Below are 101656 nucleotides of genomic sequence, written 5' to 3' on the forward strand. Positions count from 1 at the left end.
GAGGATTTAGAAGCATTCAAAACATTATTAGAGATGATTAGCGAAGCGCAAAGAAAAGAAAATGCTACTGTTGTAGACAAATGTTAGAAAATCCTATTCCCTCACTTTTATCCACGTATCCCGTACTTTAAAAAAGATATATAAAATCAATAGACTGTGTACAGTAAAAAGAAACATGGTACGCCCAAGGGGAATCGAACCCCTGTTTCCGCCGTGAAAGGGCGATGTCCTAACCGCTAGACGATGGGCGCAAACCAATGATGAGGCTTATAGAGAGGATCTTTTTACTTCGCAAGCCCTCTGTGTCATTTTTTTTGAAAAAAGTGTGTTTTATTGAATAATTTTTGAGAAACTCTTGTTTGAATCATCTTATTTTCTAAGATTTTTTGTAGAAAAAATGTAAAGTTATCATCATTGATAGAAAGTTTTGATGTGGGTATCATCTCAGCAAATGATATTTGCATTTATTTTCAGTTTGAAAAGTAGGCAAAAATGATCAAAACAGCATTTTAAATGTATTTATTTTTTACATATTTTATCGTTTGTTATCTTTGTTGTCACATGAGAATATTATTTAACTTGCTTGAAAGAGCCTTTATACGGAAGATTTCTCATTTGAGCTTATCATAAAGCAAAAACTGTATAATTTATAAAGTAGAAATACAATATTTATTACCAAATTAACAAATAATACCAATCATACAAAAGTTTTTTATGAATAATCCATAGATTACTTACAATTTAACAAAATATAAATAGATACCCGTATAATAAAAATGAAAATATTAAATCAATTTTTATAGAATATATTAAAAATATTTTTTATATTTACTTTTACATGTCTGTAAGAAAGTTAAGATTAAAAACCCTTCATTTGCTCTTTTATATATTGAGAAGGTTCTTGATTTGAAAATGAATTAGCGTGGATAAAGGGTAGATTGAGTTTTTTCTCATTTCAATTCGCTAGTTTTTTAAAGAGGTGGCAATAAGTTGAGATAAAATATTCAAATTTTGAAACTTTATTCTCTATATTTATAATATTTCAGAATTATGGTGTGCGCATATTAAGTTTTGTTTTTTACTTTAATGTAAGGTTCTATTTTGATATATGAGTGCGTTAAGATTTTGCATTAAAGATTTATATTTAAAGCTATGGAATGGTAGGAAGAAATGTGTTATTATGTACTGATCTACTTTATTTTATCCATTCTCTTAATTTATCATATAAAAGAATGTTTTTTGTTCCATACTTGTTGATTTAGAAGAGATGTTTTATTCTTTCTTACTAAGTCTTCAATATTCTTTAACTTGTTATTGATTATTTTTTAGAACTTTTCTTTATGGAAACTTGCATTTATCAGTTTTACAGATTTTCATTCTGAATTAAATATTTTATAAAGATTCTGAAATCTTTGAAGACAATAAATATTATATTTTTAGGAATGTTGATTGAATAAGCGGGGATAATTCTATTGGAAAAAATGAAGTGAATAGAGCGGGGTATTTCTTTTGTTCTTATGGATGTAAATATTCTTTGTGTTGATTGGCACATCATTTAAACGATTTTTCAATGAAGATAGGGATCAGTGGTTAATAATGGCAGAAGCTTTAAAAGTTGGTGTTGCGGGACTTGGTACGGTTGGTACTTCAGTTGTTCGAGCTCTATGTGAAAAAGCGAATAGTTTAGCTTGTCAATGTGGGCGATTCATCAAAGTTGTTGCTGTTAGTGCGCGCGATAAAGGCCGCAATCGTGGACTTGATCTCAGTGATATAAAATGGTTTGACTCACCTGTGGAGTTGGCTGCTTCTGATGAGATTGATGTTTTTGTAGAGTTAATTGGTGGTGAATTGGATGTGGTGTATACCGCTGTTAAGAGAGCGCTTGAGGCGGGACATCATGTTGTAACAGCCAATAAAGCTCTTCTTGCTCGACATGGAGTAGAGCTAGCTATAATTGCAGAAAAAAAAGGTGTTTTTCTTCATTTTGAAGCAGCTGTTGCAGGGGGGATTCCTGTCATCAAAGCGATGAGAGAATCACTTGTTAGTAATCGCATATCGCGAATTTATGGTATTCTCAATGGAACCTGTAATTATATATTAACACGCATGTTTACGGAAGGTCTTTCATTTAAAGATTGTTTAGCAGATGCACAGAGACTTGGGTATGCTGAAGCAGATCCAACTTTTGATATTGAGGGAAATGATACTGCTCATAAATTAGCTTTGTTGACAAGCTTGGCATTTGGAACAGCTATTTCGTTAGATGATGTTTATGTTGAAGGAATTCATAATATTTCGCAAATTGATATTCGAGCAGCTGATGAATTGGGGTATCGGATTAAGCTTTTAGGGGTTGCATTAAAAACGGATTCTGGAATAGAGCAACGCGTTCATCCAACAATGGTACCAGCATCCTCAATGATTGCACAGATAAATGGTGTAACCAATGCTCTTTCTATTCAAAGTGATTTATTAGGTGAATTACTGTTTTCTGGTCCTGGCGCTGGAGGAAAGGCAACAGCATCAGCCGTTATTGGTGATTTGGCTGATATAGCAAAAGCGCGTTCTGGTTTTCAGTATGCACCTGTTTTAAGACGCCCAGCATTAGAACTTGCTCCTCATAAAAAAGCACGTATTTCGCATCATGCAGGTGGTTATTTTATTCGTTTAAATGTTCATGATCGTACTGGTGTTTTTGCCGCGGTCGCAAGGCATATGGCTGATAATCATATCTCATTGGAGTCGATTGTTCAAAGATCTTTTGTAGAAGATCAAATTGAAAAAACAATTATTTTAATTACGCATGAAACAACAGAGGTGAATGTACGACAGGCACTTGCAGAAATTGAAAAAGATGGACATCTTGTTGCAAAATCTCAATTTATTCGTATTGAACCTATGGCAAAGAATTGATAACTTTCTTGATAATAAAAACGCACGCTTGAGTTCTTTTATCTCTTGTGAAAAATTTTCATCTTTGCCAAAAAACTTTATTCTTAGTATTTAATAAGGACTCATATTTTTCTGGTATTCATTCGGTAGGATTTTTTCATATGCCCACAACTCAGAAGATTTTAAATGGACTTGATCGTATTTTGACGCTTGAATTGGTACGTGTTACTGAACGTGCTGCTGTTGCTGCTGCACGCTGGCGCGGACGTGGCGATGAAAAGGCAGCGGATCAGGCTGCTGTAGATGCAATGCGGCAAGAACTTAATCGATTGCCTATTGATGGTACAGTGGTGATTGGTGAAGGTGAGCGGGATGAAGCGCCTATGCTTTATATTGGAGAAAAAGTGGGTCTTCAAAGTGGATTGGCGATCGATATTGCACTTGATCCACTAGAGGGTACAACACTTTGTGCTAAAAATATTGCTAATTCTTTGGCAGTAGTTGCAATTGCTGAAAAGGGTAATCTCCTTTACGCTCCTGATGTTTATATGAACAAAATTGCTATTGGTCCTGGTTATCCAAAGGGAATAGTCGATATAGATGCTTGTCCTACCGATAATATACATGCTCTTGCGAAGGCTAAAGGAGTGGCTGTTAATCAGATTGTTGTTTGTATTATGGATAGACCTCGTCATGAAAAATTGGTTGATGAAGTACGAGCGACAGGGGCGTCGATTCGCTTGATTGGGGATGGAGATGTGGCTGCTGTTATTGATACAACTGATCCAGAAGAAACAGGTATTGATATCTATATGGGGATTGGTGGAGCACCTGAAGGTGTTTTAGCTTCTGCTGCTTTGCGCTGCATTGGAGGACAGATGCAAGGTCGTTTGCTGCTTGATACAGAAGAGAAAATTGCTCGTGCAGCTAAAATGGGGATTAGTGATCCCAATAAGGTTTATACAATGGAAGAAATGGCAAAGGGTGATGTTTTGTTTTCAGCAACAGGGGTGACAGATGGTAATATGCTTTCTGGTGTTAAATTTACACCTCACTACATTCAAACGGAAACTCTCGTAATGCGCGCCCATACGGGTACAGTTCGTAATATTAAAGCACAGCATAGAGATCATTCAAAATTTGATTAATGTTTTCTTTTTTTGTCACTAAAAATAAAAGGAGTTTTTTAGGAAATACGCTCCCATGAAGCTACTTTCATGGAAGCGTTTATAGATATGGGAATACCCTTAATATTATGAGAGCTGCACAGAATGCACCCAGCCATTTTTGTCTTCTATGTTCCCTTTTTGAATGCCAAGCAATTGTGTACGAAGCTGCTTTGTGACTTCTCCAACTGTTTCATTTCCAATAATAAATTCTCCTCCTTTATATCTAAAACGACCAATTGATGTGACAACGGCAGCTGTACCACAAGCAAAGGCTTCTTTAAGGTGTCCACTCTTTGCATCTTCTTGAAGCGCGGCAAAAGAATAAGGACGCTCTTCTATTTTTAATCCCATTTGTTTTGCCAACTCTAAGAGTGAATGACGTGTTATTCCTGGAAGGATAGTTCCATTAAGTGGGGGGGTTACAAGTGTATTATTGTCCATAATAAAGCAGACATTCATACCACCAAGTTCTTCAATCCATTTATGTTCAATCATATCAAGAAAGAGTACTTGGCTACAATTGTTTTCAGTTGCACTTTTTTGTGCAAGTAAGCTTGCTGCATAGTTTCCACCACATTTGGCAGCCCCTGTTCCTCTTGGACCGGCACGACTATAATCTGTTTCAATCCAGACGTTGACAGATTTTTCTTCTCCTTTAAAATAGGATTCAACTGGAGAGGCTATGATACAAAAAAGATATTCTTGAGAAGGGCGGACTCCCAAAAAGTTTTCATTGCCAAACATAAATGGACGGATATAGAGGCTAGCGTTGGGCTGATCAGAAACCCATTTTTGATCAATCTTTACTAATTGATGAACGGCATCCAGAAAAATATCTTTTGGCAATTCTGGCATAGCTAAACGCCTCGCTGATTCTATAAAGCGTTGTGCATTGGCATCAGGACGGAAGAGCAAGATGCGCCCATCTTTTGCACGATATGCTTTTAAACCCTCAAAAATTTCCTGTCCGTAATGTAAAACGGTACTTGCAGGGTTAATTTCTAAAGCTTTGTATTGAGAGATGATAGCATTGTGCCAGCCTTTGTCTTCAGTCCATTGAATAGTACACATGTGGTCTGTAAAAAATTGACCAAAACCGGGACTTTTTAAAATTTCTTCATATTTTTCTTCTGACAGAGGAGATGGGTGTTTTTCTATTTTAAAGGGAAGCGATGATATGGGAGATTTCATAAAAAACCTTTTGAGTATGTTTCATTTTTATTAATAAAAATAATGAAATATTTTGATTATAACTCTATTATTAACAAAACCTTTGTGTCAATGTTTTATTATAGAATACAAAGGGGTTTATTATAGAATTCAAAGGCTAGGGTAGGGTAGATATTTTAATTCTATCCTCGCCTCTTTTTCTCAACTTTATGAAGTAAGCTGGAACTTTTGTCTATAATTATCGTTTTCTCATAATAAGTATCTGAATAATTTCATATATGCATATTTTCTAGAAATTTAAAGGTAAGGGAATTGAGAAAAGGAATCCACTATGATTGATAAAAATTATCACACATATGAAGAACGTATGGCCGCAGAAAGAAAAGGTCGTGAACAACGTGTTTCAATCGCTAAGGGTATTTTTGCTATTCTTCTTGCGATGGTTATTATTTGGTTTATTTTTGGTTTTTTAGGATCTTTTTTTGCAAAATCTCCTGAACATAGTTCGCGTTATAATACTCCAGAAACAAGCCAAAGTGTAACAACGCCCAAAAAAGATTTAAATTCGCTTCCTCCTGTACCTTATACCTATAAGAGTACGGAGTGATTTTTTCATAAATATAATCTTTTAGATAGGGCGAAAATCGACGTAGATTAAGGAATAAAGTCAGCACAAAGACATAAAAAGATTGGAACGATTTTAATTTCTGAAGTTTTTGATAAGTAATTAAATGGTATGAAAATAAATCATGCAACGGTTTTAACAACCGTTGCATGTTTGGTTTAGCGTGTGATGAAGCAGCTTCCACCAGAACTTTTAATGGATTCACAAAGGATTATGGCTTCATTACGGTCTTGCGCTTGAATCCGAACACGGTAATAAGTACCTTTTCCTGGTATAAAAGCGGATTGAATATTTAAAGAACGGGCGCCAATAAGGAATCCAAATTTAGATTTCATATTTTTTAAAGAATTTCTAGCGAGCTCATGCGTTGGTTGAGATGCAAGTTGTACGTAATAACTTTCTGAATTTTGTGCTGCGACTCTGTTTGGTGATGTGGAGCGAGACGCGGCTGGTGTTTCAACTTGTGTATTTCTTTCTGCATGAGAAGGAATAGGGATAAATTTTTCTTCAATATTTGAGCTAGAATTATTTTCTGCGATTATTTTATCAATATTATTTTTAAGATCATGATCTCTTTCTTGGTCGTTTATATCAGAATCATGCGACGAAACAAGGGACGAATCTTGAAGTTCATTAGAAGCTTGATCAATGCTTTCTTCAGATTGAGCAGCAGTTTTGCTGTTTGTTTGATGCGCGGGGGCTAGTGTAACTGTACCATCTTGATTGACAATAACAGTTTGTACTTCTCGCATTGGAATAGTATGGTTTATAGCTTCTGTGACTGCATCTTCAACATCAGATTCATTTAAAGACGATGAGGAAACGTTTGAAGATTCTTCAGGGTTTAATTCTTTTAAATTTTCAGGTTGTTCAGAGTTATCAATAAGAAATTGTTGTGTATTTTCTTGTTTCTCATTTTGTTCAGTTGTTTGTTTATAGATATCTAAATTATGTGCAACATCATTTTTCGTTTCAGTTGTTTCTGGTTTGAATTTAAAAGGCGTATTATCAGCGTGGATAATGACCGTTTCTTCATTTTTTTGTGATGGCATAAAAAAGTGAGAATAACCTGCAAATCCAATTCCTATTAAAATAAGTATAAAAAAACCTTTAATGAAAGTTTTACCAAAAATAAAACTTTTTAAGGGAGGAGGAGCTGATGGATGCGTGGGAACCTCATCTGAGCTTGTGTATGATGAATTCTCGCTAAAAGAGGGGAAATTATATTCCATATTGGCAGAAGAAGAATAGTCGGAATTTTGTTCTTTAGAGTTTATATAAACACCTTCTTTTGAATTTTGCATAGACTGATGAAAAACTTCACTAAAAACTTCATTCTTCTGTTGTTTTTGAGAAAAATTATCTGTTGGAACATTTCCTACATTGAGTACATCAGCAAATTCTTCTTCTAAACCACCATTAGTTGGCACATCATATTCTGGCGCTTCATACGGGACTTCTGGAACCATAATAGGACCAGTTTTTTCTACGATTTCCTCTGAAAATTTATAAGTATCAACATTGGGAGGGGGAGTATCTCTGTGCGTATAGTTATGGGCAAAAAAGCCATCCGTTTGTTTTGTATTTAAAGAGGGTGATGAGGAAAGAAACTCATCTAAATTATTTTCATTATATGAAATTTCTCTATTTGGGTTAGAGGCACCTTCGGCATTATTGATATATTGGGCTCGAGCCTCATCATATATCGGAACTTTTTCGCTATAAGTTTCTTGTTGTGAGGGGGGGGCTTCAAAAAAATGGGGATAATTGGTTGTATGATCTTCTTGTGAAGCCCCCTTTAAATAAGATTGTCTATCAACTGGTGGAGAATCTAAAGGTGAGGAGAAGGTACTTGTTGTTTGATTTATTGCAGTGTTTTGTTTTTCTGACACAAGATTAGAAGATGAGAAAAACTCATTTTCCTCTGTAGAAGAGGAGGCATCAGGATAATCTTTTTTAATCCAATTTTCTTGATCAGCTGAAATTTTATAGGGATGGTTTATAGAAGTGTCATAGAGGTTTGGATTGTCATCATAAGTTTTTTGTATATTCGTAGTCTCAGGTTGTTGTGAATTTATTTGTGAAAAACGATTGGTTTGTTCAACATCTTCTGGCATCTCTCTCTTATTTTCACGCCTTTCAGATTTATCAAAAAAGAAATTTTCTGATTCTGATTGTGACATAAGATTACTTTTTTCAAGAAAAGGATCAGCACTGGTTGCTGTTGTTTTCCGTTGATGTGATTGATTCTTTGGGATTGGTAATGGAGAAAGCTCATCTAAAATTTGTTCTTCATCATGACTGCTAGGTGAAGAATATTTCTCTTCAGATAAATTATTTTGTTTTGAATGGTTGAAAGAAGCAGCTTGTGCAATATTTGAGGCTGTTGCGTTGCTGGTTGCATACAAGTCCCATTGTTTTTTTTGATCATCAAACGGTAAGTCATGTGCTAAATTATTTTCAAGTTCCTCTTCTAGAAAGGACAAATCAAAATCATCATCATGGGATGATATTTCGGGGTGAGATGTTGATCGATCTGTTTTTAAAGAAGATTGCTCATTTTGGTTTCCGCTTTGTTTGTGCGGATTAAAAATGCGCGTAAGCCTTTCTAAAGGATCATGGTGTTCATGATCGTGTTTTGTTTCGTGTAGATTTTTGCGATCGTTATCGCTCATAGCTTTTCTCACATGGTGGTTTGCACTTACGTGCAATCAATGGTTGATTTTGATTTGTTATATTAAAATTATAAATTTTCCCCCTCTCATGCAATGATACATGAAAAAGTTTATCAATAGAGTACCTATTGTATGTATTTATAGAACTTTTTCAACGCATTTCTATGGGTGCTTCGACTCCTATGATGGTAAGCCCTGATGATAAAATATTGATAACAGCTTGTATCAATCCTAATCTTGCAAAGGATAACTCTTTATCATCAGGTTGAATAAAGCGTAAATTGAGATTTTCACTCCCTTTATTCCAATGGGTGTGAAAGCTGGAGGCAAGGTCATAAAGATAAAACGCTAATCGATGCGGTTCCTTATGAACTACGGCCTGTTCAATGATACGTGGATATTCAGAAAGTTTGCGTATTAACAATATTTCATGGTCATCTGTTAATCGATGAAGATAGGCAATCAATGTATCATTTGAAAAGCTTTTAATATGAAGCGCTTCTTGTGCTTGACGAAAGACTGAGTGACAACGTGCACTTGCATATTGTACGTAAAAGATGGGGTTATCTTTTGATTGTTCTGTTACTTTTGCAAAATCAAAATCAAGAGGTGCTTCACACTTACGGTATAGCATCATAAAACGCACAGGATCACGCCCAACCTCTTCGACAACATCCCGTAGAGTGACAAAAGATCCTGCTCTTTTTGACATGCGTACAGGATGACCGTTGCGAAAAAGTTTTACCAATTGACACAAGAAGACACTTAATTTAGCCTTATCCCCAGAAATTGCTTTTGCCATTGCCTCCAGCCGCTTTACATAGCCAGCATGGTCTGCGCCTAGAATATAAATCATTTCATCAAAATGACGATTAAATTTATCCCGAAAATAAGCAACATCAGCAGCAAAATAAGTGTAAGAACCGTCAGATTTGACTAAAACACGGTCTTGGTCATCACCGACATTTGTTGAACGGAACAAAGTTTGTTCGCTTGGTTCCCAGTCTTCTGTATTTTGTCCCTTGGGAGGGGGGAGTTTTCCTTTGTAGATATAACCATTTAAAGTGAGGTCGTTGATGGTGTTACGAATGGCGCGTGCATTATCAGCATAAAGCATTCGCTCAGAGAAAAAGATATCATGATAAATATTAAGAGCAGCCAAATCTTCGCGAATCATGGACATCATTGCATGAATTGCACGTTCTTTCACAAGAGATAAGGCTTCATCTTTATCCATCGTGAGGAGTTGGTCACCAAACTCTTGAGCAAGCGATTGACCCAATGGTATCAAGTATTCTCCAGGATAGAGTCCTTCTGGAATTTCATTAATTTTTTGCCCAAGAGCCTCACGATAGCGCAATAGTACAGAATGGGCGAGGACTTCGATTTGTTGACCAGCATCATTGATATAATATTCTTTTGTAATGTTATAGCCCGTAAATTGCAGCAAATTGGAGAGAACATCCCCAACAACCGCTCCGCGGCAGTGTCCTACATGCATTGGTCCTGTCGGATTTGCTGAGACATATTCAACATTGATGCGTTTTCCTTGTCCCATTGGAATACGACCATAAGAAGTGCCTAATTCAAGCATGGATTTTATAGCATCTTGCCAAAATAATTTTGTAAGCTTTATGTTTATAAAACCAGGACCGGCAACATCTATATTTTCGATAGAGGGATCATTTTTAAGAAGTTCTATGATTTTATCTGCAAGTGCACGTGGATTGATTCCAATAGATTTTGCAAGCACCATAGCAGCATTGGTTGATAAATGACCATGGGAGGAATCACGTGGAGGATCAACAGTGATTTTTGATAAATCTAGATCTTCTCCATTTTTTCCTTTTAGATCAGATAATTCAATTGATCTCTTAATTTTTTTTTCGAAGTTTTTAAAGATATTCATATTTAGCTTCCATGATGATGCCAAAGCCATTAAACGAAATTATCTGTATGGTCAAATAAACGGTGATATTCACGTAGAGCGTAGTGATCTGTCATGCCTGAAAGAAAGTCAGCAATCAAACGTGCTAACTCTTGATTTTTTAAGTGCACTGTTTTGCTCTGCCAACTTTCAGGCATTGTATTTGGATTTTCATAATAACAATTGAATAATTTTTGTACAATGCATTTTGCTGCATTGCGACGACTAAGAACTTGTTCATGATAGTAAAGATTTTTAAATAAAAAGTTTTTTAGTTCTTTTTCATAAACGGTCATTGTTGGTGAAAAGGTGACAATAGTTTGTTTTGCTTGGTGAATATCGTTTATGCTTGTTGGTTTGATGCGTGCTAAATTTTTTTGTGACTGTTTGATAACATCTTCAACCATGGTTGTTATTTGTCTTCGTACAAGTGTGTAACCGCGACGCGTTTGGTCGAGATGGGGATGCTCATCTGTTATATCTTTTAATATTGCTGCTGTTAGTGAAACATGTTCAAATTGATCGAGTGTTAAAAATTGCGAACGTAGACCATCATCAATATCATGCGCATTGTATGCGATATCATCTGCAATAGCAGCACATTGCGCTTCTAGTCCTGCAAAACAATCGAGTGCAAGGTCTTGCTTTGCATTGTATTGTAAAATATCGATAGGAACCTCCTTATTCTTCGCGTGGGGACCTAAAAGGGGGCCATTGTGCTTTACAAGTCCTTCGAGGGTTTCCCATGTAAGGTTAAGTCCATCAAAATTTGCATAGCGCTGTTCTAGTTTTGTTACAATGCGTAATGCTTGTGCATTATGATCAAAGCCGCCATAATGTACCATGGCTTCATTAAGAGCATCTTCTCCAGCATGGCCAAAGGGTGTGTGTCCAAAGTCGTGAACAAGGGCAATGGCTTCGGCAAGGTCTTCATCAAGACACAGGGCACGGGCTAATGTTCTTGCAATTTGAGAAACCTCTATGGAATGGGTTAGGCGAGTACGGTAATGATCGCTTTCATCAGCAATAAACACTTGCGTTTTATGTTTAAGACGTCGAAATGCATTAGAATGGATAATACGATCTCTATCTCGTTGAAAAGGTGAGCGTGTGGTGCTCATCGTTTCATGGTATAACCGACCACGGCTTGTTTGTGGATGAGCACTGTACACTGCTCGAGATTGGTAATTGAAGTTGATATTGCCTATATCCATTGCAAGCTGCCCATTATCATCTTAAAATTGAGAGTGGTTTATGACAAATAAACTGATCTTTGAGTGTGGGATACTCTTTCTTGATGGTTTAATGCAAGGATATATAAAATGAATGTGAAAATTTCAGATGTTGCTGCTAAAAAAATTGCACAGATACTTTTGCGTGAACCCGATAAAATAGCATTACGTATTTCTGTTGAAGGTGGTGGGTGTTCTGGTTTTTCTTATAAATATGACTTGGTTTCTGAAATGTGTGAAGATGACCTCGTTCTCAAAAAAGACGGGGCAGTTGTGTTTATTGATTTACTATCACTTCCTTTCATGGAAGGAGCTGAGATTGATTTTGTTGATGATCTTATGGGGCAGTCTTTTCAAATCCACAATCCCAATGCTGTTTCATCATGTGGTTGTGGTGTAAGTTTCTCAATTTAAAATGATGGCTGTGTGATATTGTTTCTTGAAAAAAAGATCATGTTGGTCAACAATGCAAAAATGGGTATTCTTATAAAAATAGTGCACCGATGTATATGGTTGTGCGTGGTGCTTGCTTTATTGACTTGGAGCCACTGTGCTTTTTCTGAAGCAGGAGAAGGGCAAGATCAGCAGCAGGGACAATCAAGGAGTTTTATTGTAAAGACTCAAGAGCAGGAAAACGAAAATTTAGCATCTCAAACACAACTCATTTTGAATGCTCGATTAACAAATAGTCATCCGGATATTGAAAAAGGGCTTGTCTGGCGGGTTTATGCCCCTATTCTAGGGATTGATAATAAATTACCATTAGTGGCAACCTATAAGGGGGGAAGTGCACGTTTTGATCTCGAACCAGGAAGTTATCTTGTTCATGTCTCATTTGGTCATATGAGTGCTGTGCGCCATATTCGTTTAGAAAATGGGCAGAGTCTTGTAAAAAACTTTAATCTTGAGGCTGGTGGTGTCATTTTAAATGCAACACTGCTCAATGGCGTAATGAATGAAAAGGAACTCCGTTTTACCATTTATGAGGATGAAAAAGAAAATGATGATACGGGAGTGATTATATCAAATGTTAAACCCCAATCAGTTGTGCGTTTAAAAGCTGGCCGCTACCATGTTGCTTCCCATTATGGTTCCATTAATGCGACGGCTCGTTCGGATATTCAAGTGGATGCTGGTAAAATAACAGAAGTTACTCTTGAACATCAGGCCGCTCAGATTGTCTTAAAACTGGTACGGCAAGAAGGAGGGGAAGCGCTTGCAGATACAAGTTGGTCTCTTGCCAATGATTCTGGTGATATCGTTTATGAAACAGTTGGTGCGTATGTTTCACTCGTGTTAGCGGAGGGAGAGTATATTGCAATTGCTAAAAATAAAGATAAAATCTATCAGAAAGTTTTTTCAGTCGTTTCTGGTCATGATGAAGATATAAGTGTGGTGGCGAATGAACAAAATATGCAACAAATTGATGAAGATGTGGATTGATTGTTGTTCATGGGGGTAAGCTATGATGAAAGACGGGGTATGAATTTTGATTGAAATTTCAACAGTTGGTGTGTTTTTTGCTGGGGCACTCTCTTTTTTGTCACCATGCGTTTTGCCATTAGTTCCTCCTTATTTGTGCTATATGGCAGGGGTTGGTATTGATGATTTTCGTTCAGAAAAGCCTGATGAGAAAGTCTTTATACGGTGGGCTTTACTGTCTTCTGTTATTGCTTTTGTTCTTGGGTTTACGACTGTTTTTGTTGCTTTAGGTGCCAGTGCTAGCACAATTGGGAAATTCATCGGTTATTATCGTGATTGGTTTGCTCTTGCTGCTGGAATTGTCATTATTATTTTTGGTTTAAATTTTTTGGGGATTTTCAAAATCGCTTTTTTATTTCGTGAAGCGCGTTTTCAGACCAAAAAAACACCTGCTGGTCCTTTAGGCGCGTATATTATCGGTTTAGCTTTTGCTTTTGGTTGGACACCGTGTATTGGCCCTATTTTAGGTCCTATTATAACGCTTGCTGGAACAAAAGAAACTGTGGGAGAGGGAGCTGTTCTCTTAGCGGTTTATGCATTAGGTCTTGCTATTCCTTTTATGTTAGCAGCTTTATTTTCGAGCAGTTTTATGCGATTTTTAGGAGCTTTTCGTATTCATTTAGGAAAAGTTGAAAAAATTATTGGTGTTTTTCTTATTCTTACAGGGATTTTGTTTTTAACAGGTTCTATGCAGGATCTTTCATTTTGGCTTTTAGAACATTATCCTTCGTTGAGTTATATTGAAGATATTCGTTGGCACAATATTATGAATTTTTTTGGATTTTCTCGTTAGTCTTATGTGTTTTTATGGTTAGAAGTTGTCTTTCTATTGTTCTTGCCGCAGGTGAGGGGACGCGCATGAAATCGTCTCTGCCTAAGGTACTTCATAAAATTGCTGGATTGCCTCTTATATGCCATGTTCTAAAACAAATAGAATTGGCAGGCTCTTCACAATTAGCAGTTGTTGTGGGATTTGGTGCTAAGGAGGTTACGCACGTTGTTCAGTCATTTGTAAAAGATGTAATGATTTTTGAACAAAAAGAGCGTTTAGGAACAGCTCATGCTGTTTTGTCTGCTCGTTCAGCTTTGCAAAAGGAAGTGGATGATGTTCTCATTGTTTTTGGGGATACTCCTCTCATTCAGCAAGATTCATTGCACCAAATGCGTGCACAGCTTGCTGATGGAGCAGATGTTGTTTTTGCAGGTTTTCATACCAAAAATCCAACAGGTTATGGGCGTCTTCTCGAGAAAAATGGTCAATTGATTGCAATTGTAGAAGAAAAAGACGCTAGCGATGAAGAAAAAAAGATTTCTTTTTGTAACGGTGGAATACTCGCTATGCGTGGAAAACATGCACTTTCTCTTTTAGAGAAAGTTGGTAATAACAATGTGAAAAAAGAATATTACTTAACAGATATTGCTTCTCTTGCAACACGCAAAGGATTAGATGTGCGTGTTGTTGAAGTTCCTTTTGAAGATATTGTAGGAATTAACAATGGTCTTGAGCTTTCTGAGGCTGATTCTTTGTGGCAAAAACGTAAAGCGCGCGATTTAATGTTATCGGGTGTTACACTCTTAAAGCCAGAAACACTCTATTTTTCTTATGATACAGAAATTGAACCAGGAGTGGTGATAGAACCAAATGTTTATTTTGGGTTAAGCGTAAAAGTACAATCTGGTGCGGTTATTCATGCATTTAGTTATCTCGAAGGTGCTGTGGTTGGTAGAGATGCACAGATTGGTCCCTATGCACGTTTGCGTCCTGGAACAGAGTTGGCGAAGTCCGTAAAGATTGGAAATTTTTGTGAAGTCAAACAAGCTAAGGTAGGAGAATCTTCTAAAATCAATCATTTAAGTTATATTGGTGATGCTGAAATTGGTGCACATACCAATATTGGAGCCGGTACAATTACTTGCAATTATGATGGATTTAACAAATATAAAACCGTGATTGGTGATCATGCTTTTGTTGGGTCTAATACGGCACTTGTTTCCCCATTGATAATAGGGGATGGCTCTTATGTTGCTTCAGGAAGTGTTATTACTGAAAATATTCCTATGAACAGTATGGCTTTTGGGCGTGCACGACAGGTTATAAAAGAGGGCTATGCGACAAAATTTCGAGAGCGCTTGTTAGAAAACAAACAGAAAAAATGATTATTTTCAGCTTATTCTTTTGTTTCGTGTTAATCTAATGATGGATGGGAGGTTTATTCTTAAAGATTGCCGTACTCCATGTTTGAATTATTTTTATTATTTATAGTTTTAAATAAAGGCTGTTGGATTGTTTTATAAGATTTAAATCTTAAGATGTGGGTTGGAGCTTTTTAATGTGTGGAATTATTGGAATTCTTGGAAAGAGGTGTGTTTCGTCCTCTTTGGTTGAGGGGTTAAAACGTCTTGAATATAGAGGGTATGATTCATCTGGGGTGGCAACGGTCCATAATGGGCATCTTTATCGTGTACGTGCTGAGGGGAAGCTTGTTCATTTAGAAGAAAAATTAAAAAAAACACCTCTGGAGGGAAATTTAGGGATTGGTCATACCCGTTGGGCTACGCATGGAATTGCTGTTGAACGCAATGCGCATCCCCATGTGACTGAAAAGCTTGCGATTGTTCATAATGGTATTATTGAAAATTTTGTAGAACTGCAAAAGGAACTCATAGAGGATGGTTGTATCTTTGAAACAGAGACGGATACGGAAGTTATTGCACATTTAATAACGCGTGCATTAAAAGATGGTCTTTCTCCGCAAGAAGCCATACGTACCAGTTGGAAAAGGCTGCAGGGGGCTTTTGCTATTGCTCTTATTTTCGAAGGTGAAGATAACCTTATGATTGCGGCTTGTTCTGGTCCACCTCTGGCAATTGGTTATGGAAAAGATGAATTTTTTGTGGGGTCAGATGCGATTGCTTTGGCACCATTCGTTGATTATATTAGCTATATGGAAGATGGGGATTGGGCTGTTCTCACACGGGAGGGTGTTACAATTTATGATGCTAATAATCAACCGGTAAAACGTCCTGTGACGACATTACTTGAAGGGGCTTTATTGATTTCTAAGGGTAATCATCGTCATTTTATGCACAAGGAAATGTTTGAACAACCTGAAGTGATTTCTCATAATTTGGCGCATTATCTTGATCTTGGAAATTATGTCGTTCGACCCCTTGAGAATTTGATTGATTGGAAAAATATTCATCGTCTCCTTTTTGCGAGTTGTGGAACGGCTTATTATTCAACCTTAGTTGCGCGCTATTGGTTTGAGAAATTTGCCGCTTTAAGTGTTGATAATGATGTTGCTTCGGAGTTTCGTTATCGTGAACCTCCTATAACGTCTGATGTGTTATCGCTGTTTGTTTCTCAATCTGGTGAGACAGCTGATACATTGGCTTCTTTGCGTTATTGTCGTGAGCGGGGTGTAAAAACAGCAACAATTGTGAATGTAGAGCAATCAACAATGGCAAGGGAGGCTGATTTTATTTTCCCAACACTTGCCGGACCGGAAATAGGTGTTGCTTCAACAAAAGCTTTTACCTGTCAATTGGCAACGCTTGCTTCACTAGCACTTAGTGCTGCTAAACAACGTGGCTATCTTTCGGCTCAAATGGAAAAGAAACTGGTTCAACAGTTGGCAGAAGTTCCACGTATTTTAAATGAGGTCTTAAAACTAGAGAGAAAAATTGAATGTATTTGTCGTGATTTGGTAAATGCAAAAAGTGTTCTTTATCTAGGACGTGGAACTTCTTATCCGATTGCTTTGGAGGGAGCCCTTAAACTGAAAGAGCTTTCTTATATTCATGCTGAAGGTTATGCGGCAGGTGAATTAAAGCATGGACCAATTGCTCTGGTGGATGAGACAATACCCGTTATTGTTGTTGCACCTTATGATCGGTGGTTTGAAAAAACTTTTTCTAATATGCAAGAAGTGGTAGCGCGTAATGGTCGTATTATTTTAATAACCGATAAAAAAGGAGCAGAAGTAGCTTGTCTTAAGACTTTATCAACGATCACTTTGCCAGATGTTCCAGAATTTATTTCTCCTATTGTTTATGCTCTCCCTGTTCAGTTAATCGCTTATCATACGGCTGTTTTATTAGGAACGGATGTTGATCAACCCCGTAATTTAGCAAAATCAGTCACGGTTGAATAAAAGTATATTTCTGAATCTTTTGGAGAATAATCAAGTGTAAGAAATTGATTTATAATGAAATTTATTTTTTCATTTTTCTCTGTTGAACGAGAATACTGAAGAAAAGTTTTTTCTTTCTAAATCCTTTACGATAAAACGAAAAATATTTTCTTACCTGTCAAAAAATAGATCAGTTATGTGAATATAATGGTAAAAAAAGACGCAATATTGCTTCTACTGTTTTAATGCAAGAATAATTCAGATTGAGAGAGAAGATAGTGCTGTTGATTTGTTATTCGTTCATGAAGCATAAAGATGCTAAGAGACTGCGTAGATCATTTATGGGTAATTCTAAGAGAGAAAACCATATTTGAACAGAGAGGTATTTAAGTTTTTTATTAGAGGGGCTTTGTTATCCTGCTCGTAAGAGGCGTGCAGCATCGTTGTGTCCGAAAAGATAAAGGAGCAACCGTAAAGCTTGTCCTTGCTCAGAAGAAAGATGAGGATCGCGTTGTAAAAATAAACGAGCATCTTTTCTTGCCATTGACAAAAGATCGCTATGAACTGCAAGGTTTGCTATATGAAATTCAGGGACTCCGGATTGTTTTGTACCTAAAAGTTCTCCTTCGCCTCGTAGGCGCCAATCTTCTTCAGCAATTTCAAAACCATCTTCTGTATTGCGGATAATATTAAGGCGTGTTGCTGCTGTTTTAGTCAGTGGATCTTTATAAAGCAAAATGCAGGAAGATTTTTTATCGCCTCGTCCTACACGTCCACGTAATTGGTGCAATTGTGAAAGGCCAAAATGTTCCGCGTGTTCGATGATAATGATCGAAGCATCTGGAATATCTACTCCCACTTCAATGACGGTGGTTGCAACTAAAATACGTGTATTTCCACATTTAAAAGATGCCATAGCGGCTTCTTTTTCTGCTGTAGACATTTTTCCATGGATCATACCAACGTGTGCTCCAAAGCGCTCATGGAGAAATGCAAAGCGGTTTTCAATTGAAGTGAGATCAAGAGCTGTCGATTCTTCTACTAAAGGACAAATCCAATAGAGCTTTTCTCCTTTTTCTAATGCAATTGCGATTCTCTCTATAAGCTCATGAAGACGTTTCAAAGAAAGCGTTGCTGTTGTAATGGGTTGTCGTCCCATTGGTTTTTCGGTAATTTTAGAGACATCCATATCACCAAAAGCTGTTAAGACGAGTGTGCGCGGAATGGGCGTGGCGGTCATAACCAGCATATCAGCTTTATTGCCTTTTTCTGTAAGAGCGATACGTTGATGGACACCAAAACGGTGTTGTTCATCGATAATGGTTAAAGCGAGATTATTATAAGTAACGCTGTTTTGTATGAGAGCATGGGTTCCGATGACAATAGAAACTTGACCTGACAGAATATCATTCACGATATTTGTCCTCAACCTCCCTTTTTCTCGTCCTGTTAAAAGGGTTGTTTGTAATCCGACCTTTTCGGCAAGAGGAGCGATGGTGGCAAAATGTTGCCTGGCAAGCACTTCGGTTGGTGCCATTAAAGCTGATTGTCCTGAATTTTCAGCAATTTGTGCCATTGCCATCAATGCAACAACAGTTTTTCCTGCGCCTACATCACCTTGAAGTAGTCTTAGCATCGGTTCTGGTGAAGCAAGATCATTTGCGATATCTTCTACTGCTTTTTTTTGTCCGGTTGTGAGTTGAAAGGGGAGGATATTGAGCAATTTTTTAGTATAAATTCCTGTTGATGGTCGAGAAGTGCCAACAAGAGATTTAGTTTTCAAACGCACGAGTCCTAGTGCCAATTGACAAGCGAGCAATTCATCATAGGCAAGACGTTTGCGTGCAGTACTTTCTAAGGATAGATCGTCGGGGTTAATGGGCGCATGGATACGGCGTAAAGCAACAGAAAAAGAAGAAAAATTTTGCTGCTTTTTCACATTTTCATCTATCCATTCTGGGAGGAGAGGAACAAAATCAAGAGCGTTTTGTATGGCGCGTCTTAGTGTCTTTGCAGCTAGTCCTGCAGTAGAGGGATAGACAGGTTCGATGAGAGGTATCTGATTTGATTGTTCGCTCGGGGCAATATAGTCTGGATGCGCCATTGAAAGCTGTCCATTAAACCATTCAACTTTTCCTGATATAATGACTTTTTTTCCTTCGGGGAGTTGTTTTTTTAGCCAAAGAGGTTGAGCATGAAAAAAGACTAAATTTATTTTTCCTGTGTGATCATGGGCAATAACTCGATAGGGAATTCGGTTGTGACCACGGGGTGGTGATTGATGTTGATCGATGATAATTTCGAGCGTAACAGTATCTCCTTCTTTTGCACAAGCAATGCTGGGACGCATTCTGCGGTCTATAACGGAATGGGGCATTAATTGAAGAAGGTCAATAAGGGTTGCTTCGCGTTGTGTAGGATTAACATCTAAGAGTTTGGTCAATAAACCATAGACTTTAGGTGTAATACCAGAAAGAGTTCTAATAGAATTAAAAAGAGGGGTAAGAAGACTTGGAGGCATGAGCAAATTTAACCTGCCCTTTTTGTTTTTTCTAGACCTTTAGAAGAGCTTTTTGGGGATAACGTCATAAAGAGGAGGTTGTTTTATTTACACATTGAACTTTAGGAAGAAAAATACAATTAAAGGGTCAAAAATTAAAGTGCTTAGATGAGGTATATTGTTTTTCTTTTTATTTTAGGTGTTTATTTGCTGTGAATAGAAGCATTTTCTTGATAGAACTCTCTTATAAATATTAATAAAATTGGGATATTTCTCCTATGTATGATGATGAATTTATAGCTTTAAAGTTATGATAAACAGAAGTTTTTTCTTTTATAAGGGGTGCTGTTTAGCATTTATTTTGTAGTGGGAAATTGTGAGAGTGGTAAAAAATAAAATGCAAGAGAACAAAAATTCTCTTCCTCGCTTTATTCATTTGAGAGTGCATTCAGCTTATTCCTTGCTCGAGGGGGCTTTAAAAATCCCCCAAATTATTCAACAGGCGATTTCAGATCATGCACCAGCGGTTGCTATTACCGATACCAATAATTTATTTGGTGCTTTGGAATTTTCACAGCATTGTCTTTCTCATGGGGTCCAACCTATTATTGGTTGTCAGCTTACTGTTGACTTTCGTGATGAAAATGATCATTCACGTTTGGCTAAATGGCGTAATTCTTCTGATTTCTGCTCTATTGTTCTTTTGGCTGCTAGCAAAACTGGTTATGCTCATTTGGTTCGTCTTGTTAGCCGTGCTTATCTTGATAAATGTGATACTGATCCTCCTCATATTAAAGCTGATTGGTTGTCAGAACACAGTGAAGGAATAATCGCTTTAACGGGAGGAAAGGGAGGACCTATTAATCTTTCTTTGGCAGAAGAGAAAAAAGAACATGCTGTTGAGCGCTTAATTTATTTGAAAAAATCTTTTGCTGATCGTCTTTATGTGGAGTTACAACGGCATGGCTCTTATGATCAGAGAGTAGAAGCTGATCTTATTGAATTGGCTTATGCGCATGAAATTCCTCTTGTTGCAACAAATGAAGCTTTTTTTCTGAAAAGAGAAGGATATGAAGCCCATGATGCGCTGATGGCTGTTTCAGAAGGACAAATCGTCTCTAATCCAGATCGCAAACGTGTGACGCCAGATCATTATTTGAAGTCACAAGATGAAATGGTTACACTGTTTTCTGATCTTCCAGAAGCTTTGGAAAATAGTGTTGAAATTGCATTGCGTTGTCATATTGCCACGCCTCTTCGAAAACCGATATTGCCTCGTTTTATAGAACAATCTGCTAATTCAGAAACTACTTTAGAAATAGAAGATAGTGAGTTGTTAAATCAGGCTAAAGCTGGTTTGAAGATGCGGCTTGAAACAATAGGGTTGGCTGAAGGGTATACGATTGCAGATTATGAACAGCGGCTTGATTATGAAATTTCAGTTATTACGCGTATGCAATTTTCTGGATATTTTCTTATCGTTTCAGATTTCATAAAATGGGCAAAGGTTCATGATATTCCCGTTGGACCAGGACGGGGTTCTGGTGCTGGTTCACTTGTTGCTTATGCATTGACGATTACTGATGTTGATCCCTTACGGTTTTCTCTTCTCTTTGAACGTTTTCTCAACCCAGATCGTGTTTCAATGCCAGATTTTGATATCGACTTTTGTCAAGAGCGGCGCGAAGAAGTTATTCAATATGTTCAAAAAAAATATGGACGTGATCAAGTTGCTCAAATTATTACCTTTGGTAAGTTACAGGCGCGTGCAGTTTTGCGTGATGTGGGGCGTGTTTTAGAAGTTCCTTATCGTCAGGTGGATTATCTTACAAAATTAATTCCTGCCACGCCAGGAAGTCAGGTAGAATTGGCTGATGCTATTAAGGATGAACCTAAATTTGAAGAGGAAAAGAAAAAAGATCCCGTTGTTGGCCGCGCATTAGATATAGCACTTCAGTTGGAGGGACTTTATCGTCATGCTTCAACTCATGCTGCTGGGATTGTTATCGGAGATCGTCCACTTTGGGAGCTTGTCCCGATGTATCGTGATCCTCGTTCTGATATGCCTGTTACACAATTTAACATGAAATATGTGGAACAGGCGGGGCTGGTAAAATTTGATTTTCTTGGATTAAAAACGCTTACTGTTTTGAAAATGGCAGTCGATTTTGTTGCCAGAAAGGGGATTAAAATAGATTTATCAAATATTCCTCTGAATGATGAAGCAACCTACGCTATGATGGCACGTGGTGAAACGGTTGGTGTGTTTCAGGTGGAAAGTTCTGGTATGCGCAAGGCGTTGATTGGAATGAAGCCAGACCGTATTGAAGATATTATTGCGCTGGTCGCACTTTATCGTCCAGGTCCAATGGAGAATATTCCAACCTATAATGCACGCAAACATGGGGAAGAGGAAATTGCTTCTATTCATCCTAAAATAGATCATCTGATCAAAGAAACACAAGGTGTGATTGTTTATCAAGAACAGGTGATGCAGATTGCTCAGGTTCTTGCTGGTTATTCGCTTGGAGAAGCTGATTTATTACGTCGTGCTATGGGGAAAAAAATTCATGCTGAAATGCAAAAACAGCGTACGCGTTTTGTCAATGGAGCTGTTGCAGGTGGCGTGGATAAAGATCAAGCTGATATTATCTTTGATCTTTTAGCAAAATTTGCCGATTATGGTTTTAATAAATCGCACGCTGCTGCTTATGCAATTGTTTCTTACCAAACGGCTTATATGAAAGCAAACTATCCCGTTGAGTTTTTAGCTGCTTCAATGACATATGATATGACGAATACAGATAAGCTCAATGATTTTCGGCGTGAAGCATTAAGGTTGGGTATTGAAGTTATTGCACCTTCTATACAAACATCTCATCGTGTTTTTGAGGTTGGTGATAACTGTATTTATTATTCTCTTGCTGCCATTAAAGGTGTGGGAGAAACTGTTGTAGATCATATTGTTTCTTGTCGTGGGAATAAGATTTTTAAGGATTTGGAAGATTTTTGTGCGCGTGTTGATCCTCGTATTGTTAATAAGCGTGCGATGGAAAGTTTAGTTTGTGCTGGTGCTTTTGATTGTTTTAACATTGCACGTGAGGTTTTATTAGCCAATCTTGGAACCCTTCATGCGCGTGCACTTCGTATTCTCGATGACAATTCTAGCGGGCAGGTTGATATATTTGGAATGGCAGGCGGATTAAAAGAACCATTGATTTTATCGCAAACACCCCCTTGGTTGCCGGCTGAGAAACTTTATCGAGAATTTCAAGCTATAGGTTTTTACTTTTCTGCGCATCCTTTGGAGGAGTATCAAGCTATTCTGAATAAAAAACGCATTCAGACTTGGGGTAATTTTGCCAATGCCGTTAAAGGGGGAGCAACGGCTGCACGGCTTGCTGGAACTGTTGTGGCAAAAAACGTGCGCAAAACAAAATCTGGTAAAAAAATGGGAATTATTCATTTTTCTGATACAAGTGGACAATATGAAGCAGTTCTCTTTTCTGAGGCACTCTCGGATTATGAAGAGATGCTAGAACCCGGAAAATCTTTTATTATTACGGTGAGCGCAGAAAATCGTTCTGAAGGAGTTAGTTTGCGAATTGAAACAATTCAGTCTTTGGAAAATGAATCATTACAACAGCATAAAATGATGCGTCTCTTTATAAAAACAGTTGATATGCTTCCACAAATTGAACAAAACTTAAATCTTGGGGGGAATGGAGAGGTGGGGCTTATTTTAATTCAAGAGGATGGATTGCGAGAAGTCGAAATTGCGCTTCCTAAGCGATATAAGGTAAATTCACATGTCGCAAATGCTATGAAATTAATTCAGGGTGTTGTTGATGTAGAATTGAGTTAAAGAAAGATTAAAGATGGGAGCTGATTTTGAGTGGTGTTTTTGCTTTTAGGAGAGCTAAAAATTGAGCTTTTAAAATCGGATTGTAGGTTTCGAAAAATATTGCTTTTATTTGAGTAAATTATGATATTTTTTTAGTGTCATAAAATTAAAAAAAATCTCGTTCTTTCGTAATATTCAAAGTGTCGGAAGGATTTTATAAGTTTTTATCATTATTTTTTATAGAATTCATCGCATCATACATGTAAAGCCAATTGAGATCTGACATAATGCTCTCTGGTGTACGAATTTTCATCATGAGATTGCGTGCAATTGCTATGGGACCGGTTGCATGATAGGCTAATCTATTGAAATCTCCGCGTTTTTTTACTGCTGCAATACGGGGTGTGCGTGTTGTTTCGTAAAGCGAAAGTGCTTTCGTTAATGAAAAATCTTTCAATGAAAGTGCTTTTGCTAATGTGGCAGCATCTTCGATTGCCATAGCGGCACCCTGTGCTGCAAAAGGTAAGGTAGCATGTGCGCAATCGCCAACAAATACTTGTCTCTCTAAACCGATAAAACGATTTTGTTTCATTTGAAAGAGTGGCCAATAACTCCATTCATCAATATGATCGAAAATTTGTAAGATTTTTGAATTCCAATCTTTAAAAAGAGATTTGAGTTTTTCTTTATTTCCTTTATGGGCCCATCCTTCTTTTGAATTTTCTCCATGCGTAATGGCGACAAAATTAAAAATTTTTTCTGATGATTGAATGGGGTAGACAACAAGATGATTTTTTGGTCCCATCCAAGCCGTAATTGTCTTCATATTTTGCAATGAAGAACGAAAGTTTTGAGGAAGGTTATCAAATGTTGTTGTTGCACGCCAAGCAATAAAGCCACTAAAATTTGCTTTTTCATGAAAAGGAGATTGTTGCCGTAGTGTTGACCAAACGCCATCACATCCGATCAGGAGGGGCGTTGAATGAAGCTGTTCTGTTGCCGTATCTGTTTTTATTGTCGTGATTTTAATGTTGGTTGCAGATTGGGTAGAAGATACAATCGTTTCGCCTGCTTTGTATTTGATCAAAGGATTTTCAATCACTGCATTATATAAAATTTTTTGTAAAGCCGCGCGGTGAATCGTCATATAAGGGGCTTTCCAATATTTTTCTGTTAGATTAATAAGATGAGCCCGTAGATGTATTTTTAAAGATAATCCATCTTTTAACTCAAGAAAATATGGGATTGTCGCGACTTCAGTGAGTTTGTTAAGAAGTTTCCAGCGAGCAAGAATAGATGTTGCATTTGGTGTCAGTTGAATACCAGCGCCTATCGTTTCAAGTTGCTTACACTTTTCGATAATGGTGCTTGCAATTCCTTTATGAGCGAGTGCTAAAGCAGTGCTTAAACCAGCAATTCCTCCTCCAACGATGATGGGTGACTGTTCCACAAATGATTTCATATTAAACAAGCAGAATGAAAAGAGGGGTTATTAAGAAAGCCAAAAAACGCAATTATAATAGCTTTTCTGGATTATATAAGCATCCTGTTGGGTTTGTTTGATCGTATGATAGCGAGGGAACATAACGATAAAGGGTTGAGCAGTAAGGGCAAATTTTCTCATCTGCTGTTCCCATGTCGATAAAGATATGAGGATGATCGAATGGTTGTGTAGCGCCTACACACATAAATTCTTTCACACCAATTTCGATTGTTTTATATCCAAGGTCATTTTGGAAATGAGGAATATTGTGATCAGCCATGGCATACAAACTCCAGAATAAATTTTCTCATCAGCTATGATTGGGCTCTTCTATTTTATAGGCGTGAGTTTGTAATAAAGCGTATAATAATGCAAGATGCTTTTTAAGACAAATTTCTCTTCTTTTATGCTATATTAGAATAGTTGTCTTACTTTTAGTGCTTTGCGCATAGCAATAATTCCAAGTATTTTTAAATATTAAATGGAAAAATGATGAGGGAAGTTAAGCATTGATATATTATTATGATGATAACATATTATCAAATGTTATGTGAGATATTTCGTCAAGGATTTTAGAAAATATAAAAGAAAATTATTTAGGATATATGGAACAGAGGGTGGTAAATAAAATTTCTATATCGAATATAACAATGAAAAATCCGGTACGGTTTATTAATCGAGAGTTTTCATGGCTACAATTTAATAATCGTGTTTTGATGGAAGCGGCTAATTCGAAACATCCTTTATTAGAACGTCTACAATTTCTTTCTATTTCAGCTGCAAATCTTGATGAGTTTTTTATGGTTCGTGTTGCAGGACTAGCAGCTCAAATTCGTGCTCGCGTTACAGCGTGCAGTGCAGATGGGCACACTCCACAGGAACAACTTGATATTGTATTAGCTGAGATTTTAAAGCTGCAGGCTCAACAACTACGAGAATTGAATGTTTTACGTGATGAATTAAAAAAGAATGATATTGAAATTATTTGTTCTGATGATCTTTCAGAAATTGAAAAATTATGGCTTGAAAAATATTTTCTTGAGACAATTTTTCCTGTTTTAAAACCTTTGCCTGTTGATTCTACTCATCCTTTTCCATTTATTCCTAATTTAGGGCTTTCTATTGCGCTTCAATTGTCTGGAGAAACTGATCAGAACTCACACACAGTGTTGTTGTCTATTTCAATGCTTTTAAGGCGTTTTATTCTTCTTCCTCAAGAAGGCAATCATTTTCGTTTTATTGCATCTGAAGATGTTATTTGCCTTTTTATTAAACATGTATTTCCTAACTATGAGGTTAAAGGAATTGGTACATTTAGAGTAATCCGAGATAGCGATATTGAAGTAGAAGAAGAAGCTGAGGATCTTGTTCACTTTTTTGAAATTGCTCTTAAAAGGCGGCGCCGTGGGCAGGTTATTCGAGTTGAGTTTGACGCAAAAATGCCAGAGAGTTTACGTCAATTTATAGCGAATAGTCTCGCTGTTCCTGATAATTGTATTAATGTTCTTGATGGATTTTTAGCGCTTAATACGGTATCAGAAATTGTTTCTATTCCTCGTGATGATCTCAAATTTATTCCTTATATTTCTCGTGTTCCAGAATGTATTCGTAAACATAAAGGGGATTGTTTTGCGGCTATTCGTGAAAATGATATTGTGATTCATCACCCCTATGAGACATTTGATGTTGTTGTCCAATTTTTACGTCAAGCTGCTTGCGATCCTGATGTTGTGGAAATCAAACAAACACTTTATCGTACATCAAATGATAGTCCAATTGTTGGCGCTTTGATTGAAGCAGCTGAACAGGGAAAGTCTGTGACTGCTTTGGTAGAACTTAAAGCACGTTTTGATGAGGAAGCAAATATTCGTTGGGCCCGAGATCTTGAATGTGCTGGGGTTCAAGTTATTTTTGGTTTTATTGCATTAAAAACGCATGCTAAGATGTCATTGGTTGTGAGACGTGAGGGAAAACGTCTTTGCTCTTATGTTCATCTTGGGACAGGAAATTATCATCCCATTAACGCTAAAACTTATACCGATCTTTCTTTTTTTTCCACAGATGATGATATCGCTCATGATGTTGCGTTATTGTTCAATTATATTGCGCAATATGAGCGTCCAAATGAAACAATGAAGATTGCTTTTTCACCCTTAACATTGCGTGGTCGTATCTTAGAGCATATTGAGGAAGAAATTGTTTACGCACAACAGGGAAGGTTTGCTGCTATTTGGATGAAAGTTAATGCATTGGTAGATCCTGAAATTATTGATGCTTTATATCGTGCTAGTCAAGCAGGGGTGCAAATTGATTTGGTTGTGCGGGGGATATGTTGTTTACGTCCTGGTATTCTAGGAATTTCGGATAATATTCGTGTAAAATCAATTGTCGGGCGTTTTCTTGAACATAGTCGCATTTTTTGTTTTGGGAATGGTCAAGATTTGCCTAATGAAAATGCAATCGTTTACTTAGGCTCTGCTGATATGATGCCTCGTAATCTGGACTATCGTATTGAAATATTGGTTCCAGTTTTTAATAAAATAGTCCGTCAAAAAATTCTTTTACAGATTATGTTAGCTAATATCATTGATAATCAACAAAGCTTTGATATACTTAAGGATGGAACATCAAAACGTATTACACCGCAGATAGGTGAAAGTCTATTTAATGCGCAGGAGTATTTTATGGCCAATACAAGTTTTGCGGGGGAAAATGAGTCTTTTGAGTCTTCTGTTTCGCGCTTGGTTGCGTTGCATCGGCAACAAGCTGAAATACATAAAGACTGAAATCCAATGACATATAGAGATGCTCAAGGTCGGTTAAAAGGGTGTAAGCCTGTTGCTGTTATTGACATTGGCTCAAATTCTGTTCGGTTGGTTATTTATGAGGGGCTTGTTCGATCACCAACAGTTTTGTTTAATGAAAAGATTCTTTGTGGTCTCGGTCATGGTGTGGCAAAAACGGGATTTTTAGAAGAAAAATCGATGAAAATGGCGTTGCAAACACTGAAACGGTTTCGTACGCTTTGTCGACAGATTGGGGCAGATGAGGTCTATACTTTAGCAACAGCAGCAGCACGAGATGCACAGAATGGCGTAGCATTTATTCAGCATGCTGAAGATATTTTGCAAAATAAAATATATCTTCTTTCAGGAAGTGAAGAAGCTATGTATTCAGCATATGGAGTTGTGTCTACTTTTTATCAACCAAAAGGTATTTCTGGGGATCTTGGTGGTGGAAGTCTTGAGCTGATTGATATTGATCATTCTGATGTTGGTGAAGGGATAACTCTTCCATTGGGTGGTTTAAGGCTACAGTATATGTCAAATAATGATAGTGCTGTAGCTACAAAAATTGTACATGAGCAATTTTATAAATCGTCTGTTGTTCGTACTCGTAAAGGTATAGCACGTTATTTTTATGCAGTAGGGGGGACATGGCGTAATTTGGCAAAACTCCATATGGCAATGAAACACTATCGGCTCCCTGTTATGCATGGCTATGAAGTTGATGCCGTTGAAATGGAGAACTTTTTACGTCTTGTAGCACGTGGCAATATTGATAATATGAGAGGGATTGCAGCGGTTTCTCAGAATCGTCGAAAACTTTTATCTTATGGGGCAATAGTTCTTATTGAACTCATTCAGTGTATGGAGTTTGAAAAGATAATCTTTTCTGGTGCTGGCGTTCGTGAAGGTTTTCTTTATTCACGTTTGCCGCAGGCGATTCGGCTTTCAGATCCTCTCATTGCAGCATGCACAGAAATGGCTATTTTACGGGCACGTTCACCAAAACAAGCAGAAGAACTCATTGATTTTACGACGAATGCTTTTGAAGTTTTTGGAATTTCAGAAACCGAAAATGAATGCCGTTATCGTCAAGCCGCTTGTCTTCTTGCAGATATTGGTTGGCGTATACATCCAGATTATCGAGGCAATGAAGCAGCAAATCAAATAGCTTTAGGATCTTATCCAGGAATTTCTCATGAAGGGCGCCTTTATGCAGCGCTTGCTGTTTTTTTTCGCAATACGAGTTTATTGGTTGATAAAGAATCTCTTCCCATTTTTCAATTAGCAACTCAAAATATAATTGAAAAAGCACGTATTCTTGGCGAAACTATGCGTATTGCTCATCTTTTTAGTGCTTCTGTTGCAGGAATTTTACCTCATTTATTGTGGCATAAAAAAGCAGATCATATTATCCTGCAGATCCCAAAGAATTACGCTGGGTTATTAGGAGAACGTCCTCTTGGACGATTACAGAAGTTATCAAAAATAATAAAACAACCTCTCGCTTTTGAAATTTTTTGATTTTTTTCTAATTTATTCGTGTTTTATGTCTTATAATAGGGCCATTGACAAGGGATAAACTAGGCAATCTATATCACGAGCTGGACAATAGGACTTGTTCCATAACGCCCAAGCCAGACTCCATGCAAGGCATTTGTAATGCCCTGAGCGTTCATAAAAGAAAACATAATTTTTTATTCTGTTATTTGCGTCACAGGATGGATTTTTCACTTCATAAGCTTCATGTGAAAATGAAAAGCCTTGTCCATTTTTACGTGAAAAGATTTTCTTTTATGCTGCGTTGTTATAACGTTTCTGTTTAGCTTGCTCGATTATCTTGATAAGATTCGATTGTAACCAACGCGATAAAAAACCAAACTTTAAAGGTTTTGGAAGAGATCCATTGGTTACATGACGGCGGAATGTTGAAATACTCATATGAAACAGTTTTGCACTTTCACGGTCTGGCAAAAGAATATCATTTCAGTCATTATAAAATCCTTTCACTATAAAAAATAGAAATAAATCATAACTATTTATTAACCATGATTTTTTGAATCCTTTGAAAGGTGTTTAATCTATAAAAAAAACAGCGCTTTATCATATAGTTTCTTATGTAAAACTTTATGAGTCTTATTGAGATGGAATAAGAGAAACTTACGATATTCGGGGGGCTAATTTAATATAAATAACGCTAGATTATCTTTATAAATAAATATATTGCCTTTGTTAGGTATTTTAGTTGTTATGCTGGATCGTTTTTGATTGTTAGATTGCAATCTCGGTAGTTTTTTTTAATACGATATGGTGACGTGAGGCATTATATCTTTGTTTGTTCCGATTGCTAGGCTACTATTTTTGTAATGAATACGCTTTTATTATCAGAGCTTTTTCTTTTTAAAACTTTTAAATGAGGAGCTGTCTGTTTTTTTAGATTTTCTTAATAAGATTGCTATTTGATTGATCTAATAAAGATTTATCTGTCATTTTTAATAAGAGTTTACTATTTAAGTTTTTAACTTTGTCAGAAGTAGGTTTTATTTATCCTATTTGCGTTGGCCTATAGGGCATACCAATTGATGTAGATTATATGTATCATAATGGATTTTTAAAATAAAAATGTAAATTAAAGCTGTTTTGTGCTTATTTTTCCATCGTTAAAGTAAAATCCTATCTGGCCCTTTAGCAGTTGTTCGGCTTTTTGACCAAATATTTCATAGCGCCAGCCATTCATAGCAGGAATATTTTTCTTTATTCCTCCATTGGCAATTTTTTCTAAATCATTAGATGTTGCAATAATTTTAGGGGCAATGCTGTTTTCATTTGCAACAATTTTTAATAACACTTTAAGTAGATCGATAACAGCGGCCGTCGTATCATTGAGTGGATTATGTTTAGGAATGGGGGGTAAAGTAGAAAGATCCACCTCTAACCCTTCGTGGACAGCTTTGATTAATGATTGAGAAATTGAGAGTTTATCCCAGTTCTTATTAAGACTGCGCAACCGCTTTAATGCAGATTCATCTTTTGGTTGTTGGGTTGCTATTTCTATAAGACATTCATCTTTTATGATATGACGACGTGGCATATTGTATTTTCGTGCTTCACGTTCCCGCCAAGCTGCTATCTTTTGTAATACAGCAAGTTCACGTGGCTTTTTAATTTTTCCTTTCACTTTTTTCCATGCTTCATCTTCTGGCATATCATAGGTTTTAGGATTTAAAAGGATTGTTATTTCATCGTCCATCCAGTGAGCACGTTGATTTTTTTCTAACCTTTTTTTCAATAACAGGTAAACATCTCTTAAGTAAGTTACATCGGCAAGTGCATAGAGCAGTTGTTTTTCAGACAAAGGGCGGTAACTCCAGTCTGTAAAGCGGGAGGATTTATCAAGATGATGCCCCGTGCAGCGTTGTACAATTTGATCATAGGAGATAGAATCACCAAATCCACAAATTGATCCTGCTATTTGCGTATCAAAGAGAGGGGAAGGAATAACACCTCCAAGATGATAAATTGTTTCAATATCTTGGCGCGCAGCATGAAAAACTTTTACAACTTTTTTATCGATCATAAGGTCAAAAAAAGGTTGTAAATCAATATTTGGTGCTATGGGATCAATCAAAACTGTGACATCTGGTGATGCGAGCTGGATTAAACACAGTTGAGGCCAAAAAGTTGTTTCGCGGATAAACTCAGTATCGACTGTTACAAAATCAGAGGTACGTAGAGCGTTAAGTGCAATTTCAAGATCTGTTGTTTGTGTAATAAGATTCATCATTTTATTATAATTCGATAAATTAAATTTGTGCTTTATTGACTTTATTTTTGAGTTTTTATTCTCATATCTTGACAAATGGTTATTAAAAAGCGTTTGTAGCGCATGTGAATATTATAATCAAAGGTAAAAAACATGCACCGTTATCGCAGTCATCATTGTGCGGCTCTTCGTAGATGTGATGTAGGAACACAAGTTCGTCTTTCGGGGTGGGTTCATCGTGTTCGTGATCATGGAGGGATTCTTTTTGTGGATTTACGTGATCATTTTGGAATCACACAAATTGTTGCTGATCCTGCTTCACCAGCTTTTAAAGTTATTGAAAAAGTGCGTTCTGAATGGGTTATTCGTGTGGATGGGGAGGTGTGTGCTCGTTCTGATGAGGTTATTAATGCAACGCTTCCAACAGGTGAGATTGAAATTTTTGCACAAGAGGTAGAAATTCTTTCAAAATCTGATGAGCTTCCTTTACCGGTTTTTGGTGAGCCTGATTATCCAGAAGATATTCGATTAAAATATCGTTTTCTTGATTTGCGTCGGGAGACTATGCACAAAAATATCATGCGTCGGACTGAAATTATTGCGGCTATGAGACGGGCTATGCAAAATAATGGTTTTACGGAATTTACGACGCCACTTTTGACAGCTTCATCGCCGGAAGGAGCGCGTGATTTTTTGGTTCCAAGTCGTGTTCATCAGGGAAAATTTTATGCGTTACCGCAAGCGCCACAGCAATATAAACAATTGTTGATGATGTCAGGTTTTGATCGTTATTTTCAGATTGCTCCATGTTTTAGAGATGAAGATCCAAGGGCCGACCGTCTTCCTGGTGAATTTTATCAATTAGATGTTGAAATGAGTTTTGTTGAGCAAGAAGATGTTTTAGCAACTATGGAACCTATTATGCGTTCTATTTTTGAAGAATTTGCAGATGGAAAGACTGTGACACAAAGCTTTCCTCGCATTTCCTATGATGAAGCAATGCAAAAATATGGTTCTGATCAGCCTGATCTCCGGAATCCGATCATTATGGAAGATGTTTCTCAGCATTTTTATAACTCTGGTTTCAAAGTCTTTGCTCAAATTTTAGCGAATGATGAGAATGCTCAAGTGTGGGCTATTCCAGCTAAAACGGGTGGAAGTCGTGCTTTTTGTGATCGTATGAATGTATGGGCACAAGGTGAGGGGCAACCAGGGCTCGGTTATATTTTTTGGCGTGAAGAAGAAGGAAAATTTGAAGGAGCAGGGCCTATCGCCAAAAATATTGGTGAACAGAGGACTGAAGCAATCCGTATACAGCTTGGGCTTGAAAGTGGGGATGCCTGTTTTTTTGTAGCTGGCGATCCAAAAAAGTTTTCATCTTTTGCCGGAGCAGCACGCACAAGGGTAGGGGAAGAATTAGATCTTCTTGATAGAGATAGTTTCTCTTTGGCGTGGATTGTTGATTTTCCATTTTTTGAATGGAATGAAGATGAAAAAAAGATTGATTTTGCACATAATCCTTTTTCCATGCCTCAAGGGGGAGAAAATGCCCTTGCCTGTCAAGATCCTCTTACTATTAAAGCTTTTCAATATGATCTTGTTTGCAATGGTTATGAAATTGCATCAGGTGGAATTCGTAATCACTTACCAGAAATGATGCTTAAAGTTTTTGAACTTGTAGGACTTTCTAAGGAAGTTGTGAAAGATCGTTTCGGTGGTCTTTATCGTGCATTCCATTATGGGGCTCCACCACATGGTGGTATGGCTGCGGGAATTGACCGCATCATTATGCTGTTGCAAGGTGTTAAAAATTTGCGTGAAGTTGCTTTATTTCCTATGAATCAACAGGCGCTTGATCTTTTGATGAGTGCTCCGTCTGATGTTTCTCCTACACAATTACGTGATTTAGGAATCCGCATGGCTCCTACTCACAAAAATAGCTCATAAAGTTGATAATGGATTGTTTTCATCTTTTCTACGTAGAGTGAAGTTTTGATGCCTTTCAAGAGCCATCGGTGTGTGTGGCTGTTTGTGAAATTTAGATAGGTAAAAACGCTATTGTGTTGATTCTTTACGAGGCATTTTTATTCCTTGTTTCTATAGTGGCTCTTCCACTTGTGATAGGTGAGGAAATGATTATGATTGCTTGATCATGAATAAATTAGAAATGAAAGAACTCTATAATATTCGGGAGTCTCATTTTAGTTGAAAAAAATGAATTATCTTTATGTGTTAATATATTATTTATTTTTTATTGAAGTTTTTACAACGTTGTAGCAGAGAATTGTGTCTCTTCGTTTTTATGAAAATAATGTGATTTTCCATTCTATGGACTTACTCTAAAAAGTTTAAATTTCATAAGTTTTGAATATTTTTTAGTTTTTCATAGAAAAACTGAAGGGGATTGTTATACAATTTATCTTTATAATAAAAGATGATGTTTGAAAGGTGCTTTTGTCATTCCAGAAAGGATGAAATAACTCTTTGTAGGCAGTTAAATTATCGTCGGATTTGACAAAGCTTTCAATAAATTACTTAGGACAAGGGGGACGGACATGTATAAATTTTTCAAATTGATATAATTTTCTGTTCATGTTCTAATTGCAGCGTTTGTTTTTATGTAATTGACTTTTAATAAAAAAGTCGACTCATAGAAGATTTCACTAAATAAATCCTATAAGATAATTTCTTATTATTGTGGGAATTGTTGTTTTAATACTATGTCTGATAAAATGAATTTACCTTTTGATAAAGAACATATTGAACCAATAGAATTACGCTCTGCTTTACAGGAACGTTATTTGGCTTATGCACTTTCTACGATTACACACCGTGCATTGCCTGATGTACGTGATGGATTGAAGCCGGTCCACCGGCGGATTGTTCATGCGATGCGTCTTCTCAAACTAAATCCTGGACAGTCTTATGCGAAATGTGCGCGGATTGTTGGTGATGTCATGGGAAAATTTCATCCTCATGGGGATGCGTCTATTTATGATGCCTTGGTGCGCTTGGCTCAAAGTTTTGCTGTTCGTTATCCGTTGGTTGATGGGCAAGGCAATTTTGGTAATATTGATGGTGATAATGCTGCTGCCATGCGTTATACGGAAGCACGTATGACTGAAGTGGCTGCATTGTTACTTGAAGGAATTAATGAGAATGCTATTGATTTTCGTTTAACCTATAATGAGGAAGATGAAGAGCCGGTTGTTTTACCAGGAGCTTTCCCTAATCTTTTAGCAAATGGTTCTTCTGGTATTGCTGTTGGTATGGCAACATCTATTCCACCCCATAATGTTGCTGAGCTTTGTGATGCAGCACTCCATTTGATTGCGCATCCCGATGTAAATGATGAGGCATTAAATCAATTCGTTCTTGGTCCTGATTTTCCGACGGGGGGAATTTTAGTTGAACCTAAAAAAAGTATTGAGGAATCCTATCGTGTTGGGCGTGGATTCTTTCGCTTGCGTTCACGTTGGCATCAGGAACCTGGTAGCCGTGGTTCTTATGTGATTGTTGTGACTGAAATTCCCTATCAGATTCAAAAGTCACGTCTTATTGAAAAAACAGCAGAGTTATTGCTTGCACGCCGATTGCCAATGCTTGAGGATATCCAAGATGAATCAGCAGAAGATATTAGAATCGTGCTGGTTCCTAAAAATCGGTCGGTTGATCCGGAGCTCCTTATGGAGTCTCTTTTTAAATTGACTGACTTTGAAGTAAGATTTCCCCTCAATCTGAATGTTTTGTCTTTGGGAAAAATACCCAATGTTCTTTCTTTACGAGAAAGTTTGCAGCAATGGCTTGAACATCGTCAAGAAGTGCTTATTCGTCGCTCTCATTATCGGCTTGATCAAATTGATAGCCGATTGGAAATTCTTCATGGATATCTTATTGCCTATTTAAATCTCGATGAGGTCATTCAGATTATTCGTGAAGAGGATGAACCGAAAAAGAAGCTGATTAATCGGTTTGAATTAACAGAAAATCAAGCTGAAGCTATTCTTAATATGCGCTTGCGTTCTTTGCGTAAACTTGAGGAATTTGAAATTCGTAAAGAATTTGAAAGTTTGAAAGCTGAAAAAGAAAAACTACAGAATTTGTTAGCTTCTCCTATAAAACAGTGGAAAATAATTTCAGAAGAAATCAAAAAAGTTCGAAACACTTTTGGTCCTGAAACACTCTTGGGGAAAAGACGTACGACGTTTGAAGAGGCACCAAGACATGATCTTGATGATATTCAACAAGCAATGATCGAAAAAGAACCGATTACTATTGTTATTTCTGAAAAGGGGTGGATGCGCGCTTTGAAGGGACATTTGACCGATTATAAAGCGCTTTCTTTTAAAGAAGGAGACAGTTTAAAGTTAGCATTTCCGGCATTTACAACCGACAAGATTGTGCTGATCAGTACGGGTGGAAAGTTTTTTGCTATTGGTGCAAATAGTTTACCTGGAGGGCGGGGACATGGTGAACCTATTCGTCTTTTAGTTGATATGGATGATGAGCACGATGTTCTCACAGCTTTTGTGCATCGCGCCGAGGAAAAATTGCTCTTGGTTTCATCTCACGGTAATGGTTTTATTGTTTCTTCTGCAGAAGTGATCGCCAATACACGAAAAGGAAAGCAAGTGATGAATGTGAAAGCTCCTGATAAGGTAAAGCTTTGTGTTCCGGTAAATGGTGATCATGTGGCTGTAGTCGGTGAAAACCGTAAAATGCTTATTTTTTCTATTGAACAAATACCAGAAATGAATCGCGGTAAAGGTGTTCGTTTACAGCGTTATAAAGAAGGTGGTGTTGTTGATGCCAAGACTTTTAATTTATCAGAAGGCTTAAGTTGGCAAGATACAGCTGAACGAATCTTTAACCGTCAGGCGGACGATCTCTTTGAATGGATGGGAACGCGTGCGGGAGTTGGGCGTTTGGTTCCAAAAGGATTTCCAAAATCAGGAAAATTTATTAATTAAATGTATTTTATAAATGGGGAAAATTCCCTATAGTTTTATGATTGTTTAAGATATTAATTTATAAGGATAATTTATTATTTTTTATATTGAAAGAAAGACCTAAAGCGTAAGTTTTTCTCTTATTTCGATCTTGTTCAGGTTAAATCAATCAAAACTGTTTGTTTGCCTATCATGAGATGAGAGATCAGCCCGTCTTCATAAAAACTATTGAAGAAAAGAATAAAAATATTTTTTAATAAACCGTTTCACATACAAGAGTTGTTGCAACAATAGGTATGTTTGTTTTTTTACATTATACCATTTATGGGTGCTGTCGTGAAATGATTTGATATTTCGAGAGCTGTACCTTTAAACAAACAATGTGAATGTTAACACAAGAGTGTTCTATTTGGAGATGTTTTATTTTGTCTGATAGGTTTATCTTCTTATTGTTCAAGAGAGATGTTATTAATCTTTCATAGTAATATTTATTCGTTAGGATTACTATGATATTGTCTAAAAAGATGACCACGTTCAGCCCATAAGACGAGAAGTATGGCAGTGAGACTCAGAAAGAAAAATCCTGCTGAGTTTGGGATGGTTGTTTCATCAAATTGTTGGGCAATAAAAAAGCTAAGTCCTGCACCGATAGATGTTTGAAGAAAGCCGGATACAGAAGAAGCTGTTCCAGCTATTTCTCCTACAGGTTCAAGAGCGAGTGTATTGAAATTGGCCATAATACCACCGCAGGTAAACATTAATATACAATATAACGTCATATAAAAAGGAAAAGGGATAACACCACCTGCTAAGATGGACCCAATAAACCAAATGCATGAAGCGGCACAAAAGAGCAAAAGCATAGTATGAGCAATACGCCGCATTCCAAGGCGTCCAACGAGTTGAGAGTTAAAGAATGATGATAGAGCTTGAAATGCAGCACCAACTGCAAAAGCAATAGGGAACCAAAGTCCTAGATTATAGATCCCTTCATATGTTTGTTGTGATGTATTAACGGCGGTAAAGATACAGCCTAAAATAATGGAAGTTGCAAGTGTATAGCAAAGTGTTGTGCGATTGGTTATTACAATCCATAAGTTGTGTTTAACTGAAAAAAAGGAAAGAGAGCGTTGCGTATAAAGAGTTTCAGGCAAGCGCAGTTGAATCCAAATCATCAGTCCTAAACCAATCATTGCCATGAAAATAAAAATATATTGCCAATGTCCGAGCAGTAAAATGAGCTGTCCTGTTGCGGGACCAACCATTGGTGCAACAAGAAAAACCATCATAACAATAGACATAACTTCTGCCATTTTTCGACCACTGTAAAGATCACGTACGACGGAAACTGTAAGAACCCGCATAGCAGCCCCTCCAATACCTTGCAAGATACGTAAAATAAGCAAGAGAGAAAAATCAGTTACAAAGGCACAGCCAATCGCCGTAAATGAATAAAAAGCAAGCCCGAGAAGAATAAGTTTACGTCGTCCATACCTATCGCTTATTGGACCGAAAAATATTTGAGCAATGCCATAGCTAATAAGATAACTCGAAATGATATAATGTTGATCATTTTCATTGAGAACATTTAAGCCGTCTAAAATATTGGGCATAGCTGGCAGCATAATATCAACAGCTATAGCGTTAATAGCCATAAGCGAAGCAATAAGAATAACAAATTCTTTATAGCCAATTTTGTTTCTAATCGCATCTCTATGCGTTTGTTCATCGACTGAATATGACATATGGCATCCTTGAAATAAAAATTTCGTCTGAAAACAGCTCTTTTTAAGAGTCTGAATAAAATGAAAGATACCTATGATTGATTACAGGGAATATTTTTTTCGTTCAAAAGTTCCTGTAACTCATTGTTTTGAAACATCTCTTTAACAATATCACAGCCTCCGATAAATTCACCTTTGATATAAAGCTGTGGAATTGTTGGCCAATTTGAGTAATCTTTAATCCCTTGACGCAATTCGTTAGAAGTTAAGATATTAATCCCTTTATAATTCAATCCTAAATAATCAAGGATTTGAACAACTTGTCCTGAAAACCCGCATTGCGGAGCGTCAGGTGTTCCTTTCATGAATAAAATGACGTCGTTTGTTTTAATTTCGTTGTCAATAAAATCATGAACAGTGGTCATTTTTATCCCTCGATATTTCAGATTTTTATCAGTGTGTAATTTATATCCATACTGCTTTTAATCGTATTAAATGTGTGAATGCAAGAAGAAATTTTAGATTATTTTGGGACATTTGTTTGCAACATTAAGGCGTGAAGGTCATTTCCCATATTGCCTTTAAGGGCATCATAGACCATTTTATGTTGTTGAACACGGGTTTTACCACGAAAACTTTCAGAAATAACTTCTGCAGCATAATGTTCCCCATCTCCAGCAAGATCACGAATTGTTACAGTAGCATCAGGAATGCCTTCACGAATAAGCGTTTCAATTGCATGGGCACTCATTGCCATCATTATTCTCCTATGTTGTTCATTTTTTTATAAAGGCTGTTTAAGAGAAAAAACAATTTTTATTCTTCACCCATAAATTGTGGAAACCAGTTTTCATAGGCTTTTGTGAGTTTGTCTACTGAAAGTGTTAATATCCCATCTATATTAAGGGAAGTACCCTCGACTTGACCTAGCTCTGTTAAAGAAACTGTATTGATTTGTGCACGCTCTTTAAGACTATTAAGAGAGTGAGGTTTGACGGCTAAAAGATAACGTCCTTGGTCTTCTCCAAAAAGTTCTGCATGATGGGGTGATTTATTGCTTAATTTTACTTTGATTCCTTTACCTGCTTTAATCACCATTTCAGCAAGTGCTATCGCTAATCCTCCGTCAGAAAGGTCATGGGCAGCGTGAACAAAACCACGATGTATGACATCTCGAACAAATTGACCATGCTTTTTTTCAAGTTGTAAATCTACAGGGGGGGGGGCGCCTGCATCAATATTTAAAATGTTACGTGCATAGATTGATTGTCCTAAATGGGAGCCGCAATTTCCTACTAAAACAAGAATATCTCCATTTTGCATACCACTTATTGTGACCATTTTAGACCAATCATTAAGAAGGCCTACACCAGCAATTGTGGGGGTTGGAAGAATGGCTTTCCCATTTGTTTCGTTGTAAAGAGAAACATTGCCTGAAACGATAGGAAAATCGAGGATTCTACAAGCTTCTCCTATACCTTTAATAGCAAAAACCAGCTGTCCCATAACTTCAGGTTTTTCAGGGTTACCAAAATTGAGATTATCTGTAGCAGCCAGTGGTGTTGCACCTGTCGTACTAATGTTTCGCCAGCATTCTGCGACAGCTTGTTTCCCTCCTTCATAAGGGTCTGCTTCACAATAGCGAGGTGTTACATCAGAAGAAAAAGCAAGAGCACGTTTGCTGTTGTTTCCTACACGGATAACGCCTGCATCACCTCCTGGACAAACAAGGCTATTTCCTTGGATAAGGGTATCATATTGTTCATAAACCCATCGCCGTGAACTTTGATTAGCGGAATTCAATAAGGTCAGAAGCGCATCACCAAGATTTTCAACTTTTTTGACGTCTTCTGCTTTCAAGGGTGTTTTTTTTGCCGGCTCACTCCAAGGACGATCATAAACAGGCGCTTCATCACCAAGCTCTTTGATGGGAAGATTGACAACTTCTTCCCCTTGATGAAATACACGAAAACGTAAATCATCGGTTGTTTTCCCAATGATAGAAAAATGTAGCCCCCACTTATGAAAAATTGCTTCTGCTTGCTTTTCTAGTTCTGGTTTAAGGACCATGAGCATACGCTCTTGACTTTCAGAAAGCATCATTTCATAGGCTGTCATGTTTTCTTCTCGAACAGGAACTGTATCGAGATTAAGCTGTATCCCTAAATTTCCTTTTGCCCCCATTTCAACGGCAGAAGAGGTGAGTCCTGCGGCTCCCATATCTTGAATAGCAACCACGGCTCTAAGTTCCATGAGCTCTAAACATGCTTCAAGGAGACATTTTTCTGTAAAAGGATCACCTACTTGAACAGTTGGGCGTTTTTCACTGATTGAATCATCAAATTCAGCAGAGGCCATTGTTGCTCCACCGACACCATCACGTCCTGTTTTTGCACCAAGGTAAACAACAGGGAGTCCAATACCTTGCGCTTTAGAATAAAAAAGGGCGTTTGTCTTTGCAATACCGGCGACAAAAGCGTTAACAAGGATATTGCCATTATAACGCTCATCAAAATTTACTTCTCCACCAACCGTTGGAACGCCAAAAGAATTGCTGTAACCACCTATTCCAGAAACAACACCAGAAACAAGATGGCGTGTTCGTGGATGATCAGGAGCACCAAATCGCAATGCATTCATAGCAGCAACAGGACGGGCTCCCATTGTAAAGACATCACGTAAAATACCACCAACACCTGTCGCTGCACCTTGATAAGGTTCAATATAAGAAGGGTGGTTATGGCTTTCCATTTTGAAAACAACACATTGTCCTTCTCCAATATCGACAACACCAGCATTTTCACCAGGTCCTTGGATGACACATTTTCCTTCTGTCGGAAGAGTTTTTAGCCATTTTTTAGATGATTTATAGGAACAATGTTCGTTCCACATTGCAGAAAAAATTCCTAGTTCAGTAAATGTTGGTTCTCTACCGATTAACGTCAGGATATGTTGATATTCATCCTCTTTTAGCCCGTGTTGTGCAATGAGTTCTGGTGTAATAGTGATGTTATTGCAAGGCTTCATGAGTATTTATCCGTCCAATTAATCGAAATTTAGCATTTTTATTTTTTTAACCTAGCAGCTTATATTATAAACAATAATGTTGTTTAATAATAAAAATATTTATAGACAGTAAGCTGAAGATTTTGTCCGTTTGTTTGGTGGGATTTAAGACTAAAAATGGTCTTAAATAATTATGTGTTTAGAAAATAATATCCATTGTTGTTTGTGAAGAGCTTTGTTTATAGATTTACGATGCGAGAAATGGTATAAATTCTTGTTTTTTTAAATTATGGAGCGCGAGTATTTTTGCAGCATTATCCATTTACTAACTCTAAAGCACTTTGAAAAAGTAAACGACCGTCAGTACCTCCATGGGCGGGTTCAATAAAGTTTTCAGGATGGGGCATCATACCAAGAATATTACCAGCTTTATTAACAATACCAGCAATATCTTTCATTGAGCCGTTCGGGTTTGTATTTTCTGCATAGCGAAAAACAATTTGTTCATTGTCTTCCATTTGTTTCAATGTTTCACTATCAACAAAATAATTTCCGTCATGATGGGCAACAGGACAACGAATAATTTGTCCTTTAGAATAATATCGAGAAAATTTTGTCTTGGCGTTGACGACTTCAAGTTTGATTTCACGACAAACAAACTTTAAAGAAGCGTTACGCATTAAAGTACCGGGTAATAATCCTGCTTCCAACAAAATTTGAAATCCATTACAGATACCTATAATTGTCGTACCTTCTTGTGCTTTTTCACGAATGGCTTTTAAGACGGGAGTTCGCGCTCCAATCGCACCACATCTTAAGTAGTCGCCATAGGAAAAACCACCAGGAATAATAATAACATCTACATCTGGAATTGTTGTTTCTGTTTGCCAAATTTTTAGTGGCTCAACTCCCGTTATATGATGTAATGCTGCAACCATATCTCGATCACGATTTAATCCAGGAAGTTGAATGATGGCAGTTTTCATGAGCGTTTCACTTAAAAAAGTTCGATTGTATAATTTTCAATGACAGTATTTGCGAGTAACTCTTCACACATTTGTTCAAGTTTTTTCTTTGCGGTTTCAGAAGGTAGTTCATCAAGAACAATATCAAAAACCTTTCCTTGACGAATGGATTGAATGCCTTCGAAAGCTAAACTTTTTAAAGCACCGACAATTGCTTCTCCTTGTGGATCAAGAACGCTTTCTCTTAAAGTAACTGTAATGCGTGCTTTCATTTTTTGCTTCCTGCTTTTTTAAAGAACCTCTCCTTTGAAAGAGGGGTATTTATATAAGGTGATGTTTTTTTACCTTGTTTTTACTTTACGAGAACGGGACCACTTGGTCGTGTTGGTTCATTTTCATTCATAATACCAAGACGTTTGGCAACTTCTTGATAGGCATTAATAAGCCCACCCATATCACGACGAAAACGGTCTTTATCCATTTTTTCTTGTGTGTGCATATCCCATAGTCGTGCAGAATCAGGAGAGATTTCATCAGCAAGAACAATGCGCATCGTTTCATCTTCCCACAGGCGACCAAATTCCATTTTAAAATCAATTAATTGGATGTTAACACCGGCAAAAAGCCCAGAAAGAAAATCATTAATACGAATTGAAAGTTGCATGATATCTTCTATCTCTTGTGGGACAGCCCACCCAAAAGCTGTGATATGTTCTTCCGTTACCATAGGATCATCGAGAGAATCATTTTTATAGTAGAATTCAATGATGGATTGCGGAAGCGGGGTTCCTTCTTCCAGTCCTAAACGCTTAGCAAGAGAGCCGGCAGCAACATTGCGCACAACAACTTCCAACGGAATGATTTCCACCGCTTTAATAAGCTGTTCGCGCATGTTTATACGTTTGATAAAATGTGTTGGGATGCCCAAACGTCCAAGATGGCTAAAAATATGTTCCGAAATTCGGTTGTTTAAAACCCCCTTTCCGTCGATAATTTCATGTTTTTTTGCATTAAAGGCAGTTGCATCATCTTTAAAAAATTGAATATAAGTCCCTGGTTCAGGTCCTTCATATAAAATTTTAGCCTTGCCTTCATAAATACGGTGGCGACGATTCATCATGATTCTCTATTTATCTTGAGAGGTTTTTAATAACATTGATAAATGATACTATCCTAATTGATAGAATTTCTCAATGATATTGCTATGATACTTTTATAATTTTTATCATTACACGTTTACCCAAAGGTGAAGATACATAAGCGATGAGAAAGAAGATCACCTCTTTTGGATCAAATTTTTGCAAGAAAGTGAGAGAGGACCATAAGCCCTTCAGGCCAAGGTCCGTGTCCGGATTCTGCGTTAATATGGCCAGAATACCCAGCATCAACAAAGAGTGATCCCCAATCATTGGCAATTTTTTCTGCTACTGAAAATTGACAAAACTCATCGTTGCGACTGGCTATGACAATAGAAGGAAAAGGAAGCTTTTGGCGATGATAGGGGCCAAATGTCATTAAATGTTTGGGACGTATTTTTTCATTGGCGACATCTGGAGGTGCAACAAAGAATGCGCCACAAATTTTTTCTGTATTTTGTACAGTTGCATGAATAACACTGGGAACTCCTAATGAATGAGCAATAAGCATAACAGGCCTTTGAGCTTTTGCGATGGCGGTTTTAACTTTGTTAACCCACTCTTCACAAACAGGCTTTGACCAATGGAGTTGTTCAATGCGGCGGGCTGTCGACAATTTTTTTTCCCAGCGTGTTTGCCAATGATCTGGACCAGATCCCTTGTAGCCAGGAACAATAAGAATATCGAGTTGATTTGCTCTCATGAATTGTTTTCTTTGTTACAACAGATTTTTGATCATAGGTGGAATGGATTTTGGTTTTCTATGTCGCTTTATTGTTCTTCAAAAACACGTTTAAAAATCGTATTGATATGTTTGGTGTGGTAAGAAAGATCAAATTTTTCGCGAAGTTCTTCTTCACTTAAAGCTTTGGTAACATCTTTGTCATTGAGGAGTTCTTCTAAAAAATCTTTTCCTTGTTCCCAAACTTTCATCGCATTTCGTTGTACAATTCGATAAGAATCTTCACGACTAATCCCTGCTTGTGTGAGGGCTAAAAGAACCCGTTGTGAGTGAACAAGACCGCGGAATTTATTGAGATTTTTTTGCATATTTTCTGGATAGACAATAAGATTTTCAATGACAGATGTGAGGCGAGAAAGAGCAAAATCAAGTGTAATAGTCGCATCTGGAGCAATATAACGCTCAACAGATGAATGGGAAATATCACGTTCATGCCAAAGAGCTACATTTTCCATGGCTGGGAGTGCAAATGCACGTACCATACGGGCTAATCCAGTTAAATTTTCTGTTAAAACTGGATTACGTTTATGAGGCATTGCCGATGAACCTTTTTGCCCAGGTGAGAAATGTTCTTCTGCTTCAAGAACTTCTGTTCGTTGTAAATGGCGTATTTCTATCGCTAGCCTTTCAATAGAGGAAGCAATAACACCAAGTGTTGCAAAAAACATAGCATGACGATCTCTTGGTATTACTTGGGTGGAAACTGGTTCAGCACGCATCCTCAAGGCTTTTGCTACATGTTCTTCAACGCGTGGATCGATATTTGCAAAAGTTCCTACGGCTCCTGAAATCGCGCAAGTAGAAATTTCTTCTCGTGCTGCAAGAAGACGTTTGCGACAACGGGAAAATTCAGCGTATGCAAGAGCAAACTTGATTCCAAATGTTGTCGGTTCAGCATGAATGCCATGACTCCGCCCAATGGTGATTGTCTCTTTATGCTCAAAAGCACGTCTTTTTAATGCTTCAAGAAGTTGATCTATATCCTCTAGCAAAATATCACTCGCACGCATCAATTGAATGTTCAGCGTTGTATCGAGAACATCAGATGATGTCATGCCTTGGTGGATAAAACGTGCCTCTGGTCCAATGAATTCAGCTAGGTGGGTTAGAAATGCGATAACATCATGTTTGGTAATTGCTTCAATTTCATCAATGCGATTGACATCAAATTTAGCTGCTGCCCCTTTTTCCCAAATGACTTTGGCGGCTTCTTTCGGAATAATCCCTAAGTGAGCAAGGGCATCACAGGCATGGGCTTCAATTTCAAACCAAATACGATATTTTGTTTCGGGAGACCAAATTGTTACCATTGCAGGGCGGGAATAACGTGCGATCATCATTTTTTTCCTTGTTGTGAGAGGATTGCGGCTTGGCGCAATGCATTAATACGTGTTCTGTAAAGCTCTTTATTTCCATCTTTATAAATTGCAGAGCCTGCGACAAATACATTTGCACCAGCTTTTGCTGCTATCCCAATTGTATCAACGGTGATACCACCATCAACTTCAAGATCAATAGGGCGGTTTGCAATCATGCTTTTAACGCGCTTAATTTTATCTTTTATTTCTGGAATAAAACTTTGTCCACCAAAACCGGGATTGACTGTCATGATGAGAATGAGATCTAATTGATCAAGCAAATATTCAAGTACATGTTCAGGGGTGCTTGGATTGAGTGCGATTCCTGCTTTTTTTCCCATTTTTTTGATTGTTTGTAATGAACGATGAAGATGTGGACTTGCTTCAGCATGAATGGTTATAATATCTGAACCCGCTTTTGCAAAAGCTTCCAAATAAGGGTCTACTGGTGCGATCATCAGGTGGACATCAAATATTGCTTTTGTTAATGGGCGTAGAGCCTTGACTATTTCAGGACCAAAGGTGATGTTAGGAACAAAGTGCCCATCCATAATATCAAGATGAAGCCAATCTGCACCAGCATCAACAACATCTAACATTTCTTGTCCAAGTTTAGAAAAATCAGAAGCCAAGAGAGAAGGCGAAATGAGATGAGAATGGGGCATTAAAATCTCCTTGATTGGCAGTTTTTATCATATCGCTGTGTATACACAAATATCTTTTGTGTTATGACGGAAAAGAAAGAATATGTATTATAGATCTTTTTATGGAAAGATCGCTTGAAATTTTAAAGCTTTATAAGTGAAAGATATGTCGAATCATAAAACATATTTGATGCCTGAACTTCAACATAAACATACTATCGCGGTTTCTTCCCAAGAATATCGAGATGCCATGAGTCTTTTTGCAGGAGCTGTGCATATTGTGACAACAAATGGTATTAAGGGAAGACGCGGGGTGACTGTTTCGGCGTGTTGTTCTTTATCTGATGATCCTCCAACCCTTCTTGTTTGTCTCATGCGCCATAATTTAAAGAATCAGGTGTTTATGGAGAATGGAAATTTTTGTGTTAATAGCTTGGCAGGAAAGCATCGTTCATTAGCGGATGTTTTTTCGAGGCGTTGCAATTCTACACAAAATGAGCGTTTTGATGTTGCTCAATGGGGAGCTTTGCAAACGGGGGCGCCTAGTCTTTCAGACGCTCTAGCATCGTTTGATTGTCGTTTGATTTGTTGGCATGAGCACGCAACCCATTGTGTTTTGATTGGTGAGGTTGTTGCAATTAACTGTAATCAAGAAAAAGATGCTTTGATGTATTTGAAACGTGAATATCACACTTTGCCTTTATAAAGATTTTATTTTTTTGCATTGATGAAATGATTTATTGTTGCTTCATTTAGACTTTAAACAATGAATGAGAGAGTAGGGGAGGGATGGCTCTGATATCTGATATTAGATTTCCTTCTTTTTAAAGTTTTTCAATAAGCGAGAAAAATGATTCTGGATGAGATTTGATCAAGAATCCAATCTACATAAAAAGCGATTAAACCTAAACAGTGCATTTAGACATATTCGTCAATTGTTATGAAAAGACATTTTACTCTTGTGTTGATGGGTATTGCACAATATATAGACCGCACATAGCATATGTGGAGGTTTTTTATTGCATGAGCGAAGAGATTGATGGTCAATATCGCCCTAGTGAAGATGAGCCTTTTATGAATGAGCGGCAAAAGGCGTATTTTCGTGCTAAACTGGTTTCTTGGAAGAATGATATATTAAAAGAAGCTCGTGAGACTTTGGAAAATTTGCAGGAAGAGAATGTTGGTCAACCCGATTTGACTGATCGGGCTTCTTGTGAAACTGATCGTACAATCGAATTACGTGCTCGTGATCGTCAGAGGAAACTTATTTCAAAAATAGATGCTGCTTTAGAGCGCATTGATAATGGGACATACGGTTTTTGTGAAGAAACCGGCGAGCCCATTAGTATAAAGCGTCTTGAGGCTCGGCCGATAGCCGTTTTGTCATTGGAAGCGCAAGAACGTCACGAACGACGTGAAAGAGTTTATCGCGATGATTAAGGTCATTGAAATGATAAAAAACGAAATTCGTGGTGATAAAATTGTGTATTTTTATTTTTGAGGAGTAGGAATGAATAAAGATGGTTCTTGCCGCCCCTCAATTTCGGCGGTGATTGCTGAATCTTTTACCGCTTGATTCGTAAAAGGAGAGGGATTTTTATCCGATATGTTGTTTCTTTCTGTAGGGGCGGAATTTAGATGTGTGTGTGTTTCTCTCTTTTGTATTTTAGATGTACCTGTAATATCGGATTCTACAACCACATCTGTTAATCCGCCAATAAGGAGCAAATGTTCTTTATTATCGCAACGGACTAAAACAAGGCGGCGTGCTCGATCTATAGAAATTACTTCACATAATGCTAATCGTGATAGACTTTTTTTTCTATTAATGCTGAATCTTCTCGTACTTAAACGACGTAAAAACAAGATAATTATGGTAATAGCTGTGATTGTTATTATAAAAAACAAAGAGCTTATCGTTATTTTCGCAGCAGATACACCTATTTGCTCTGATAACCAGATATACATAGATTTTCTCCCATTTTTGTGTGAAAATATCGTTTTTTATCGAGATAAATTTATAAATACACCCTTAAAAGGCTCACTTAAATACAAGAAATAAAATTTTTAATATTAAGTGAGCTTTCTTAGAAAGATAATATCATAGTATATACTTTATAACAATGAATATAAAGGAAGTTTTGTGATATAAGAAACAGCTAAATCTAAGGCAATGAGAGATGGATAAAGGTTTTGATAATAATAAAAGATCAGCGTCTTCTGTTCATCGAAGAGTTGTGATTTTTGGTGTTGTTTTTATATTAGTTTTTCTTTTCATTGTGGGTATTTTAGGTTTTTTTTATCCACAAAGCTATTTGCAAAAGGCGATATCAATATCTTTTTTGATTCTAGCAATTATCGGTGTTGCAACACTCGTTTTGTGTGGAATGGGCATTTTAAGATATCATGTGTGGTCGCATGAAGATTTTGATTTTAGCATCTTTAATAGGAGCGATGATGCAATTGTAATCTCTGATCTTTCTGGTTTTGTTTATTATTCTAATCAAAACTATCAAAAAATTCTGACCTATAAGCCTGAAGTGTCTTGTTATATGGTTATTGCTGATCTTCCAGGAGCAGGTGCACTCTCGTATCGCTTAAAGGTTGCTGCCTGTAATAATCTTGCAGCGCAAGAGGAATTGAGAGTAGAACAACCAATTTTTACCGATTCTACACCAAAAAAATCTGTTTGGTATAATATTTCCGTGCAGCCTATCACAAAACAGAAAAAAAAGCTTTTATTTTGGCGTATTACTGATATTTCGCATTTACAACAAACGCGAGAAGTTTTTTTCTCGAACCTTCAAGAGGCTATCAATCACTTGGATCAAGCCCCTATTGGTTTTGTATCCGTTAATAGACAAGGAACTATTCTTTATGCCAATGCGATTTTTGCCGAATGGTTTTCAATTGATTTAGCGAATTTCTCAATTGGTCAATATAATTTTGATTCGTTATTTGATAGCGTTGGCGCTAAGAGCTCATGGAGTGATATCTGTTTGCAAACCAACAGATATCAAAGTTCAGGTTACTCTTTACCTTATAGGTTTTCGTTATGTTTAAATTCACACACGACTTGTGAGAAAATATTCCATTGTCTTATATCTGTTTCTTCTCTCTTAGAAGAGGAGGCCATTTATCGTATTGTGATCATTCCACAACAAATACAAAAAGAAGAGGACGATCAATTAAAATTACCCAGTATATTAGGAGAATATTTTGATGCGAGTCCTTTTGCAATAGCCGTGGTGGATCATGCAGGGCAATTGATTCATATGAATAAAGCTTTTTCATCACTCACGGGATGTATGGACAAAGCTGTCAATTTTTATGATGTTATTTCTCGTCGTGATTGTGTGCAGTTAGAGCGTTCTTTTCAGAGAATTGCGACAAATAAAAATTATTTTGTTTCTCTAGAAACTGTTTTAGAAAAAAATGAAGAATGCCATTTACGACTCCATATTATGTCTGTACCGCCTTATCATGGTGATGCATTGCAAGATTTGCTTATTATCTCTGTGATTGAAACAACCGAACAAAAAACACTTGAAGACAAAATGATGCAAAGTCAGAAGATGCAAGCTGTAGGACAATTGGCTGGCGGTATTGCTCATGATTTTAATAATGTTTTAACAGCAATTTTAATGTCGTGTGATCTTCTTTTAAATACGCATCGTAGTTCTGATCCTGCTCATGCTGATCTGATCAATATTAAAAATAATGCTAATCGAGCAGCTGCTCTTGTACAGCAATTATTAGCTTTTTCTAGAAAGCAAACACTTCGACCTGAAGAAGTTGATTTTACTGAATTTTTATCAGATATCCGCAATCTTATTTTACCACTTTTGGGGAATAATATTCAGTTAAAAATTATCCATGGAAGAGATTTGTGGAGCGTTGAAGTTGATCAAGCATCTTTCCAGCGTGTTATTATGAATTTGGTTATTAATGCGCGTGATGCCATGTTAGATGGAGGTATTGTTACGATTGCGACAAACAATATTACAAAGCAACAAAGTGCTGAATTTAATCATCTTGGTTTAGCAATTGGCGAGTATGTGCAATTGACTATTTCAGATACAGGGGCTGGTATATCTGCTGCTATACAAGAAAAAATGTTTGAGCCATTTTTTACAACAAAAGAAGTTGGAAAAGGAACAGGACTTGGTTTATCAATGGTTTATGGAATTATCAAGCAGAGCGGTGGGTACATTTATTGTGAAAGTAAAGAAGGTGAAGGAGCAACATTTCATATTTTTCTTCCCCGTTATATCCCCAATATAAAAGGAGAAATTTCTCAAAAGATTGAAAAAGATGAAGAGAAAGATAAAAATATAGACTTAACAGGATCTGCGACTGTTTTATTGGTTGAAGATGAAGATGCGGTCAGAATGGGGGGGGTAAGAGCTCTTCAAATGAGAGGATATACGGTTTTAGAGGCAGCAAGTGGGGTGGAAGCACTCTCTATTCTTGAGGAACAAAAAGGAGAAGTTGATATTATTGTTTCCGATGTGGTGATGCCAGAAATGGATGGGCCCACTTTATTGAAGGAAGTCCGTAAAAACTATCCTGATATCAAATTTCTTTTCGTTTCTGGATATGCAAAAGATGCCTTTGCTAAAAATCTTCCACAAGATGCTGTTTTTGGTTTTTTATCTAAACCTTTTACACTCAAACAGTTAGCTGTAACAGTTAAAGAAACACTTTCGTCATAAACAAAAATTTATGCAATAGAAAATTGCGTATTTTAAGATTTTTTAGGCGAAATACGAGAGTATTTTGATAAATAGAGCTTATGATAATGTCATAGAATTGAATAAAGAAGAAAAATTTTAAAAATGAACTAAAATTCAAAAAATTACATATTTTGTGCAAAAATTTATGAAGAGATGGACTCTATTATGTCAATATTTCATAGAGATTTTCAATTGTAGATACTGAGCAAAAACTATGTGTAAAGCATTGAAATATGCTGATTAATAGATTGTTGATACACTCAAAAAGATAAAAGCTGTTGTTGCGTATCGACCATTTTGCTCTTCCCTTCAATAAATGCTTTTAAGGCTTCGGGATAGAGTTTATGCTCTGCTTTAAGAACTCTTTGTGCTAAGCACTCAGCAGTGTCATGGGGATAGACTGGAACGGCTGCTTGGGCAAGGATTTTTCCTGCATCCATGTCTTCTGTAACAAGGTGAACAGTGCAACCCGTGATTTTTACACCTGCTTGTAAAGCTTTTTCATGTGTGTTTAAGCCTTTAAATGAAGGCAAAAGAGAAGGATGAATGTTTAAAATTCGTCCTTCATAAAGTTTTACAAAACGTGGTGAGATAAGGCGCATATACCCTGCAAAGCAGAGAAAATCTGGTTTATATTGATTTAAAATTGTAAAAATATTTTCTTCATGCTCTTCTTTTGTTTTGTAAATTTTACGATCAACAATATGAATAGGTAAGTTATGGTTTTGCGCTTTTTCAATACCGTTGGCACGCGGATTATCGCAAATAACCGCAACGATTTCAGCAGGATATGCCGTTTGTTGACTAGCTTGAGCAAGGGCGACCATATTGGATCCATTACCAGAAATGAAAACGACGATTTGTTTTTTCATAAATGCAGTACCCCTTTATAAAGTATTCCTTTATTTTGATCTTGGCATTTTGTTAAAATGCCAAGGGGAGTTACAGTCTCTCCTTTTCTTTCAAGAGCTTGTGTAATTGTTTCAGTTGCATGCTGTGCTACGATAATGATCATGCCAATACCACAATTAAATGTTCTTAACATTTCTGTTTCTTCTATTTTACCTTGTTTGGCAATCCATGAAAATACTGCTGGAACATTGATGCTAGAAAGATTAATTTCAGCGCAGAGAGAGGATGGAAGGACGCGTGGAATATTTTCAGGAAAACCTCCACCCGTAATATGAGCAAGAGCTTTAATCCCTTCATATTTTTGCATGATGGGAAGAAGCGATTTTACATAAATGCGTGTTGGTGTAAGAAGTGCTATACCAAGGCTGCTTTCAGGGGAAAAAGGGGCAGGGTCATTCCATTTGAGATAATTTTGCTGGATGATTCGTCGAACAAGCGAAAAGCCATTGGAATGAATTCCAGAGGCGCTTAGACCTAATATAATATCACCTTCTGTCAAATCTTTTGAAGGGAGTAGCTTGCTACGTTCGCATGCTCCAACAGCAAAACCAGCTAGATCATAATCTCCCTCTGCATACATTCCTGGCATTTCTGCAGTTTCTCCTCCAATAAGAGCAGCACCGGCTTGTTTACATCCTTCTGCAATACCGGAAACAATCGCAGCTCCTTGTTCAGGGTCAAGCTTTCCAGTTGCAAAATAATCCAGAAAAAAGAGAGGTTCAGCCCCTTGTACGAGTAAATCATTGACACACATAGCTACAAGATCAATACCTACAGTGTTATGGTGACCTACTTCAATGGCAATTTTTAATTTTGTTCCCACACCATCATTGGCTGCTACTAGGATAGGATCCGTAAAGCCTGCTGCTTTTAAATCAAAAAGTCCACCAAAACCGCCAATTTCTGCATCTGTTCCGGCTCGTTTTGTTGCGCGTATAAAGGGTTTAATTTTTTCTACCATGGCATTACCCATATCGATGTTTACACCGGCTTTTGCGTAGGTAAGACCAGCTTTGGATTTATCCCCAGCCTTGGATTTATTATTTGTAAGATCTTGATTGCTCATTGGAGCCTTCCTTTAATGGAAAATCAGGTTTTGATATTATGCAATGCCATGATAGAGTTCTCTCTGCAAGAGATATTGATAAGAAAATAAGCAACTTTTCTTGTACCTTATTTTGAAGTTGTTTATAATTTTTTGTGAAGAATTTTTTAGGATATTTTATGAGCAAGATATCAGATAATCACGGACAGTCCTCTTGGCAGCTTATGAGAAAGAAAGTGAGTGAGAATACATCTCGTGATCGTTATAAGACTTATGTGCCAGCGTATACTCAATTACCTTTGCCGAATAATATGAAAAGGCAAATCTTTTTTTGGCTTGGTACGCTGATTTTTTTCATTTTTTTTATGTTTGTTTTTGGATCAATTTTGCTTCCTTTTGTGGCAGGGATTGTGTTGGCTTATTTTCTCAATCCCATTGTTCAATTACTTGAAAAATTTGGTATTCGTCGTGTGTTTGGGACTGTCCTTATCACCCTATTTATTGTTATTACCTTTGTTGCTGCTTTAATTATTTTGATTCCTGTTATTAGTTGGCAAATACAGCAATTTATGAGTGATGGTTTACCTGTTTACATTAATCGTATTCAAACCTTTTTTGTTGAGCATGATTTTGATTGGTTAAGGCGCTATTTTGGAAGTGATCCAAATGAATTACGGAATAATATTAAAGGATTTTTGGGAGAAGGTTCGGATTTTATTACGTCTCTTTTGAATTCACTTTTAAAGTCAGGAAAATCAATCGTTAATATCGTTAGCCTATTTGTTGTGGCACCTGTGGTGGCATTTTATATGTTATTAGATTGGCCACGTATGGTAACAGCAATCGATTCGTTAATACCGCGTGATCATCTTGAAACTGTTCGTAGTATTTTTCATGAAATGGATAGAGCTATTGCAGGCTTTGTTCGTGGACAAGGAACAGTTTGTCTCATATTGGGAGGCTATTATGCTATTGGTTTAACGATTGCAGGACTCAATTTTAGTCTTTTGATTGGTATGTTTATTGGTCTTATTAGCTTTGTTCCTTATATCGGCACAATGAGTGGCTTGGTCCTTTCTGTTGGTATTGCATGGGTCCAGTTTTATCCCAATAATTGGGGGGGAATCATCGTTGTGATGGCACTTTTTTTAATTGGTCAGTTTATTGAAGGTTATATCCTTCAACCCAAGCTTGTAGGTTCATCAGTGGGATTACATCCCGTATGGTTGATGTTTTCACTTTTTGCTTTTTCTTCACTCTTTGGTTTTACTGGTATGCTTGTTGCTATTCCTGCGGCAGCGGCTGTTGGCGTTTTAGTTCGTTTTGCTCTTCATACTTATCTGAGTTCTCAGATGTATTCGAGAAGCGGAAATTCGGAGCCGCTAAAATGAATGGGCGTGAAACGCAATTATCTTTAAATTTTCCCTATGATCCGATTTTTCAATTTGAGGATTTAGTGGTAACGGAAAGCAATCGTATGGCTTTTCAGCTTATTGATCACTGGCCCAATTGGAGCTTACCTATTGCAGTTTTGGTTGGTAAAGAAGGCTCTGGAAAAACGCACTTTTCTAATATATGGCTCCAAAAAGCAGATGCTTTCAGGATTCAGCACAATGAAATTGATCAGGCTATTACTATGGCTTCTTTAGGCAGATCATTTTTAATAGAGGATATTGATGCAGGTGAAATCAATGAGACAGAACTTTTTCATTTAATTAACAGTATTAAGCAAGCAAATCTTGATGCACGACAAGCTACTTTATTGATGACGGCACGAACACTTCCTTCCGCTTGGAATTTAATGTTAAATGATCTAAAAAGTCGTCTTAATTCGGTAATGTTCGTTGAAATTAATCAGCCTGATGATGCATTGTTAACAGCTGTTGCATTTAAGCTTTTTTCAGATAGGCAACTTATTGTACATCCAGATACGGTTTATTATCTTGTAAGTCGTTGTGAACGTTCTTTATTTTCATTGAAGCGTGTTATTGATTCTGTTGATCAGTTGGCATTACAAAGAAAAAGAAAAATAACACGTTCTGTTATTGCTGAAGTTTTGAATAGAAGAAATCCGTAAATACTCCTTATCATGGCTTACTTATTCTGTCCTTCTACTATCGTTTCAATACGTGGAAAGACAAGTCATTTAAATTTTCTCCTTTTTGGATATCTATATAAAAGTAAAAAATAATATTTTTTACTTTTATCATGTGTTTATTTTAAATAGCTTTGAGATTTTATTGTATGATGTTGAATTCTTTCCATCTTCGCATTTGAAAATTTTTCTAAAAAGAGCGCTTTATTTTATTTATAATAAAATCTTTGTGCTTTGAAAAAATGTTTGTTGTTTATGGATTTGGATTGTAGAAGATTCTAGAATTTTTAATAAAAGAGTCCTTGGGAAGATAGAAAAAGAGAGGAAAAAGCTTAATACAGCTTAATTTTTTGGCTTATGTGCTCTTTGGGAAAGTTTTTCTATGATATTTAAGTCGTTTTTTTCTAAAATTGTATCTGTGGAATGCGTTTTGATACAGTGAGAGCTTGCTTAAAACAGGACAAAAATTATGAAGTCCTTATAGAGAAATTCATTCTTTTTTAATATAGATTGGATTTTCTACGGAGGTTATTTTCTACTACTTGTTAATAAATCTGTTATTGAATAGGGAAAAAGATTTAAAAATGTGCTTTTTTGTAAAGAAATGCAACAAAATTAAAAAAAAGTGTGTTTTTCTCTTGCACTTCTGTTGTGAAAATTTTAGGAAATGTGCATCAAGTAAATGTAAATGGCGGAGCGTAGCGCAGCCTGGTAGCGCACCTGATTTGGGATCAGGGGGTCGTAGGTTCGAATCCTATCGCTCCGACCATATTTGATTGAGTGTGTGAGAATGACCCAATTGGGTACGTGTGGTGAGAAACTATCATTCAAGCGTTGTGTAATCTGAAGGAAAAAGGCATGATCGCACGTATTTATAGTCCTGCTAAGACAGCTATGCAGTCAGGTAAGGGGAATACAGGTTTTTGGATTCTAGAGTATGAGCCGGTGAAAGCGAAAATGCTTGAACCTCTTATGGGGTATACGGCAACGTCTGATATGAATAATCAGGTAAGAATCCGATTTAATAGGAAGGAAGAAGCGATTGCTTTTGCGCGTAAGAATGCTATCTCTTACCGTGTAGAAAAGAAACATACGTCGATTCGACGTGCTGTTTCTTATTCTGATAATTTTCGCAGTGATCGGCAGCATTCTTGGACACATTGAATTAAAGATGCTATTTTGAATTGAGAAAATAATCAGTTGGGTCCCGTAGCTCAGCTGGATAGAGCAACGGCCTTCTAAGCCGTGGGTCACAGGTTCGAATCCTGTCGGGATCACCATGTTTAAATGATATTAATAGGCTATAAAAAGTTAGAGAGTTTTCCTTTTATTCTATTAGCTTATTTTTCTGTAAACTCCCGAACCTTTTTGATGTTTTTTGGTTGATTTTGTTGCTAAACGTTTTCTGTTGACTGTTTTAGTATAAAATGGTGCTGTTTTCTCTTTTTTCAGTAAAAATTGCTTTTGATTGCTGAAACTTTAGCATTGCATATTCTTGCCGCGTGTTGCTACTATATCACATGCTTTAGGAAACAGATTGCAAAAACTCTTTTTTACGAGCTTCTTTTCATCTTTCTGAAAATGAATATTTTATTTCTTAGATTAGATTTAAGCATTGCGGCTAATGCTGGTGAAATTGCCAAAAAACATCTATTGTGATTTTTTTTATTTTTTATGAATAATATTATTACGTTTTTCAGCATGATCTTTGGTAAGATCGATTTTGATTAGATACAAGGCATGATGGATTCGATTTAGAACTGTTTATGATGAGAATTTACAGACGGCACAAGAGGTAGGGAATATCTTCTTGTCTTGGAAGCTGTGATTCATAACGAATTACTTCTTTATAGTTTTTTCGTATAAAAAGTTGTTATATGTGCCGTCCAGATAAGATATTGTTTTTTTCAATGAGAGACACTTGCGGACAATTTGATTTAACATGATTGTCACTGTTTCTCAGGTAGGGTTATAGGTTGCATCAATGTTTAGGTTTTCTTAGTCTTATAGGTTTAAGAATGTATACTGTGTATTTATATGAATGAAGATAGATTGTATCTTAGAGTTAAATTTTTAGATTTCATATTTACATTTTCAAATGTTTTTTCTTATTTCTTTATAGTTTGTACATCATGTTAGAAGTATTTTAATATTGGATAACAATCACATTAAAATGTTATACAGATGAGATCTGAAGATCTAAACTCACACGGTTCAAGGTGATCATTATTTCAATAAGAATATAGTGTGAGGAGAATGCCATTTTACAGGCTTTGTTTTAAGAGATATCTCTTAAAGCTCACTTCATGCTGGCGCTCGTGAATGGTACAATGATAAATCCATTGAGCTCCATCATCTTTACACTTATGAAGAAATAAGCTGACACTATCATATACTTTGCCTATTTGTTAGCCTCCGATGTTGCAATAGATCTTAGCACTTGAGGCATTTATCGGCATTTTTGTGCTTTTTTATACAATTTTTACTTAATACTAATTCCTCTTATGACGTGTAAGAGAGACGGTTTTGTTTGATTCAATATAAATTAGGTTTGAAATGAGAAAACATTACGATATTCGGATTTCTCATTCAACATGGCAAACAATAAAACATGATTATAAATCAATGTATTTTTAGAATGAAAAAATTTGCTTTTATCGTGTTTTTTTACTATTTTTAATATTTTATTATAATCTGTAATTGGTAAACTCAAAATACAGCTCTAAGGTTAAGTGTTTTATATCTATCGAAGTGACTGTGGTTATATCTAACTGTTTGGACAACAAGTGTTACCAATAGACATGAAAGAATTAAGAAAAACAGGGGATAGATCAGGAAATAAACAATATTTTTTAGAACAGAAGCCTATGCTTGTCGAAAGAATTTTAAAATCCAACTTCTAATCTGTTGCAAAATGATGTTGTTATTACGTTTGTGATACTTTTAGATGGCTTCCCCCAAGAGGCGCTATCAGAACGTAAAAAATATTAGAACACTCCCTAAGGCATGCCCTTTGTAGAGGCATGTTGCAAAATCTTATTTCCGAACCTTTATTTACGCATCCCGCACCTTGGAAGAATACGATAATTCAATAATTTATTTATACTATAAAGTTGAATGGTGGGCGTGACAGGGATTGAACCTGTGACCCCTACGATGTCAACGTAGTGCTCTCCCGCTGAGCTACACGCCCATTCATTGATGTTGCATACACCATATAGAATGCCAAACGTCAATGCCTAATTTCATTTTCTCTTTCAACAGATGCAAATAACTTTAAAAATACTTTTTAAGCAGCGATAAGGATCTTTTCAACTTCATTGACGAGTTCACGTAAGTGAAATGGCTTAGAGAGAACCTTTGCATCAGGAGGGGCATCACTATTTGAATTGAGTGCTACTGCTGCAAAACCTGTAATGAACATTACTCGTAAATCAGGGTCAATCTCAGTAGCACGTCGTGCAAGTTCGATTCCGTCCATCTCTGGCATCACAATATCAGTCAGGAGAAGGGAAAATGGCTCTTCTTGTAAACGTTCATATGCGCTAATACCATTATCGAAATCGGCGACTTCGTAGCCTGCACGTTCTAAGGCTTTTACGAGAAAGCGACGCATATCGTTATCATCTTCTGCGAGCAGGATTCGTTTCATGATTATGTTCCAATGGCTCCATTTGTCAGAGTTTTGCCGCATCAATTATACAATATAGAGTATTTAGAAAAAAGATGGTAAAATGCTCATAATTGAAATGAATGGCAAAATGGTTAATTCTTACATTCTTATTCAGAATACAGCATATTCGTTGTGAGTTGGTTAAATTCGAAATATATGTGATTTTGAAAAAAGAAGGGGGGCTCTAAAACTTCTAAGATGATTCATTGTTATCTTTTCTTTTAAATTTGCTGATTATTATCAGAATTCCATTAAAAAACTTATGAAAACCATTATTGTAGGGACTTTCTATATCGATAAATTAAAAGAATATTATGTTAATTTATTGTTTTTAAAAAGTTCTCCTAAGAAATAGAAATTTTATAGTTATTTGTTTTTATAGAGATTTGTAATAAATATTATAAATGCGCTTTATTTCCAGTTTTTTTCCTTAAATAGATGAAAAATATTATTTTTCTAGATATAATATTAAATGAGTATTTTATAACAAATCAAAAATAGTATTTTGATGCTTTATTTATAAATATGTATCATGTTATATTAAGATAGATTTATTATTTTTATTTATATAAGTAGTTTTTTATTAAGTTATTTTTTATGATAAAAATAATATTGTTTAATGTAATGATATACTTTGTATATTAGTTTTTTTATTAGAATGCGTGGTGAATATTTAGGTCATGGCTTGTCTGTAGAGGCTAGAAAACGAATCATATGAGTGGTTGGAAAGTAAAATCCATTATATTAAAAAGTGTTTGTAGATCCAATGCTCGTAGAAAATTTCTTTTTTGATAGGGCGGAGCGGAAATTAAGGTTTAGTGTTATTTTACAGATACATTATCGGGAATAAATGCATCAAATGCAGCCCAAAATTGCTTTTTATAATCTTCGTTAACCATAATTGTATCCAGTTCAGCGCCTGTAATAGTAATACTTTCTGTCAGACGTGTGTGTTGGCATAATTGCTGCACTTCAATGTTGTTTGCAATATTATTTTGATTGGCAAGAATAAAGAGTGTTGGGATTCGTAAATCTCCATGAAGTACATTTCTCTTCACAGAATCAATCGCATTAAATACTGATGCTATCCATTGGGATGTTGGGGGCTTAATGGAAGAGAGCGGCACTTTATGTATGTGTCCCAATTGTATATTTTTTTGTTTTGTTTTGTTTAATTTTTTACCATCTTTCGCTGGTATAAAGCCAAGACCTATATCAGAAAGAAATTGTGTTAATTTATGTTGAAAACCATTTGTTTTATTGCCGAATGGAGCAAAAAGGGGAGAAACACAGAGCAATCTATTAAACTGATGATTAATGAGATCTAATCCGCTAAGTGCTATCAATCCACCTATGCCGTAGGCAAGCATAGAGTAAGGTGGCGGACAATTAGGATAAACAATATTTTTAAGAAATTTATATAAGTCATTAATATCGTTATTTATATCAAAATAATGATGTCTGTTTTGTTTTCTTATCTTGAGGGATGTTTTTTCTTGATCAAACCAGTCAAATATTGCTGTATGAAAACCGCGTTTAGAAATTTCATTTATTAATAAAAAATATTTTTCTAAAGCATTTGCGTAGCTTTTGAGAATAACAATTGTTCCCTTAGATTTTTCCACCTCAGGATATGTTATAGCAAAACGAATTTCATGATCTATTGCTATTTTAAGAGTACCATGATGGACATTAAGAGGAGTGGCCCCCCAGTCTATGGGATAAAGAGGTGTTTCCAATTGAAATCCTTTACAGTGTATTTGCTGCTTAGTGCTTTGACATTTATGTAATGAAGAAAAAGGATTTAAAAAGGGGTATATTGCTTTTTAGATAGTTTTTATCAATTTAGGTCCCAAAGAGTTGAAATAAAGAAAAACGATTACTAGATAATATAGTGCGGTTGCCATGATGGGGCCGCAGGTTCACAAGTAAGTTTGCCATGTGGGAACTTTGTGAATTAGTTATAAATTATAGTCGCTCTAGAGGAGGGCAATATTATGCGTCAAGTAGATTTTTCACCATTTTATCGTTCCACAGTAGGTTTTGATCATCTTTTTAACTGGTTTGATTCTAGAACACAACCAGACGAAGTTTCTTCTTATCCCCCTTATAATATCGAGCGTTTAACTGAAGATTCTTATAGAATTTCTATGGCTGTTGCTGGTTTTTCTCAAGATGAAATTGATATTGAAACGCATTGTAACCAGCTGATCGTTAAGGGAGACAGAAAGTCTAAAAATGATGATGAAGAGCGAGAATTCCTTTATCGAGGTATTGCTTCGCGTGCTTTTGAACGGCGTTTTCATTTAGCTGATCATGTTAAGGTTATTGGGGCAGAACTCGGAGATGGACTTCTTCATATTCAGCTTAAAAGGGAAATGCCAGCTGAATTAAAACCTAAAAAGATAACCGTACAGATGTCACCATCCATTACAAAAAATGATAACAGCGACATTATCGTGTAAAGAAAATTTAGAAAATATGAGATCGAATAATTATAAATTTTTCTGAAGAATAAAAAACGCGAGACCTTTTGTCTCGCGTTTTTTATGTGTTTTCCTAAGAAGAAGCGCATTTAAATAAAACAGCTTATCTCGAATTTATGATAAAATATCATTGCACATTATTCTATGTTGAAGAAAAATTTCATGTGTGTGCAATTGAAATGCATAATAATTCACTTTTTAAGTAAGCTTATTTTATAGCATTTTAAAAATGGTCGGAGCGGCGGGATTTGAACCCACGACCCCTTGACCCCCAGTCAAGTGCGCTACCAAGCTGCGCTACGCTCCGAGTTTGTGTAAAACGATTAAATGACTGTTTCTTTAAAGGCAAGAGAAAAAATAAACAGAATAATCTAAAATGCTCTTGCACTTAGAGCTTTTGAAAGTAAAAATTTTGGACATCAATATTTTGTTGTTAATTCAAGATAAATAACGAATTTGTAAAATTCTTTGTGATCATTAAATTTTTAGCACTATAGTTAATAGATGTATGCATTTAATTACTTTTGAGATTGTGAGGGGGTAAGATTGGTGACTTTAGGGGTATGAATTGGAGCAAATGAGTGCGGAAGGTATATTTTTTTTCTTACCTAATCGTTACGTTTCTAAAAAGATAAAGATTTTCAAAAAAAGAGGAGTGAATGTATGGTTTTGAAAAGTTTTCATTTTTTTAGAGTTTTTATAGATGAGGTATTTTGCATTTTATGTGGACAAAAAATTGTAAGTTCTGGATTATATAATCATAAATCTCATTTTACGGGTATGTATTTTTATCCAAATAAACAAGGTCAGAATGCTTTAATTTATGTTTTGTTTTTTTTCTGAAATATCAGATAAAATATTATAGAGGAAAAACTTTCAAAGTGTCTATTGAACTAAGAAAAGAGTAAAGGATGAGCCGTTTTTCGGTAATAAAGTTGACGCAAGCAGCAGTGGATCGTGTTAAAGCGATTATGGATGCAAAAGATGCACAGGGTATTCTTGTTGGTATCAAAAAAGGTGGTTGTGCAGGGATGGAGTATACAATTACTCTTGTCAAAGAAAAGGGGATAGATGCGGATGTTGTTGAAGTGAATGGTGCCCGTGTTTTTGTAGCACATGATGCGGTATTATTTTTATTAGGGACGCAGATGGATTATGAAGTGACAACGCTGCGGTCTGGTTTTATCTTTAAAAATCCTAATCAAGTTTCAGCATGCGGGTGTGGAGAATCGGTGGAACTTCGTCCTGCTACGCAGGATCAATATAAAACAAATTGAGCTGAGCTAAATTATAATTTAGTAATTTTAGAGGGTATTGTTCTTTTAGGTAGAAGAAATCTACTATTTTTTATTGTTCATTTTTAGCTTGCTTCCAAAGTGCTTCCATTTCATTCAAGGATGCGTCAGTGAGTGTTTTAGATTGAGTGGATAGCTTTTCTTCAATATAGGCGAAACGATTTCGAAATTTTATATTCGTTTTTTTTAATGCTTTTTGTGAATCAATCGCTAAGTGGCGCGCGAGGTTAAGGAGTATAAAGTAGAGATCTCCAAACTCTGCTTCTATCTCTGAGTTTTGTTTATTTTTGATGGCTTCTTTGAGCTCTTCGAGTTCTTCTTCTATTTTTTCAAAAACTTTATCACTTTTTTGCCAATCAAAACCTACTTTAGCTGCTGCTTCTTGTAAAGCAAGTGCCTCTTGGTTTGCTGGCTGGATTTGTTTTACTTTTGCGAGTATGCTTGTGGAGGAATTGTTGTTTTTTTCTTCGCACATTCTTTTTTGTTCAACCTGTTCTCTTTTTTTTATATATTCCCACTCCTCTTTTATAAATCCTCGTTTTTTTTGCTCGGCATTTCCAAAAACATGAGGATGGCGTCGAATCATTTTTTCCGTGATTGCATAAACAACATCTTCAAAAGTAAAGCTGCCTTCTTCTTGTGCTATGGTAGCATGATAGACAACTTGTAAAAGAAGATCCCCAAGTTCTTCACAGAGATCCTTTCGATTCTTTCGTTCAATGGCATCGATGACTTCGTAAACTTCTTCGAGCATATAGGGTATGAGGGATTCAAAAGTTTGTTTTTTATGCCAGATACAACCATTATCAGAGTTTCGTAATGCAGTGATAATTGCTGTGAGATCTTTGATATCTTTTGAGGCTAACATTTTGCACTTCCTTTGTAAGCAATAGAGCTTATGTTAGATGTCCCAACGCCTATGTAACCACATCCATTGTCCAGGATATTCACGGACCCAAGATTCAACAATATCATTTAATTTTTGCGTAGAAGCAGCTATATCGATATCATTTTTTTCATCACGTGGAAGTTCTACATGTTCATATAACTCTAAACGATGACGTCCACTAGGCAAACGAATACAACGTGCTGGATAAATATCACAGTCATATTGTCGAGCAAGTTTTATAATTAAGGGGTTTGTTTTAAGAGGTCTGTTAAAAAATGTTCCCATGATACCGCGGCGAAATTTTTGATCAACGAGCATACCAACATTTTCACCTTCTTCTAATTTGGCTGCTAATGCCCATGCTGCTCCGGCCTTGGAGGGAACAAGGTGTCCCATAGAAGTTTGTCGTGCTTTAAGGATTCGTTTGGCAACATAGGGATTATTGGGTGGTCTAAATAATACCGTAACATTAAGATCAAAACTTTGTGCACAAATAGGCAGAAGTTCAAAATTTCCAGTATGTGCGGTGAAAAAAATATGTGGTTTTTTTTCATTTTTTAATCGCTCAAATATTTCAATACCTTTAACCTCAATGAAACCTGGCTCGTCTGCATGAGGATCAAAATCAAAAATTTTATCAAGAAAAATATATTCGGCTAGGAAACGTCCTATATTTTCCCACATTTCTATTGCAATCGCACGGAGTTCTTGCTCTGTTTTTTCTGGATATGCACTCCTAAGGTTTGCAAGTGTGATTTGATGACGATGTACAAGGGGACCAATTTTTTTTGCTAACCAAGCAAAAAAAGAAATTCCCATTTTGGCTGGAAAACATTTTAGAATAAATAAAGAACCAAAGAGCAGATATGCCCATAACAAGTAGGATATTTTTTTAGCTATAATTTTAATACGATATATGAGATTTTTAAGAGAAAGCTTCATCATGATTTAATCGATTTTAAGGATAATTTTACCAAAAACATCACGGCTCTCCATTCGTTTTAAAGCTGTATCAATTTCATCCAGCCCAACAATTGTATCAATGACAGGGTGTACGGCTTTTTGTGCCATTTTTTGCATGGCATTTTTCATATTTTCCATACGGCAGCCAAATGAACCGAATATCTTAAGCTGTTGCTGGAATAATTGCATGAGATTTATTGGTGCTGAAACACCAGAGGTAGAACCGCAAGTCACTAAACGTGCTCCTTTTTTCATACATAACAGAGAACCGTTCCATGTATCTACACCAACATGCTCAAAAACAACGTCAACACCTTTTTTTTGGGTTAATTTACGCACTACACCTTCAAAACGATCTTTACGATAATTAATCACATGATCTGCCCCAAGAGAGTGTGCTTTTGCAATTTTTTCATCTGAACCTACAGTTGTGATAACTGTACAGCCCATGTGTTTTGCAAGTTGAATGGCTGCAGAACCAATACCTGAACCACCAGCCTGTATCAGGATTGTTTCTCCTGCTTGTAGTTTTGCGTTATCGAAAAGCATATGTTCTACGGTACCAAAAGTAATTGGAGCAACTGCTGCCTGCAATTCATCACATTGGGGTGGTGATGGAACTAATAAACGTGCTGGCAAATTGACAAGCTCACACGCAAATCCATCAAGGTGAAAACCGTAGACTCCCTTTACCTGACTGCAAAGATTATCCCGTCCTTCATGACAAGCTTGGCATACTCCGCAGGTTTGTGCACCATAAATTGAGACAATCTGTCCAAGTTGGAGATGTTCAACGCCATCTCCTATTTGTATAACCTCACCAGAGGCTTCTGCACCAATGATGAGTGGCATTTTTCTTTTCGCAAAAGCCATGCCACGCCATCCCCATACATCAATATGATTAAGAGCAACGGCTTTTATCCGCACAGTTACTTCACCTATACTAGGTGAAGATGGCGGGGAAATATTGGTGATTTCAAGCCGACGATCATCGAAGAGTTGCAGTGCACGCATTATCATCCCCCTTAAATATATTATTAGGTTAGCGTTATAAAATTTTATTATTAAAGGATTATCCTTTATATGCAGTGATAACAAGACTCATATTTTGACCACCAAATCCAAATGAGTTTGACAAAACCGCATTGACACAGGCCTTACGGCTATGATGAGGAACAACATCTAAAGGGATCGCAGGGTCAGGATTATCATAATTTATTGTCGGTGGAAGTATCCCCGATTGAATGGTTAAAAGCGAAAAAACCGCTTCTATTGCACCAGCAGCAGTTAATGTATGCCCAATCATTGATTTATTAGAAGAGACTGGAATATGCTTTAAAAGATCACCGAATACTGTTGATAATGCAAGATATTCCATTTTCTCATTTTCAGGTGTTGAAGTTCCGTGGGCATTAATATAGTCAATTTCATTGATGGTTATTTTTGCATCGTCTAAAGCTTTGCGAACGGATTCAATTGCTGGTGATGCATCGGGTTTTGAACGTGTACGGTGAAAGTCATCGGCGGTTTCTCCACAGCCAGCTAAAATTCCTAAAACTGTAGCATTACGGTTTAATGCGCTTTGAAGAGATTCAAGAACAAGAGCGCCTGAGCCTTCTGCCATAACAAAACCATCTCGATCACGGCTAAAGGGTTTTGCTGCTTTTTCTGGAGGCTCATTCTGAGTTGAAAGAGCAGATAGTAACGAAAAACGGATGAGAGATTCTGCTGAAACTGATCCATCTGTCGCAATTATGAGAGCTCGATTTGTTTCTCCCCGTCTAATAGACTCAACACCTAATTGAATTGCTGTTGCACCAGATGCACAGGCAGTGGAAAGTGTAACAGGAAGTCCTTTTGTGCCAAATGTTTTTTGAAGTTTTTCTGCAATTGCACCAAATTGTGTGGCTTCAAAAAGCGTCTCATGGAGTTTATCCTTACAGACTTTAAGAAGATGTGCATAAGAAGGCTCATTATTGAATTCTTCCTCTTGATCAAGACTAAAACGTGCTTTCCATTCAAGTTCAACAGGAGGAGCAGCTAGAAAGAGTGGTCCATTAAATTTTTTTTTATCAATAGCAGCTTGTTCTAAAGCTTCTTCAGCAGAAAGATGTGCAAGCTTCTCAGAGAGAGCTGAAGCACCAAGTGTACTTTCTTTAAGAAAATCAATTGTTCCAGCAATATATGTATTTAATCCCTCAACGGGAAAACGTGTTATTTTGTGGATACCACTTACACCACTTGTTAATTTTTGCCAATTTTCATGTTTCCCTTGTCCCAGTGATGTGACAATGCCTGCACCAGTTATTGCTACAAGTGGACGCCCAAAATGATCATGATATTTCACTATAGAAATTCCCCTTCAAACAGCTGTAAGACGCACAATACCTTCAGCTCTTTTTATACCAATAGTTGTAACAAATATTTCACGTACTTCTTTAGAAAAAGGTTTTTCATGAGGACTTAACGCTGGAAAACAATGTTTTTTTTCAATTGAAAGTGCTGAAAGAGCTAGAGCTAGAGGAAATTGTGCTTCCCTCATATAACCAAATAATGTTGTAATGCCACGATAAGATAGATCAGCATTATCAAGAGCATTTTGTTCTGCTTTTGTTGCTTCGTGAGCTCCTGAGGCTGCTGAAATGGCTAAGGCAGATTTAGCGCCAGCAGTTTTCAACATTGTTGCAATTGACTCTCTAAGTGGAATTTTGGTTCTATCTGTTTGGTCTGTAATAATTTGGTTAATTTCAGCATAAGCACGTGCATTGCGTTTTTTGGCATGTTCTCCACTTTCAATAACTAGGAAGATACCACCAGAACCGGCTATGATACCGCCGCCGGGGTGGATTTCACGATCCCACACTGGGCTCCATCCATTATGGGTTAAAAGACCACCAAGCTCATGCGCCAACAACATATCATAACTTTGTGCATTATAGGAACTTCCTACAAGAGCATGGGTGCTTTGACCTGATTTAATACGAGCTACAGCAATTTGAAGTGCAGAAAGACCACTGCCTTCTTCTCCCATAAATGTACGAGATGATCCAGTGACTTTATGAACAATTGAAATGTTTCCTGCCAAAAGGTTTGAAAGTTGTGCCAAAAATAATGTTGGGCGAAGTTCAGTTGAAAGAGCAACATTTAACATAGAGGTATGATCGGCAACTGCGCGCGCTTTAGAAAGAATCTGTGTATCAACAGTAATATCACGTTCTCCCCCACTTGCAGCTACGATCATATCCATTGTTGAAGTGAGTTGTTCATTATTTTTCATGCCGGCATCATCAAGAGCAAGACCAGCCGCATAGGTACCAAGACGCTGCCATGTTCCCATTTGCCGTTGATCACTTTTTTTAGGAATTTGTAAACTCCAATCAATTTCGGGCAATTTATGAACCGTGTAGGGTGAAAAAGTTGTATAATCTAGGTTTGGTGTACGGATTGGATCATTTAAGAGATTCCAATGTTGATCAGTTCCTTCACCCAGAGAGCTTATGAGACCTATACCAGTGATGAATACAGATTGATCATGCATGGCGAAAAAACTACTCCGCCTGTTTTAAGGCAACGAGATCATCAATTTTTGCACAAAGGTTTTTAAGAACAAAGTATTCTTCTGTTGCAACGGTACCTTCGTTGACTTCTTGTGTCCATTGTTCTAGAGGGACTTTTATTCCGAAAGCTTTATCAATAGCGAAAACAATATCAAGAAAATCAAGACTGTCGATTCCTAGATCGTCAATTGTATGACTTTCAGGTGTAATTGTATTGCGATCAATTTCACTGATTTCTGCAATGATATCAGCAACTTTATCAAACGTGGAAGGCAATGTACGGATTCCTTATTATAGAGTTAGTAAATTCAAAATACATTTAATATTGTTCTTCTAGCCTTTTTTCTCTTTTAAAAAAAGACTTAATCCAAAATATAGCTGTCTTTATCTATAGAGAAAAGAGGTTTACAGTACATGAAATACTATATCTCAATATTTAAAAAACTTTGAAATTTTATTACGCATTTATTTTACGAGACTATTTTTTCTATTGGCAGCAAGGACAGCAAGGGCTGTTATATTAACAACTCCCCGGGAAGTTACTGAAGGTGTTAAGATATGGGCGGGACGTGCTGCCCCGATTAGAATAGGACCAACATGGAGTGCATTTGTGAGGCTTTTAACAGTGTTGAGCGTGATATTGGCTGAATCAAGTGTTGGAAAGACAAGCAAATTAGCTTCACTTTTAAGACGAGAATTAGGAAAAACACGATCACGAAAAACTTTGGAAAGGGCAGCATCAGCATGCATTTCACCATCTGCTTCTAAATCAGGGTGTAATTTGGCAAGAATTTCTGTTGCACGTCGCATTTTACGCGCACTTTCTGTGTTTTTAGAACCAAAGTTTGAGTGTGATAATAAGGCTGCTTTTGGTGTTATTCCAAATGCTTCAACTTCTTGAGCTGCCAACACAGTCATTTCAGCGATTTCTTCTGCAGAAGGATTTTCATTGACGTAAGTATCTGTAAGGAAAAGAGTACGTTGTTGAGAGATAAGCAAACTCATAGCAGAAAAACGGTGAACATTAGGATCAAGACCGATAATTTGTTCAATCAATTCAAGTTGGCGTTCAAAGCGTCCTTCTAAGCCGCAAATCATTGCATCTGCTTCTTCACGCATAACGGCAAGGGCAGCAATAGCCGTTGTTGATGTTCTCACTACTGTTTTTGCCATTTCAGGCGTAACACCACGCCTTCCTGTATAATGAAAAAATAAATTAACATAATCACGAAAACGTGGATCATCTTCAGGGTTTGTTAATTCAAAATCTATACCGGGACGAATTCTTAAACCAAAGCGTTTTAATCTTGCTTCTACGACATGTGGACGGCCGATAAGGAGGGGCGTTGCTGTTTGTTCTTCAATGACAACTTGTGCTGCACGAAGGACGCGTTCATCTTCACCATTGGCATAGATGACGCGTTTACGTTTTGCTGTTTTTGCTGCAGCAAAAACAGGTTTCATTGTTAAACCAGAAAGAAAGACAAACCGATTGAGGATATCATAGTAGGCTTCCATATCTTCAATGGGACGAATGGCGACACCTGTTGCCATTGCTGCTTTAGCAACAGCGGGAGCAATACGCAGTATTAAACGCGGATCAAAAGGAGAGGGGATCAGATAGTCTGGTCCAAAATTGGGTGGTTCTTTTGAGTATGCACGTGCTACAACATCTGAAGTTTCTTCACGTGCAAGGGCAGCAATCGCATGAACAGCGGCCATTTTCATTTCTTCATTAATTGCACTAGCACCTACGTCTAATGCACCACGGAAGATATAGGGAAAACAAAGGACATTATTAACTTGATTGGGATAATCAGAGCGTCCTGTGCAGATCATTGCATCTGGTCGTATAGAGCGTGCTTCTTCAGGCATAATTTCTGGTACTGGATTAGCTAGCGCTAAAATGAGTGGATTTTGAGCCATTCTTTTAAGATATTCAGGCTTTAAAACACCACCCGCAGATAGGCCTAGAAAAATATCCGCATCATCAATAATATCAGATAAAGTTCGTGCGTCCGTTTTTTGTGCGTAATTGATTTTCCAACGATCCATAAGGGTCTTGCGACCTTCATAAACAACTCCCTCTAAGTCACTAAGCCAAATATTTTCAACTTTTGCCCCAAGACGAACCAAAAGATTAAGGCAAGCGAGGGCAGCAGCACCTGCACCTGAGGTAACTATTTTTGCATTTTCAATTTTTTTTCCTGAAAGATTTAAGGCATTTAATACAGCAGCAGAAACAATAATGGCAGTTCCATGTTGGTCATCATGAAAAACTGGAATTTTCATTTTAGCACGAAGCTTTTCTTCGATGTCAAAACATTCAGGAGCCTTAATGTCTTCAAGATTAATACCACCAAATGTAGGTTCTAAGGTCGATATTGTTTGTACCATTTGTTCTATATCGGATGCATCAATTTCAATATCAAAAACATCAATATTCGCAAATTTTTTAAATAAAACGGCCTTGCCTTCCATAACTGGCTTGGAAGCGAGTGGACCAATGTTTCCTAAACCAAGAACAGCAGTTCCATTGGATATAACAGCGACTAAATTAGCACGGGAGGTATATTGAGCAGCAAGATTGGGATCTTCATGAATCGCAAGACATGGTGCTGCAACGCCTGGAGAATAAGCAAGAGCTAAATCACGTTGATTATCAAGAGGTTTTGTTGCTTGTATTTCCAATTTTCCAGGTTTTGGGTGTTGGTGATAAAAAAGTGCGGCACTGTCAAGTTCAGCTTTTGGTGAACTGAAATCACTATTTCGTTCTCTAGACATTTTTATGATATCCAAGTTAGCGTATGTGTATATGAGATGTTCCATCTACGATAAGGTTTTGTCCACTAATAGATCCTCATTTCTCTGAATATCAAAATGCATGAGTATGAGAAAACTCTTCTGGATCGTAAAACCAGTTTGATGATTCTTTTTGTTTGTGCACAATGAATAATTTCATTGATAGCAGCACGATTAGCTTTTTCTTTCCTTAATAAAACGCGTAAAAATTGATTAGTCTACAAACAAATAAAATATTACTAATGATTACATTACCAAGCCATTATTTTTTTTGCAATGCTTACAAATTAAGGAAAAAAAAGAAGAGTGTTTTCTATTAACGTCATCTTCTTTATTTAAATTTCTATAGGGAGATAGAAGAAATTTTAAATAACAATTTGCAATTTATAAATTGTTTTTGCAGCTATTTAAAAGGAAACTGGAACTTTAAAAATGGAAGTCATTTTGTTTATTATTCAATTGAACTCTTAATAATGCGAGCTGTATATTTTTAATATACTTACAAATCTGTGTTTTAATAAACGAAAAGTATATCCGAAACAGCTGTAATTGCATGTTTTATACCTAAAGTTCATATATTCCGTATAATGCGTTACTTTATAATTTATAATGAATCATCTCGTATATTGAATAGAAAATTTGAATACAATAAGCTTCTTTTATTTCAAATTCACCTAATATAATAAAAAAACATTTACTTACATAATTCAAACGAGAGTAATATGTGGATAAAAACATTAAAAAAATAAATAGAAGTGTTTCTATAAGCTATTTTAATACAAAAGCATGAATTTTTTTCACAATTAATAAAATAATTATTACCGATTTTGTACCTTTATGAAACTATGAAAAATAAAGAAGTTAAGAAAAAGATAAGGAAATAGAAAACATGCTTTATCATTCTTAGAATGATATGTTGTTTGATAAGCCATTACGCTTCTTTAAGGTTATTGCTTAGGATATCAAAGAAAACTCGCATGCCAATTATCCCAACCTTTGAAGTACAAAGCTACAGTTGAAAGAAAAGTACTCTATGATAAGCCATTAAAACAACTGGAGAGAGAGAGAAAGTGGAAAAAATATTTTTTCCACTTTTCTTATTTGTTATTGGATTCGACCACTTGCATGAGCAAGCATAGTGTAAACTTTTCCGGTATCTGATATCAAGTACTTGCGAACTGAGTTGGAAGAGCCAGAACTGCGCGATATATCACGTAAGAGCTTTTCGAAATCTGTAACATATTGATTCACTGAACGTTTAAACCCAAAATCGCTCATATATTTTTTCTTAATCATTTCAAATATTTTTTGTCCATTTAAGGTATAAAGGCGTTCTGTTACGATGTTTTTTTGTCCACGTTGATAATGATCCCATAGCTCAACAATGGCATTGTGATTAATAGCTTGCACTATACCAGAAGCTAATGAATTAAGAGAGCAGTTTGCAGGAGATGGTTTTGTTTGCACTGATGTTAAAACATCATCACTAGGGGGAGCATCATAAAATGTTTCTTCACGTGAAGCTCTTTCTAAGAGATTTGATACCCATTTATTTGGTCTTTTTTTGCTTTGATCTTGTTGCAAGATAGGCTTAGGTGGCACAATCTTTTTAACAGACTCAGTGGAACTGTCACTTTTTTGATTAAATATTGATGATGTAGGAAATGCTGATATTAGCTGTTTTTGTACGCTCTTTTGATCATTTTGTATAACACTGACTAAATCTTGTAACGCTGTAATCTGTTCATTCAAAGCTGTGCGAATTGTTTGCGTTGTTTCTTTTGTTTTTTCTGGAAGTTTTTTTACATTTTCATTGATATCATTATTAATCTTTGAAAGCTCTAAACGAACTTCATCAGCGGAGCGACGTATATCTTCTGCTGCTTCTGAAAAACGCGTTGATGCTTCACTAACAAGCTTATTAAGTGATTGTTGGAATGAATTTGTAGAATTACGCGCATTCTTATCAGAGCGTTCAAGTGCTAAGTTGAAGATTTTTTCATAATGCCCAATCATTTGATTAATTTCATGAGACTTTGAAACAAGAGCATCGCTTAATACAGAAAGCGTATTATGTTTTTCTTCAAGTGTTGCACTAAGTGAATTTTCAGACTGCTCAAGAACATGAATAGTTTGGGAAAGTGTCTTTGCATGTTCACCAAAACTGCTCGTTATATGATTAATTTGTTCAAAGGTACTCTTTGAAAGTCCTTGCAGAATTTCAACATTAGTATTGAGCGCTTGATTTGAGGCTGACAAACGCTCTGCTACTTGGTCCGTGTTGCGGAAAAAATTATTCGTACTCTCATTAAACTGCCCATCAATATTTTGAACAGCCGATAATAAAACATTACTATTTTCGTGAAAATTGTGAATTGATTGATTCAACTGTGTTAAGATGGATGAGACATTATTAACAAGTTCTTCCTTCATAATCGTTATTGTTTGAAGTGTTTCAGAGTTGGCTTTGGTTAAGCTATTCACTAAAGATTCATTATGTGCATAAATTCTTTGTTCAGCATCTTGTGTGGAAAGAGAGAGTTGTTCACCGATATGCTGTGTTAAAGAATCAATTGATTCTGTCGTATTTTGCGCTGCTTGATTTAAGTGATTTGTAAGCTCTGTTATTTTTCCAACATGTTGTGAAATTTGTGTTGTTGTTTGATTTCCAGCATCTTCCAGACGGCTCGTGACATCAGAGAGCTGATATCCTAAATTATTTTTAAGATTTTGCATAGAGTGATGAAGAACATCACAGCGTTCATTAAGGACTTGCTCTATTGCTGTTGTTGATGTGTGAATAGTTTCATTCAATAATGCTTGTGCATTATGACTGGCTGTTGCGAAAGCTTCAACAGTATGCGCTGTTTGTTCAGACAGAACGGACAGAACTTTTTCACTGGTATCATAAACAGTTTTTTTGACATTTGATACAATGCGATTGCCTGATTCTGAGAGAATATTTTCTGCTTGTGCAGTAACATTTGTAACAGATGAAAGAATTTGTTCACTCGTAGAAGAAAGAATATCAGAAGCTTTTATAATCTTATTATGCAGGTTATCTGTAACTGTATTAACAGAGTCTTCTAAGGTTACACGCATATTGTCAACACTACTTTCCAGCGCTTGTTGAATTATCTGACTTTGCTCATTATTAAGAATGAGAGACGTTTTTAACGTGTCAGAACGTTCCTCAATAACAGATGTTTGCATATCAATGGCTTCACAGATTTGGCTGAATTTTTCAGATAATGTTTCCTCTAGCGTTGTTGTTCGTTCAAAAATTTTGTGTGCACGATCTTCTAGATCTGTATCAAATGATTCCATACGTGTTTCAAGGGTTTCAAAGAAAACACCACTCGATTGAGAAAGAGTATTCTTTAAAATTTCGGCATGGTTTTCAAGGTTTCTGATATGATCTTGAACCGTTTCAGTAATGTTTTTATTATTGGCGACAATTGCACTCTCAACTAAATCTATTTGTTGTTTCAATGCAACATCGACACGTATATCACTTTTTGCAATGAGGTTATGGATTGTTTCCATGCGTTGCTCAAGTGTGCGTGCTTGATCGGCAAGAACTTCATTGAGAGAAAAACTATTAATCGCTAAAGAGTCGCGCAGAGCATCGGCACGGATATCAATATTTCTCGCCTGTGCTTCTAAAGCATCTTGGGTTGTATTGCAGCTTTGTACAATGACATCTTGTAGCTTTTCAGTGCATTGAATGATGTTTGTAATATGATTTTCAGCTTGTTTATCAACGACTTGAACATTATCAGCCAAAACTTTTTCAATATGAGAAGTATTTTGGGACAAAACATCAATTTGATTTCTTAATGTATCCGCAATTTTATTTTTCTCGTTATCGAGCATGTCTGCCATAAGAGCTCGTTGATCAGAAAGTTGTACTTTAAAATCTTGTGAACGTTCTTGTATGATATCAACAATGGCATTGTCGACATATTGAATTTCTTCTCTCAGACTTTCTTTACTTTTATCAATTGCAGAAAGAATGGCTTCACGTCCATTTGTAAATGCATGGGTAATGTCTGCTGTTTTTTCTTGGAGGTTCTCATTTATTTTCAAGACATGAGCTTCCAAGAAGTTACCAAGTTTTTCAGCATTATCCTCTAAAGCCTGACTGCGTTCTATAAAGGAATCAATGATGGAATCACTATGTTCTTTAAGAGAAAGATCAACAGTTGCTAAACGTTGTTCAAAGGCTCCAATTGCTTGCGAGGTTACGTTATCAAATTTAGAAGAGAGTTTATGTGCTTGGTCGTCGAGCTTTAAGATCTTCTCATCAAAATTCTGTAGAGATTGATTATTACGATCAATAAGAGCTTTATCCAAGGCTTTAAACTTTTCATCGACAGCGTGCAAAGTTTGATCTGTTACTGCTTGTATATGTGTTGCAATTTTAGCAACATGTACTTCCGCTTTTTCAGCTGTTTCATTAAAGGTTTTTTCTATTTGTTTTTCATTATGATCAAATCGTTTTGCAAAACCATCAAAGTTTTTTCCTAATTCATGAAAAAATTCCGTGTTTTTCTGCTGAATTTGTGTTGTTGTTTTGTTAAATTTTTCAACAAGTTGATTTGTTACGCCATCACCGGCATAGGAAAGTTTTTCAACAAGGTCTTCACCTTGTTTTTGTAAAGTTTGAGAAAGGGTTTGTGCAAGCTTTTCAACATTGGTCACAATGTTAGAGGTAACCAAACCAAATTCATCACTCAGTTGTTCTTGGGTTCCTTTAATTGTTGATTGTACGCGATCTGCGTGATTCAAAATGGCTATGCGTTCATTACTCAATTCTTTGATTAATGTGTGAATGCGTGATTCATTCTCAGCATAGGCTTGTTCTAGATTGTGAACTTCACCTTGTATGATTGCTTCAAGTTCAACAGCACGTCCGAGGGTACGTTCAATACCTTCGTTCATTGCCGCTACTTCTTCACGAATGGTTTGCCCTATAGCAATAGCTTGTTTTTCAGATAGATGTTGTGGTTCACTAAGGCGCTGTGCAGCATTGGTCATAAGAAGCGCAATATTATGCAAGTCGTTTGAACGTTTTGTTAATTGAGCAACGCCCCAAGATATAAGGATAGGAATTGCTGTTCCGGCTGCTACAGCAAGTCCTGTTGGGGATGTAACAAAAGTGCTGATATTGGATAAGGAGCTGAGTCCGGTAGGTGCGAGCTTATGCGCAATAAAAGCTCCTCCCGTTGCCCATAAAGCACTAAGCGCTGTTGTATACCAGTAGACTCGAGAGGAAGAACGCTGCTTGAATGGTCCAAAATTTATAGGGGTTGTTATATCATCATTTGCAGGAAGAAGTTTTGTAGGCAATAATGTATTATGAACAGTTCCACCTGAAATATCAGGTGAAGGTTTTGGAGCAAAAAGCTGTTCAACAACGGATTTATCAATAACAGCTTCATCATGAATATTAGAAACAAAAGTTGACGTACCGTTTTCAGCAAAAAATTCTTCTTCTGCCATTGCAATTTTTTGAATCAGATCATCAACATTAACAACATTTTCAGAATTATTGGATGATATCGTTTCAAATCCTGTGTCATCGAAATCAAAGTTCATAGCTTTTGTGAGGGCTTCTTCAACTTCAACTTCAAATGTTTGCAATTTGGTTCTGCGTGCCATACTCGCCTCGTACTCTTACAGCCGGAAAAGGGATACGTCCTCTTCCACATAATTTCTATATACTAGCTGTTAATTATTTAGAAAGGAATATGCTTAGGGAAAAATTTTAAAAACTTATCAAGATAAAGTTAACGCAGTTTCTTATACCCTGTTTAAAAATGTTATAAAATATAGTAAAAACAATTTATTATTTAAATCTAACAAAAACAAAAATACTGTTTACAACTTGTGTTTATAAAAAGCTTTATAAGCCGGCAGTCTTTGAAATAAGGACAATTTAATAGCAGTTATATATACAGTAAGGTGCGAACGCCTCTCTTTAATACCGATAATCGTTAATAAATGTTGTTGTCCGCTTACTTTTATTGATTCTAAACGAAGCAGTTTCATCATCACATATAGTCTGTAATAGCTTAGGACGTATAAAAGTATGCCTTTGAATTGTAAGCTCATAAAAAAGTAAACGTGGAAAAATTTTTAATTTAGTATAGCTTTTCGTAAGCTGTACTTTATTATTGCCTTAAAGAGCCGTTTTTTCTCTAATTTCAGTTGTTTGTTGCTGAATTTTGAAGCTTCTACGTTGACAATTGGATATTTTTCAGTCGATATGCATGCACGAATATTTTATGCAATCTAGATAAAGGTGTAAGAATAATGGCAGAGCGATCACAACACCTACAAGATGTGTTTTTAAATACGGTGCGTAAGCAAAAAATTTCCCTTACAATTTTTCTTGTCAATGGCGTTAAACTCACGGGTATTGTAACTTCATTTGATAATTTTTGTGTTCTTTTACGCCGAGATGGACACGCGCAATTGGTTTATAAGCATGCTATTTCTACGATTATGCCTGGGCAGCCTGTACAGATGTTTGAGGGTGAAAGTCCTGAGTAAACATATCATTTTAAGATAGACCTCTTATCCCATTTTAAAAGTACTTAGATTGCTATGATAAATGAAAATGAGAGATTAGGAGGGGTATTTGCGCAGAACACAGGACAGGTGCGCGCACTTGTTTTGATACCGTTTTTTCAAGAAAATAGAAGTGAAAGCTCTTTGAGAGAGTGTTCTGTATCTTCTCGTGTTAAAGAGTCATTAGGGTTAGCGCGTGCTATAGGGTTAGAAGTTGTTAATTATGAAACGATTAATATTGCAACGCCTCGCTCTGCGACTCTCTTTGGAAAAGGTAAAGTAGATGCGTTAACCTGTTATATAGATGAATATTCTATTGAGCTTGCGATTGTAGATCACTTTTTAACGCCAGTACAGCAGCGTAATTTAGAAAAATTATGGAATTGTAAAGTTATCGATAGAACGGCTTTGATTCTTGAAATTTTTGGGGATCGTGCACGAACAAAAGAAGGAGTTTTGCAAGTAGAGTTAGCGCGTTTGTCCTATCAAAAAGGGAGGCTTGTGCGTAGTTGGACACACTTGGAAAGGCAACGGGGGGGGCGTGGCTTCCTAGGTGGACCTGGTGAGACGCAAATTGAAGCAGACAGGCGTCTTTTACAAGAGAAAATTATTCGTATTCGCCGCGAATTAGAAACGGTTATTAAAACACGTGCACTTCATAGAGCAAAAAGGAAAAAAACATCTTATCCTGTTGTGGCACTGGTAGGATATACGAATACAGGAAAGTCAACTCTCTTTAACCGTTTAAGCGGTGCAGATGTTTTAGCAAAAAATATGTTATTTGCAACGCTTGATCCGACTTTGCGCAAAGTTGTCCTTCCCCATGGAAAAACTATTCTTTTGTCTGATACTGTAGGGTTTATTTCTAATTTGCCAACAAATTTGATTGCAGCTTTTAGAGCAACCCTTGAAGAAGTGGTTGAAGCGGATCTCATTCTTCATGTAAGAGATATGTCAGATCTTGATCATCGAGCACATGCTCAAGATGTTTTAGAAGTGCTTTCAAGTCTCGATATCGATATTGATGATATGGAGCATATCATAGAAGTTTGGAACAAGATTGATATGTTGGATGGGCAAGCATTGAGTGTTTTACAAACAAGCGCAAAAACACGATTAAATCCTGCTCTCATGGTATCAGCACTTAAAGGGGATGGACTTGATCAATTATTAAGAGCCATTGAAGTGCGAATTTTTGGAGAGGTGCAAAGCATTGAATATCTTTTACAGCCTCATGAAATGTCGCTTATCGATTGGTTTTATGAAAACTCTGCGGAAATAGTGCAAGAAGGACATGATGATGGGTCTATTACCATTAGAGCCGTTATTACTTCTGAAGCAAAAAAGCAATTAGAGAATATCAAAAAAAATATGAATTAAGTTCTTTAAAGCTATTGTTGAACATTTATGCTTAAATTTTATGTTTTTCTTATCTCAAAATAATATGACAGCAAATTAAGAGGATAGTTACTACTTTCTCTTAATAAAACAATATGAAGAAGTATTTTGCTGGTTAAAATAAAGATGAGTCTTAAGTGTAATAAAAGACTATTCGTACGTACCGTATGGCGAAGCATTTTGATTGTTTTGCTATTACAAATGCTATGTGTATCTTTGATTTGGTTGTATTATTTTGTCCAGCCCCGTGGTTACCAAGCAACTTTAGTATTTTCATTATCTGATTCTGTAGGAAAACCATTACCAATTAAAAAGCAAGACGATGTTATCGCTTTTTTGTTTTCACAGCCTATGTTCTTCAATGATTCGAATTTTTCTTTAAGTGCTTCTTATAAGAAAAAAAATCATGAAAATATCCATTTATCGCGTCATGGTGATTTTATCGATCTTACTTTTGAAGCCGAGACACTTGAAGCAGCTCAACGTGGGTTGGAAACTTGGTTTTCCGCATTTTCACAAGCAATCATAAAACAGAAACAATTTTTGTTAAATGATAAATTAGAAGACAAACAATATGATAATACTGCAATCGTTAATATCGTGCAGGAATTTCGTAAATCTGTTGATTCTTTTATTCAGCATGGTGTAAAACAAACAGAGCTTCATGATCTTTCGATGCAATTAACGCAAGCAACTTTAAAGCGTATTCATTTAACAAGTTTGAATTCAACAATTAATATGATGCGTGAAAATGGGCAGTCTTTACTGTCTTTATCGTTTATTGCAGGCAATTCAGCAATTGTTTCTCTGGAATCTAAACGTGACCTCTTGGAAACACAAAGAGCACATATGGCTGCGCAATTGGGGTGGACACATCCTCAAATTAAAGCGATGACTGCAGAATTAGAGACAGTTTCTCATCAATTAAAAAATAAAATTTTACAAATCGTTTATCAAGTTCATTCAGATGAGGTTATTGCAACGGAATTAGAAAAACAGCTCAAAAAAAGAATGAACTTTTTTGTAAAAGATCAATCCCAATCTTTGAATGAAATATTTAACGAGTTTGAAAATAAAATAAAAGCAGCAGTCGATGCACAAAATGAAGCGATGAGCAAGTCTGCTCAACGAAGAGAAAAAATTATTGATTCATATCGGAGATTGAGTGATGATCCTCTTCTCTTACAAAATACAAATATCCACGTGGTTATGCCAACAACGTTAGCACCAATTTCTTTTATGGCTCTTTATGGAAAAAATATTCTTGTGAGTGCATTGGCCAGCTTCCTTACTCTTTTGCTAGGAATATTGTTATTTTATCCGTGCTTTAAAAGCAAAAAAGACCAACTCTCAGAAGAGGATTTGAGATCAAAAGAAAATGCTCTTAAGAAGAATGAGAGTATTTTAGTCTCTCAAGAAATGAAAAATTTTGAAGCTTTTATTACGATAGAGGGATTATCTGATGTTTTGAAATGGCGTGCTTCAACCATTGTTTCAATCATTGGACCAGAGGCTGCACGGACAGCGGCAAAGCTTTCACTTCATCTCACAAAAGAGAATAAAACAATTTTGTTGGTCGATATTTCTGGTCAACAAATAGAGAAAGTCATTGGCCCACATCGCGGACTGAGTGATATTTTAACAGGCAATGCCAAGTTGCATGATGTTATTTACCGTGATTATGATACGGGGGTTGATATTCTTCCTCAGGGGTTAACAAGTGCTATTTCTGCACAAGATTTTTCAAATGATATTTCTCATATATTACAAGAATTTAAAAAAGAATATGATTTTATCATCCTAGAGATGGCAAGTGAACCAAAATATGGATTTGAGCAATTTGCAGAGCTAACAGACTATTATATTTGTAATACTGTTCTTAATGAACAAGAATGGATGATGCGGATGGTAGACAGCTTTCCAAAGACTGTTTATCGCATTGTTGCATCATAAGCTTCGTAAAAAAAGAAATATGTATCGCATGTTATAGTGGTATGCTTGTTTTTTGCTAAAGTTGTAGTACATACTAAAATAGACAAAGAGTTAATGTTTAAATTTTAAAATGCATTTTAGTTGGAGAGAAGCGTGGGGCAATCAGAGATGGCAGTAAAGAGATTAAACAATAGCATTTTAACACCTGTGCAAAAGAAAAATAGAAAACAAATACAGGTGTGGCTTTACTCTATTTTATTGCTTTGTTTGGCAATTGTCTTAGTGGGTGGCGCTACTCGTTTGACGGGATCAGGATTATCTATAACGGAATGGAAGCCAATACATGGCGTTATTCCACCGATTGGTGCGGATCAATGGCAAGAGGAATTTTTAAAATATCAACAGATAGCACAGTATAAGCTGCTTAATCCTGATATGACTTTAAGTGCTTTTAAGGTCATTTTTTGGTGGGAATGGGCGCATCGTTTTCTTGGGCGTCTTGTTGGTCTTGTTGCTTTATTGGGGCTCATTTGGTTTTGGGCGACTAAGCGTGTTGAAAAAAATATCTTACTTCCGCTTATTGTCGTGCCTATTCTTATCGCCTTTCAAGGCTTTATTGGTTGGTGGATGGTTGCTTCAGGGATTGGGCAAAGTAATTTAACAAGTGTGAGCCAATATCGTTTGGCATTTCATCTTATAACGGCATGTTTTGTTATTGTTTTTGTTACTTATTTATCTCGAGGACTTGCAGAATACTCAGAAAAGCCAGCAAATCAAAAGGTGCAATATTTTGCGGCTTGGCTTGTTATTCTCGTCTTGATAGAGATTTATTTCGGAGCTTTGGTTGCAGGGCTTCATGCTGGAAAAGTCTATAATACATGGCCGCTTATGGATGGGCAGATTATTCCTGATGGATTGTTGCAGCATCATCCTGTTTGGCTCAATTTATTCGAAAATTCCTTAATGGTTCAATTTATTCATCGGTTTTTTTCTTATTTTTTATTTATTGTCTCAGTTGTTCATGCTTTCTATGTACAAAAAAATGTTCCACATTCAACCCATTCTCGTCGTGCATTTCTTATCTGTGTTATGATTATTATCCAAGCACTCTTGGGTATCTTAACACTGTTACATGAGGTTCCGATAAGTTTAGGGCTCATTCATCAAAGTATGGCACTAGCAGTGTTATGTTTTGCGGTTGCGCACTGGCGAGCAACAAAAGGGGCATATCGCGTTGTTGAATAAAAGTTTGTGTTTAAGGAGGTTTAGTCGCTTGAAAGCATTAAATCGAGGTTTTGTATAGCCGCAGCTGATGCGCCTTTTCCTAAATTATCGAATATGGCGCTGAGATTAAAAATACCTTCACGATCATTTCCAAATACGAACAGTTTCATATCATCTTTATTGGCTAAACACTCTGGATTAAGTCTTTGAAGTGAAGCAGTTTCTTCTTGTGATGCAACTAAAATGGTATTTTGTCCATCGTAATGGTTTGCGAGAATTTCGCGCAAATCAGAACAGTTTGCTGATTTTGTGAATAAATGGCGGTGCAGAGGAAGATTCACAATCATTCCCTGAGAAAAACGACCCACACTTGGTATAAAAAGTGGGGTTTGATTGATTTGTCCATAGATTTTGATTTCTGGCACATGTTTGTGTTCAAGATTAAGACCATAGATAAAATAATTGTCCTGAATATTTTGTTGAGATTGATTTTCCATTTGTAAAATCAACTGTTTCCCACCACCAGTATAGCCGGAGATTGCATTAATCGAGATGGGATAATAGGCGTCTAGTAGTCCTGCTTCACGGAGGGGGCGAATCAAACTAATGGCCCCGGTAGGGTAGCATCCGGGATTGGTTACATAATGTGCAGCTTGGATGCGCTTTCTTTGTCCTGCTGTCATTTCAGGAAAACCGTAAACCCAGTCTGGTGCAACACGGTGGGCTGTCGAGCTATCAATAATCCTAATGTTTTTATTTTTTTTAAGCCAATGAACTGTTTCGCGTGCAGCATCATCTGGAAGACACAAAATAGCAATATCGGCTTGATTAAGATAGTCTTGTCGCAGATGAACATTATGGCGATCTTTATGAGCTAGAGAGAGTAGTTTTAAATCTGTACGCCTTTCTAAGCGTTTTTGTATTTGTAGTCCGGTTGTGCCATGTTCACCATCAATAAAAACTTTGGTTAGCATTCTTATTTGCCTTCGTATTAACTTTGCCTATTATATTCAGCTTTTCACATTATAAATTATTTCTAATCATTAAATTATTGAATTTCTTTAGATTATAGATATTTTTTGTAAAAGGTGTAAACAAATTAAGAGTGTAAAAAAAAGAAATGTAATCTCATTTTTTACCATTCTTGAGAGGGAAGTTTTTCGCTGTTTTTATAACAAAGAATAAGATAAATATTTGCTTCATTATTTTTGAGTGTAAGTAGTTTAAAATGTTTGGTTTGCATGGTTTGCTGTGTTATCGTTTCTTGACTTTATTTTTTTATGTTAGGAATGTGTTTTATGACTCAGCAAGAAAATGACGCACAAAAGCGCTTTTTTAATGATAGTTTACAAACTGTTGATGGTGCAATTTTTGATGCAATTAGAGGGGAGTTTGAGCGTCAACAACATGAAATTGAACTGATTGCTTCAGAGAACATTGTTTCAAGAGCGGTTCTTGAAGCGCAGGGGTCTGTTTTAACTAATAAGTATGCAGAAGGTTATCCAAGAAACCGCTACTATGGTGGATGTCAATTTGTTGATGTCGTTGAAGATTTAGCCATTGAAAGGGCAAAACAGCTTTTCGGTGCTGCTTTTGCGAATGTACAGCCTAATTCTGGTAGCCAAATGAATCAAGCTGTCTTTTTAGCTTTACTGAAGCCTAATGACACATTTATGGGATTAGATTTAAATGCTGGTGGTCACCTTACGCATGGTTCATCTGTTAATATGTCAGGAAAATGGTTTGATGTTGTTTCCTATGGTGTACGTAGAGAAGATCAGATTATTGATATGGATGAAGTTGAGCAGCTGGCAAAAGAGCGTAAGCCCAAACTTATTATAGCGGGTGGCTCATCTTATCCACGGCTATGGGACTGGAAGCGATTCCGTGAAATTGCAGATGAGATTGGTGCTCATCTACTTGTTGATATGTCTCATATTGCTGGTCTTGTTGCTGGTGGCGTGCATCCTTCACCTGTTCCACATGCGCATATTGTAACAACAACAACACATAAGTCGCTTCGAGGTCCTCGTGGTGGTTTAATATTGACAAATGATGAGGCTTTATCCAAAAAAATTAATTCTGCAATTTTTCCTGGTCTTCAGGGTGGTCCTTTAATGCATGTGATTGCCGCAAAGGCTGTTGCGTTTGAGGAGGCTTTGCGTCCCTCTTTCAAGAGCTACAGTGCCAATGTTGTCGCTAATGCGAAAACTTTAGCAAAAACATTACAGAGTAATGGTTTTAATATTGTTTCTGGTGGTACAGATAATCATTTGTTGTTGGTTGATTTACGTTCCAAAAATCTAACAGGTAAACGTGCTGAATTGGCTTTGGGACGCGCTCATATTACCTGCAATAAAAATAGTATTCCTTTTGATTCTGAAACGCCATCTATAACATCGGGAATTCGTTTGGGATCACCTGCTACCACAACGCGTGGTTTTTTAGAAAAAGAGTTTATTCAAGTTGGTCATCTGATTTCAGAAGTTCTTGATGGTCTTCGGAGCGCAAAAAGTGATGAAGATAATCATGCTGTTGAAATGGCTGTTGAGAAAAAGGTAAAAGATATAACGAATCAATTTCCTCTTTACTCTTATCTTAGCACTCGTTAAGGATACAAAGGATGCGCTGTCCTTACTGCCAATATGAGGATACACAGGTTAAAGACTCACGTCCAGCAGAAGAGGGGGCAGTGATTCGCCGCCGTCGTGTGTGTTCCGTTTGTGGTGGTCGTTTTACAACTTTTGAACGTGTTCAGTTGCGCGAGCTCTTGGTTGCTAAAAAAAGTGGACGATGTGAACCCTTCGATCGTGATAAGTTAATGCGATCAGTTGATGTGGCTGTACGTAAGCGCAATATTGATCCTGATCATATTGAACGAGCAATTTCTGGCATTGTACGTCAGCTTGAAAGTTTGGGAGAACCAGAGATTTCTTCAGAAAAAATTGGACGTCTTGTGATGGAAGCATTGAAGAGAATTGATGATATTGCTTATATTCGTTTTGCTTCTGTGTATCGAGATTTTCGTAATGCAAGCGATTTTCACGATGTTATAGATGAATTGTCAAAGGGTATCGCGGATACAGAATCTCGTTTTGATGAATAAAAAAGTGCAAGATGAACGGTTTATGGCTGCAGCTATTCGTTTAGCAGAACGTCATGTCGGTCTTACAGGTGGGAATCCTTCTGTTGGTACGTTAATTGTGCAAAACGATAATGGTGCGGGAGCTTTTATTGTTGGCTATGGCGTAACAGCTATTCATGGGAGTCCTCATGCGGAAGTGCAAGCTTTACACATGGCAGGTTCTTTGGCTCAAGGAGCGACTGCTTACGTTACTTTAGAACCTTGTGCGCATTATGGAAAAACTTCGCCATGTGTGAATGCACTTATTGATTCAGGTGTTTCTCGAGTTGTTGTTGCGCTGACTGATTGTGACAAGCGTGTTGATGGTCATGGTATTGCTCTTTTACGAGCGGCGGGTATTGAAGTGGTTGAGGGCATTTTAGCTGAAGAGGCTTTTGAATCCTTATGGACGCATTGGTGCATAAGGAAGATACAACGCTGTGCGGTTACTTTTAAAATGGCAATTTCTGCCGATAATGGTGTTGGAAAAAGAGAGAAGGGCAGCGTAAAAATTAGTGGAACACTTTCTCATGCCCATACGCATATTCTACGTGCTCAAAATAATGCTATCCTCGTTGGTATTGGTACTATATTAGCAGATGATCCACAACTCAATTGCCGCTTGCCAGGGATGGAGATGCGCTCACCAATTCGTATTATTTTGGATGCAGATTTATCTATCCCCCTTGATGCAAAAGTTGTCCAAACAGCCATAAAAATTCCTACATGGGTTATTTGTGATGTGGATCTTTCAAAGAAAAGCAAAAAAAATGCATTGGAGCAATATGGTGTGTCTGTTTATTCGGTCGAGATGAACAATGGTTGTGTAGAACCCTTTGCTCTTTTACAGATGCTTTATAAACATGGGATTAATAGTGTTTTATTGGAAGGGGGCGTCAAGACAGGGGAAAAATTTTTGAATGCTGGTTGTGTTGATCATTTGATATGTTTTCATACCCCCATTGTTTTAGGCAAAAATCGTATTGAAGCCCCTCATTTTGGAAATTATCTCTCGCAGTTTCATGAGATTGAGACAAGAATGTTTGGAAATGACCGTTTTTATAAATGGAGACGTAAGACATTATGTTCACAGGAATTATAACGGATATTGGTTGTGTTGAAGATGTTCAACCTTTAAAGCAGGGGATGCGTTTAAAGATTTCTACCCGCTATGCTATAGAAAGCTTAGCAATTGGCGCGTCAATTGCTTGTTCAGGAATTTGTCTGACAATTGTAGAACGAGGATTAAAACAAGAAGATTCCAATTGGTTTGTTGTCGAGGCGTGGGAAGAAACATTACGTTTAACGAATCTTGCACAATGGATAAAAGGAACTTTTGTTAATTTGGAACGTTCGCTTCGATTGGGTGATGAAATGGGAGGACATTTGGTTTCTGGTCATATTGATGGTTTGGCTGAAATCATTGATCAAAAAAATGAAGGGGATGCAATTCGTTTTTATTTAAAAGTTTCAAGACAATTTATGCCTTTCATTGTTAATAAGGGATCTATTGCTCTTAATGGGACATCTTTAACTGTTAATGGTGTTGAGGACTGTGTTTTTGATGTTCTTATTATTCGCCATACACTCGAAATGACAACGTGGGGACAAGCTAAAATTGGAGATCGGGTCAATTTGGAAATTGATCAACTTGCTCGTTATGCTGCAAAAACTTTAGCTTTAAAAAGAGAAGATGAATAAGCCAAAACTTTCTTGATCGTTTTCAGAATTTTATGCTTTATAACCCTGATTTTTTTGATTCGTTTTTTGTGGAATTCCATTATGATGAAAGAGATACGTAAAAAGCCTCACGTATTGATTGTTGAAGCACGTTTTTATGAGGGGATTTCTGATGCGCTTTTGAGAGGTGCAGTGAATACTTTGCAAAAAGCTGAAGCAAGTTATGATGTTGTAACGGTTCCTGGAGCATTAGAAATACCAAGTGCAATAGCTTTTGCTGAAAAAAATAAGATATCGTATGATGGTTATGTTGCTCTTGGTTGTGTTATTCGGGGTGAAACATATCACTTTGAAATTGTTGCTAATGATTCTTGTCGTGCATTGATGGATTTAACTGTTCATCAGCACTTGGCTATTGGAAATGGTATTTTGACTGTTGAAAATGAAGAACAAGCATGGGTGCGTGCAAAACTAGATGATAAAAATAAAGGTGGTTTTGCGGCTGAAGCTGCTTTATGTATGATCGCTCTAAAAAAGAGATTTGGAGATAATCGTTAAATATGGCTGATATAAAAAGCAGACATTTTCCGCGTTCAGCCAATAAACGTGGAGCAGCAAGACTCGCTGCAGTTCAAGCACTCTATCAAATGGATATCGTGGGTTCGGGGGTGTTGGAAACGGCAGCTGAGTATGAGGCTTATCGCTTGGGAAAAGATATTGATGGAGAGCAGTATCTTGAAGCTGATTTTCAATGGTTTTTGGCGATTATAACGGGTGTTGTAAAAGATCAAAAGCAGCTTGATCCTCTGCTTCATCAACAGCTTTCAGCAGAGTGGTCTCTTTCACGTCTTGATTCTATATTGCGAGCAATTTTACGAGCAGGTTTATGGGAGTTGATCAACCGTAAAGATGTCCCCGTTGCGGTTGTCATGAATGAATATGTTGACATAGCAAAGGCGTTTTTTGAAGGTGATGAACCAAAACTTGTTAATGCAGTTCTCGACAGTATGGCAAAAAAAGTTCGCCTCTAAGAGCTACAAATTCCCCTATTATAGGTCTGATAGTATCAGACCTATAATATTGAAACGGTATGTAGACTATATGATTTAGTTATGGCGTGGCAAATTCGCAGGGCCTTTTATAATTTGAATTAAGAAAGGATGTTCTTTTGTTACAGTTGGCGTTGTTTGTGTAATAAAATCAAACACTTGACCGTCTTGTAATCCGTAATTTGCAACTTTTGCAACCTGATTATTTTTATTGAAGTAAATGGCTAAAACTTTGCGATCAATAATCTTTGTTTTCATAAACTGCATCCCACGATAACGTGTCTGTGAGATGTAATAAAAAACTTCATTATCATATTTTGTTTTTAATGAAGGGGTCCCTAAAGTTAAAAGAACTTGCTCTTGACTTGAGCCAATAGAGATAGAACTTAAAGCATTTTTATCAAGAACATAGCCCTCTCTATAAATTTGGCTCGAACCTGAAGAATCAAGAAGACTACACCCAGCAAGCATTCCTATGCTTGCTATTGATAGACCAATTAATAATTTACGTTTGATTAAGGCTATTATGTGAGGCATTTGAAACAATGATATCTCCTTTTTATACTGAGATGTAGGACAAGAAGGCAACCTCAAGTTTTTTCTAATTTTAACTTAATCTACCGTAGCTTACACTGAGTTTCCCTGTTATAAAGCAAATTATGCCATATAGAATTTCTTTAGAAAAGAAAAAAATGCATAAATACTTGAGATAAATAAAAACACAGTGCTTTATGCGTTTTTATGTTTGGGAGTTGTCAATGAATGTTCAAAATGTTCCTCAAATGACATTTGCTTTGGCTTATCCAATATCCGTACGTTCTCTACCTGCTAAAGGTATAAGGGTTCATCTTTGTGCAAATAAAAAAGAATGTACACATTTAGCCCAGAACCATAATTTAATTGAAGTAAAATCTTGTGAGGGAAAATTCCATATTTTCCCGTGGAAAAAACGCGGAGTGCGTATAAAAGGTCTATTGCAAGCGCGTATACTGCAGTTATGTGTTGTTACATTAGAACCATTAGAAAATATCCTTTGTGAAAATATTGAGGTTGTTTTTGTTCCTGAAGATTCAAATTTGATGAAGCCTAAAATATCAGAGGATACAGGAGAATTGTTTTTAGATGTGGAGGGGCTTGATACTCCTGAAGTGTTTTATGATGATAAAATTGATATTGGTGCAATCATGGAAGAGTTTTTTGAGTTGTCTATTAATCATTATCCACGTAAAGAGGGGATACAGATGAATATGGTTGAAAATTTAGAAGAAGCAGAGCAAAAATTCTCTCCATTTTCTGTTTTGAAAAATTGGAAGTGATTGTAAAAACATACAAAAAATATCTATTTGTATGCTAAACGGCATTTCTGCGGAGCGATATTTTCGCAAGATGTGCTGTGTGAGTGTTCAGGAGCCAAAAATCATAATATGTATTTAAAAATGAAAAGATGTGGGATATGCAAGCGTGATTAGAATTTCTGTGGATGTCATGGGCGGTGATTACGGTCCAGAAGCAGCTATTGCAGGAGCAGCAATTGTACAAAAATATTTATCAAATATTTATTTTCTGTTTTATGGAGTAGAGGAGGCTGTTCGTCCGGTTTTAAAAAAATATCCCTGTTTGGATTCTGTATCGCGCTTTTGCCCTACAGAAAGTTATACACGCATGGATGAAAAGCCAAGCCAAGCACTTCGTAATGGACGTGGTAAATCATCAATGTGGTACGCCATTGAAGCGGTAAAAAATGGTGAAGCTGATGCTTGCATTTCTGCTGGTAATACGGGTGCACTTATGGCCATGTCGTATTTTTGTTTGAAAATGCTTGCAGAGGCTGAGCGTCCTGGTATTGCGGGTATCTGGCCAACACTGCGCAGTGAGAGTATCGTTTTAGATATTGGAGCAACAATAGGTGCCTCGGCTAGTCAGTTGGTTGATTTGGCGGTTATGGGAGCGGGTATGTTTCGCGCTTTATATCACACTGAAAGACCAAGTGTTGGGCTTTTAAATGTGGGGGTGGAAGAGGTTAAAGGACTTTATGAAATAAAAAAAGCAGGAATGATATTGCGTGAAGTGCAATTAGAAGGATTGGAATATAAAGGATTTGTTGAGGGCAATGACATTGGAAAAGGAACGGTCGATGTTGTTGTGACAGAGGGGTTTTCTGGTAATATTGCTTTAAAAACCGCAGAAGGAACTGCGCGACAGATAGGGGAGATTTTAAACTCTGCACTGCGCAGTTCTTTTTTAACATCTCTTGGTTATTTTTTATCGCGAGGTGCTTTTCGTATACTGAAACATAAAATGGATCCCGATAGGGTGAATGGAGGAGTGCTTTTAGGTTTGAATGGTGTTGTTATAAAAAGTCATGGCAGTGCCAATGCTAATGGTTTTGCTTCTGCTATCCGCGTTGGTTATGAAATGGTTAATAATGGACTTTTAAAAAAAATAACGGCTGATTTACGGCGGTTTCATGAGAATAAAGAAACACTTCTTGACCAAGAAGATGAAGCGGTGATGAATGGAGAGTCCTTATGATAAGCTCTTATAATAGAAATGAAAAATTTGAAGAAAAGGTAAGAGCTGAATGATTCGCTCAATTATACGTGGTGTAGGAAGTGCTTTGCCAAAAAGAAGTTTATCAAATGATGAGATTGCAAAGTTTGTTGAAACGTCAGATTCATGGATTGTTCAGCGTACAGGAATACGCCAACGTTATATTGCCAGTGAAAATGAAACAACTGTTTCTTTAGGAGTTGAGGCTGCGCAAGCCGCCCTTATAAATGCTGGTCTTACAATAAAAGACATTGATTGTATTATTTTAGCAACGTCCACCCCGAATCGTACTTTTCCTGCTTCTGCTGTTGAAATTCAGCATGCTTTGGGAATGAGCCATGGATTTGCTTTTGATATTCAAGCTGTTTGTTCTGGTTTTATTTTTGCTTTAACAACAGGAGATTCTTATTTACGATGTGGAGCGGCTAAAAGAATTTTAGTTATTGGATCCGATACATTTTCTCGAATTTTAGATTGGGAAGATCGTACGACATGTGTTTTGTTTGGTGATGGTGCGGGTGCCGCTATTTTGGAAGCTCAAGAAATTGAGGGGACTATTGCTTTTGAGCGTGGTATATTGTCTGCAAAACTGCGCTCTAATGGTGCTTATATAGATAAGCTATATGTTGATGGTGGACCTTCAACAACACAAACGACAGGCTATTTGCGTATGGAAGGACGAGAAGTTTTTAAATATGCTGTTGGTATGATAACGGATGTGGTTGATGATTGTTTTGCAGCTGCAGGTATGGATTCTTCACAACTAGATTGGTTTGTACCTCATCAGGCTAATAAGCGCATTATTGAAGCATCTGCTAAAAAGTTGGGAATTTCACTAGATAAAGTTGTGATTACCGTTGATCAACATGGTAATACGTCTGCCGCATCAGTTCCGTTGGCTTTAACAACAGCTGTTTGCGATGGAAAAATAAAAGAAGGAGATCTTATCATGTTAGAAGCCATGGGAGGTGGATTTACATGGGGAGCAATTCTTATTCGTTGGTAAATTATGGCTACTTGACCATATTTCAAGAAAACGTATAAGTCATTTTGTAATTTTAAATATTTTAATAGGTGGTTATAATGACAAGTAAGACAGTAACGCGTGCAGATTTAGCGAGCGTAGTTTGTAAAAGAGTGGGCTTGTCACATACTGAATCAGCAGCTTTAGTCGAATTGGTTTTGGATGAGATTTGCAACTCACTTGTAAGAGGTGAAGCGGTTAAATTATCTTCTTTTGCAACTTTTCAGGTTCGCAGTAAAAATGAACGTGTTGGACGCAATCCAAAAACAGGTGTTGAAGCACCTATTCCGCCGCGACGTGTTGTGACGTTTAAGGCTGCCAATGTCCTTAAACAGAGAATTTTAGATTCGCATCGTGCAAAACAGAAAAAATGATATCTCATAAATAAATGCCATGGTATGTTTGGTATTTGTTAAAAAAATGTATAAAATAAGGGTCTTTGTTTTTTAGAAAAAGACTGTTGAGTAAGGTATCAATGATGGTCTTATTTTTGACTAATCTTGTTGAGAAATTGAGACAGAATGAGTCATTGTGAAGTAATTTATTTTGTTTTAAATAAGGTGTTGCAAAATGGATAAAAGCTCTGATGCTTTTCGCACAATTAGCGAAGTAGCGGAGTTATTGGAGCTTCCGCAGCATGTCTTAAGATTCTGGGAAACACGTTTTAGGCAGATTAAACCAATGAAACGTGGGGGAGGAAGGCGCTATTATCGCCCTGTCGATGTTGATTTGCTCAATGGTATTAAGCAGTTACTATATGATCAGGGTTATACGATAAAAGGTGTGCAACGCCTTTTGAAAGAAAATGGTGTTGCTTTTGTGACTGCATTTGGTAATGGTGATCTTGATGCTATGAATGTGGTCATAGAAAAGAAACATGCAGGACAAACTTCTGAAAATGCTAGTAATAAGCCTAAGAAATCTTCTTTTGGGCTTTTGAGTTTCATGAGGAATGAAGGAGAAACATCTGTCGGTTCTGTGAATCTTTACAAAGATAAAACTGATAAAGCATTGTTACAAGAGATTCTGTTTGAACTCATTGAATGTAAGCGTGTTCTTGATAGAGCACGATAATAATAATGTTTTTTTATTTTATATGTGTTTCGTAGATATTTAGACGTTTTATGGATATGCTCAGAGTTTAATACGTTCAACGAGTGGTCATGTATCGTATGTGTATATTTAACGAGTTTTTTTATAAGAGTTTTTAATTTGGTAAAATATGAAGAGGAGAAAGAATAAACGCTGAGTTTTGCCATTTTTCTTTGATTTAGCTTTATAAAAATTAAGGCAATATCTCATCAGTGTAGATTGCGGGATGTATAATGCCATTGGCTTACCAATTCATGTGCTTGTTTTAAAGAGATGTTTCTTAAGGCTTCTTAATCTTATTTTACTATAATGCCTTGTGAATGATTAATGGTAAACTCGTTGAGTACTGCTATTTTTACATTTATAAAGAAGCAAGTCAGCATCATCATTATAGTTATAGTCGGTCCTCAATGATTGCAACAATCCTTAGCACTTTAGGCGGTTCATTGTGGGCATTTTAAAAGTTCTTTCTCAATAATTTTTATCCACACACTCATTCTGCTTGTTTCGTGCAAGCAAATGATTTTGATAGATTCAACATAAACATATTTAAAACGAGAGAAGCTTATGATATTCGAAACCTTATTTAATATGAATAACGATATATTACCATTATAAATCAATATCTTGTCTTTTTATAAGAGCTTATCTTACGAATAAGACATATCATTGTTCAGCTAATTTTACATATTTTTTATTAATAAATATAATCTTGTTTTCAGCCTTCTTGCTTGATGTTGCTATAATTATCGTAATGATCTATCCATGATAGTAGCAGCATCTTTTCATTATAAAAGTAAAAGATTAATGTTATTATTAATATTCAATTGTCTATGTTGTTTGCATTTAAACAGCTCATAGCTTACATTCAACTTTTTCACCAAACCACCTTGTAGAGAGAGCACGCGATTCTTTCTGGTGATAGGTCGTTGTGCATGAAACAAAAACACTACAATATCAAATTATTTCATTTTGTACAAAAATTGAAGATTTATAGTAAAAAAATTAACGTATTACCATCTTCTGTGATATTATGCATTTATTACACGTTGCAAATCTGGAGGTGTTGCCTCATTTGAGAGTTGTTTAATTGCATCTTCTACAGATAAAAGGGTTTGATTTGTACTTCCTAAGCGGCGCATATTTACGCTGTTTGTTTCAGCTTCACGTTTGCCACATACCAAAATTACGGGGACTTTTTGTAAAGAATGTTCTCGTATTTTATAGTTAATTTTTTCATTGCGGAGATCTATTGTTGCGGAAAGCCCAATAGCTTTAAGTTTTGCTGTTATTTTTTTGGCATATTCATTTGCTTCGGATGTAATTGTTGCAACAACAATTTGTTCAGGAGAAAGCCAAAGTGGCATATGTCCAGCAAAATTTTCGATTAATATACCAAGAAAACGCTCCATTGATCCAAAAATAGCACGGTGGATCATAACAGGTTGACGTTTTTCTGAATCTTTATCAATATAGAATGCACCAAAACGTTCAGGAAGATTAAAGTCTATTTGTGTTGTTCCACATTGCCATTCACGACCGATAGCATCCTTTAATGTATATTCAAATTTTGGACCATAAAATGCTCCTTCACCCGGAAGGATGCTTGTTTTGATTTGTCCTGCAAATTTTGTTTCAATCGTTTTAAGGACAGATTCCATGATACTTTCTGCATGATCCCATAATGCATCAGATCCAACTCGTTTTTCTGGACGTGTTGAAAGCTTAAGACTAATTTCTTTAAAACCAAAATCAGCATAAGTTGATAAAATAAGATCATTAATACTGAGACATTCATCGGCTAATTGTTCATCAGTACAAAAAATATGCGCATCATCTTGTGTAAAACCACGCACACGCATAAGACCATGTAAAGAGCCTGAAGGCTCATAACGATGAACAAGTCCAAATTCAGCAAGTCTAATAGGCAAATCACGATAAGATTTTAAACCATGTTTAAAAATTTGAACATGACCAGGGCAATTCATTGGTTTAAGGGCATAAACATTCCCATGATCTGAATCTTCTGCTGCTGGAATTACTTTGAACATATTCTCCTTATACCAGCCCCAATGACCAGATATTTCCCAGAGTGACCTATCGAGAACTTGTGGTGCATTAACTTCAGCATATTGATGATCATCAAGGCGTCTACGCATATAGCTGATTAAATTTTGGAACATTTTCCAACCTTTTTTGTGCCAAAAAATCATTCCTGGCCCTTCTTCTTGAAAGTGAAATAAGTCCATCTCACGTCCCAAGCGGCGATGATCACGTTTTTCAGCTTCTTCTAGCATATGAAGGTAGGCTTTTAAGTCATTTTCATTTGCAAATGCTGTTCCATAAATTCTCGTGAGCATTGGATTATTGGCATCGCCACGCCAATAAGCTCCTGCAACTTTCATTAATTTGAAAGCATTCCCAATTTGCCCTGTAGATTGCATGTGCGGTCCGCGACAAAGATCAAACCACTCCCCTTGATAATAAACTTTTAAATCTTGATTTTCAGGAATGCTATCAATAAGTTCAACTTTATAAAATTCCTTTTTCTCAGAAAAAATTTTTCTCGCTTTTTCACGAGACCAAATTTCTTTTCTAAAAGGTTTATTGCGCTGGATAATTTCACGCATTTTCTTTTCAATAACAGTGAGATCATCTAATGTAAAAGGTTGTTGGCGTGCAAAATCATAATAGAATCCATTCTCAATAACAGGACCTATTGTTACTTGCGTTTCAGGAAAGAGTTCTTGTACTGCTTCAGCAAGGACATGGGCGCAATCATGCCTTATGAGCTCAAGAGCGCGTGAATCTTCTCGGGTAATAATCTCTACTTGACCAGATTGTCCCAATGGATCCGATAAGTCTCGCGTGATACCATTAAGACTATAGGCGACTGCTTTTTTTGCAAGTGATTTAGAAATAGATTCTGCTAATTCCAAGCCTGTCATTTCGGCGGGGTAATTACGTTTTGAACCATCGGGAAAAAAAAGAGAAATAGAGCAAGACATAAAAACACCCTTTTAATCCAATTCCGCTAACGATTGCGGATGGTTTCGTGAAAATTGAGTAAAAAGCTTATAGACTGATTTTTTATCAATACATATGAAAAAAGAAAAGGATTATTTGTTGTGTTTGTCAGAAATTTTCCAGTAACGCCAAGGTTTATAAAAACAGCAAGAATTTCCAAGCGAAATAGGTACTGGATCAAAGCCATCTGTTCCAAAGGGCCCACAACGCATGATACGAAAGAGTCCCATCCATGCACCAGCCCAAAGCCCATGGCGTGCAATCGCTTCATATATATATTCTGAACAAGTCGGGGCATGGCGACACTGATTGCCTATAAGGCTCGAAAGTGTTATTTGATAGAAACGTATTAAGAAAATTCCCAATAATCGTCCGGGTGTTTTTTGCCAAGTGCCTGTGTAATTTCGAGTCAATTTTTTTTGTTGAGATTGTGATTTGAACATTTATTTTTCTTCAATTTGTTGAATGCAGTCTATCGTTGCATCAAAGGGTAGTAGTGTTGCTGTATGGCGCACTTTATAGTCTTTAATGGGCTGTAAGCAAGAAAAATCCTCAAATGGAGCTTGAGGAGAAGGACCATTTTGCGTTAGCATTTTGTAGATAACTTCACGCAATATTTTAAGATCTTGTGTTGTTTGTCCGATGATATGAGATGCTAAAAGTGAAGCCGAAGCTTGCCCTAGCACACATGCATGTATTTCGTGAGCAAAATCCGTAATAATACCATTTTCCACTTTTAAATCTACAGTGATTGTCGAGCCACAAAGATGTGCATGTTTTCTTGATGTTGCATCAGGATTATTAAGACGCCCAATTTTGCCTATATGTGCAGCATATTTAAGTATTTTATCATTATAGATATTATCAATCATGCACTATTGCCTGAAATTTTGAGAGTCGTGATTGTTTAAACTTTTAATTCGCTTATATAGAGATTATACAAAATGAAATAGGTATAGAGCAAATGCTTTGTATAGAGTAAGCTTGGAGTTTTTGAATGCGTAATGTTGTTAAAGAAGACGCAAATTTATCTGAAGAAAAGCGTCCGAGTATTGAAGAGGTGGAAGAAGCGATTCGTACATTACTCTTATGGATAGGGGAAAATCCAAATAGAGAAGGGCTTTTAGATACTCCAAAACGTATAGCCAAGGCATATCGCGAGCTTTTTAATGGTTATAGTCAATCTGTTAAAGAAACCTTAGGTACAGTTTTTGAAGAGGTTTCAGGATATAATGAATCCGTAATCGTAAAGAATATACCTTTTTATTCACACTGTGAGCATCATATGATCCCAATTATTGGGAAAGCACATATAGCATATCTTCCTAATGAGAAAATTGTTGGTCTTTCAAAAATTGTACGTGTTGTAGATATTTTTTCTCGTCGTTTACAAACTCAAGAAGCTATGACAGCGCAAGTGGCTCACGCGTTAAAAACGTATCTGAAGCCTCATGGTTTAGCAGTATTGATTGAGGCTGAGCACATGTGTATGGCTATGAGAGGAATCCAAAAACAGGGCTCTACAACAATTACAAAAAACTTTCATGGTTATTATGAAAAAGATCAAGCGGCACAAACACATTTTATGATGATGGTTCAAAGGTCATAGTAGAGCCCATATTTCTCGTAATCTCTATTAAGTTATAAGTCGTCTGAATAAAATAAATTATGAGAAAAAGAAAATTGGCTTGTACCTTTCTTTATGATTTGTTAAAGGCTAAAAACCAAGGTTTTTTCTTTCCACGTGCGGTCGTGGCGGAATTGGTAGACGCGCAGCGTTGAGGTCGCTGTGGGGCAACCCGTGGAAGTTCGAGTCTTCTCGACCGCACCAGTTAGCAGTGAGTCTCTCTATAATGAGATGAAGTTATGTTAGAGAGAGGGGATTTATACGTATTATAGAAAAATCTTTTTTGTATGTTATTTGTTGGTGTGTTTCTAAGAATGTTTCGTTTTTTATTACTTTATCTATGCATTTGAAATGTTATATTTTTATAAGGTGGGGTGAAATTGCAGTGAGAAGTATAATGATTCTGAGATATTTAACACTTCTTATTTGTATTTCTTTATTGCCAGCATGTAGTGATTCACGTGCTGTACTTTGGCATGGGGTGCATGCAACACCTTCTATGACTGCCGTAGAAAGGGAAGTTGGAGGGAAACCAGTTTCTCCAAAAGCCATCGTTCCAGTGTATGTTGCAACAAGTCGTATGATGCAAAATAATTACGCTCAACCTTATGGTGCAGAGCGATCAAATAAAGTTCATTATAATCGCGTTGACGTAGGAATTCCTCAGCAACATGTAAAGGGAGTTGTTGAAATAAATGCGTATAAACCTACACATGATAAGTATTTTGCAGCAGTAGCATTGCAAAAATACGATAATAAAGAACAGTTTAAACAGCAATTAAATGCTGCTTTAGCAAAAAAGCCAAAAGGAAAAAGAGAAATTTTTCTTTTTATCCATGGGTATAATAATAATTTTGCAGATGGTACATTTCGTACAGCACAGTTTACACACGATTATTCTTTAAATGTTGTCGCTGTGCATTATTCTTGGCCTTCTGCCGGATCTGTTCCTCTTTATATTTATGATCGTGATAGTGCTAATTTTGCCCGTGACGGATTGATAGAGCTTTTAACGCTTATTAGTGAAACCAATGCTGATCAAATTTCGGTTATTGCACATTCTATGGGCAATTTTGTTATAATGGAAGCATTTAGAACATTAGCTTTACAGGGAAAATATAGGCCTATTCGTCGTATTACAAGTTTATTAATGGCTGCACCCGATATTGATGTTGATGTATTTGAGCGCCAACTTAATGATATAAAAAAACTCCCGCAGCCAACAGCTATTTTAGTATCCAGAACGGATAAAGCTCTCGCGGTTTCAGGACGTCTTACGGGTGGACATCATCGTGTGGGCGATGGCTCAGATATTGAAATGTTGCGTAAAAATGGAATAGCTGTTCTTGATTTCTCTCATGTGGATGGGGGAGCACACAATGTCTTTGCATCTTCACCAACGTTGATGGCTCTTTCTCGAGAAGGTTCTTTAGCTTCCACAATTATGCAAGGTACAGAATTGTCACCTAGTCAAGCCCTTCTTGCTGATGGTAGTAGTGTGTTGGAGAAAACAACACATCTTATCCTTTATACACCTGTACGTTTTCTCTCTCCACGGATTCCACGTTGATAGTGAAAAGAGAGAAGGAGCTCCATCAAATAATGTATTGGAGGTAATGTTTTTTAGCACTTTCTTTAGAATGGTTTTGTAAAATGAAAAATAAATAGCGGGATGAATGTAAAAAACAGTCATTAGGTGAGTTTGTGATGATCACACGGAAACGCTATGTTAATACGCCTACAGTTGTTGATTATTTATCTCATTCCGCAATTAAGTTGTTAGACATTCATGCTATGCTTGTGAAGGTGAGAAAAGGTGATATGGGGGAAAAACCAAATTTATTGCGTCAAATTGATTCTACAAAAAAACAGTTAGATGAGATAAGCCATGCTCTTATTTTAGAATATCGTAAACGCCAAGAAAATGAGCGTTTTTTAAAACAAATTCTGCTATCCATTTCTGATCAACTTTTTGCACTTAATAATGGTTTTAAGGAAACAGGGCGTCTTTTTTTTCAAGAAGTTAGAATACTTCAATCTCAGATGCAATGTTTATATGAGGGAAAGGAGAGGCTGCATTTGTTGAATAGCCAAGAATCTTTTTGTTCTCCGTCAAAGATTGATGAGGTCATTAAACAGTTACAAAAAGCACGAGAAAAGCTTATTCTTGAAAGCCCACATCTCTTTGAAAAAAGCACAAAAGCTAAACAATAAAAGTTCTTTAGTTGAGCAGATAGATAATTTGAATTTTACAGCAAACAACGCTGTTAGATAGAAGGCGATAACCTTTTTAAAGAAAAGAATTTGCTTTAATAAATGAAACACATGTATTTTATAATCACACTCTTTATCGCATTAAAGCTTTAGAAGACTTTGGTTATATCTTTGCTAAAGTTAAGGCTGATGAATCAGTTGGCTTTATTGAAGAAAATGTTTGTGGAAAGAATTTTACAAAAAACTTTCTGATTCTTTTAATAATAGCTCGCCGGATAATTTTGCCAATGTTATGAAGTCGTTAGTATATTCATTAGAAACTTAAACTTTAATATTTTCCTTGGTATAAATTAGCTGAATTTAAAGCATTAAAAAAGAAGTTTGATAAAAATAACATGTTTTGTAAATTCACGTTCATCTCTACCTTCTCTTGGATTTAAAAACACTCGGAAAATGAATAAGCTACACGTAATTAAAAAATATATGGTACCCCCAGAGGGTGGAGCGGGCTTTTGCAACAAGATTCAAGTTATGTAAATATGTGCAAGAGCTATTGATGCAGATAATTTTTTATGTTCCAATAAAAAATTAAGTATTAAAGAAAAAATCTCAAATCAGAAATTAAAGGTGATCTAAGAGGTGGACGAGAGAGGCGTTAAGTGAGGGCGATTCATCGGTTATCAGCATCATTCGTCAAGTCATCTTCACAGGGTAAATTATTGAGATGAGGCAGGGCTATGGTTGAATGTTCGAAAAGACAATACACGCTCTTGGTTTTTTCGCTATACGCACCACAATAAGCGCCGTGAAATGGGACTTGGTCCTGTTACGAAACTCTATTTAAAAAATTAGATGCCATACCAGCCGATCAAGAAGCGGCTGCTTTAATACGCTTACAGATTGAAAATTGTTGTGCGCCTGACATTGCAGTGTTGCGTTTTGCTTGTGTGGATGATTTAAAAAATCAATCGGATTATCAACGAAGTCAAGCTGCTTTTAATTGGTGTGAGGGGCGCTTAAAACCTCTTCATATTGGGCTTGACCGACGGCGCCAACATGTTTTTGGTGTTGATCTTGCCAGATCGGGCGATGCGACGTCGATTGTGGTGATGGAAGTGGGACAAGATTTGGTGCGCCGTGTTCGGTTTATGGTGGAATTGCGCAATACGCCGTTTGACCAACAAAGAGAAATTTTATTTTATGTGGTGAATAGTTTGCCGCGTTTGTTGGGGGGCGCTTTGGATGCACGGGGCAATGGGGCTTATTTAGCCGAAAAGATGGCGCAGCATTATGGGGGGGGCTTGTGAAGGAAGTACAATTGTCGCAAAGTTGGTATGGCAAAGAAATGCCGGCTTATTTAGAAGCTTTTGGGGATGGGCTAAACAAAGCCTTTCCAATTTTTGGCAATGGTTGAAGAGTTTTTTTGCCCGCGAAAAGCATCTCTGAGGGTGCCAAGGCTGGTATGGAACAAGCTGGGGAAGATTTAGCAAGTTGGATTGTCGATGGTTTTATGGGCACCATCTCACAATTGACGGATTTTTGTAAATCTTTGCCCTATCGCATTAAGGGGTGGATTGGTTCCATTAATTTAAGAGAGTTTTTGCCAAGTTTTTTGGGGGGTAAAACAGCCATTCAACCGATTGCACAATTTGCAGGGGCTCCTCCTGTAAATTCATCTGCGAGAGAGCAAAGAGACAAAGACCGTTCCCCCATCACACACAATCAAAATGTCACAGTGCATGTTAATGGGGCGCGTGAACCCATGGCCACTGGTCGTGCGGTTGCCCATGCTTTGCAACGGGCACGCGCTAATGCGCTGCATGGCGGGACAGAATGAGGGGAGGGAGCCTATGAGAGATCCTTTGATGATGTTAGGACCGCATCAATTTTATGTGGATTGGCTGAATTTCCAATCTTTTGAAGAAGAGTTTTCTGCCTCATGGGTTTGTATGGAGCGTTTTGGCAGGTCCCCCAGTTTGCAATTTACCGGCTATGGCAATGATGCAAAAAACATTCATGGAGTTTGGTTTCCAGAAGAATTTGGTGACCGGGTAGCTATTGATGCCATCACTACAACTATCCGAAGAGCAAAGCCGGTTCAGATGCTTCGTTGGATTAATGATACGACCTATAGTGTCCTTCTCCATGGACCCGTGGTGATCACCAGTATCACAAAAGACCACGACTATATCAGTTGCTCTGGTCAATCCCAACGCATCCGCTATTCCATTACGCTTTTGCCCTTTTTTAATGGCGGAAAACCACAAGGACAATACCAAGAGAGACAATATCAAATGGGGTATTACCAAGAGAAACCTACCCCATGAAGATACCCAAAAAGCGCGTTATTGTAGAGTTAGAGGATATGAGCCTCGATCTCCTTTGCTTTCACCATGTCATGGCAGTGTTCAGAGACCGGAGGCAAGCTGGTTTACTCAAAGGCTATTTAGAAGCCACACTGGAAGCTAATCCAGAGATTGC

At 36.7% G+C, this 101656-nt stretch carries 78 protein-coding genes, 6 tRNA genes and 3 pseudogenes; 47 read left to right on the forward strand and 40 right to left on the reverse strand.

Annotated elements, in window-relative coordinates; genetic code table 11:
- Positions 1 to 176: 176 nt before the first annotated feature.
- Positions 177 to 251 (reverse strand) — tRNA-Glu (locus ACFIK3_RS05340).
- A 1345-nt stretch (positions 252 to 1596) separates the two neighbouring features.
- Between ACFIK3_RS05340 and ACFIK3_RS05345 the strand changes: the two genes are divergently transcribed.
- Together ACFIK3_RS05345 and glpX are read left to right on the forward strand one after the other, a co-directional pair.
- Positions 1597 to 2913 carry a homoserine dehydrogenase gene (locus ACFIK3_RS05345; protein ID WP_273791204.1) on the forward strand — a complete coding sequence of 439 codons (1317 nt, stop codon included), beginning with the start codon at positions 1597 to 1599 and terminating at the stop codon, positions 2911 to 2913.
- Positions 2914 to 3053: 140 nt separating this feature from the next.
- Positions 3054 to 4040 carry a class II fructose-bisphosphatase gene (glpX, locus tag ACFIK3_RS05350; RefSeq protein ID WP_375676351.1) on the forward strand — a complete coding sequence of 329 codons (987 nt, stop codon included), beginning with the start codon at positions 3054 to 3056 and terminating at the stop codon, positions 4038 to 4040.
- A 105-nt stretch (positions 4041 to 4145) separates the two neighbouring features.
- Here glpX and ACFIK3_RS05355 read toward each other — a convergent pair whose 3' ends face one another.
- A complete protein-coding gene (locus tag ACFIK3_RS05355; protein WP_375676352.1) occupies positions 4146 to 5252 on the reverse strand; it encodes a branched-chain amino acid aminotransferase in 1107 nt (368 codons plus the stop codon).
- Between the two features lie 310 nt (positions 5253 to 5562).
- On the opposite strand from ACFIK3_RS05355, the gene ACFIK3_RS05360 reads away from it, so the two are divergent.
- Positions 5563 to 5838 (forward strand): hypothetical protein, encoded by a 276-nt coding sequence (locus tag ACFIK3_RS05360; RefSeq protein ID WP_375676353.1) that lies wholly within the window; start codon positions 5563 to 5565, stop codon positions 5836 to 5838.
- Between the two features lie 176 nt (positions 5839 to 6014).
- Here ACFIK3_RS05360 and ACFIK3_RS05365 read toward each other — a convergent pair whose 3' ends face one another.
- The 3 genes from ACFIK3_RS05365 to ACFIK3_RS05375 all read right to left on the reverse strand — a co-directional run bounded on the left by ACFIK3_RS05365 (position 6015) and on the right by ACFIK3_RS05375 (position 11672).
- Complete coding sequence (locus tag ACFIK3_RS05365) at positions 6015 to 8531, reverse strand: SPOR domain-containing protein (protein WP_375676354.1); 2517 nt, start codon at positions 8529 to 8531, stop codon at positions 6015 to 6017.
- 151 nt (positions 8532 to 8682) lie between these two features.
- A complete protein-coding gene (gene argS / locus ACFIK3_RS05370) occupies positions 8683 to 10440 on the reverse strand; it encodes an arginine--tRNA ligase (protein WP_375676355.1) in 1758 nt (585 codons plus the stop codon).
- A 29-nt stretch (positions 10441 to 10469) separates the two neighbouring features.
- The gene (locus ACFIK3_RS05375; protein WP_273791198.1) at positions 10470 to 11672 is read right to left on the reverse strand and encodes a deoxyguanosinetriphosphate triphosphohydrolase; all 1203 of its coding nucleotides are present in this window, start codon (positions 11670 to 11672) and stop codon (positions 10470 to 10472) included.
- Positions 11673 to 11780: 108 nt separating this feature from the next.
- Here ACFIK3_RS05375 and ACFIK3_RS05380 point away from each other — a divergent pair, with 108 nt between their 5' ends.
- The 5 genes from ACFIK3_RS05380 to glmS all read left to right on the forward strand — a co-directional run bounded on the left by ACFIK3_RS05380 (position 11781) and on the right by glmS (position 17326).
- Complete coding sequence (locus tag ACFIK3_RS05380; protein WP_273791197.1) at positions 11781 to 12104, forward strand: iron-sulfur cluster assembly accessory protein; 324 nt, start codon at positions 11781 to 11783, stop codon at positions 12102 to 12104.
- 39 nt (positions 12105 to 12143) lie between these two features.
- On the forward strand, positions 12144 to 13133 hold the full coding sequence (locus ACFIK3_RS05385) for a carboxypeptidase regulatory-like domain-containing protein (protein WP_375631277.1): 990 nt from the start codon (positions 12144 to 12146) through the stop codon (positions 13131 to 13133).
- Between the two features lie 43 nt (positions 13134 to 13176).
- Positions 13177 to 13965 (forward strand): cytochrome c biogenesis CcdA family protein, encoded by a 789-nt coding sequence (locus ACFIK3_RS05390; protein WP_375631278.1) that lies wholly within the window; start codon positions 13177 to 13179, stop codon positions 13963 to 13965.
- Between the two features lie 14 nt (positions 13966 to 13979).
- On the forward strand, positions 13980 to 15329 hold the full coding sequence (gene glmU / locus ACFIK3_RS05395; RefSeq protein WP_375657879.1) for a bifunctional UDP-N-acetylglucosamine diphosphorylase/glucosamine-1-phosphate N-acetyltransferase GlmU: 1350 nt from the start codon (positions 13980 to 13982) through the stop codon (positions 15327 to 15329).
- 173 nt (positions 15330 to 15502) lie between these two features.
- Positions 15503 to 17326, forward strand: a complete 1824-nt coding sequence (glmS, locus tag ACFIK3_RS05400; RefSeq protein WP_375676356.1) for a glutamine--fructose-6-phosphate transaminase (isomerizing) — start codon at positions 15503 to 15505, stop codon at positions 17324 to 17326.
- 391 nt (positions 17327 to 17717) lie between these two features.
- Here glmS and recG read toward each other — a convergent pair whose 3' ends face one another.
- Entirely contained in the window at positions 17718 to 19826 is a 2109-nt protein-coding gene (gene recG / locus ACFIK3_RS05405; RefSeq protein WP_375676357.1) for an ATP-dependent DNA helicase RecG, read from the reverse strand.
- A gap of 376 nt (positions 19827 to 20202) precedes the next feature.
- On the opposite strand from recG, the gene dnaE reads away from it, so the two are divergent.
- Entirely contained in the window at positions 20203 to 23670 is a 3468-nt protein-coding gene (gene dnaE / locus ACFIK3_RS05410; RefSeq protein WP_375667829.1) for a DNA polymerase III subunit alpha, read from the forward strand.
- A gap of 193 nt (positions 23671 to 23863) precedes the next feature.
- Here the strand turns inward: dnaE and ACFIK3_RS05415 are convergent, their stop codons facing one another.
- Both ACFIK3_RS05415 and ACFIK3_RS05420 read right to left on the reverse strand, forming a co-directional pair.
- Positions 23864 to 25111: an FAD-binding protein gene (locus tag ACFIK3_RS05415; protein ID WP_273791192.1), complete on the reverse strand. Its 1248-nt coding sequence runs from the start codon at positions 25109 to 25111 to the stop codon at positions 23864 to 23866.
- Between the two features lie 52 nt (positions 25112 to 25163).
- Positions 25164 to 25412 (reverse strand): zinc-finger domain-containing protein, encoded by a 249-nt coding sequence (locus ACFIK3_RS05420; RefSeq protein WP_273791191.1) that lies wholly within the window; start codon positions 25410 to 25412, stop codon positions 25164 to 25166.
- Between the two features lie 325 nt (positions 25413 to 25737).
- Between ACFIK3_RS05420 and ACFIK3_RS05425 the strand changes: the two genes are divergently transcribed.
- Complete coding sequence (locus tag ACFIK3_RS05425; protein ID WP_375631254.1) at positions 25738 to 27918, forward strand: RNA degradosome polyphosphate kinase; 2181 nt, start codon at positions 25738 to 25740, stop codon at positions 27916 to 27918.
- Positions 27919 to 27924: 6 nt separating this feature from the next.
- A complete protein-coding gene (gene ppx, locus ACFIK3_RS05430; RefSeq protein WP_273791189.1) occupies positions 27925 to 29442 on the forward strand; it encodes an exopolyphosphatase in 1518 nt (505 codons plus the stop codon).
- Positions 29443 to 29712: 270 nt separating this feature from the next.
- Here ppx and ACFIK3_RS05435 read toward each other — a convergent pair whose 3' ends face one another.
- Positions 29713 to 29898 carry a helix-turn-helix transcriptional regulator gene (locus ACFIK3_RS05435; protein ID WP_375676369.1) on the reverse strand — a complete coding sequence of 62 codons (186 nt, stop codon included), beginning with the start codon at positions 29896 to 29898 and terminating at the stop codon, positions 29713 to 29715.
- A gap of 649 nt (positions 29899 to 30547) precedes the next feature.
- Positions 30548 to 31702, reverse strand: a complete 1155-nt coding sequence (gene rnd / locus ACFIK3_RS05440; protein WP_375676358.1) for a ribonuclease D — start codon at positions 31700 to 31702, stop codon at positions 30548 to 30550.
- A 132-nt stretch (positions 31703 to 31834) separates the two neighbouring features.
- On the opposite strand from rnd, the gene aspS reads away from it, so the two are divergent.
- Together aspS and parC are read left to right on the forward strand one after the other, a co-directional pair.
- The gene (aspS, locus tag ACFIK3_RS05445; RefSeq protein WP_375637467.1) at positions 31835 to 33628 is read left to right on the forward strand and encodes an aspartate--tRNA ligase; all 1794 of its coding nucleotides are present in this window, start codon (positions 31835 to 31837) and stop codon (positions 33626 to 33628) included.
- A gap of 773 nt (positions 33629 to 34401) precedes the next feature.
- A complete protein-coding gene (gene parC, locus ACFIK3_RS05450) occupies positions 34402 to 36651 on the forward strand; it encodes a DNA topoisomerase IV subunit A (RefSeq protein ID WP_273791186.1) in 2250 nt (749 codons plus the stop codon).
- A 467-nt stretch (positions 36652 to 37118) separates the two neighbouring features.
- Here the strand turns inward: parC and ACFIK3_RS05455 are convergent, their stop codons facing one another.
- From ACFIK3_RS05455 to rpe, 10 genes are all read right to left on the reverse strand, one after another.
- Positions 37119 to 38375: a multidrug effflux MFS transporter gene (locus tag ACFIK3_RS05455; protein ID WP_375631256.1), complete on the reverse strand. Its 1257-nt coding sequence runs from the start codon at positions 38373 to 38375 to the stop codon at positions 37119 to 37121.
- Positions 38376 to 38446: 71 nt separating this feature from the next.
- Positions 38447 to 38779 carry a Grx4 family monothiol glutaredoxin gene (grxD, locus tag ACFIK3_RS05460; RefSeq protein WP_273791184.1) on the reverse strand — a complete coding sequence of 111 codons (333 nt, stop codon included), beginning with the start codon at positions 38777 to 38779 and terminating at the stop codon, positions 38447 to 38449.
- A 98-nt stretch (positions 38780 to 38877) separates the two neighbouring features.
- Entirely contained in the window at positions 38878 to 39111 is a 234-nt protein-coding gene (locus ACFIK3_RS05465; protein WP_273791183.1) for a BolA family transcriptional regulator, read from the reverse strand.
- Between the two features lie 59 nt (positions 39112 to 39170).
- Positions 39171 to 41381 carry a phosphoribosylformylglycinamidine synthase subunit PurL gene (gene purL / locus ACFIK3_RS05470; protein ID WP_375676359.1) on the reverse strand — a complete coding sequence of 737 codons (2211 nt, stop codon included), beginning with the start codon at positions 41379 to 41381 and terminating at the stop codon, positions 39171 to 39173.
- A gap of 293 nt (positions 41382 to 41674) precedes the next feature.
- Positions 41675 to 42346 carry a phosphoribosylformylglycinamidine synthase subunit PurQ gene (gene purQ / locus ACFIK3_RS05475; protein WP_375613086.1) on the reverse strand — a complete coding sequence of 224 codons (672 nt, stop codon included), beginning with the start codon at positions 42344 to 42346 and terminating at the stop codon, positions 41675 to 41677.
- 11 nt (positions 42347 to 42357) lie between these two features.
- The gene (gene purS / locus ACFIK3_RS05480) at positions 42358 to 42597 is read right to left on the reverse strand and encodes a phosphoribosylformylglycinamidine synthase subunit PurS (RefSeq protein ID WP_273791180.1); all 240 of its coding nucleotides are present in this window, start codon (positions 42595 to 42597) and stop codon (positions 42358 to 42360) included.
- An 80-nt stretch (positions 42598 to 42677) separates the two neighbouring features.
- Positions 42678 to 43442 carry a phosphoribosylaminoimidazolesuccinocarboxamide synthase gene (gene purC / locus ACFIK3_RS05485; RefSeq protein ID WP_273791179.1) on the reverse strand — a complete coding sequence of 255 codons (765 nt, stop codon included), beginning with the start codon at positions 43440 to 43442 and terminating at the stop codon, positions 42678 to 42680.
- Positions 43443 to 43615: 173 nt separating this feature from the next.
- Positions 43616 to 44164, reverse strand: coding sequence for an RBBP9/YdeN family alpha/beta hydrolase (locus tag ACFIK3_RS05490; protein WP_375631257.1), 549 nt, complete (start codon positions 44162 to 44164; stop codon positions 43616 to 43618).
- A gap of 68 nt (positions 44165 to 44232) precedes the next feature.
- Complete coding sequence (purB, locus tag ACFIK3_RS05495; RefSeq protein ID WP_375606722.1) at positions 44233 to 45540, reverse strand: adenylosuccinate lyase; 1308 nt, start codon at positions 45538 to 45540, stop codon at positions 44233 to 44235.
- Positions 45540 to 46226, reverse strand: coding sequence for a ribulose-phosphate 3-epimerase (rpe, locus tag ACFIK3_RS05500; RefSeq protein WP_273791176.1), 687 nt, complete (start codon positions 46224 to 46226; stop codon positions 45540 to 45542). Before rpe ends, purB begins: the two co-directional genes overlap by 1 nt.
- 145 nt (positions 46227 to 46371) lie before the next feature.
- Between rpe and ACFIK3_RS05505 the strand changes: the two genes are divergently transcribed.
- A complete protein-coding gene (locus ACFIK3_RS05505; RefSeq protein WP_273791175.1) occupies positions 46372 to 46911 on the forward strand; it encodes a flavin reductase in 540 nt (179 codons plus the stop codon).
- Between the two features lie 317 nt (positions 46912 to 47228).
- Positions 47229 to 47645, forward strand: coding sequence for an RNA polymerase-binding protein DksA (gene dksA / locus ACFIK3_RS05510; protein ID WP_015856486.1), 417 nt, complete (start codon positions 47229 to 47231; stop codon positions 47643 to 47645).
- Between the two features lie 51 nt (positions 47646 to 47696).
- On the opposite strand, the gene ACFIK3_RS05515 is transcribed toward dksA, so the two are convergent.
- Positions 47697 to 48173 (reverse strand): flagellar biosynthetic protein FliO, encoded by a 477-nt coding sequence (locus tag ACFIK3_RS05515; RefSeq protein WP_273791174.1) that lies wholly within the window; start codon positions 48171 to 48173, stop codon positions 47697 to 47699.
- A gap of 212 nt (positions 48174 to 48385) precedes the next feature.
- Here ACFIK3_RS05515 and ACFIK3_RS05520 point away from each other — a divergent pair, with 212 nt between their 5' ends.
- A complete protein-coding gene (locus ACFIK3_RS05520) occupies positions 48386 to 50920 on the forward strand; it encodes a response regulator (protein ID WP_375676360.1) in 2535 nt (844 codons plus the stop codon).
- A gap of 281 nt (positions 50921 to 51201) precedes the next feature.
- Here ACFIK3_RS05520 and purN read toward each other — a convergent pair whose 3' ends face one another.
- Together purN and purM are read right to left on the reverse strand one after the other, a co-directional pair.
- Complete coding sequence (gene purN / locus ACFIK3_RS05525) at positions 51202 to 51813, reverse strand: phosphoribosylglycinamide formyltransferase (protein WP_375613082.1); 612 nt, start codon at positions 51811 to 51813, stop codon at positions 51202 to 51204.
- Positions 51810 to 52919 carry a phosphoribosylformylglycinamidine cyclo-ligase gene (gene purM, locus ACFIK3_RS05530; protein WP_375676361.1) on the reverse strand — a complete coding sequence of 370 codons (1110 nt, stop codon included), beginning with the start codon at positions 52917 to 52919 and terminating at the stop codon, positions 51810 to 51812. The genes purN and purM overlap by 4 nt, the downstream gene beginning before the upstream one ends.
- A 158-nt stretch (positions 52920 to 53077) precedes the next feature.
- Between purM and ACFIK3_RS05535 the strand changes: the two genes are divergently transcribed.
- From ACFIK3_RS05535 to ACFIK3_RS05555, 5 genes are all read left to right on the forward strand, one after another.
- Positions 53078 to 54289 carry an AI-2E family transporter gene (locus ACFIK3_RS05535; protein ID WP_273791170.1) on the forward strand — a complete coding sequence of 404 codons (1212 nt, stop codon included), beginning with the start codon at positions 53078 to 53080 and terminating at the stop codon, positions 54287 to 54289.
- Complete coding sequence (gene hdaA / locus ACFIK3_RS05540) at positions 54286 to 54975, forward strand: DnaA regulatory inactivator HdaA (RefSeq protein ID WP_273791169.1); 690 nt, start codon at positions 54286 to 54288, stop codon at positions 54973 to 54975. The genes ACFIK3_RS05535 and hdaA overlap by 4 nt, the downstream gene beginning before the upstream one ends.
- Before the next feature lie 710 nt (positions 54976 to 55685).
- Positions 55686 to 55762: transfer RNA gene (locus tag ACFIK3_RS05545), tRNA-Pro, on the forward strand.
- Positions 55763 to 55851: 89 nt separating this feature from the next.
- Positions 55852 to 56157, forward strand: coding sequence for an ETC complex I subunit (locus tag ACFIK3_RS05550; RefSeq protein ID WP_375676362.1), 306 nt, complete (start codon positions 55852 to 55854; stop codon positions 56155 to 56157).
- A gap of 39 nt (positions 56158 to 56196) precedes the next feature.
- Positions 56197 to 56273, forward strand: a tRNA-Arg gene (locus ACFIK3_RS05555).
- A 1838-nt stretch (positions 56274 to 58111) separates the two neighbouring features.
- Here ACFIK3_RS05555 and ACFIK3_RS05560 read toward each other — a convergent pair.
- The 3 genes from ACFIK3_RS05560 to ACFIK3_RS05570 all read right to left on the reverse strand — a co-directional run bounded on the left by ACFIK3_RS05560 (position 58112) and on the right by ACFIK3_RS05570 (position 60405).
- Positions 58112 to 58186 (reverse strand) — tRNA-Val (locus ACFIK3_RS05560).
- Positions 58187 to 58282: 96 nt separating this feature from the next.
- Positions 58283 to 58645 carry a cell cycle two-component system response regulator CpdR gene (gene cpdR, locus ACFIK3_RS05565; protein WP_005773448.1) on the reverse strand — a complete coding sequence of 121 codons (363 nt, stop codon included), beginning with the start codon at positions 58643 to 58645 and terminating at the stop codon, positions 58283 to 58285.
- 842 nt (positions 58646 to 59487) lie between these two features.
- The gene (locus ACFIK3_RS05570; protein WP_375629406.1) at positions 59488 to 60405 is read right to left on the reverse strand and encodes an alpha/beta hydrolase; all 918 of its coding nucleotides are present in this window, start codon (positions 60403 to 60405) and stop codon (positions 59488 to 59490) included.
- Between the two features lie 258 nt (positions 60406 to 60663).
- On the opposite strand from ACFIK3_RS05570, the gene ACFIK3_RS05575 reads away from it, so the two are divergent.
- Positions 60664 to 61131: an Hsp20 family protein gene (locus ACFIK3_RS05575; RefSeq protein WP_273791398.1), complete on the forward strand. Its 468-nt coding sequence runs from the start codon at positions 60664 to 60666 to the stop codon at positions 61129 to 61131.
- A gap of 251 nt (positions 61132 to 61382) precedes the next feature.
- Here the strand turns inward: ACFIK3_RS05575 and ACFIK3_RS05580 are convergent.
- Positions 61383 to 61459 (reverse strand) — tRNA-Pro (locus ACFIK3_RS05580).
- Between the two features lie 604 nt (positions 61460 to 62063).
- Here ACFIK3_RS05580 and ACFIK3_RS05585 point away from each other — a divergent pair.
- A complete protein-coding gene (locus ACFIK3_RS05585; RefSeq protein WP_375676363.1) occupies positions 62064 to 62429 on the forward strand; it encodes an iron-sulfur cluster assembly accessory protein in 366 nt (121 codons plus the stop codon).
- 70 nt (positions 62430 to 62499) lie between these two features.
- Here ACFIK3_RS05585 and mazG read toward each other — a convergent pair whose 3' ends face one another.
- The 8 genes from mazG to ACFIK3_RS05625 form a co-directional block, all read right to left on the reverse strand.
- Positions 62500 to 63315, reverse strand: coding sequence for a nucleoside triphosphate pyrophosphohydrolase (gene mazG / locus ACFIK3_RS05590; RefSeq protein ID WP_375637474.1), 816 nt, complete (start codon positions 63313 to 63315; stop codon positions 62500 to 62502).
- Positions 63316 to 63348: 33 nt separating this feature from the next.
- Positions 63349 to 64278 carry a lipid A biosynthesis lauroyl acyltransferase gene (locus tag ACFIK3_RS05595; RefSeq protein ID WP_273791402.1) on the reverse strand — a complete coding sequence of 310 codons (930 nt, stop codon included), beginning with the start codon at positions 64276 to 64278 and terminating at the stop codon, positions 63349 to 63351.
- 6 nt (positions 64279 to 64284) lie between these two features.
- Positions 64285 to 65313, reverse strand: a complete 1029-nt coding sequence (locus ACFIK3_RS05600) for a zinc-binding dehydrogenase (RefSeq protein ID WP_375637475.1) — start codon at positions 65311 to 65313, stop codon at positions 64285 to 64287.
- A 58-nt stretch (positions 65314 to 65371) separates the two neighbouring features.
- The gene (locus tag ACFIK3_RS05605) at positions 65372 to 66646 is read right to left on the reverse strand and encodes a beta-ketoacyl-ACP synthase (protein WP_375631263.1); all 1275 of its coding nucleotides are present in this window, start codon (positions 66644 to 66646) and stop codon (positions 65372 to 65374) included.
- A 15-nt stretch (positions 66647 to 66661) separates the two neighbouring features.
- Positions 66662 to 67837 (reverse strand): beta-ketoacyl-ACP synthase, encoded by a 1176-nt coding sequence (locus tag ACFIK3_RS05610; RefSeq protein ID WP_375676364.1) that lies wholly within the window; start codon positions 67835 to 67837, stop codon positions 66662 to 66664.
- 10 nt (positions 67838 to 67847) lie between these two features.
- Positions 67848 to 68132 carry an acyl carrier protein gene (locus tag ACFIK3_RS05615; RefSeq protein ID WP_005773457.1) on the reverse strand — a complete coding sequence of 95 codons (285 nt, stop codon included), beginning with the start codon at positions 68130 to 68132 and terminating at the stop codon, positions 67848 to 67850.
- Between the two features lie 189 nt (positions 68133 to 68321).
- Positions 68322 to 70640, reverse strand: coding sequence for an NADP-dependent malic enzyme (locus ACFIK3_RS05620; protein WP_375657891.1), 2319 nt, complete (start codon positions 70638 to 70640; stop codon positions 68322 to 68324).
- Positions 70641 to 71762: 1122 nt separating this feature from the next.
- The gene (locus tag ACFIK3_RS05625) at positions 71763 to 76322 is read right to left on the reverse strand and encodes a hypothetical protein (protein ID WP_375676365.1); all 4560 of its coding nucleotides are present in this window, start codon (positions 76320 to 76322) and stop codon (positions 71763 to 71765) included.
- Between the two features lie 654 nt (positions 76323 to 76976).
- Here ACFIK3_RS05625 and hfq point away from each other — a divergent pair.
- The 4 genes from hfq (at position 76977) to ACFIK3_RS05645 (ending at position 81809) form a co-directional block, all read left to right on the forward strand.
- Positions 76977 to 77216: an RNA chaperone Hfq gene (gene hfq / locus ACFIK3_RS05630; RefSeq protein ID WP_005773461.1), complete on the forward strand. Its 240-nt coding sequence runs from the start codon at positions 76977 to 76979 to the stop codon at positions 77214 to 77216.
- A gap of 54 nt (positions 77217 to 77270) precedes the next feature.
- Positions 77271 to 78614, forward strand: a complete 1344-nt coding sequence (gene hflX, locus ACFIK3_RS05635) for a GTPase HflX (RefSeq protein ID WP_375676366.1) — start codon at positions 77271 to 77273, stop codon at positions 78612 to 78614.
- Positions 78615 to 78758: 144 nt separating this feature from the next.
- Complete coding sequence (locus tag ACFIK3_RS05640; protein WP_273791389.1) at positions 78759 to 80585, forward strand: hypothetical protein; 1827 nt, start codon at positions 78759 to 78761, stop codon at positions 80583 to 80585.
- A 147-nt stretch (positions 80586 to 80732) separates the two neighbouring features.
- Entirely contained in the window at positions 80733 to 81809 is a 1077-nt protein-coding gene (locus tag ACFIK3_RS05645) for a COX15/CtaA family protein (protein WP_375637481.1), read from the forward strand.
- A gap of 20 nt (positions 81810 to 81829) precedes the next feature.
- Here the strand turns inward: ACFIK3_RS05645 and argC are convergent, their stop codons facing one another.
- Positions 81830 to 82762 carry an N-acetyl-gamma-glutamyl-phosphate reductase gene (argC, locus tag ACFIK3_RS05650; RefSeq protein ID WP_273791387.1) on the reverse strand — a complete coding sequence of 311 codons (933 nt, stop codon included), beginning with the start codon at positions 82760 to 82762 and terminating at the stop codon, positions 81830 to 81832.
- Positions 82763 to 83086: 324 nt separating this feature from the next.
- On the opposite strand from argC, the gene glyA reads away from it, so the two are divergent.
- From glyA to nusB, 6 genes are all read left to right on the forward strand, one after another.
- Positions 83087 to 84400, forward strand: a complete 1314-nt coding sequence (gene glyA, locus ACFIK3_RS05655; protein WP_375660610.1) for a serine hydroxymethyltransferase — start codon at positions 83087 to 83089, stop codon at positions 84398 to 84400.
- 11 nt (positions 84401 to 84411) lie between these two features.
- Positions 84412 to 84894, forward strand: coding sequence for a transcriptional regulator NrdR (nrdR, locus tag ACFIK3_RS05660; protein ID WP_273791385.1), 483 nt, complete (start codon positions 84412 to 84414; stop codon positions 84892 to 84894).
- Positions 84887 to 86014, forward strand: coding sequence for a bifunctional diaminohydroxyphosphoribosylaminopyrimidine deaminase/5-amino-6-(5-phosphoribosylamino)uracil reductase RibD (ribD, locus tag ACFIK3_RS05665; protein WP_273791384.1), 1128 nt, complete (start codon positions 84887 to 84889; stop codon positions 86012 to 86014). The genes nrdR and ribD overlap by 8 nt, the downstream gene beginning before the upstream one ends.
- Positions 85996 to 86613 carry a riboflavin synthase gene (locus tag ACFIK3_RS05670; RefSeq protein WP_375676367.1) on the forward strand — a complete coding sequence of 206 codons (618 nt, stop codon included), beginning with the start codon at positions 85996 to 85998 and terminating at the stop codon, positions 86611 to 86613. The genes ribD and ACFIK3_RS05670 overlap by 19 nt, the downstream gene beginning before the upstream one ends.
- An 81-nt stretch (positions 86614 to 86694) precedes the next feature.
- Entirely contained in the window at positions 86695 to 87150 is a 456-nt protein-coding gene (locus tag ACFIK3_RS05675) for a 6,7-dimethyl-8-ribityllumazine synthase (protein ID WP_273791382.1), read from the forward strand.
- 2 nt (positions 87151 to 87152) lie between these two features.
- On the forward strand, positions 87153 to 87623 hold the full coding sequence (gene nusB, locus ACFIK3_RS05680; RefSeq protein WP_273791381.1) for a transcription antitermination factor NusB: 471 nt from the start codon (positions 87153 to 87155) through the stop codon (positions 87621 to 87623).
- Between the two features lie 75 nt (positions 87624 to 87698).
- On the opposite strand, the gene ACFIK3_RS05685 is transcribed toward nusB, so the two are convergent.
- Positions 87699 to 88178, reverse strand: a complete 480-nt coding sequence (locus tag ACFIK3_RS05685; RefSeq protein ID WP_273791401.1) for an outer membrane protein assembly factor BamE — start codon at positions 88176 to 88178, stop codon at positions 87699 to 87701.
- Positions 88179 to 88399: 221 nt separating this feature from the next.
- Between ACFIK3_RS05685 and ACFIK3_RS05690 the strand changes: the two genes are divergently transcribed.
- From ACFIK3_RS05690 to ACFIK3_RS05710, 5 genes are all read left to right on the forward strand, one after another.
- On the forward strand, positions 88400 to 88957 hold the full coding sequence (locus tag ACFIK3_RS05690) for a DUF177 domain-containing protein (RefSeq protein ID WP_273791380.1): 558 nt from the start codon (positions 88400 to 88402) through the stop codon (positions 88955 to 88957).
- A gap of 145 nt (positions 88958 to 89102) precedes the next feature.
- Positions 89103 to 90173, forward strand: a complete 1071-nt coding sequence (plsX, locus tag ACFIK3_RS05695; protein ID WP_273791379.1) for a phosphate acyltransferase PlsX — start codon at positions 89103 to 89105, stop codon at positions 90171 to 90173.
- 49 nt (positions 90174 to 90222) lie between these two features.
- Complete coding sequence (locus ACFIK3_RS05700; protein WP_273791378.1) at positions 90223 to 91197, forward strand: beta-ketoacyl-ACP synthase III; 975 nt, start codon at positions 90223 to 90225, stop codon at positions 91195 to 91197.
- A gap of 77 nt (positions 91198 to 91274) precedes the next feature.
- A complete protein-coding gene (locus tag ACFIK3_RS05705; RefSeq protein ID WP_273791377.1) occupies positions 91275 to 91589 on the forward strand; it encodes an integration host factor subunit alpha in 315 nt (104 codons plus the stop codon).
- 196 nt (positions 91590 to 91785) lie between these two features.
- On the forward strand, positions 91786 to 92289 hold the full coding sequence (locus ACFIK3_RS05710; RefSeq protein WP_273791376.1) for a MerR family transcriptional regulator: 504 nt from the start codon (positions 91786 to 91788) through the stop codon (positions 92287 to 92289).
- A 1049-nt stretch (positions 92290 to 93338) separates the two neighbouring features.
- Here the strand turns inward: ACFIK3_RS05710 and thrS are convergent.
- From thrS to ACFIK3_RS05725, 3 genes are all read right to left on the reverse strand, one after another.
- The gene (thrS, locus tag ACFIK3_RS05715) at positions 93339 to 95315 is read right to left on the reverse strand and encodes a threonine--tRNA ligase (RefSeq protein WP_375657894.1); all 1977 of its coding nucleotides are present in this window, start codon (positions 95313 to 95315) and stop codon (positions 93339 to 93341) included.
- Between the two features lie 111 nt (positions 95316 to 95426).
- On the reverse strand, positions 95427 to 95777 hold the full coding sequence (gene yidD / locus ACFIK3_RS05720) for a membrane protein insertion efficiency factor YidD (protein ID WP_273791374.1): 351 nt from the start codon (positions 95775 to 95777) through the stop codon (positions 95427 to 95429).
- The gene (locus ACFIK3_RS05725) at positions 95778 to 96206 is read right to left on the reverse strand and encodes an iron-sulfur cluster assembly scaffold protein (protein ID WP_273791373.1); all 429 of its coding nucleotides are present in this window, start codon (positions 96204 to 96206) and stop codon (positions 95778 to 95780) included.
- A 125-nt stretch (positions 96207 to 96331) separates the two neighbouring features.
- Between ACFIK3_RS05725 and folE the strand changes: the two genes are divergently transcribed.
- The 9 genes and pseudogenes from folE to ACFIK3_RS05770 all read left to right on the forward strand — a co-directional run.
- Positions 96332 to 96943, forward strand: a complete 612-nt coding sequence (folE, locus tag ACFIK3_RS05730) for a GTP cyclohydrolase I FolE (RefSeq protein WP_273791372.1) — start codon at positions 96332 to 96334, stop codon at positions 96941 to 96943.
- Between the two features lie 137 nt (positions 96944 to 97080).
- Positions 97081 to 97165 (forward strand) — tRNA-Leu (locus tag ACFIK3_RS05735).
- Between the two features lie 193 nt (positions 97166 to 97358).
- Positions 97359 to 98531, forward strand: coding sequence for an alpha/beta hydrolase (locus ACFIK3_RS05740; RefSeq protein ID WP_375631276.1), 1173 nt, complete (start codon positions 97359 to 97361; stop codon positions 98529 to 98531).
- Between the two features lie 137 nt (positions 98532 to 98668).
- The gene (locus ACFIK3_RS05745; protein WP_273791370.1) at positions 98669 to 99175 is read left to right on the forward strand and encodes a hypothetical protein; all 507 of its coding nucleotides are present in this window, start codon (positions 98669 to 98671) and stop codon (positions 99173 to 99175) included.
- A gap of 659 nt (positions 99176 to 99834) precedes the next feature.
- A pseudogene (locus ACFIK3_RS05750) lies at positions 99835 to 100021 on the forward strand (Arm DNA-binding domain-containing protein); the annotation flags it as partial.
- Positions 100021 to 100553, forward strand: a pseudogene (locus ACFIK3_RS05755) (hypothetical protein); the annotation flags it as partial. The pseudogenes ACFIK3_RS05750 and ACFIK3_RS05755, both read left to right, overlap by 1 nt.
- Before the next feature lie 45 nt (positions 100554 to 100598).
- On the forward strand, positions 100599 to 101012 hold the full coding sequence (locus ACFIK3_RS05760; protein WP_375664085.1) for a hypothetical protein: 414 nt from the start codon (positions 100599 to 100601) through the stop codon (positions 101010 to 101012).
- 13 nt (positions 101013 to 101025) lie between these two features.
- Complete coding sequence (locus ACFIK3_RS05765; RefSeq protein WP_375676368.1) at positions 101026 to 101502, forward strand: phage tail protein; 477 nt, start codon at positions 101026 to 101028, stop codon at positions 101500 to 101502.
- Positions 101499 to 101656 (forward strand): annotated as a pseudogene (locus ACFIK3_RS05770) (phage tail protein); the annotation flags it as partial. The gene ACFIK3_RS05765 and the pseudogene ACFIK3_RS05770, both read left to right, overlap by 4 nt.

The organism is Bartonella sp. CB10SXKL (assembly GCF_042195515.1).
Lineage (GTDB): Bacteria > Pseudomonadota > Alphaproteobacteria > Rhizobiales > Rhizobiaceae > Bartonella.

What these genes read in the sequence shown, in the direction of transcription:
- ACFIK3_RS05345 (WP_273791204.1), top strand. Translation starts at nt 1,597, where the DNA reads ATGGCAGAAGCTTTAAAAGTTGGTGTTGCGGGACTTGGTACGGTTGGT.
- glpX (WP_375676351.1), top strand. Translation starts at nt 3,054, where the DNA reads ATGCCCACAACTCAGAAGATTTTAAATGGACTTGATCGTATTTTGACG.
- ACFIK3_RS05355 (WP_375676352.1), bottom strand. Translation starts at nt 5,252, where the DNA reads ATGAAATCTCCCATATCATCGCTTCCCTTTAAAATAGAAAAACACCCA.
- ACFIK3_RS05360 (WP_375676353.1), top strand. Translation starts at nt 5,563, where the DNA reads ATGATTGATAAAAATTATCACACATATGAAGAACGTATGGCCGCAGAA.
- ACFIK3_RS05365 (WP_375676354.1), bottom strand. Translation starts at nt 8,531, where the DNA reads ATGAGCGATAACGATCGCAAAAATCTACACGAAACAAAACACGATCAT.
- argS (WP_375676355.1), bottom strand. Translation starts at nt 10,440, where the DNA reads ATGAATATCTTTAAAAACTTCGAAAAAAAAATTAAGAGATCAATTGAA.
- ACFIK3_RS05375 (WP_273791198.1), bottom strand. Translation starts at nt 11,672, where the DNA reads ATGGATATAGGCAATATCAACTTCAATTACCAATCTCGAGCAGTGTAC.
- ACFIK3_RS05380 (WP_273791197.1), top strand. Translation starts at nt 11,781, where the DNA reads ATGAATGTGAAAATTTCAGATGTTGCTGCTAAAAAAATTGCACAGATA.
- ACFIK3_RS05385 (WP_375631277.1), top strand. Translation starts at nt 12,144, where the DNA reads ATGTTGGTCAACAATGCAAAAATGGGTATTCTTATAAAAATAGTGCAC.
- glmU (WP_375657879.1), top strand. Translation starts at nt 13,980, where the DNA reads ATGGTTAGAAGTTGTCTTTCTATTGTTCTTGCCGCAGGTGAGGGGACG.
- glmS (WP_375676356.1), top strand. Translation starts at nt 15,503, where the DNA reads ATGTGTGGAATTATTGGAATTCTTGGAAAGAGGTGTGTTTCGTCCTCT.
- recG (WP_375676357.1), bottom strand. Translation starts at nt 19,826, where the DNA reads ATGCCTCCAAGTCTTCTTACCCCTCTTTTTAATTCTATTAGAACTCTT.
- dnaE (WP_375667829.1), top strand. Translation starts at nt 20,203, where the DNA reads ATGCAAGAGAACAAAAATTCTCTTCCTCGCTTTATTCATTTGAGAGTG.
- ACFIK3_RS05415 (WP_273791192.1), bottom strand. Translation starts at nt 25,111, where the DNA reads ATGAAATCATTTGTGGAACAGTCACCCATCATCGTTGGAGGAGGAATT.
- ACFIK3_RS05420 (WP_273791191.1), bottom strand. Translation starts at nt 25,412, where the DNA reads ATGGCTGATCACAATATTCCTCATTTCCAAAATGACCTTGGATATAAA.
- ACFIK3_RS05425 (WP_375631254.1), top strand. Translation starts at nt 25,738, where the DNA reads ATGGAACAGAGGGTGGTAAATAAAATTTCTATATCGAATATAACAATG.
- ppx (WP_273791189.1), top strand. Translation starts at nt 27,925, where the DNA reads ATGACATATAGAGATGCTCAAGGTCGGTTAAAAGGGTGTAAGCCTGTT.
- rnd (WP_375676358.1), bottom strand. Translation starts at nt 31,702, where the DNA reads ATGATGAATCTTATTACACAAACAACAGATCTTGAAATTGCACTTAAC.
- aspS (WP_375637467.1), top strand. Translation starts at nt 31,835, where the DNA reads ATGCACCGTTATCGCAGTCATCATTGTGCGGCTCTTCGTAGATGTGAT.
- parC (WP_273791186.1), top strand. Translation starts at nt 34,402, where the DNA reads ATGTCTGATAAAATGAATTTACCTTTTGATAAAGAACATATTGAACCA.
- ACFIK3_RS05455 (WP_375631256.1), bottom strand. Translation starts at nt 38,375, where the DNA reads ATGTCATATTCAGTCGATGAACAAACGCATAGAGATGCGATTAGAAAC.
- grxD (WP_273791184.1), bottom strand. Translation starts at nt 38,779, where the DNA reads ATGACCACTGTTCATGATTTTATTGACAACGAAATTAAAACAAACGAC.
- ACFIK3_RS05465 (WP_273791183.1), bottom strand. Translation starts at nt 39,111, where the DNA reads ATGGCAATGAGTGCCCATGCAATTGAAACGCTTATTCGTGAAGGCATT.
- purL (WP_375676359.1), bottom strand. Translation starts at nt 41,381, where the DNA reads ATGAAGCCTTGCAATAACATCACTATTACACCAGAACTCATTGCACAA.
- purQ (WP_375613086.1), bottom strand. Translation starts at nt 42,346, where the DNA reads ATGAAAACTGCCATCATTCAACTTCCTGGATTAAATCGTGATCGAGAT.
- purS (WP_273791180.1), bottom strand. Translation starts at nt 42,597, where the DNA reads ATGAAAGCACGCATTACAGTTACTTTAAGAGAAAGCGTTCTTGATCCA.
- purC (WP_273791179.1), bottom strand. Translation starts at nt 43,442, where the DNA reads ATGAATCGTCGCCACCGTATTTATGAAGGCAAGGCTAAAATTTTATAT.
- ACFIK3_RS05490 (WP_375631257.1), bottom strand. Translation starts at nt 44,164, where the DNA reads ATGAGAGCAAATCAACTCGATATTCTTATTGTTCCTGGCTACAAGGGA.
- purB (WP_375606722.1), bottom strand. Translation starts at nt 45,540, where the DNA reads ATGATCGCACGTTATTCCCGCCCTGCAATGGTAACAATTTGGTCTCCC.
- rpe (WP_273791176.1), bottom strand. Translation starts at nt 46,226, where the DNA reads ATGCCCCATTCTCATCTCATTTCGCCTTCTCTCTTGGCTTCTGATTTT.
- ACFIK3_RS05505 (WP_273791175.1), top strand. Translation starts at nt 46,372, where the DNA reads ATGTCGAATCATAAAACATATTTGATGCCTGAACTTCAACATAAACAT.
- dksA (WP_015856486.1), top strand. Translation starts at nt 47,229, where the DNA reads ATGAGCGAAGAGATTGATGGTCAATATCGCCCTAGTGAAGATGAGCCT.
- ACFIK3_RS05515 (WP_273791174.1), bottom strand. Translation starts at nt 48,173, where the DNA reads ATGTATATCTGGTTATCAGAGCAAATAGGTGTATCTGCTGCGAAAATA.
- ACFIK3_RS05520 (WP_375676360.1), top strand. Translation starts at nt 48,386, where the DNA reads ATGGATAAAGGTTTTGATAATAATAAAAGATCAGCGTCTTCTGTTCAT.
- purN (WP_375613082.1), bottom strand. Translation starts at nt 51,813, where the DNA reads ATGAAAAAACAAATCGTCGTTTTCATTTCTGGTAATGGATCCAATATG.
- purM (WP_375676361.1), bottom strand. Translation starts at nt 52,919, where the DNA reads ATGAGCAATCAAGATCTTACAAATAATAAATCCAAGGCTGGGGATAAA.
- ACFIK3_RS05535 (WP_273791170.1), top strand. Translation starts at nt 53,078, where the DNA reads ATGAGCAAGATATCAGATAATCACGGACAGTCCTCTTGGCAGCTTATG.
- hdaA (WP_273791169.1), top strand. Translation starts at nt 54,286, where the DNA reads ATGAATGGGCGTGAAACGCAATTATCTTTAAATTTTCCCTATGATCCG.
- ACFIK3_RS05550 (WP_375676362.1), top strand. Translation starts at nt 55,852, where the DNA reads ATGATCGCACGTATTTATAGTCCTGCTAAGACAGCTATGCAGTCAGGT.
- cpdR (WP_005773448.1), bottom strand. Translation starts at nt 58,645, where the DNA reads ATGAAACGAATCCTGCTCGCAGAAGATGATAACGATATGCGTCGCTTT.
- ACFIK3_RS05575 (WP_273791398.1), top strand. Translation starts at nt 60,664, where the DNA reads ATGCGTCAAGTAGATTTTTCACCATTTTATCGTTCCACAGTAGGTTTT.
- ACFIK3_RS05585 (WP_375676363.1), top strand. Translation starts at nt 62,064, where the DNA reads ATGAGCCGTTTTTCGGTAATAAAGTTGACGCAAGCAGCAGTGGATCGT.
- mazG (WP_375637474.1), bottom strand. Translation starts at nt 63,315, where the DNA reads ATGTTAGCCTCAAAAGATATCAAAGATCTCACAGCAATTATCACTGCA.
- ACFIK3_RS05595 (WP_273791402.1), bottom strand. Translation starts at nt 64,278, where the DNA reads ATGAAGCTTTCTCTTAAAAATCTCATATATCGTATTAAAATTATAGCT.
- ACFIK3_RS05600 (WP_375637475.1), bottom strand. Translation starts at nt 65,313, where the DNA reads ATGCGTGCACTGCAACTCTTCGATGATCGTCGGCTTGAAATCACCAAT.
- ACFIK3_RS05610 (WP_375676364.1), bottom strand. Translation starts at nt 67,837, where the DNA reads ATGCATGATCAATCTGTATTCATCACTGGTATAGGTCTCATAAGCTCT.
- ACFIK3_RS05620 (WP_375657891.1), bottom strand. Translation starts at nt 70,640, where the DNA reads ATGTCTAGAGAACGAAATAGTGATTTCAGTTCACCAAAAGCTGAACTT.
- ACFIK3_RS05625 (WP_375676365.1), bottom strand. Translation starts at nt 76,322, where the DNA reads ATGGCACGCAGAACCAAATTGCAAACATTTGAAGTTGAAGTTGAAGAA.
- hfq (WP_005773461.1), top strand. Translation starts at nt 76,977, where the DNA reads ATGGCAGAGCGATCACAACACCTACAAGATGTGTTTTTAAATACGGTG.
- hflX (WP_375676366.1), top strand. Translation starts at nt 77,271, where the DNA reads ATGATAAATGAAAATGAGAGATTAGGAGGGGTATTTGCGCAGAACACA.
- ACFIK3_RS05640 (WP_273791389.1), top strand. Translation starts at nt 78,759, where the DNA reads ATGAGTCTTAAGTGTAATAAAAGACTATTCGTACGTACCGTATGGCGA.
- ACFIK3_RS05645 (WP_375637481.1), top strand. Translation starts at nt 80,733, where the DNA reads ATGGCAGTAAAGAGATTAAACAATAGCATTTTAACACCTGTGCAAAAG.
- argC (WP_273791387.1), bottom strand. Translation starts at nt 82,762, where the DNA reads ATGCTAACCAAAGTTTTTATTGATGGTGAACATGGCACAACCGGACTA.
- glyA (WP_375660610.1), top strand. Translation starts at nt 83,087, where the DNA reads ATGACTCAGCAAGAAAATGACGCACAAAAGCGCTTTTTTAATGATAGT.
- nrdR (WP_273791385.1), top strand. Translation starts at nt 84,412, where the DNA reads ATGCGCTGTCCTTACTGCCAATATGAGGATACACAGGTTAAAGACTCA.
- ribD (WP_273791384.1), top strand. Translation starts at nt 84,887, where the DNA reads ATGAATAAAAAAGTGCAAGATGAACGGTTTATGGCTGCAGCTATTCGT.
- ACFIK3_RS05670 (WP_375676367.1), top strand. Translation starts at nt 85,996, where the DNA reads ATGTTCACAGGAATTATAACGGATATTGGTTGTGTTGAAGATGTTCAA.
- ACFIK3_RS05675 (WP_273791382.1), top strand. Translation starts at nt 86,695, where the DNA reads ATGATGAAAGAGATACGTAAAAAGCCTCACGTATTGATTGTTGAAGCA.
- nusB (WP_273791381.1), top strand. Translation starts at nt 87,153, where the DNA reads ATGGCTGATATAAAAAGCAGACATTTTCCGCGTTCAGCCAATAAACGT.
- ACFIK3_RS05685 (WP_273791401.1), bottom strand. Translation starts at nt 88,178, where the DNA reads ATGCCTCACATAATAGCCTTAATCAAACGTAAATTATTAATTGGTCTA.
- ACFIK3_RS05690 (WP_273791380.1), top strand. Translation starts at nt 88,400, where the DNA reads ATGAATGTTCAAAATGTTCCTCAAATGACATTTGCTTTGGCTTATCCA.
- ACFIK3_RS05700 (WP_273791378.1), top strand. Translation starts at nt 90,223, where the DNA reads ATGATTCGCTCAATTATACGTGGTGTAGGAAGTGCTTTGCCAAAAAGA.
- ACFIK3_RS05705 (WP_273791377.1), top strand. Translation starts at nt 91,275, where the DNA reads ATGACAAGTAAGACAGTAACGCGTGCAGATTTAGCGAGCGTAGTTTGT.
- ACFIK3_RS05710 (WP_273791376.1), top strand. Translation starts at nt 91,786, where the DNA reads ATGGATAAAAGCTCTGATGCTTTTCGCACAATTAGCGAAGTAGCGGAG.
- thrS (WP_375657894.1), bottom strand. Translation starts at nt 95,315, where the DNA reads ATGTCTTGCTCTATTTCTCTTTTTTTTCCCGATGGTTCAAAACGTAAT.
- yidD (WP_273791374.1), bottom strand. Translation starts at nt 95,777, where the DNA reads ATGTTCAAATCACAATCTCAACAAAAAAAATTGACTCGAAATTACACA.
- ACFIK3_RS05725 (WP_273791373.1), bottom strand. Translation starts at nt 96,206, where the DNA reads ATGATTGATAATATCTATAATGATAAAATACTTAAATATGCTGCACAT.
- folE (WP_273791372.1), top strand. Translation starts at nt 96,332, where the DNA reads ATGCGTAATGTTGTTAAAGAAGACGCAAATTTATCTGAAGAAAAGCGT.
- ACFIK3_RS05740 (WP_375631276.1), top strand. Translation starts at nt 97,359, where the DNA reads ATGATTCTGAGATATTTAACACTTCTTATTTGTATTTCTTTATTGCCA.
- ACFIK3_RS05745 (WP_273791370.1), top strand. Translation starts at nt 98,669, where the DNA reads ATGATCACACGGAAACGCTATGTTAATACGCCTACAGTTGTTGATTAT.
- ACFIK3_RS05765 (WP_375676368.1), top strand. Translation starts at nt 101,026, where the DNA reads ATGAGAGATCCTTTGATGATGTTAGGACCGCATCAATTTTATGTGGAT.